This window comes from Rhodococcus sp. C3V (genome assembly GCF_029269915.1).
GTDB lineage: Bacteria > Actinomycetota > Actinomycetes > Mycobacteriales > Mycobacteriaceae > Rhodococcus_F > Rhodococcus_F qingshengii.
Map to the genome: position 1 here is coordinate 564,597 of NZ_JARJBE010000001.1, position 115,343 is coordinate 679,939.

The 115,343-nt window shown below is 62.0% G+C and carries 100 protein-coding genes, 4 tRNA genes, 2 pseudogenes and 2 riboswitches (2 of these 108 cut by a window edge); of the genes and pseudogenes, 56 read left to right on the forward strand and 50 right to left on the reverse strand.

What is annotated here, in order from left to right; translation table 11 throughout:
- Positions 1-558, reverse strand: the 5' portion of a protein-coding gene (locus tag P3G66_RS02855) for an LmeA family phospholipid-binding protein (protein WP_003939847.1). The gene continues 222 nt to the left of window position 1, outside the view; 558 of the gene's 780 nt are visible here — the first part of the coding sequence; its start codon is at positions 556-558; its stop codon lies off the left edge, out of view.
- A gap of 141 nt (positions 559-699) precedes the next feature.
- Here P3G66_RS02855 and P3G66_RS02860 point away from each other — a divergent pair, with 141 nt between their 5' ends.
- From P3G66_RS02860 to P3G66_RS02920, 13 genes are all read left to right on the forward strand, one after another.
- On the forward strand, positions 700-1,452 hold the full coding sequence (locus P3G66_RS02860) for a response regulator transcription factor (protein WP_003939728.1): 753 nt from the start codon (positions 700-702) through the stop codon (positions 1,450-1,452).
- A gap of 1 nt (position 1,453) precedes the next feature.
- The gene (gene mshD / locus P3G66_RS02865) at positions 1,454-2,353 is read left to right on the forward strand and encodes a mycothiol synthase (protein ID WP_007733842.1); all 900 of its coding nucleotides are present in this window, start codon (positions 1,454-1,456) and stop codon (positions 2,351-2,353) included.
- A gap of 193 nt (positions 2,354-2,546) precedes the next feature.
- A complete protein-coding gene (gene pstS, locus P3G66_RS02870; protein WP_003940482.1) occupies positions 2,547-3,665 on the forward strand; it encodes a phosphate ABC transporter substrate-binding protein PstS in 1,119 nt (372 codons plus the stop codon).
- A 62-nt stretch (positions 3,666-3,727) separates the two neighbouring features.
- Positions 3,728-4,819: a phosphate ABC transporter permease subunit PstC gene (gene pstC, locus P3G66_RS02875; protein WP_007733846.1), complete on the forward strand. Its 1,092-nt coding sequence runs from the start codon at positions 3,728-3,730 to the stop codon at positions 4,817-4,819.
- Positions 4,820-4,822: 3 nt separating this feature from the next.
- Entirely contained in the window at positions 4,823-5,731 is a 909-nt protein-coding gene (pstA, locus tag P3G66_RS02880; RefSeq protein WP_003940100.1) for a phosphate ABC transporter permease PstA, read from the forward strand.
- A gap of 58 nt (positions 5,732-5,789) precedes the next feature.
- Positions 5,790-6,566: a phosphate ABC transporter ATP-binding protein PstB gene (gene pstB / locus P3G66_RS02885; protein WP_003939968.1), complete on the forward strand. Its 777-nt coding sequence runs from the start codon at positions 5,790-5,792 to the stop codon at positions 6,564-6,566.
- Positions 6,567-6,846: 280 nt separating this feature from the next.
- Positions 6,847-7,149 carry an urease subunit gamma gene (ureA, locus tag P3G66_RS02890; protein ID WP_003939800.1) on the forward strand — a complete coding sequence of 101 codons (303 nt, stop codon included), beginning with the start codon at positions 6,847-6,849 and terminating at the stop codon, positions 7,147-7,149.
- Positions 7,146-7,616, forward strand: coding sequence for an urease subunit beta (gene ureB / locus P3G66_RS31955; RefSeq protein ID WP_007733849.1), 471 nt, complete (start codon positions 7,146-7,148; stop codon positions 7,614-7,616). Before ureA ends, ureB begins: the two co-directional genes overlap by 4 nt.
- Positions 7,613-9,322 carry an urease subunit alpha gene (locus P3G66_RS02900; protein WP_007733854.1) on the forward strand — a complete coding sequence of 570 codons (1,710 nt, stop codon included), beginning with the start codon at positions 7,613-7,615 and terminating at the stop codon, positions 9,320-9,322. Before ureB ends, P3G66_RS02900 begins: the two co-directional genes overlap by 4 nt.
- A 4-nt stretch (positions 9,323-9,326) precedes the next feature.
- A complete protein-coding gene (locus tag P3G66_RS02905; protein WP_276116151.1) occupies positions 9,327-10,016 on the forward strand; it encodes an urease accessory UreF family protein in 690 nt (229 codons plus the stop codon).
- Positions 10,009-10,752, forward strand: coding sequence for an urease accessory protein UreG (gene ureG / locus P3G66_RS02910; RefSeq protein ID WP_003939705.1), 744 nt, complete (start codon positions 10,009-10,011; stop codon positions 10,750-10,752). The genes P3G66_RS02905 and ureG overlap by 8 nt, the downstream gene beginning before the upstream one ends.
- Positions 10,752-11,489 carry an urease accessory protein UreD gene (locus P3G66_RS02915; RefSeq protein ID WP_047271073.1) on the forward strand — a complete coding sequence of 246 codons (738 nt, stop codon included), beginning with the start codon at positions 10,752-10,754 and terminating at the stop codon, positions 11,487-11,489. The genes ureG and P3G66_RS02915 overlap by 1 nt, the downstream gene beginning before the upstream one ends.
- 90 nt (positions 11,490-11,579) lie before the next feature.
- Entirely contained in the window at positions 11,580-12,326 is a 747-nt protein-coding gene (locus tag P3G66_RS02920; RefSeq protein WP_003940029.1) for an SDR family oxidoreductase, read from the forward strand.
- Positions 12,327-12,384: 58 nt separating this feature from the next.
- On the opposite strand, the gene phoU is transcribed toward P3G66_RS02920, so the two are convergent.
- From phoU to P3G66_RS02945, 5 genes are all read right to left on the reverse strand, one after another.
- Positions 12,385-13,080 carry a phosphate signaling complex protein PhoU gene (phoU, locus tag P3G66_RS02925; RefSeq protein WP_003940130.1) on the reverse strand — a complete coding sequence of 232 codons (696 nt, stop codon included), beginning with the start codon at positions 13,078-13,080 and terminating at the stop codon, positions 12,385-12,387.
- 72 nt (positions 13,081-13,152) lie between these two features.
- Positions 13,153-15,183, reverse strand: a complete 2,031-nt coding sequence (locus tag P3G66_RS02930; RefSeq protein ID WP_276116152.1) for an LCP family protein — start codon at positions 15,181-15,183, stop codon at positions 13,153-13,155.
- A 150-nt stretch (positions 15,184-15,333) separates the two neighbouring features.
- Positions 15,334-16,476: a tRNA dihydrouridine synthase DusB gene (gene dusB, locus P3G66_RS02935; protein ID WP_003939756.1), complete on the reverse strand. Its 1,143-nt coding sequence runs from the start codon at positions 16,474-16,476 to the stop codon at positions 15,334-15,336.
- A gap of 81 nt (positions 16,477-16,557) precedes the next feature.
- On the reverse strand, positions 16,558-17,517 hold the full coding sequence (locus tag P3G66_RS02940) for an acyl-ACP desaturase (RefSeq protein ID WP_003940492.1): 960 nt from the start codon (positions 17,515-17,517) through the stop codon (positions 16,558-16,560).
- Between the two features lie 131 nt (positions 17,518-17,648).
- The gene (locus P3G66_RS02945) at positions 17,649-18,524 is read right to left on the reverse strand and encodes a LysR family transcriptional regulator (RefSeq protein ID WP_080726688.1); all 876 of its coding nucleotides are present in this window, start codon (positions 18,522-18,524) and stop codon (positions 17,649-17,651) included.
- A gap of 147 nt (positions 18,525-18,671) precedes the next feature.
- Here P3G66_RS02945 and P3G66_RS02950 point away from each other — a divergent pair, with 147 nt between their 5' ends.
- The gene (locus tag P3G66_RS02950; RefSeq protein ID WP_167349871.1) at positions 18,672-19,856 is read left to right on the forward strand and encodes an MFS transporter; all 1,185 of its coding nucleotides are present in this window, start codon (positions 18,672-18,674) and stop codon (positions 19,854-19,856) included.
- A 56-nt stretch (positions 19,857-19,912) separates the two neighbouring features.
- Here the strand turns inward: P3G66_RS02950 and P3G66_RS02955 are convergent, their stop codons facing one another.
- Together P3G66_RS02955 and P3G66_RS02960 are read right to left on the reverse strand one after the other, a co-directional pair.
- Entirely contained in the window at positions 19,913-20,503 is a 591-nt protein-coding gene (locus P3G66_RS02955; protein ID WP_003940105.1) for a DUF937 domain-containing protein, read from the reverse strand.
- 99 nt (positions 20,504-20,602) lie between these two features.
- Entirely contained in the window at positions 20,603-21,049 is a 447-nt protein-coding gene (locus P3G66_RS02960; protein ID WP_003939955.1) for a hypothetical protein, read from the reverse strand.
- A gap of 99 nt (positions 21,050-21,148) precedes the next feature.
- Between P3G66_RS02960 and P3G66_RS02965 the strand changes: the two genes are divergently transcribed.
- Positions 21,149-21,526: an MmcQ/YjbR family DNA-binding protein gene (locus P3G66_RS02965; RefSeq protein ID WP_020908916.1), complete on the forward strand. Its 378-nt coding sequence runs from the start codon at positions 21,149-21,151 to the stop codon at positions 21,524-21,526.
- 45 nt (positions 21,527-21,571) lie between these two features.
- On the forward strand, positions 21,572-22,156 hold the full coding sequence (locus tag P3G66_RS02970; RefSeq protein ID WP_003940111.1) for a hypothetical protein: 585 nt from the start codon (positions 21,572-21,574) through the stop codon (positions 22,154-22,156).
- A 1-nt stretch (position 22,157) separates the two neighbouring features.
- Here P3G66_RS02970 and P3G66_RS02975 read toward each other — a convergent pair whose 3' ends face one another.
- The 3 genes from P3G66_RS02975 to P3G66_RS02985 all read right to left on the reverse strand — a co-directional run bounded on the left by P3G66_RS02975 (position 22,158) and on the right by P3G66_RS02985 (position 25,033).
- Entirely contained in the window at positions 22,158-23,357 is a 1,200-nt protein-coding gene (locus tag P3G66_RS02975; RefSeq protein WP_276116153.1) for a low temperature requirement protein A, read from the reverse strand.
- Between the two features lie 84 nt (positions 23,358-23,441).
- Positions 23,442-24,530 carry an NAD(P)-dependent alcohol dehydrogenase gene (locus tag P3G66_RS02980; protein ID WP_276116269.1) on the reverse strand — a complete coding sequence of 363 codons (1,089 nt, stop codon included), beginning with the start codon at positions 24,528-24,530 and terminating at the stop codon, positions 23,442-23,444.
- Positions 24,531-24,559: 29 nt separating this feature from the next.
- The gene (locus tag P3G66_RS02985; protein ID WP_007733878.1) at positions 24,560-25,033 is read right to left on the reverse strand and encodes a DUF4334 domain-containing protein; all 474 of its coding nucleotides are present in this window, start codon (positions 25,031-25,033) and stop codon (positions 24,560-24,562) included.
- Between the two features lie 121 nt (positions 25,034-25,154).
- Between P3G66_RS02985 and P3G66_RS02990 the strand changes: the two genes are divergently transcribed.
- From P3G66_RS02990 to P3G66_RS03000, 3 genes and pseudogenes are all read left to right on the forward strand, one after another.
- The gene (locus P3G66_RS02990) at positions 25,155-25,697 is read left to right on the forward strand and encodes a TetR family transcriptional regulator (RefSeq protein ID WP_030535258.1); all 543 of its coding nucleotides are present in this window, start codon (positions 25,155-25,157) and stop codon (positions 25,695-25,697) included.
- A 219-nt stretch (positions 25,698-25,916) separates the two neighbouring features.
- A complete protein-coding gene (locus P3G66_RS02995) occupies positions 25,917-26,225 on the forward strand; it encodes a hypothetical protein (protein WP_136470805.1) in 309 nt (102 codons plus the stop codon).
- 62 nt (positions 26,226-26,287) lie between these two features.
- A pseudogene (locus P3G66_RS03000) lies at positions 26,288-27,139 on the forward strand (alpha/beta fold hydrolase).
- 88 nt (positions 27,140-27,227) lie between these two features.
- Here P3G66_RS03000 and P3G66_RS03005 read toward each other — a convergent pair.
- The 3 genes from P3G66_RS03005 to P3G66_RS03015 form a co-directional block, all read right to left on the reverse strand.
- Positions 27,228-27,300, reverse strand: a tRNA-Lys gene (locus P3G66_RS03005).
- 12 nt (positions 27,301-27,312) lie between these two features.
- Positions 27,313-28,704: an MFS transporter gene (locus tag P3G66_RS03010; RefSeq protein ID WP_030535260.1), complete on the reverse strand. Its 1,392-nt coding sequence runs from the start codon at positions 28,702-28,704 to the stop codon at positions 27,313-27,315.
- On the reverse strand, positions 28,701-29,192 hold the full coding sequence (locus P3G66_RS03015) for a MarR family transcriptional regulator (RefSeq protein WP_007733882.1): 492 nt from the start codon (positions 29,190-29,192) through the stop codon (positions 28,701-28,703). Before P3G66_RS03015 ends, P3G66_RS03010 begins: the two co-directional genes overlap by 4 nt.
- A gap of 405 nt (positions 29,193-29,597) precedes the next feature.
- On the opposite strand from P3G66_RS03015, the gene P3G66_RS03020 reads away from it, so the two are divergent.
- The 10 genes from P3G66_RS03020 to P3G66_RS03065 all read left to right on the forward strand — a co-directional run bounded on the left by P3G66_RS03020 (position 29,598) and on the right by P3G66_RS03065 (position 39,224).
- Positions 29,598-30,251, forward strand: a complete 654-nt coding sequence (locus tag P3G66_RS03020; RefSeq protein WP_276116154.1) for a TetR family transcriptional regulator — start codon at positions 29,598-29,600, stop codon at positions 30,249-30,251.
- Positions 30,252-30,363: 112 nt separating this feature from the next.
- Positions 30,364-30,436: transfer RNA gene (locus tag P3G66_RS03025), tRNA-Glu, on the forward strand.
- 135 nt (positions 30,437-30,571) lie between these two features.
- Positions 30,572-30,645, forward strand: a tRNA-Asp gene (locus P3G66_RS03030).
- A 70-nt stretch (positions 30,646-30,715) separates the two neighbouring features.
- A tRNA-Phe gene (locus P3G66_RS03035) sits at positions 30,716-30,792 on the forward strand.
- Between the two features lie 241 nt (positions 30,793-31,033).
- The gene (locus P3G66_RS03040) at positions 31,034-32,662 is read left to right on the forward strand and encodes an ABC transporter substrate-binding protein (RefSeq protein WP_276116155.1); all 1,629 of its coding nucleotides are present in this window, start codon (positions 31,034-31,036) and stop codon (positions 32,660-32,662) included.
- 179 nt (positions 32,663-32,841) lie between these two features.
- A riboswitch (SAM riboswitch) is annotated at positions 32,842-32,937 on the forward strand.
- Between the two features lie 4 nt (positions 32,938-32,941).
- On the forward strand, positions 32,942-34,021 hold the full coding sequence (locus P3G66_RS03045) for an LLM class flavin-dependent oxidoreductase (RefSeq protein ID WP_042451366.1): 1,080 nt from the start codon (positions 32,942-32,944) through the stop codon (positions 34,019-34,021).
- 29 nt (positions 34,022-34,050) lie between these two features.
- Complete coding sequence (locus tag P3G66_RS03050; RefSeq protein ID WP_276116156.1) at positions 34,051-35,445, forward strand: NtaA/DmoA family FMN-dependent monooxygenase; 1,395 nt, start codon at positions 34,051-34,053, stop codon at positions 35,443-35,445.
- A gap of 69 nt (positions 35,446-35,514) precedes the next feature.
- A complete protein-coding gene (locus tag P3G66_RS03055) occupies positions 35,515-36,876 on the forward strand; it encodes an MFS transporter (protein WP_192712357.1) in 1,362 nt (453 codons plus the stop codon).
- A gap of 224 nt (positions 36,877-37,100) precedes the next feature.
- On the forward strand, positions 37,101-38,477 hold the full coding sequence (gene ftsW / locus P3G66_RS03060; protein WP_064687643.1) for a putative lipid II flippase FtsW: 1,377 nt from the start codon (positions 37,101-37,103) through the stop codon (positions 38,475-38,477).
- A 114-nt stretch (positions 38,478-38,591) separates the two neighbouring features.
- Positions 38,592-39,224 carry a TetR family transcriptional regulator gene (locus tag P3G66_RS03065; RefSeq protein WP_007733896.1) on the forward strand — a complete coding sequence of 211 codons (633 nt, stop codon included), beginning with the start codon at positions 38,592-38,594 and terminating at the stop codon, positions 39,222-39,224.
- A 3-nt stretch (positions 39,225-39,227) separates the two neighbouring features.
- Here P3G66_RS03065 and P3G66_RS03070 read toward each other — a convergent pair whose 3' ends face one another.
- Entirely contained in the window at positions 39,228-39,986 is a 759-nt protein-coding gene (locus P3G66_RS03070) for an SDR family oxidoreductase (RefSeq protein ID WP_030535265.1), read from the reverse strand.
- A gap of 131 nt (positions 39,987-40,117) precedes the next feature.
- Between P3G66_RS03070 and P3G66_RS03075 the strand changes: the two genes are divergently transcribed.
- Complete coding sequence (locus P3G66_RS03075; RefSeq protein WP_007733901.1) at positions 40,118-40,858, forward strand: VIT family protein; 741 nt, start codon at positions 40,118-40,120, stop codon at positions 40,856-40,858.
- A 53-nt stretch (positions 40,859-40,911) separates the two neighbouring features.
- On the opposite strand, the gene P3G66_RS03080 is transcribed toward P3G66_RS03075, so the two are convergent.
- The 3 genes from P3G66_RS03080 to P3G66_RS03090 form a co-directional block, all read right to left on the reverse strand.
- Positions 40,912-41,802 carry a universal stress protein gene (locus tag P3G66_RS03080; RefSeq protein WP_003939884.1) on the reverse strand — a complete coding sequence of 297 codons (891 nt, stop codon included), beginning with the start codon at positions 41,800-41,802 and terminating at the stop codon, positions 40,912-40,914.
- A 49-nt stretch (positions 41,803-41,851) separates the two neighbouring features.
- Positions 41,852-43,387, reverse strand: coding sequence for a CYTH and CHAD domain-containing protein (locus P3G66_RS03085; protein ID WP_007733905.1), 1,536 nt, complete (start codon positions 43,385-43,387; stop codon positions 41,852-41,854).
- A gap of 75 nt (positions 43,388-43,462) precedes the next feature.
- Positions 43,463-44,386 carry a pseudouridine synthase gene (locus P3G66_RS03090; protein WP_193594984.1) on the reverse strand — a complete coding sequence of 308 codons (924 nt, stop codon included), beginning with the start codon at positions 44,384-44,386 and terminating at the stop codon, positions 43,463-43,465.
- 140 nt (positions 44,387-44,526) lie between these two features.
- On the opposite strand from P3G66_RS03090, the gene P3G66_RS03095 reads away from it, so the two are divergent.
- From P3G66_RS03095 to P3G66_RS03130, 8 genes are all read left to right on the forward strand, one after another.
- Positions 44,527-46,554 carry a CocE/NonD family hydrolase gene (locus tag P3G66_RS03095; protein ID WP_039973373.1) on the forward strand — a complete coding sequence of 676 codons (2,028 nt, stop codon included), beginning with the start codon at positions 44,527-44,529 and terminating at the stop codon, positions 46,552-46,554.
- A gap of 62 nt (positions 46,555-46,616) precedes the next feature.
- On the forward strand, positions 46,617-47,861 hold the full coding sequence (locus P3G66_RS03100; protein ID WP_276116157.1) for an aldolase/citrate lyase family protein: 1,245 nt from the start codon (positions 46,617-46,619) through the stop codon (positions 47,859-47,861).
- A 3-nt stretch (positions 47,862-47,864) separates the two neighbouring features.
- A complete protein-coding gene (alc, locus tag P3G66_RS03105) occupies positions 47,865-48,851 on the forward strand; it encodes an allantoicase (RefSeq protein WP_064443813.1) in 987 nt (328 codons plus the stop codon).
- Between the two features lie 16 nt (positions 48,852-48,867).
- Positions 48,868-49,797: an allantoinase PuuE gene (puuE, locus tag P3G66_RS03110; RefSeq protein WP_116057940.1), complete on the forward strand. Its 930-nt coding sequence runs from the start codon at positions 48,868-48,870 to the stop codon at positions 49,795-49,797.
- A 169-nt stretch (positions 49,798-49,966) separates the two neighbouring features.
- Entirely contained in the window at positions 49,967-50,878 is a 912-nt protein-coding gene (locus P3G66_RS03115) for an SDR family NAD(P)-dependent oxidoreductase (RefSeq protein ID WP_276116159.1), read from the forward strand.
- Between the two features lies 1 nt (position 50,879).
- Positions 50,880-51,800 (forward strand): ferritin-like domain-containing protein, encoded by a 921-nt coding sequence (locus tag P3G66_RS03120; RefSeq protein WP_276116160.1) that lies wholly within the window; start codon positions 50,880-50,882, stop codon positions 51,798-51,800.
- On the forward strand, positions 51,797-53,284 hold the full coding sequence (locus P3G66_RS03125; protein ID WP_276116161.1) for an NAD(P)/FAD-dependent oxidoreductase: 1,488 nt from the start codon (positions 51,797-51,799) through the stop codon (positions 53,282-53,284). The genes P3G66_RS03120 and P3G66_RS03125 overlap by 4 nt, the downstream gene beginning before the upstream one ends.
- A 75-nt stretch (positions 53,285-53,359) precedes the next feature.
- On the forward strand, positions 53,360-54,112 hold the full coding sequence (locus tag P3G66_RS03130) for a MerR family transcriptional regulator (RefSeq protein ID WP_030535276.1): 753 nt from the start codon (positions 53,360-53,362) through the stop codon (positions 54,110-54,112).
- 43 nt (positions 54,113-54,155) lie between these two features.
- Here P3G66_RS03130 and P3G66_RS03135 read toward each other — a convergent pair whose 3' ends face one another.
- Positions 54,156-54,911 carry a class I SAM-dependent methyltransferase gene (locus P3G66_RS03135; RefSeq protein ID WP_276116271.1) on the reverse strand — a complete coding sequence of 252 codons (756 nt, stop codon included), beginning with the start codon at positions 54,909-54,911 and terminating at the stop codon, positions 54,156-54,158.
- An 82-nt stretch (positions 54,912-54,993) separates the two neighbouring features.
- Positions 54,994-56,241 (reverse strand): MlaD family protein, encoded by a 1,248-nt coding sequence (locus tag P3G66_RS03140; protein ID WP_041816170.1) that lies wholly within the window; start codon positions 56,239-56,241, stop codon positions 54,994-54,996.
- A 341-nt stretch (positions 56,242-56,582) separates the two neighbouring features.
- Here P3G66_RS03140 and P3G66_RS03145 point away from each other — a divergent pair, with 341 nt between their 5' ends.
- Together P3G66_RS03145 and P3G66_RS03150 are read left to right on the forward strand one after the other, a co-directional pair.
- Complete coding sequence (locus P3G66_RS03145; protein ID WP_007733929.1) at positions 56,583-56,894, forward strand: metalloregulator ArsR/SmtB family transcription factor; 312 nt, start codon at positions 56,583-56,585, stop codon at positions 56,892-56,894.
- Between the two features lie 98 nt (positions 56,895-56,992).
- Complete coding sequence (locus tag P3G66_RS03150) at positions 56,993-58,168, forward strand: MFS transporter (RefSeq protein WP_003939751.1); 1,176 nt, start codon at positions 56,993-56,995, stop codon at positions 58,166-58,168.
- On the opposite strand, the gene P3G66_RS03155 is transcribed toward P3G66_RS03150, so the two are convergent.
- The 3 genes from P3G66_RS03155 to P3G66_RS03165 all read right to left on the reverse strand — a co-directional run bounded on the left by P3G66_RS03155 (position 58,135) and on the right by P3G66_RS03165 (position 61,277).
- Positions 58,135-58,863: an aspartate/glutamate racemase family protein gene (locus P3G66_RS03155; RefSeq protein WP_003940161.1), complete on the reverse strand. Its 729-nt coding sequence runs from the start codon at positions 58,861-58,863 to the stop codon at positions 58,135-58,137. The two genes, P3G66_RS03150 and P3G66_RS03155, sit on opposite strands and share 34 nt — an antisense overlap.
- Before the next feature lie 5 nt (positions 58,864-58,868).
- The gene (locus P3G66_RS03160) at positions 58,869-60,443 is read right to left on the reverse strand and encodes an NCS1 family nucleobase:cation symporter-1 (protein ID WP_276116162.1); all 1,575 of its coding nucleotides are present in this window, start codon (positions 60,441-60,443) and stop codon (positions 58,869-58,871) included.
- A 108-nt stretch (positions 60,444-60,551) separates the two neighbouring features.
- Entirely contained in the window at positions 60,552-61,277 is a 726-nt protein-coding gene (locus tag P3G66_RS03165) for a GntR family transcriptional regulator (RefSeq protein WP_003940512.1), read from the reverse strand.
- Positions 61,278-61,473: 196 nt separating this feature from the next.
- Here P3G66_RS03165 and P3G66_RS03170 point away from each other — a divergent pair, with 196 nt between their 5' ends.
- Together P3G66_RS03170 and P3G66_RS03175 are read left to right on the forward strand one after the other, a co-directional pair.
- The gene (locus P3G66_RS03170; RefSeq protein ID WP_276116164.1) at positions 61,474-63,807 is read left to right on the forward strand and encodes a LuxR C-terminal-related transcriptional regulator; all 2,334 of its coding nucleotides are present in this window, start codon (positions 61,474-61,476) and stop codon (positions 63,805-63,807) included.
- An 87-nt stretch (positions 63,808-63,894) separates the two neighbouring features.
- Positions 63,895-66,255 carry a LuxR C-terminal-related transcriptional regulator gene (locus P3G66_RS03175; RefSeq protein WP_276116165.1) on the forward strand — a complete coding sequence of 787 codons (2,361 nt, stop codon included), beginning with the start codon at positions 63,895-63,897 and terminating at the stop codon, positions 66,253-66,255.
- On the opposite strand, the gene P3G66_RS03180 is transcribed toward P3G66_RS03175, so the two are convergent.
- Positions 66,230-66,466, reverse strand: a complete 237-nt coding sequence (locus tag P3G66_RS03180; protein WP_054825746.1) for a hypothetical protein — start codon at positions 66,464-66,466, stop codon at positions 66,230-66,232. The genes P3G66_RS03175 and P3G66_RS03180 overlap by 26 nt on opposite strands.
- A gap of 190 nt (positions 66,467-66,656) precedes the next feature.
- Positions 66,657-67,196 (reverse strand): C40 family peptidase, encoded by a 540-nt coding sequence (locus tag P3G66_RS03185; protein ID WP_276116166.1) that lies wholly within the window; start codon positions 67,194-67,196, stop codon positions 66,657-66,659.
- A 919-nt stretch (positions 67,197-68,115) separates the two neighbouring features.
- On the opposite strand from P3G66_RS03185, the gene P3G66_RS03190 reads away from it, so the two are divergent.
- The 3 genes from P3G66_RS03190 (at position 68,116) to P3G66_RS03200 (ending at position 70,413) form a co-directional block, all read left to right on the forward strand.
- Positions 68,116-68,421, forward strand: coding sequence for a DUF6412 domain-containing protein (locus P3G66_RS03190; RefSeq protein WP_029256089.1), 306 nt, complete (start codon positions 68,116-68,118; stop codon positions 68,419-68,421).
- Between the two features lie 112 nt (positions 68,422-68,533).
- Positions 68,534-69,487, forward strand: a complete 954-nt coding sequence (yidC, locus tag P3G66_RS03195) for a membrane protein insertase YidC (protein ID WP_003939695.1) — start codon at positions 68,534-68,536, stop codon at positions 69,485-69,487.
- A gap of 50 nt (positions 69,488-69,537) precedes the next feature.
- On the forward strand, positions 69,538-70,413 hold the full coding sequence (locus P3G66_RS03200) for an oxidoreductase (protein WP_276116167.1): 876 nt from the start codon (positions 69,538-69,540) through the stop codon (positions 70,411-70,413).
- Positions 70,414-70,491: 78 nt separating this feature from the next.
- Here the strand turns inward: P3G66_RS03200 and P3G66_RS03205 are convergent, their stop codons facing one another.
- From P3G66_RS03205 to P3G66_RS03230, 6 genes are all read right to left on the reverse strand, one after another.
- Positions 70,492-71,499, reverse strand: coding sequence for an NADP-dependent oxidoreductase (locus tag P3G66_RS03205; RefSeq protein WP_276116168.1), 1,008 nt, complete (start codon positions 71,497-71,499; stop codon positions 70,492-70,494).
- On the reverse strand, positions 71,496-71,924 hold the full coding sequence (locus P3G66_RS03210) for an organic hydroperoxide resistance protein (protein WP_003939720.1): 429 nt from the start codon (positions 71,922-71,924) through the stop codon (positions 71,496-71,498). The genes P3G66_RS03205 and P3G66_RS03210 overlap by 4 nt, the downstream gene beginning before the upstream one ends.
- Complete coding sequence (locus P3G66_RS03215) at positions 71,921-72,382, reverse strand: MarR family transcriptional regulator (RefSeq protein WP_003940568.1); 462 nt, start codon at positions 72,380-72,382, stop codon at positions 71,921-71,923. The genes P3G66_RS03210 and P3G66_RS03215 overlap by 4 nt, the downstream gene beginning before the upstream one ends.
- A gap of 78 nt (positions 72,383-72,460) precedes the next feature.
- On the reverse strand, positions 72,461-73,843 hold the full coding sequence (locus P3G66_RS03220) for a condensation domain-containing protein (protein ID WP_003940563.1): 1,383 nt from the start codon (positions 73,841-73,843) through the stop codon (positions 72,461-72,463).
- Positions 73,843-75,309, reverse strand: coding sequence for a condensation domain-containing protein (locus P3G66_RS03225; RefSeq protein WP_276116169.1), 1,467 nt, complete (start codon positions 75,307-75,309; stop codon positions 73,843-73,845). The genes P3G66_RS03220 and P3G66_RS03225 overlap by 1 nt, the downstream gene beginning before the upstream one ends.
- Positions 75,242-76,738, reverse strand: a complete 1,497-nt coding sequence (locus tag P3G66_RS03230) for a condensation domain-containing protein (protein WP_276116170.1) — start codon at positions 76,736-76,738, stop codon at positions 75,242-75,244. Before P3G66_RS03230 ends, P3G66_RS03225 begins: the two co-directional genes overlap by 68 nt.
- A 470-nt stretch (positions 76,739-77,208) precedes the next feature.
- Between P3G66_RS03230 and sthA the strand changes: the two genes are divergently transcribed.
- On the forward strand, positions 77,209-78,621 hold the full coding sequence (sthA, locus tag P3G66_RS03235; protein ID WP_276116172.1) for a Si-specific NAD(P)(+) transhydrogenase: 1,413 nt from the start codon (positions 77,209-77,211) through the stop codon (positions 78,619-78,621).
- A gap of 151 nt (positions 78,622-78,772) precedes the next feature.
- Complete coding sequence (locus tag P3G66_RS03240) at positions 78,773-79,675, forward strand: hypothetical protein (protein WP_003940348.1); 903 nt, start codon at positions 78,773-78,775, stop codon at positions 79,673-79,675.
- A gap of 325 nt (positions 79,676-80,000) precedes the next feature.
- On the opposite strand, the gene P3G66_RS03245 is transcribed toward P3G66_RS03240, so the two are convergent.
- Both P3G66_RS03245 and P3G66_RS03250 read right to left on the reverse strand, forming a co-directional pair.
- Entirely contained in the window at positions 80,001-80,258 is a 258-nt protein-coding gene (locus P3G66_RS03245) for a hypothetical protein (RefSeq protein ID WP_276116174.1), read from the reverse strand.
- Between the two features lie 50 nt (positions 80,259-80,308).
- Positions 80,309-81,310, reverse strand: a complete 1,002-nt coding sequence (locus P3G66_RS03250; RefSeq protein WP_202425989.1) for an AraC family transcriptional regulator — start codon at positions 81,308-81,310, stop codon at positions 80,309-80,311.
- Positions 81,311-81,674: 364 nt separating this feature from the next.
- Here P3G66_RS03250 and P3G66_RS03255 point away from each other — a divergent pair, with 364 nt between their 5' ends.
- The gene (locus tag P3G66_RS03255) at positions 81,675-84,194 is read left to right on the forward strand and encodes a LuxR C-terminal-related transcriptional regulator (protein WP_276116175.1); all 2,520 of its coding nucleotides are present in this window, start codon (positions 81,675-81,677) and stop codon (positions 84,192-84,194) included.
- A gap of 6 nt (positions 84,195-84,200) precedes the next feature.
- Here the strand turns inward: P3G66_RS03255 and P3G66_RS03260 are convergent, their stop codons facing one another.
- The gene (locus P3G66_RS03260; RefSeq protein WP_030535291.1) at positions 84,201-84,956 is read right to left on the reverse strand and encodes a MerR family transcriptional regulator; all 756 of its coding nucleotides are present in this window, start codon (positions 84,954-84,956) and stop codon (positions 84,201-84,203) included.
- 321 nt (positions 84,957-85,277) lie between these two features.
- On the opposite strand from P3G66_RS03260, the gene P3G66_RS03265 reads away from it, so the two are divergent.
- Positions 85,278-88,733 (forward strand): indolepyruvate ferredoxin oxidoreductase family protein, encoded by a 3,456-nt coding sequence (locus P3G66_RS03265; RefSeq protein ID WP_042921773.1) that lies wholly within the window; start codon positions 85,278-85,280, stop codon positions 88,731-88,733.
- 94 nt (positions 88,734-88,827) lie between these two features.
- Here the strand turns inward: P3G66_RS03265 and P3G66_RS03270 are convergent, their stop codons facing one another.
- The 3 genes from P3G66_RS03270 to P3G66_RS03280 all read right to left on the reverse strand — a co-directional run bounded on the left by P3G66_RS03270 (position 88,828) and on the right by P3G66_RS03280 (position 92,515).
- Positions 88,828-89,487: an LppP/LprE family lipoprotein gene (locus P3G66_RS03270; protein ID WP_003940243.1), complete on the reverse strand. Its 660-nt coding sequence runs from the start codon at positions 89,485-89,487 to the stop codon at positions 88,828-88,830.
- 93 nt (positions 89,488-89,580) lie between these two features.
- The gene (locus tag P3G66_RS03275) at positions 89,581-91,248 is read right to left on the reverse strand and encodes an amidohydrolase (protein WP_065455272.1); all 1,668 of its coding nucleotides are present in this window, start codon (positions 91,246-91,248) and stop codon (positions 89,581-89,583) included.
- A gap of 16 nt (positions 91,249-91,264) precedes the next feature.
- A complete protein-coding gene (locus P3G66_RS03280) occupies positions 91,265-92,515 on the reverse strand; it encodes an MFS transporter (RefSeq protein ID WP_007733614.1) in 1,251 nt (416 codons plus the stop codon).
- A gap of 216 nt (positions 92,516-92,731) precedes the next feature.
- On the opposite strand from P3G66_RS03280, the gene P3G66_RS03285 reads away from it, so the two are divergent.
- Positions 92,732-93,361: a TMEM175 family protein gene (locus P3G66_RS03285; RefSeq protein ID WP_030535295.1), complete on the forward strand. Its 630-nt coding sequence runs from the start codon at positions 92,732-92,734 to the stop codon at positions 93,359-93,361.
- Here the strand turns inward: P3G66_RS03285 and P3G66_RS03290 are convergent.
- Positions 93,358-93,936, reverse strand: coding sequence for a CGNR zinc finger domain-containing protein (locus P3G66_RS03290; RefSeq protein WP_054827153.1), 579 nt, complete (start codon positions 93,934-93,936; stop codon positions 93,358-93,360). The two genes, P3G66_RS03285 and P3G66_RS03290, sit on opposite strands and share 4 nt — an antisense overlap.
- Before the next feature lie 108 nt (positions 93,937-94,044).
- Between P3G66_RS03290 and P3G66_RS03295 the strand changes: the two genes are divergently transcribed.
- The 4 genes from P3G66_RS03295 (at position 94,045) to P3G66_RS03310 (ending at position 99,209) form a co-directional block, all read left to right on the forward strand.
- A complete protein-coding gene (locus P3G66_RS03295) occupies positions 94,045-94,947 on the forward strand; it encodes an NAD(P)-dependent oxidoreductase (protein WP_003939725.1) in 903 nt (300 codons plus the stop codon).
- The gene (locus P3G66_RS03300) at positions 94,944-96,143 is read left to right on the forward strand and encodes an MFS transporter (protein WP_276116177.1); all 1,200 of its coding nucleotides are present in this window, start codon (positions 94,944-94,946) and stop codon (positions 96,141-96,143) included. Before P3G66_RS03295 ends, P3G66_RS03300 begins: the two co-directional genes overlap by 4 nt.
- A gap of 12 nt (positions 96,144-96,155) precedes the next feature.
- Complete coding sequence (locus P3G66_RS03305; protein ID WP_037128543.1) at positions 96,156-96,671, forward strand: hypothetical protein; 516 nt, start codon at positions 96,156-96,158, stop codon at positions 96,669-96,671.
- 114 nt (positions 96,672-96,785) lie between these two features.
- Complete coding sequence (locus P3G66_RS03310; RefSeq protein ID WP_054831246.1) at positions 96,786-99,209, forward strand: ATP-dependent Clp protease ATP-binding subunit; 2,424 nt, start codon at positions 96,786-96,788, stop codon at positions 99,207-99,209.
- Between the two features lie 52 nt (positions 99,210-99,261).
- Here P3G66_RS03310 and P3G66_RS03315 read toward each other — a convergent pair whose 3' ends face one another.
- The 5 genes from P3G66_RS03315 to P3G66_RS03335 all read right to left on the reverse strand — a co-directional run bounded on the left by P3G66_RS03315 (position 99,262) and on the right by P3G66_RS03335 (position 105,243).
- Complete coding sequence (locus tag P3G66_RS03315) at positions 99,262-101,154, reverse strand: FAD/NAD(P)-binding protein (RefSeq protein WP_276116178.1); 1,893 nt, start codon at positions 101,152-101,154, stop codon at positions 99,262-99,264.
- A 176-nt stretch (positions 101,155-101,330) separates the two neighbouring features.
- Entirely contained in the window at positions 101,331-102,521 is a 1,191-nt protein-coding gene (gene fahA / locus P3G66_RS03320; protein WP_054188907.1) for a fumarylacetoacetase, read from the reverse strand.
- Positions 102,518-103,387: a hypothetical protein gene (locus P3G66_RS03325; protein WP_073512784.1), complete on the reverse strand. Its 870-nt coding sequence runs from the start codon at positions 103,385-103,387 to the stop codon at positions 102,518-102,520. Before P3G66_RS03325 ends, fahA begins: the two co-directional genes overlap by 4 nt.
- Positions 103,384-104,583, reverse strand: coding sequence for a homogentisate 1,2-dioxygenase (locus P3G66_RS03330; RefSeq protein WP_030535304.1), 1,200 nt, complete (start codon positions 104,581-104,583; stop codon positions 103,384-103,386). The genes P3G66_RS03325 and P3G66_RS03330 overlap by 4 nt, the downstream gene beginning before the upstream one ends.
- Before the next feature lie 108 nt (positions 104,584-104,691).
- The gene (locus tag P3G66_RS03335) at positions 104,692-105,243 is read right to left on the reverse strand and encodes a MarR family transcriptional regulator (protein WP_003939926.1); all 552 of its coding nucleotides are present in this window, start codon (positions 105,241-105,243) and stop codon (positions 104,692-104,694) included.
- A 104-nt stretch (positions 105,244-105,347) separates the two neighbouring features.
- Between P3G66_RS03335 and P3G66_RS03340 the strand changes: the two are divergent.
- Together P3G66_RS03340 and P3G66_RS03345 are read left to right on the forward strand one after the other, a co-directional pair.
- Positions 105,348-105,962: pseudogene (locus P3G66_RS03340) on the forward strand (helix-turn-helix domain-containing protein).
- Between the two features lie 174 nt (positions 105,963-106,136).
- Positions 106,137-107,735 carry an ABC transporter substrate-binding protein gene (locus P3G66_RS03345; RefSeq protein WP_063315878.1) on the forward strand — a complete coding sequence of 533 codons (1,599 nt, stop codon included), beginning with the start codon at positions 106,137-106,139 and terminating at the stop codon, positions 107,733-107,735.
- A gap of 58 nt (positions 107,736-107,793) precedes the next feature.
- Here the strand turns inward: P3G66_RS03345 and metE are convergent, their stop codons facing one another.
- From metE to P3G66_RS03380, 7 genes are all read right to left on the reverse strand, one after another.
- Positions 107,794-110,058 (reverse strand): 5-methyltetrahydropteroyltriglutamate--homocysteine S-methyltransferase, encoded by a 2,265-nt coding sequence (gene metE / locus P3G66_RS03350; protein WP_231782475.1) that lies wholly within the window; start codon positions 110,056-110,058, stop codon positions 107,794-107,796.
- A gap of 158 nt (positions 110,059-110,216) precedes the next feature.
- Positions 110,217-110,418: riboswitch (cobalamin riboswitch) on the reverse strand.
- A gap of 105 nt (positions 110,419-110,523) precedes the next feature.
- Complete coding sequence (locus tag P3G66_RS03355) at positions 110,524-110,961, reverse strand: helix-turn-helix transcriptional regulator (protein ID WP_003940179.1); 438 nt, start codon at positions 110,959-110,961, stop codon at positions 110,524-110,526.
- A 219-nt stretch (positions 110,962-111,180) separates the two neighbouring features.
- Positions 111,181-111,810, reverse strand: coding sequence for a response regulator transcription factor (locus P3G66_RS03360; RefSeq protein ID WP_003940330.1), 630 nt, complete (start codon positions 111,808-111,810; stop codon positions 111,181-111,183).
- Positions 111,807-112,931, reverse strand: coding sequence for a histidine kinase (locus tag P3G66_RS03365; RefSeq protein ID WP_075834209.1), 1,125 nt, complete (start codon positions 112,929-112,931; stop codon positions 111,807-111,809). Before P3G66_RS03365 ends, P3G66_RS03360 begins: the two co-directional genes overlap by 4 nt.
- The gene (locus tag P3G66_RS03370; protein ID WP_064073957.1) at positions 112,932-113,726 is read right to left on the reverse strand and encodes an ABC transporter permease; all 795 of its coding nucleotides are present in this window, start codon (positions 113,724-113,726) and stop codon (positions 112,932-112,934) included.
- Positions 113,726-114,682 (reverse strand): ABC transporter ATP-binding protein, encoded by a 957-nt coding sequence (locus P3G66_RS03375; protein WP_042921758.1) that lies wholly within the window; start codon positions 114,680-114,682, stop codon positions 113,726-113,728. Before P3G66_RS03375 ends, P3G66_RS03370 begins: the two co-directional genes overlap by 1 nt.
- 45 nt (positions 114,683-114,727) lie before the next feature.
- Positions 114,728-115,343, reverse strand: the 3' portion of a protein-coding gene (locus tag P3G66_RS03380; protein ID WP_276116179.1) for an EamA family transporter. The gene runs 332 nt beyond the window's last position; the window shows 616 of its 948 coding nt (coding positions 333-948); its start codon lies off the right edge, out of view — the gene reads right to left on this strand; it ends in the stop codon at positions 114,728-114,730.

Below are 115,343 nucleotides of genomic sequence, written 5' to 3' on the forward strand. Positions count from 1 at the left end.
GATCTTGACCTGCCCACCTTCCAGAACCAGGTTGGCCTGCACGCTCACTGCAGTCTCGACCGGGCCGACGGCAACCGTTCCCGTCAGCACGACGGCGCCCGCGGTGCTCGCTCCGGTTCCGCCGCTGCCCCCGGTGCCATCCGACTTGTTGGCAGGCGGCGAAGATACCTGCAGGTCAGGGATATTGAGCAGCTTTCCGAGGTCGGTGGCGTTGATTCCCATCCGGCCGTCGAGTTTGTCGACGGGGAGTTGGGTGACATTGCCGTTCACGATGTCGGAGAAGGGAACGGTGACCCCGCGCAGATCGGCCTCGACGGTCACTTCGCCCACCACGTCGCTCTGGACGCCGGTAGCTCTGACGTAGACGTCCTTGTATTTCCCGCCGAGTGCCTGGGTGAGGAAGGGGAACCCGTTGAAGGTGACCTCCGGATCCGACTCGAGTGATGCGCCGGTTCGGAGCTCGCGGGAAACCCGGTACTCGGCGTACGCGGCCGCGCCGAAATCGGCCACCAGTCCGAGGCCGAGGAGAAAGACGATGCCGATGATCAGTTTGCGCACCGCACCATTGTGACGGACTCCGGTCGGGGTTCGATGCGACGGCCCCGGTACCAGGCACGCTAATGTAGGGACCGACCAAAAGCGTCGAACTACTCGAGCGTTGCCCTCACGGGTTGCGCGGGCTACTAGATAGGAGGCCGTGTGGAACTGCTCCTCCTCACCTCCGACCCCAACCCGGAAGCTGTACTACCGGCGTTGGCGTTGCTGGCGCACTCGGTTCGGCCTGCCCCCACAGAGGTTTCCTCGCTACTCGAGGCAAGTTCCGCGGACGTGGCATTGGTGGATGCGCGCACCGATCTGGCTGCCGCACGCGGGTTGTGTCGATTGCTCGGAAGCACAGGATCCGCAGTACCTGTGGTCGCCGTCCTCACCGAAGGCGGACTCGTTGCCGTCAACGCCGACTGGGGGTTGGACGACATCCTGCTTCCCGGTACCGGTCCGGCTGAGGTGGACGCCCGATTGCGGTTGTTGGTCGCCCGCAGCGGCGGTGTGGCCAGTCCGGAAGCGTCGGGAAAGATCACGCTGGGCGAACTGGTTATCGACGAGGGGACGTACACGGCACGACTGCGTGGACGGCCCCTTGATTTGACTTACAAGGAATTCGAGCTGCTCAAGTACCTCGCGCAGCACGCCGGACGGGTATTCACCCGGGCGCAGCTGCTGCAGGAAGTGTGGGGCTACGACTTCTTCGGCGGCACCAGGACGGTCGACGTCCACGTGCGTCGTCTGCGGGCGAAACTCGGCACCGAATACGAGTCCTTGATCGGTACAGTCCGAAATGTCGGATATAAGGCAGTGCGTCCGACCAGGGCCAAGGGTGGCGCAGCTGCTCCCGTTCAGTTCGAGGACGACGAGGACGTCGACTACGACGCGGCCGACGGATCGGTGGTCTGACGTGGGTTGGACAGATTCACTGCCGGCTGGATTCGCCGAGCAGGTTTCCGCGCTTCTCGATCGCGCAACCGAGTTCGACGGCAAGGCGCCCGTGTCGGAACAGGGGCGCCATGCCGTTGCCGGGCGCGGCGGCGCGCGACACTTCCTCGAACTCGACGGCGATGCAGTCGTCGGTTATGCGCAGCTGCAAGCCGGTTCGGACGAGCATCCCGACATGGCGGAGTTGGTGGTCGACCCGCAGGCGCGGCGCCGCGGCATCGGAACCAGGCTTGCCGCAGCGGTATTCGACGAGGGCCGGCCGGGCACGCGTGTCTGGGCGCACGGAAACGTCGACGCCGCAGTCGAATTCGCCAAGAGCCTCGATCTGGTCAGCGTTCGTGAACTCCTGCAGCTGCGTCGACCACTCGATGCTCCGCAGCTTCCGGAAATCGTTGTGCCCGAAGGTGTGACGATTCGGACGTATGGTGGACCCGAAGACGATTCCGAGATCCTTCGCGTCAACAATGCGGCCTTCTCCTGGCATCCCGAGCAGGGTGGCTGGACCCAGGCGGAGATCGACGAGAGAACGGCCGAAGGTTGGTTCGACCCTGCTGGTCTGTTCATGGCGTTCGCGGACACCGATCCCGATACTCTTCTCGGCTTTCACTGGACCAAGGTGCACGCACCCGAAGGTGACGATCCGGAGCTGGGGGAGGTGTACGTCGTGGGGATCGATCCCGCGGCGCAGGGACGCGGTCTCGGCCGAGTGCTGACTCTCGCGGGCATGCATTACCTGCGTGATCGCGGCCTCGGAACCGTCCTTCTGTACGTCGAAGGCGACAACACGGCCGCCCTCCACACGTACGAACGACTCGGCTTCGATCGCTTCCACGTGGACATGGCTTACGCCCGCGCGCTCTGACGTCACAGTCGGACACGCAGAAATGTCCAGTCTGTTCATTCTCCGTTAACCATGTGTGGTCCAGCCGGACACCGCGCCCGCCTACTTTTCTCTGTGGGCAGCGCCGTGTTGCCTGATGCAGATTTCAATCATTCTGCGTCTCATGTCGCCGCCCGATCGTGGGCGTGGCGGTAGCGATTTCCGGAGGATCTTGGTGAATCTCAAGCGCAGTGGTGCCCTGCTCGGTGTAGTGGCCGTGGGCGCCATGACCTTGGCCGCATGTGGCAGCGACAACAACTCGTCGTCGACGGGTGTGGACGCGTCCGCATCGAACGCAACGTGCGAAGGCAAGAGCAACCTCTCTGCCGCTGGTTCCTCGGCACAGAAGAACGCCATGGACCAGTTCGTCGCCACTTACATCTCCGTGTGCCAGGAAAAGGGCAAGACGGTCAACGTCGCGTACAACCCCAGCGGTTCGGGCGACGGTCGTACACAGTTCATCGCCGGCCAGATCGACTTCGCCGGCTCCGACTCGGCCATCAAGGACGAGCAGGCCGACAAGGCCAAGGAGCGTTGCGTCGGCGGCGAAGCCTGGAACCTTCCCCTCGTCTTCGGCCCGATCGCAGTTGCATACAACCTCGACGGCGTCGACAAGCTCGTTCTCAACGCAGAGGTTCTCGCGAAGATCTTCAACGGCGGCATCACCAAGTGGAACGATCCGGCAATCGCCGCGCTCAACTCCGGTGCATCGCTTCCCGACGAGAAGATCACCACCGTGATCCGCTCCGATTCCTCGGGTACCACCGACAACTTCCAGAAGTACCTCGACGCGGCATCGAACGGTGCTTGGACGTCGGGCGCAGGGTCCGACTTCACCGGTGGCGTCGGTGAGGGCGCCAAGGGTTCGGCGGGCGTTGCACAGGCAGTTGCCACGGCACCGGGTTCGATCACCTACGTCGAGAAGTCGTTCGCCGATCAGAACAAGCTCTCGGTTGCCGAAATCAACACCGGCTCCGAGGCAGTCGCACTGACCAACGACACGGCCGCGAAGTCGATCGCAGGCGCGAAGTTCAAGTCCGACGCAACCGGCGACCTGACGCTCGACCTCGCGTCGATCTTCAAGACCAACGAAGCCGGCGCCTACCCGCTGGTTCTCGCCACGTACTCGATCGTCTGCTCCAAGGGCTACGACGCGGACACCTCCGCAGCAGTGAAGTCGTTCCTGACGAGCGCGGCCAACGAGGGTCAGGCCAACCTGGCCGAGCAGGGTTACGTCCCGCTGCCGTCCAACGTCCAGGATCGCCTCAACGCGTCCATCACGGCAATCAGCTGACCTAGAGACTCGTGCGGACAAGCTCATGGATCTACATTCAGACGTGAAGGAAGTGAGCGCGCATGAGTGACGCGCCCATCACCTCGACATCTCGTTCTCCCGGCCCCGCAACCAGCGGGGCCGGGGTGGGCGGTCCGAACGGCACCACGGAGGACACGATTACTTCCACCAAGGCTCCAGAAACCGAGCATCCTCCGAAGGGTGACGGTCCGGGTAGCGGCAACAGCAAGACGGTGACCCGTCCGGGTGACCGCATCTTCAGCTCGCTCGCCTCCGGTTCGGCAATCTTCATCACGGTTGTCATCGCGGCGATCGGCGCGTTCCTGATCTGGCGTGCTGTTCCTGCTTTGAGCCGGAACCAGGTCAACTTCCTGACCAGCCGTGAATGGGTCACGCAGAACATCAACGCGATGGCGTTCGGTGTCCTCGACCTTTTCCAGGTCACGGTGTTGGTCTCGCTGTTCGCACTGGTGCTCGCGATGCCGATCGCACTGGGCATCGCGATCTTCCTGACTTCGTACTCACCCAAGTGGCTCACGCGGCCACTGTCGTACACGATCGACCTTCTGGCAGCTGTGCCGTCCATCGTCTACGGCCTGTGGGGACTTCTCGTCTTCGCTCCGGCGATCACCCCGGTCGCGGTGTGGCTCAACGACACTCTCGGCTGGTTCCCGCTCTTCGCCGACGGCAGCGGATCGATCACCGGTGGCGGCACCATCTTCACCGCAGGCATCGTCCTCGCCGTGATGATCCTTCCGGTCATCACCGCAGTGACCCGCGAGGTGTTCATCCAGACCCCGCGATCACAGATCGAAGCCGCACTCGCCCTCGGCGCCACGCGCTGGGAAGTTGTGCGCACCACGGTCATCCCGTTCGGTAAGTCCGGCTACATCAGCGGCTCGATGCTCGGTCTCGGACGCGCACTCGGTGAGACGATGGCGCTCTACCTGATCCTGCGCACCACCTCTCAGGCCTTCGGTTGGTCGCTGTTCGACGGCGGCTCGACCATCGCCTCCAAGATCGCCCTCGGCTACGCGGAGTTCAACAACGACATCCAGGCAGGCGCGTACATCGCGGCCGGACTGGTGCTGTTCGTACTGACCTTCGTCGTCAACGCGGCTGCCCGCGCAGTGATCGCCGGAAAGAAGGACTGACCCATGACCTCCACTCTGGACCGGCCGGTCAAGGCCCCCACTTTCCAAGGCGTCGGCGCTCGTCGTCGTGCCAAGGACGTCATCGCGACCATCCTGGTGAGCCTGGCAGTCGTCATCGCGCTCATCCCGTTGGTCTGGGTGCTCTTCACGGTCATCGCCAAGGGCCTACCTGCTCTGACGTCGCCTACCTGGTTCACCAACTCGCTGAGCGGATTGACGGCGTCGGCCGACGGCGGCGGTATCTATCACGCATTGATCGGCACCCTGCTGCAAGGCATCGTGTGCGCGGTCTTCTCCATCCCGCTCGGTATCTTCGTCGCGATCTACCTGGTGGAGTACGCCGACCGGAAGTCGAAGCTGGGCAAGCTGACCACGTTCATGGTCGACATCCTCAGCGGTGTTCCGTCGATCGTGGCTGCGCTGTTCATCTACGCCCTGTGGATCGCGACCTTCGGCTTCCCCAAGTCCGCGTTTGCGGTGTCACTGGCTCTGGTCCTTCTGATGGTCCCGGTCGTCATCCGCTCCACCGAGGAAATGCTGCGCATCGTCCCGATGGATCTGCGAGAGGCGTCGTACGCGCTCGGTGTGCCGAAGTGGAAGACCATCTCGAAAATCGTTCTGCCGACGGCACTTCCCGGCATCATCACCGGCGTCATGCTGGCCCTGGCCCGCGTGCTCGGTGAGACCGCACCGCTGCTGATCCTCGTCGGCTACGCACCGTTCATCAACTTCGACCTGTTCAACGGCGAAATGGGCACACTGCCTTCCGTCATGGTCGCCGAGATGAACAACCCCACCGACGCCGGCACCAACCGCATCTGGGGCGCAGCACTGACCCTGATCCTGCTGATCGCGATCCTCAACATCGTCGCGAAGCTGATCGGTCACTTCTCACAGGTCAGAAGTAAGTGATGCGGCCTCGGAACATGTTCGTACTCAACAGCGTCAACAACTCAGTAGGGAGCCGGTAATGGCCAAGCGTCTGGATCTCAAGGACGTCAACATCTACTACGGCAAGTTCCACGCCGTCGCCGATGTGGGCCTGTCCGTCCCGCCCCGGAGCGTCACCGCCTTCATCGGCCCGTCCGGTTGCGGCAAGTCCACCGTTCTCCGTTCACTCAATCGCATGCACGAAGTGATTCCCGGTGCGCGCGTCGAGGGTTCGGTGCTGCTCGACGGCGAGGACATCTACGGCTCGAACGTCGATCCGGTCGGTGTTCGCAAGACCATCGGCATGGTGTTCCAGCGACCCAACCCCTTCCCGACCATGTCCATCAAGGACAACGTCGTCGCGGGCTTGAAGTTGCAGGGCGAGCGCAGCAAGAAGAAGCTCGACGAGGTGGCCGAGCGTTCGCTGCGCGGTGCCAACCTGTGGAACGAGGTCAAGGATCGCCTCGACAAGCCCGGTGGCGGCCTCTCAGGCGGTCAGCAGCAGCGTCTGTGCATCGCGCGTGCCATCGCGGTCTCGCCCGACGTCCTGCTCATGGACGAGCCGTGCTCCGCGCTCGACCCGATCTCGACTCTCGCGATCGAAGACCTGATCACCGAGCTGAAGAAGGACTTCACGATCGTCATCGTCACGCACAACATGCAGCAGGCTGCGCGTGTGAGTGACCAGACGGCATTCTTCAACCTCGAGGCAACCGGCAAGCCCGGTCAGCTCGTCGAGATCGACGACACCGAGAAGATCTTCTCGAACCCGACGCAGAAGGCCACCGAGGACTACATCTCCGGCCGCTTCGGATAGGTCCCGGGATCAACCCTGCACGATCATGTTTCGCCCCCGTTTCCAACAGGAGACGGGGGTGAAACTTTTTGGTTGTGGTGATAGTTCCCACTCCGGTGCGCAGAGCTGAGCGTCGTTGGGCGCCCGAATAATTCGATGAGCAGCGCAAGTGCGCCGAGTGGGCGCTGAAGTAGCCGACGATGTGAATCTCGTGGATACTGACGACGCTTCGGACAATGCTAATCTCGGCCCGACAGCACGCTGTCGATCGATGTCGTTTCACAACCGGAAGGGCTTGTCAGTGCACCTCACCCCTTCAGATACCGAAAAGCTGCTCCTGAGCGTCGCGGGCATGGTCGCCCGTGACCGCCGCGAGCGCGGGGTACTGCTGAACTACCCCGAAGCGATGGCACTGATCTCGTGCTGGATTCTCGAGCGCGCGCGTGACGGAATGACGGTTGCGGAACTGATGAACGCCGGTCGGCAAGTGCTCACCCGCGACGACGTGATGGAAGGGGTACCCGAGATGATTGCAAACGTCCAGGTGGAGGCCACTTTCCCGGACGGTCGCAAGCTGGTCACCGTGACGGAGCCCATTCGATGATTCCCGGCGAAGTACGTGTGTCCACCGAACCGCTCGAGTTCGGCACGGACGCGGAGAAGATCACGATGGTCGTCGTCAACGACGGCGATCGCCCCATTCAGATCGGTTCACATCTCCACCTTCCCGCGGCCAACCCGGCGTTGACCTTCGATCGCGAAGCGGCAGACGGCTTCCGGCTCGACATCCCCTCGGGAACGTCGGTTCGGTTCGAACCCGGGGTCAGCAGAACGGTGACACTGATCGCGCTCGGCGGACTCAAAAGGGTTCCGGGCCTGCAGATCGTGCCGGACGAAGACCTACCGACACATGCGCGCGAGCCCAAGACCGTCATGCCGTTCGGCACGCCCGGCGTCGAGGTCGAAGAACCTTTGCGAGCGTCCTCGGTGAACGTGCGTGTGAGTGATGTTCCAGTCGAGGCGGATTCACCGGACGACGCCGCGACGACAGTTGAGAGGACAGCCGAATGAGCAGGATCGATCGACGCGGCTACGCCTCCCTGTACGGCCCGACCGCAGGCGACCAGATCCGTTTGGCCGACACAGATCTGTGGATCGAGATCGAGCACGACTACACCGCGACCGGCGACGAGATGGTCTTCGGCGGCGGTAAGAGCATCCGCGAGTCGATGGGCCAGGGCCTGACCACTCGCGACCAGGGCGCTCTCGACGTCGTCATCACCAACACGGTGATTCTCGATCACTGGGGAATCGTCCGGGCAGACGTCGGAATTCGCGACGGACGCATCGTTGCGATCGGCAAGTCCGGTAACCCCGACATCATGGATGGCGTGCACCCCAAGTTGCTCATCGGGCCGAGCACCGACGTGATCGCCGGTGAGGGAAAGATCCTCACCGCGGGTGCGATCGACACTCACGTGCACTTCCTCAGTGAAGTCGAGATGATGGAAGCACTCGCCACTGGTACGACGACCGTGGCGGGCGGCGGAACGGGCCCCACCGAAGGAAGCAAGGCAACCACTGTCACGCCCGGCGCCTGGTCGCTGACGATGATGCACCGCGCCCTCGACCACATCCCGCTCAACGTCCTTCTTCTCGGCAAGGGCAGCACCGTCAGCCATGAGGCCATGCGTCAGGAAGCTCTCGCCGGCGCAGGCGGATTCAAGGTCCACGAGGACTGGGGTTCCACTCCGGCTGCGATCGACGCAGCTCTGCGCGCAGCCGACGAGTTCGGCCTCCAGGTAGCGCTGCACGCCGACAGCCTCAACGAAACCGGTTACGTACAGCACACTTTGGATGCGATCGCCGGACGCGGGATCCACGTGTTCCATGCGGAAGGCGCCGGCGGTGGGCACGCACCGGACATCATCGTGACGGCAGGTGAGCCGAACGTTCTTCCGGCATCGACCAATCCGACGTTGCCGCATACCGTCAACACGGTTGCCGAGCACCTCGACATGCTCATCGTGTGTCATGCGCTCAATCCCCGGGTTCCGGAGGATCTTGCCTTTGCCGAGTCCCGGATCCGGCCGACAACGATTGCAGCAGAAGACTTTCTGCACGACATCGGAGCCATCTCGATCACCTCGTCCGACGCCCAAGCGATGGGCCGTATCGGTGAGGTGACCCTGCGGACATGGCAGGTGGCTCACGTCATGAAGGCCCAGTACGGCAAGCTGGGCACCAGCATGCCGGCCGACAACGAGCGTGCGCGGCGTTACGTCGCCAAGTACACGATCTGCCCCGCGGTGGCGCACGGTATCGATCACGAGATCGGCTCGGTCGAGGCCGGGAAGATGGCGGACCTGGTGCTGTGGGATCCCGCGTTCTTCGGAGTCCGTCCTTCTGCCGTGATCAAGGGCGGGGCGATAGTTGCTGCGCCGCTTGGTGATCCGAATGCTGCTATCCCGACCCCGCAGCCGGTGTTCGTTCGCCCGGCCATCGCGGCGACTCCGGGATCGGCCCCACACCTGTCCACGACGTTCGTCTCTCCGATGGCCATCGAGGACGGTCTGGCCGACCGTCTCGGTCTCACGCGCACCCTTACCGGTGTTCGTCCGACGAGGCACCTCACCAAGGCGGATATGCCGAACAACACGGCGCTGCCGTCCATCGACGTCGATCCGGAGACGTTTGCCATCAAGGTCAACGGCGACCTGATCGCGCCCAACCCCGTTGACGTGGTGCCGATGGCTCAGCGCTACATGCTGTTCTGAAACCATGTCGATCGAGACGGCGTCTGCCGAGATAGCATCGATGCTCTTGGCAGACGGGCGTCTGCCTACCGGCGGTCACGCGCACTCGTCGGGGTTGGAACCGGCACTGGCGGGCGGACTCCTGCAGAGTCAGGTCCCTGACTTCATTCGCGGTCGACTCGAAACAGTCGGACTTGTCGAGGCCGCTTCAACGGTGGTCACGCGCCGCTGGGCCGTAAGTGAGGGTAGTGCAGGCGAACTCGAGGACATCTCGAGGGAACTGCTCGCTCGGACTCCCAGCGCACCGCTGCGTGAGGCGTCGATTCAGCTCGGCCGTGGGCTGGCGAGACTGGCGTCGCGATTGTGGCCGCAGCACCCCGCGGTGCAGATGCTCATGGCGCTGCCTGGGCATCCGATGCGTCCGCTCGCGTTGGGCGTCTTCACGGCGGCCTCGGGGATGGACGACCTACAGGCAGCCAGATCTTGTTTGTACGACGACGCCCAAACGGTGGCGTCGGCGGCATTGAAGCTACTGCCGGTGGATCCGGCAGAACCGGTCGAATGGTTGCTCCGAGCAGCCCCGACCATCGAAACCGTCGCCGCGGCTGCCGTAGCCGTCGAGGGCGTCGCAGATATACCCGCAACAACAGGGCCGTTGGTCGAACAATGGTCACTCGAACACCACGCTCGATCCAGGAGGATTTTCCGTGCTTGACAACCTGAACAACACCACCACTGCTGCAAGAGGTTTGAGGCTCGGCGTTGCCGGCCCCGTCGGCACCGGCAAAAGCACCCTCATCGCCACCATCTGCCGCGAACTCGCGGCGGAGTACGAGATCGCGGTGGTCACCAACGACATCTACACCGACGAGGACGCGCGACTGTTGCGCGCGGCCAACGTACTTCCGATCGAGCGCATCGTCGCAGTCGAGACCGGAGCGTGCCCGCACACGGCCATCCGTGACGACGTGACGCCGAATCTCATTGCGGTCGAAGACCTCGAGCGTCAGTTCCATCCCCTCGACATGGTGATCGTGGAAAGCGGCGGTGACAATCTGACCGCCACGTTCAGCCCGGCACTGGTCGACGCCCAGATCTTCTGCATCGACGTCGCGGGCGGCGGAGACGTCGCACGCAAGGGCGGTCCCGGAATCGAGCGGGCAGATCTGTTGGTGGTCAACAAGATCGACCTGGCCCCGTACGTCGACGTCGACGCGGTCCAGATGGTTGCCGATGCCACGGCCGCGCGTGACGGACTTCCCGTTCTCGCGCTCAGCCAGAAGGATCACTCAACGATCGACCAGCTCAGTGCGTGGCTCCGCCAGGTCATCGCATCTCATCGCGCGGGTAGTCACACCCCGCAGGATCCGGGGCCGATGGCGCCGCACTTCCATGCCGATGAAGAAGACCACGGTCACGGTCACGGGCACAGCCACTCTCACGCTCACTGATGCGCACTGGAGCTACGCGGGTCGTCGTCGAGAGAGTGGGTGACACCGCTGTTGCGCGAGAGCTGATCTCGGGCGACTTCCTGGCCCCGCGGTTCGTCGACGCTCGCGGGCTCACCGTGCGAATTGCCTTGGTAGGCCACAGTGCAACGCTGCTGGCCGGCGACGACCTGCGTATCGAATTCGTAGTTGCTCCGGGTACGTGCCTCGAGGTGATCGAGCCGTCGGGGACCGTCGCGTACAACGCGCGTGGCGGCCGGGCGTCGTGGTCGGCTTCGGCGAGCGTCGGCGCCGGTGCGGCGCTGATCTGGCGCGCGGCACCGTTTGTCGTCGCGGGCGGCGCGGATGTGACCAGGCGCGTGGATATTTCACTGGAATCCGATGCGGTTGCGCTGCTCGACGAGATGATCGTGTTCGGCCGGACCGGCGAAACCGGCGGTGCCCTTCGCTCGGATCAGCGCATTACCGTCGACGGTGACGCGCTGCTCGTGGAAACTCTCGACCTGCGTAGCGTGCCGGGCCGTTCGCTGCCGGGAATTCTCGGTGGCCATCGCGTGCTCGGTACGACCATGCTGTTGGGGATCAAGACTTCCGACGACGTCGAAGGGCACGTGACGCCGCTGGCGGGAGCAGGGATGCTGGCACGGGCCGTGGCCGATCACGCACACGAGGCGAGCGCAGCGTTGGATCCGATCTGGTCGCGGTGGCGTGGGCGGGTTTCGCAGAAGTACAGCGACTGATTCGCCCGACCGTCACACCTCGGGAGGCTGCGTCGTCCAGTATGTGACCAGGCCGAAGAGAGCCGGGCGCACGGGTTTGACGGAGGCATCATGCGAATTGTTGTTCTGGGCGGAACCGGCCAGATGGGAAAGCTGGTCGTCGAGCAGGCGAAAATCGGGGGCCATGACGTCGTCGCCGCCGCTCGATCGACGGGAGTAGACATCTCCACGGGTGCGGGGTTGGACGAAGCATTTGTCGGTGCCGACGTGGTCGTCGACGTGAGTGATCACGTCACCAACAGTGCCAAGAAGGCAATCGAGTTCTTCGAGACGGCAGCGAAGAACATCGCCGCGGCCGAAGCCAGAGCAGGCGTTAAGCATCACGTGCTGCTCTCGATCGTGAACTGCGACGATCCGCGATTGAAGTCCTTCGGTTACTACCAGGGGAAGGCTGCGCAGGAACGCGCGGTGGAAGCGTCGAGTATTCCTTTCACGATCCTGCGATCCACTCAGTGGTTCGAGTTCGGCGAGAAGACGATCGCGCTGTTCGGACTGGGGCCGATCGCGATGGTTCCTCGGATGCGGTCACAACCGGTGGCAGCGAAGACCGTTGCCGAGGCGCTCGTGACCTGCGCTCAGAACGGTCCGACCGGGAGGGCTCCGGACCTGGCCGGGCCCGAGGTCCTCGAGATCCCGGCCATGACGCGCGAGATCTTGAAATACCGTGGCCGACGTAAGTGGCTGATCCCGATCTCGATGCCGGGAGCGGGTAAGGCGATGAAGGGTGGGGCGTTGCTGCCCGCGCCGGGATCCACAACTGCAGGACCCACGTTGGAAACCTGGTTGCACGAGAACTGAATAGGAAAGGCGGCCGCGCAAGTGCGCGGCCGCCTTTTACTCACGTGGACGGTTGGGTTCAGAGATCCGGGTACGAGGTGAGGTTGTCGACCTTCTCGGTGGTTTCGGGCTCTTCGGGCAGCTTGCCGGTCACCAGGAAGATGACACGTCGGCCGACCTCGACGGCGTGGTCGGCGAATCGCTCGTAGAAGCGGCCGAGCAGCGTGACGTCGACTGCGGCGGCAACGCCGTGCTTCCACTCACGGTCCATGAGGACGGTGAAGAGGTGGCGGTGGAGGTCGTCCATCGCTTCGTCTTCTTCGCGCAGACGGGCAGCGCGCTCGGGGTCGCGGGTCTCGAGGACGACCTTGGCGGCCGCACCGATGGAGACAGCGATGCGTCCCATCTCGGCGAAGTAGCCGTTGACCTCTTCAGGAAGCACGTGGTTGGGATGTCGGCGGCGCGCGATCTTGGCGACGTGCAGGGCGAGTGCGCCCATGCGGTCGATGTCGGCGACGATCTGGATTCCGCTGACCACCGAGCGCAGATCTCCGGCAACGGGAGCCTGCAAGGCGAGCAACGCAAACGCGCGCTCCTCGCAGATGGTGCTGAGTTCGGTGATCTTGTCGTGTTCGCCGATTACTTGTTCTGCCAGGGACAGGTCTGCCTGGAGCAGGGACTGGGTGGCGCGCTCCATAGCGGCACCTGCCAGTCCTGCCATCTCGCCGAGCGTGTCTGCAAGCTCGGTCATCTGTTCGTTGTAAGCCACGCGCATGAGGTCAGAGCCTACGTGCCGTGAAAGACCAAGTCACAAGCACCAGGTGAACGCAAGGTGAATGAACGCGTGTCAGTCGCAGGTGGTGTCGCCGGCGTTGACGCTGGCGATGTCGGCGGGCAGAGCCGTCGAGGTGCTGGTGTCGACCGACGTCGGATTTGCCGCCAGGATGGTTCCCGGGTCCGCGGGGGCGACGACGGTGCCGGCGAAATTGCTTCCGACGACGACCTCGATCATGTCTCCCATGCTCGGAGCGAGAACCAGAACCGCGCCGGGAATCGAGGACGCGACGGTCACCGCTTCAGCCTCGTAACCTGCGGCGTAGCGCACGACGGTGGTCGACGCTTGGGCATTCGCCAGGCCGGTGGCTGCGCTGAAGTTACCGACTGTGGAGATCTGGAAACCGTAGGCCGCGAGGCTGTCGGCGATTGTCGCGGCCTGCCCGGCGATTCCCGAGGCGTTGGAGACGTCGACCGCGATGTTGTAGGCGCTCATTGCCTCGACGGAAGTGGCGGCCGGCGGCGTGCTGGACGTAGGAGCGGTTGTCGTGGAACTGGTCGACGACGGTGTGGTGTCCTCGCGCTCTTCACCCGGAAGCGGATCGTCGTCGATGATCGCCTGGAAGAGGGACTTGATCTCGTCCGTGCGAGGAATCTCGTTGCCCCAGTCGTTGGTGCCGTCCGTGGGGACCGTCAAGAACGTGACCGCGCCTGCGTCGACGTTCTGGAGCGAGCGACCGAGGGTGACCAGTGACTTGGTGTCGATGTTTTCGACGAACGTGTCGCTGGTGAAGGCGTTGATGAATCCGTTGAGCTTGCTCGGATTCAGGAGGACCTGGTTGGACAGGGCCGAGCGGAGCAGCGCCGACAGGAACTTCTGCTGACGGGTGATGCGCCCGTAGTCGCCGTTGCCCTCGGCTTCGACGTGGCGAGCACGCACGTAGTTGAGGGCGGTACGGCCGTCGAGCATCTGCGTGCCGCCGGAGGCGAGGACGGTTCCGAGGATGCCGTCTTCGATCGGTCCGGGGGAGCAGACGTTCACACCGCCGACGGTGTCGACCATGCGCTCGAAACCGGCGAAGTCCATTCCGACGAAGTGCCCGATTTTCAGGCCGGACATCTTCTGGATGACCTTGACCAGGCATTTGGGGCCACCGAGTGCGTACGTCGCATTGAGTTTGTCGCCGCTCGCTGCCGGGAAGGTTTCGCTGGTGTACTTGCCGGCGTCGTTGTCCCATCCCTGACAGATCGGACGTTCGACGTCGAGGTCACGCGGGAAGGAGACGGCGACGACGCGGCTTCGGTCGGCGGGAATGTTCACCAGCATGACCGTGTCGGCTCGGGCGCCTTCGGCGTCTTCGACGGTTCCGGCGCCGATCTCACCGCTCGCACCGGCGCGGGTATCGGTGCCGATGATCAGGTACGTCTCGTCGCCGAGTTGACCACCGGCGTCGATGATGTCGTCGGACTCGGTGTCGAGTGCCGCAATCTGATCGAATCCGCCTTCGACCGAGCGCAGATAGCCCCACACGACGCCGGTCAATGCGAGAGACATGACGGCCAGGAACGCTACTGCCGATCGGCCGATCACTTTTGCGCGATGGCGGCGGCGAATCTTGCTTTGCGCCAGACGAGTGGCGCCGGTGTCACCGACTACCCGCGGCACTGCGGAGGTGACGGGATGTTCTTCGGTGATCCAGTCCGCAGCGGCGGGCGGAACGGTCGGACGGGCGGGAATCGGCCGGGCGGGGGGCGGCGACGACGCTGCTGAAGATTGAGTCTTGGGTGGTACGGATTTGTTCGGCGCCGGCTTGGGCGGCGTAGCCGGGGCTGGTGGCGGCTTCTTGTCGCCTACCCGACGGACCAACTCGGCGACCGAAACAGAGTCGTCGGTCGGAGGCGAGTCCCGTCGCCCGGTACGTCCACTGCTGCGACGCTCCGGGGGACTGGGTGGTTGCGGTGTTGGTCGCTGGGGTGTGGCAGGGCGCTGGGGCGTTGCCGGTTGGTCCGGTCGGGCGTTGCGGAAGCGCTTGTCTGCGAGCGGACGTTCCCAGGGGGCGCGGCTCTCGGGCGGAGGTGGGCCCGAATCGTGATCATCACCCACCGATGCAACCTGTCCCGTCGTCGACTGTCAGTAACTCGTCATTCAGATGCCGGCGTCAACCGGTTGTCGACGAAGCTGGAGCCATATTACTGGTGAATCCTGAGTGCTTCACTCAGAAAGTGATGTGAGTAATCCGACGGCGTGTTTTCGCTAGCCACCAGAGTGCATCATGTCAGCTCCCACCGGCACAAGGTCGTCTTCGGGATCGTCGAGCCAACCTTCCGGGAGTGCTACCTGACCGGGTGAGCCTTGGCGTCCGCGCGGGCCTTCGGCGTCCTTGGGGAACGGGACGTCGTGGTCGAGCTGTCCGAGCAGATCGTCCAGTTCGGACAACGTGCTGACCAGAGCCATCGAGACCCGCAGATCCGATCCGACCGGGAACCCACGCATGTACCAGGAGACGTGCTTGCGAAGTTCGCGCAGACCCTTCATTTCACCGTGATGTGCGGCGAGCAGTTGGGCGTGACGGGCGATGATCTTGGTGACTTCGCCGAGCGTCGGCGGCGTGGCGATCTGTTGTCCGTTGAGAGCTGCGCTGAGTTCCGCGAACAGCCATGGCCGTCCGAGGCAGCCGCGTCCGACGACGACGCCGTCGCAGCCGGTCTCGTTCATCATGCGGGCAGCATCCGAGGCGTCGAAGATGTCGCCGTTGCCGAGGATCGGCACGTCGGTGACGTGTTCCTTGAGGCGCGTGATCTCGTTCCAGTCAGCAGTGCCGGAGTAGCGCTGCGACGCGGTACGTGCGTGAAGTGCGACGGCAGCGGCGCCTTCAGCTGCGGCGATCCGGCCTGCGTCGAGGTGCGTGTGATGTTCGGGGTCGATGCCGACGCGCATCTTGACGGTGACCGGAATGTCGGTGCCTTCGGTGGCGCGCACGGCTGCCGCGACGATCTGACCGAACAGTCGACGCTTGTACGGTAGCGCCGATCCGCCGCCCTTGCGGGTCACCTTGGGTACCGGGCAGCCGAAGTTCATGTCGATGTGATCGGCCATGTTCTCGTCGACGATCATCTTGGCCGCGGCGTAAGTCGTATCCGGGTCGACGGTGTACAGCTGCAGCGACCTGGGCGTTTCGGTCGGACCGAACGTGGTCATGTGCATCGTGGCGGGTTGGCGTTCGACGAGCGCGCGGGCGGTGACCATCTCGCAGACGTAGAGCCCGGACGTGCTGCCTGCACGTTCGAGTTCGAGTTCACGGCACAGCGTGCGGAAGGCGACGTTGGTGACGCCCGCCATGGGTGCGAGGACCACGGGGCTGTGCAGCTCGAGTGAACCGATACGAAGGGATGACATGTCTACCTCTGAACAAATACTTGTGACAATTGGAAGTGCCCGGTACCGAATCCGGTACCGGGCACAGAATAGCTGGTGAAACTAAGAAGCCTGCTGTTCGCGCTTGGCGGCTTCGCGTGCGAGCATGCGATCGCGCTGTTCCTCGAACTTCGTCGCGTTGGCGGCGAGTGTCTCGAGGAAGGCCGCCAACTCTTCGCGCGTGTTCTCGCCTTCGGCGCTGAAATCGTTGCGCTCGAAGATGTTCCACTTACGCAGGACAGGCCAGACGACCTCGTCGAGGTGCTGGCGAAGGTCGTAGATGCCGTGCTTGGCCATGAGGGCGCCGTTGCGGCGGAAGTTCGGCATGCCGGCACCGGGCATCTGGAAGTTCTGGACGATGTTCGCCACAGCCTTGAGCGCCTGATCGGGAGCAAGATCGAGCGCGGCGGCGCAGATGTTGCGGTAGAAAATCATGTGCAGGTTCTCGTCGGCGGCGATGCGCTGAAGCATCTTGTCGGCAATCGGCTCGTCGCAGGCCTTGCCGGTGTTGCGGTGGCTGACGCGCGTCGCGAGTTCCTGGAAGGTCACGTAGGCGACCGAGTGCAGCAGGCCGGCGTCGCCCTCGTCGATGGGTGCGCTGTAACCGTTTGTCATGTGTTCCATGCGGAAGCGCTCGAGCTCGACGGGGTCGACTGCGCGCGTGACGACGAGGTAGTCACGCATCACGATGCCGTGGCGGTTCTCCTCGGCGGTCCACCGGCCGACCCACGTTCCCCAGGCACCGTCCTGCGAAAAGTTCTCGGCGATCTCACGGTGGTACGACGGCAGGTTGTCCTCGGTGAGCAGGTTGGTGATCATCGCGGCGCGAGCTACCTCGCCGAGTTGTGACTGTTCGAGACTCCAGTCTTCGCCGCCCATGGCTGCGAAGTTACGGCCCTCGTCCCACGGAACGTAGTCGTGTGGATGCCATTCCTTGGCCATGGAGATGTGGCGGTTGACGTTCTCCTCGGCAACCGGCTGCAGCTCTTGTAGCAGCTCCAGCTGCGTCAGAATCCTCGTCATTTCTTGCCTCCATGTTGAGTGAATGCGCGACTTCGCCCCAGCCTACGGCACCGTAGGTTTGAAAAGAATGGCATGAAAATTGCTCCCCTCGAGGGATGTTACCGATCCGTAGTTATCCGGGGGCACTTTCACTACCAAGTCGTTCTTTCGACGTAGTCGCGGAACGTCCGGGCGGGATCGGACAGCTTGCGACTCTTCGACCAGATCAGCCCTATTTTTCGCTGTGCTCCTTCGATCGGTACATAGACGACTCCTTCGGCCCAGATCGGTGGATCCTGAACCGGCATGACCGAGACACCGAAGGACGCGGAGACCAGTCCGCCGACCGTTGCCAGCTCGCTGCTCTCGAAGACGAAATTCGGAGTGAATCCTGCGGCCGCGCACAGTTCATCGAGAATTCTTCGCATCCCGAAGTTCGGATGCATACCGATGAACGGTTCGTCGGCCGCGTCCGCAAGCTCGACCGAATGCAACTTCGCAAAGCGATGATCAGCCGGAACAGCCAATGCCAGTGACTGCTGGGCGATCTGCATCCACGCCACCTGCGGATCGCGCGGCTGAGGCGAGACGACGGCCAGGTCGGACGTGCCGGCGGCGATTCTGTCGACCAGGAACTGCGCGCTGTCCTGATGCAGTTCGAATCGCACTCCGGGATACTCGACGCGGTATCCGCGCAGCATGTGCGGCACCAACCAGGTGCCGAACGAGTGGAGGAAGTCGAGTCGGACCGTGCCGCTCTCGGGGCTCGCCAGCGACTGGATTTCGGTCTGCGCGGCGTCGAGGGCACGCAGTGCGATGCGAGCATGTCGATAGAGGATCTCGCCGTACCGGTTCAGTTCGAGTCGGCGTCCCTGACGGTCGAAGAGTGTCACGCCGATCTGTCGTTCGAGGCGAGCGAGTTTGCGCGAAAGGGTCGGCTGCGACAGGTGAGTCAGATCCGCGGTAGCGGTCACCTGTTGGGTTTCGGCGAGCACGACAAACCATTCGAGGTCTTCGGTCAGCATCACGAACCCAATCTATATACCCCCAGAGCATATAGAACACCAAGTTTATGCATTTTCTTTTGCCAAGTCGGGGCGGGAGGATTCTTGCCGGAGGTAAGTGATGCCTGGAGGTACGTGGTGACTGTCGAGAATGTGATCGAATCCGAAGTGATGCCGCTTCGCCGCGGAACATCGGGATATCGAACCGTGACCGTTGCGTTGTTCGCGGCCGGGCTGTCGACGTTCATCTCGATGTACGCGGCACAGGCGTTGCTGCCTGCGTTCGCCGAAGACTTCCACGTCTCGCCTGCGGTGTCTGCGCTGTCCGTCTCGGCGACGACGGGCATGTTGGCGTTGGCAATCATTCCGGCCAGTGCGCTCTCCGAGCGCTTCGGTCGCACGCGGGTGATGATCGCGTCGGCGTCGGCGTCCTGTGTGATCGGTTTACTTCTGCCGCTGAGTCCGACGATCGAGGTTCTGCTGGTCGGACGCGCAGCACAAGGATTGGCTCTGGCCGGTGTCCCGGCGGTGGCGATGGCCTATCTGGCCGAGGAGGTCGATCGGAAGGACCTCGGTGCAGCGATGGGAAGGTACGTCGCCGGCACGACGATCGGTGGGCTGATCGGACGGCTCGTGCCGTCGGCCGTCGTCGATTTCAGTACGTGGCGTTGGGCGCTGTTGACTGCGTCCGCGCTGTCGGCATTGTTCGCGCTCAACATGATCCGGCGGCTTCCCGCGTCGAAGTTCTTTCGCCCGCAACCGATATCGGCGCGCACGATCGCGTCGAATCTACGACGCCACCTTGCGAACCCGTCGCTGCGAACACTCTTCGCTTTGGGATTCATCCTGATGGGCGGCTTCGTGTCGATTTACAACTTCCTCGGGTTTCGGCTCACGGCAGCACCTTTCGGCCTTCCTGAAGCGCTTGTGGGCCTGGTGTTCCTTTTCTACCTTGCCGGAACTTTCACCTCGGCGGTAGCCGGCGGGGCCTCTGACCGACTGGGTAGGCGCAGCGTGCTGCTCGGGTCGGTTGTCGTCATCGGTATCGGCCTGGCACTGACCGTTCCGGACAATCTGGCGTTGACGCTCGTGGGGATGCTGCTCTTCACCGGAGGATTCTTCGCCGCGCATTCGGTGGCCAGCGGTTGGGTGGGGCTGATCGCTACCGATCACCGGGCCGAGGCGTCGGCGTTGTATCTGTTTGCCTACTACGCGGGTTCGTCCGTGGCGGGCGCCCTCGCGGGTCTTGCATACGCGGGTGGCGGTTGGGTCGGGGTCAGTACTTTTGTGGGCGCGCTGCTGTTGGTTGCGTTTGCCTTGTCACTGAGGATGTTTCGATCTTCGACGATTGACTGAACAGAGCACTGCGGCGACCCCGAACGGGATCGCCGCAGTGCGTTCTGTCGAGCGTCTTACTTCTTGCCGCCGCCGAGGAGGCCGCCGAGCAGGTCTCCGAGGCCGCCGCCACCGGATCCACCCAGGATGCCGCCGAGTGCGCCGCCGATGCCGCCGCCGGAATTGCCGCCGCCGCCGAGAATTCCGCCGAGGAGATCCCCGAGCCCGCCGCCACCGGAGGCCTGAGTCTGCGCGCCGGCACCGCCACCGGTGAACTGCTTGGCGAGGTAGGCCAGGACGATGGGAGCGAGGATCGGCAGCAACTGCTTCACCAGATCGTTTCCACCGCCGCCACCGACACCGCCCAGTGCGCTGGCGACCTGATCGGTGTTGCCGCCGAAGATGTTCGAGACGATCTTCTGACCGTCAGCGGTGTCGACTTTGCTGATGTCGACGCCGTCGTCGAGAAGGCTGGTGTCGGCGTGAGACTGCAACGCGCTTTCCAGCGAGGCTGCACCGGCGGGATCCTGCGCGTTGGCGCCGAGGCCACCGACGAGGGTCGGAAGTGCAGTCTTGACCGCCGATTCGGCAGTTGCCTGGTCGACGCCGAGTTGCTGCGCGATCTGGTCGATGGGGATCTGGGATAGAAGGTCGTCAAGCGATGCCATTGATGCCCTACCTCTTCTGGGGTACTACTCGTCAGTACCCGGCTGTTGCAGACACTAGTGAATGTCGGCGTCGACGGTAACCCTCCGGTTGCCGAGCGGTCAGGCTCGGGTCTTCTCGCGGGGGACCAGGCACGCTAGGAGAGCGAGAATCAGTCCGCCGGCCGTCAGAATGAATCCTGTCTGATTTGTCAGGATCGTGGAGTAGTTTTCCCTGATGACATTGTCGAACTGATCGTTCACGCGGTAGTAGAACGTGCCAAGAGTCCCCAATCCCACGATAATTCCGATCCATGCTGCGATGCGAGAACCGAACAATGCGGCGATCAGAATCAATACGGCGGCGGCGAGCAGAAGTATCGCCATCGACCGGTAGAAGGTCACGGACTGATCGCCGAGTTGCTCGATTGCCCACCCGGCCGGAAAGCCGTCCCGCAGGTCCTCGAGGCGAACGTTGTCGGGTTTGACCCCGGCCAGTACGTACATGAACGAGCCGACGGCAACGGCGATTCCACAAATGAGCAGAACGAGATGAACTAACGTGCGCATGCCAGTCTCCCTGTGTTCGGAGTTCGGTGACGCGGTCGTCGCCGAGCCTAGCTGTGTCGCGGGTGTCAAGCTCGGTATCGGGCGTGCAGAATCGTCTCCATGCCCGACAACATGCGTCGACTCGAAGAGATCTCGCTGTCGCTGCCGGAAGCGGAGCGCGTCGACATCGAAGCGTGGGACGGCCACCCGACGTTCCGGGTCCGCGGCAAGAACTTCGTGTTCTGCAACCTCGAAGCCACCTCCTTGACCGTCAAGCTGAGCAAGGAGGAAGCCGAAGCGGTGGTGGCCACCGAACCAGGCGCAAGTGCTGCGGGCTACGGACTCGGTCGACACGGGTGGGTTGCACTCGACATCGGCACCGACGTTTCCGAGGAGAAATGGTCGCAACTGGAGGAGTGGATCTACACCTCGTTCACCCTCGTTGCGCCGAAGCGGCTTGCCCGGATCGTTCTCGATGCGGATGAGGAACGCCCGTAACGGATAGATTCGTCAGTACAGACGCCGACTAGACGAGGAATTGTCATGACGACACCGGAAACTTCACCGGCCACCGCAAAACCGGGCATGCCGCCGTGGGCGAAGAAGGCCATCGGGATCGCAGTGATGGCGGTGGTCCTGGTCATCGCTTACTTCATCCTTGCCGCCTTCCTTCCGCGTTGGTGGGCGCAGCGCATTGCGTCGTTGGCGAACGGCAGTTTCAGCGCCGGAATCGCGTGGGGGCTGCTGTTCGGTCTCGTGTGCACCCTGGTCCCGCTCATCTTCTTCCGGGCGGTCTGGCAGGTGCGCAAGCGCAAGCATGCTCGAATCATGCAGATCACGGCTCTCGCGTTGGGTGTGATCTTCGCGCTGCCGAATCTGCTCTCTCTGACAGTTGTTCTCGGCAACAACAACGCTGCGCATGCGGGCGAGCGGATCCTCGACGTCGACGGCCCCGGATTCCGCGGAGCATCCGTTGTCGGTGCCGTCCTGGGCGTTGCGTTGTTCCTTGGACTTGTCGCGCTCGGCTACATGTACAAAAAGCGTGGAAAGGATCTCGACAAGATGCGCGGTGAGCTCAAGCAGCACGAGCCGCAGAGCAAGGGCGAGGCTCCGGCTCCGGAAATCTGAGTCAGCTCTTCGACCGAGTACTCAGGCCGACACCGACTCCGACGGTTCCCGCCGCCACCAGTCCGGCGAGCGGGACCGCCCAGTGTCCGGCAAATGTGCAGGCGAGAACCAGGATTGCGCTCACCGGTAGAACGGCCTGCTCGATCCTGTCGCGCTTGAAGTGGCGTGAATGCATGAGCCACACGAAGATCAGGAACATCGCGGCCGGAATCGTGACCGCGGCAGATGCTGCGAACGTCGAAATGTGCGCTTCGCCAACTGCTTCCTCGACGGCTACTTCGATGCCGGCGCCGATGGCCGCAGCGGATCCGAATACGAAGTAGTGCCCGTATCCCCACAACAGGACGGCGCGATTGCCCTGGTCTGCGAGGTACTCGTGGATCGGGACGGCGAAGTAGATCCACAACGCGGAGAACACGATCAGAACTCCGCCGACGGCAATCGGAATCAGTAGATCGGCGGCGTCGAAATCCCGGATGCCGGATTGGACCGCGATGGTCGCGGCAGCGATGGTTTCGCCGAGCATGATGATGGTGAAGAGGCCGTAGCGTTCGGCGATGTGATGCGGGTGCGACGGCGTCTGGTGGTTGCGTTCGGCGATCGCCGGCACCGCGAGTTCGGCGATCATGAGAACGAAGAAGCCCGGAATCCACGCCGACGCCGACATCAGGAGCAGCACGATCCAGCCGGCCTGGACGATCACGAGCCCGGCGGCATATTGCAGAGCAGTGGTTCGCGCTGCACCGGATTCACCGCTGGCGGCTCGAAGCCATTGGCAGGTGAGCGCAATTCGCATGATGAGGTAGCCGACGATGGCCGTCGTACGGTCGGTTCCGTCGAATGCGTCGGGGATTCCCGCGGCGAAGACGAGCACGCCACAAATCTGTACGAAGGTCGCGACCCGGTAGGGGACGTCGTCCGTGTCGTAGGCAGACGCGAACCAGGTGAAGTTCACCCACGCCCACCACAGCGCGAAGAAGACGAACATATAGCCGGCGATGCCGTCGGCGTAGTGGCCCTCGGCAACAGCATGCACCAGTTGAACTCCGGCCTGTGCGGCTGCAACCACGAAACACAGGTCGAAGAACAGTTCGAGTGGTGTCGATGCGCGATGGTTCTCGTCGCGGCTGCGTGCGCGCATCCGGATGATCGGCATAACGGCCCGGCCGTGGCCCGCGCCCGTACTGGTGTGTTCTGTCATCGTCCCCACCTTGCTCCGACGTCTAGTGCAGGAGCGCAGTCTAGGGCGAATTCCGTCGGGTCGACGAATGAGACATTTCGCCCCTCACCACACGAGAACGGGTTTGATGACGCGCCCCGACGCTTGATCTTCGACGGCTTTGTTGATGTCGGAGAAGGCGTAGCGCGTCACCAAGCGGTCGATCGGAAACCGGCCACCAGTGAAGAGCTCGACGAGTTCGGGGATGAACGTCGAGACTTCCGACTCTCCTTCGATGCATCCTCGAATTGTCTTTCCGCTCAGCATGATGTCGGCCATGTTCATCTCGACCGTGGACGCTCCGAGTCCGACTACCGCCAGTGTTCCCCGTGCTCGAAGTGATGTGACGGCTTGATTGATCACGGAGCCGATTCCGGTGGTGTCGAGGGAATGTGTCGAACCTCCGTCGGTGGCGGCGCGTACTGCTTCGACCGCGTCCTCGGTGGTCGGATCGACAGTGACGGCGCCGAATTCCTCGGCGAGTTCGCGCCGCTGCGCAACGGGGTCCACGGCGACCAGGGTGGAAACGCCGGCAGCCCTCGCCGCCAGCAGCGCTGCGAGTCCGACGCTGCCTGCCCCGAAAACGGCAAACGTCGAGTCGGGCTCGGGGCGAGGTAGATTCAGCACTGCACCCGCGCCGGTTTGAAATCCGTAGCCGAGGGGAGCCGCGACGGTCAGGTCCACCGCAGGATCGACGACGACGGTGTTGTCGGCAGAGGCGATGACGTATTCCGCGAAGCTGGACTGGCCGAAGAAGGCGGACCGTAGCGGGGTTCCGTCTCGCCGGATCGGCGTCGAGCCGTCGGTGCGTGCGCCAGAGCTGTTGAGCGCGTGTGAGCTTTCGCAGTACGCCCGATGACCGCTGAGACATTGCCTGCACGCACCGCAACTGCGATAGCTCAACAACACGTGATCGCCGGGCACGACCTTGTCGATCGCCGAGCCGACGGCCTCGACCACCCCCGCCCCTTCGTGCCCGAACACGCAGGGGCCGAGTCGTTCCGGCAGCACCGACTTCGTGAACAGATCTGTGTGGCACAGGCCGGTCGCGACGATGCGAACCAGGATCTCGTCTGCGCGGGGTTCGTCGATCTCGACGGTGTCGAGTGTGAAGGGGGAGTGCGGGCCGTGTGAGAGCGCCGCTGTCATCTGCATGGCGGACGTCGAATTCTGTTCGGCGCGAATCACGCTCGCTCGAGCAGGAAGTAGTAGTGCTGTCCGCCGTCGAGAACCAACGCCGATTTTCCGTTCATGATGCCCATGAGCGTCGAATCGTCGACTTTCTTGAAATGGTCGAAGATCGGCGCGCCGTCGTAGACCATCGTCGCCGTGACTTCGCCACGAAACTCGATGTTCCACAGACTTGCCTCGCCATTGCCGCTCTTGACGTCGGAGTAGAGGTTGCCGTCTTCGTCTCGGCAGATCAACGGCTTGGCGTCCTCGACCGAGTTGAAGGTCTTGCCGTACCAACGGCTCGCGAACAGCTTTTCGTGAAGACGGTGACCGGTGGCGAAGTCGTCACCCTTCCACTCGCCGAGGATTTCTTCGGCGGCGACGGTTTCCAGCGCGGCCCACACTTCGTCGAGTTCTGCTGGTGATACACCACTTTCCGCAGCACGGAGCCGGGCGAAAGCAGTTCGGGCTTCGTCGAGATTCATGTCTCTCCTCGAGTTGACGGTAAGTGGCACGACTTGTTCGCGAACCAAATTGTTCGTCAACTCTGCACGCTACGCCGAACCGGATGGTTCGGCAACGGTCGATTCGTTCTAGGCTGTGAACATGCGCTCAGCAGGGGAAGCTACGAGGGACCGCATTCTGGCGGCCGCAAAGGACGAATTTGCCACGTACGGGCTGGCCGGCGCGCGGATCAATCGGATCGCCGCGCAAGCGCGTGCCAGCAAAGACCGTCTCTATGCGTACTTCGCAAGCAAGGAAGAGTTGTTCGCTGCCGTGACCGAACAGTGGACGTCCGAAACAACAGCGGAGACAGCACTTCGAGGTGACGACTTGCCGGGCTATGCAGGTCGCCTCTTCGACAACTACGTTGCCCATCCCGAGAACGCCCGATTGCAGCAATGGGCGGATCTCGAAGCGCCGGACGTCATGAGCGAGGACGACATACGAAGCAAGACCTTCCGGCCTAAAGTTGCGGAAATCCGCAAGGGGCAGCTCGAGGGGCACATCGACCCCGCGTGGAATCCCACGGAGTTGATCCTGCTGATCACGGATATCGCCCGGATGCTCGCGCTCAAGTCGTCTCGTTCCATCCCTCGACGTCGGGAGGCGGCAGTCGAGGCGGTTCGGCGTTTGATTGTGGCTTAGCGAGTCCAAACGCGAACGTCCACGCCCGTCGCTGTGTGGTTGCCCGGATTTACGGATTTCTCAGTAACGGTGCGTACGTTGGGCGTCGGCTCGTTGACGCCCTCGGGATGTTGACGTGCCGCCAAAACTTTTGTCGTCGACTGTTCAGATGCTGGTGAGCAAAAGGATCGCGGCCGGCCACCCTGACTGAATATCGTCGACGCCGAGCGTGTTCCTTCGGTGCGCGCACCTGTTCAGCATCTGGAGTGGACCCGTGTCGAAGTGGCCGTGCATATGAAGATCTCGAAGAAGGTAGCGCTGGTCGTTGTGGCTGCTTGCGCCCTGACGTTGGGATCGGCGCAAGTCGGAACCGCCCGCGCGGATGCGCCGGTCAAGGTCAGCGTGGCCGGTCATGTGGTGAGCGCCGGGCACTTCGAGCAGGTGCGGCGCCCCAACCGGTGTGTGAAGGCCGGGACAGGGAAGTCGAAACCGAGCGAGCAGAAGTCCACGAATCGCAGTGGGCGTCGAGGCAGCGGGGGATGCTTCTGACAGTGATTGCGAAGTTCCGCAATCAGCCGTCGCAAATCTGTAACACGTTCTAATCTTGCGGTATGGACGTGACTTACGAAGGGACCAAACGCGAAGTCGCTACTGACAAGGGGACTTTGCGCTATCACGAGGCGGGCGATGGTCCGCCGTTGATCCTGTTGCACGGCTCCGGGATCGGCGTGAGTGGATGGCGGAATTACCGGGGGAACCTCGAGGTGTTCGCAAAGCACTTCCACTGCTACCTCCTGGAGTTCCCGGGGTTCGGCGTGAGCGATGCCGTCGACGGTCATCCAGTTCTCACGGCAACCTCGGCGGTGGTTCGATTCATGGATGCGCTGGGAATCGAATCCGCTGCGATGATCGGCAATTCGATGGGCGGAGTTGTCGGGGTCAACGTCGCGATGAGGTTCCCTGACCGCGTCCGCAGATTGGTCACCATCGGAGGCGTGGGCCCGAACATCTTCAGTCAGAACCCGAGCGAAGGTACGCGTCTCCTCCAGTAGTTCGCCGACGCTCCCAGCCGTGAGAAGTTGGTTCGCTGGCTCGAGTGCATGGTTTACGACAGATCCGTGATCACCGAGGAGCGGATCGAGGAACGATGGCAAACGGCCAACGATCCGGCCTCGCACCAGGCATTGACCGCGATGTACGGATCCAAAGCCTTTGCCGCTCAGCAGCAGATGATGTCCAACTCGGATGTGCCGCCGTACTGGTCGATGATGCACAAGGTGCAATGCCCGACCTTGCTGACATGGGGACTCGATGATCGGCAGTGTCCACCGGACATGCCGATGATTCCGATGCGACTGATTCCGAACGCCGAACTGCATGTATTTCCGAACTGCGGGCACTGGGTGATGATCGAAGCCAAGGAGGCATTCGAGCGCGTGACCCTCGAGTTCCTGCTTCGATGACCTGCTGATGCATTCATGTGGCACGAATCGATGTGGCACGAATGCACAAGACCCGGCGCCTCCGAATGAGGCGCCGGGTCTGCATTTGTGCCCCCAGTAGGACTCGAACCTACGACCTGCGGATTAAAAGTCCGTAGCTCTACCAACTGAGCTATAGGGGCGCGGCGCAGAGTCTAACGGGACCGCAGAGTCCGTGAAAACACCACCCCCACCAGAAGGGCAATTCCGATGACGGCGATGGTCCCGCCAGTGCGATGCAGACCCGCGTCGTCGATGGTTCCGCGCATGGTCAACTCGATGACGACGGCCGCAAGGTTGGCGCCGATGTACTGGATTGTTCGGTACAGACCGATCGCAGTTCCGACGTCGGCGGAGGTGGTCACCGAGTTGATCAGGTTCTGGTTTCCCATGTTGTTGAAGCCGTTGGGAATGCCCAGGATCGCCGCAATCAGCAGGAGTGCCACAAGGGGAGTCGAACTCGATTCGACAAAGGCGATCAGAATCCCGCCGACAGCCAACGCGGCGGTGCCGATCAGGAGGGTGATCCGTGCGCCGAATTTCCCGTACACCCTGGACGCGGACATGGTCGCGAAGATCCCGACCGCAGCGACGGGCAGCATGAAGAGCCCGGCGCTGATCGGTGACATTCCGCGGGCTACCTGTAGCCACTGGGGGAGTCCGAAGAAGATGCAGTAGAACGCTGTGTAAGTCAGCAGGGTCCGGCCGAGAGTCATGCTCAGTGCGCGGTTTCGGACGACGGCGCGGACGTCGATGAACGCCGAGGCCGTTCGACGTTCCCACCAGACGAACAGGAACGCGAAGAGGGCCGTCGACGGGACGAGGTACCACTTCGCGTGCTCGGCGAGAGAGAGGAGAAAGAGCATCGTCGATGTCGTCAGAGCCAGAAACAGGGTGATACCGAGTGGGTCGAGAGACTTGAACAACGCAGCGGCGCCGGCCCGGTCGGGCAGGGCGGAGTCGCTAGGGGCGGCGAAGAAGACCCATACGGCAGTGACGACGACAAGTGGGAGGTTCACCCACATGATCGATTGCCAACCGAGTGTGCCGACCAACAACCCGCCGAGAGTGGGCCCCAGCGCGACGACCGATTGAGCGCAAATGGTGAGTGTTGCTATAGCTGAACGGGTTTGAGTCCGGTGGCGGTCAGCGTATTCGCGGATGACGGTCATTGCGTTCGGATACTGTGTCGCCGTGCCGATTCCGAGCAGGATTCGTGCGGCGATCAGCCAGCCCAGCGACGGGGCGAGCGAGCCGAGGATCGATCCGGCAGCGATCAGGCCCAATCCGGCGAGGTAGACGCGTTTGGCGCCGAGGATCGATCCGAGTCGACCAGCCGCCGGCGCCGTGACCGCAGTCGCGATGTAGAGGGCCGAGATGACCCACGCTGTGCCTGAACTGGAACCGAAGTATGTGGCGATCGGGACGATTGCCACGGCAATCATCGACGAGTTCAGCGCTTGAAGAACGGTTCCGGAGCCGAGAGCAAGACTCAGTTTCAGTGGAACGGGAGTTTGGGGGGTCGGCGTTTCGACGACGGTGGTCACGAGTTCATCAGTGACTCCTCTGATATCGATGTCGATGCTGGGGACTCGCCCTGGCCTAGTCTGCGCAGGATTCGGCCGGCGATCAGAAGCAAGTCACGCTCGGCTTCGGTGCACTCGGCGTCGATGACCTCGGCCAGCCACTCTGTTCGTTTCGTTCGGTCTTCGTGAAGGGTCGATGTGCCGAGTTCGGTCATCGTGACCAAGACCGCGCGGCCGTCCGATGGATCCGCCCTTCGCGTCACCATGCCCTGTTCTTCGAGCGCGGCCACGGTCTTTGCGATTGATTGCGGTGTGACGCGCTCGAATTTTGCCAACTCTTTGGCGGTCGACGGACCTTGTCGGTCGAGGTGGCCGAGGGCCTGGATCTGGCTCGGCGTGAGCTTGTGGTCGTTGCGTTTGGTGCGTAGACGTCGGACGAAGGCACCCAGATCGTCCCAAAGTACGTCGATCTCGTCTCGAGCCTTGCTGCGACCCTCTCCAACGTTCATTTAGACAGTCTAACTGTGTTATTTCGATGCTGCCAGCACGGTTTCGACGGAAAAGGGGGAATAAACAATTGCACTAGTTGTTTAAAACCTTGGGACTGCTGTCCATCGGTCGGCGAAGCAGTTCCGTCTGCGAGGTCGAATTATCAGAATCTCGGGCACGAAAAAGCTCGGATGCGCACCCCCTGCGGCGCACCCGAGCGGCCAAAACCATACCACTTGGTGTCTTTTGGGCATAAAGTCGGTTCTTGTCCCCTGAACAGCCGATTGCGTCTAGTACTTTTGGCGGGTATGGCTCTAGTCCTTACGTAGGGTGTGTTGGAGGGGATATTGTGAAGTTTCGGGGGATGACAGGCGCCGATCACGGCGGCTCTGCGTACCAACTCTGCGAGAGGCACAACACCGTAAATGGCACGTCAACAAGAGCGTGCGCGGCGTACCCGCGCCGCCCTGGTCGAAGCGGCTGCAGTCGAATTCGCCAAGCGCGGCTATGCAGCTGCGTCGGTGAACACGATCCTCGAGGGCTCCCGCGCCACCAAAGGCGCCATGTATTTCCATTTCCAGTCCAAGGAAGAGTTGGCGCGAGCGGTTCTGACCTCGGCTATCGAAACCTTCACTGGAATTACTGATCGTTGGGCCAAGAGAACAGACCTCGATCCATTCGTCGCTTTGCGCGGTCTCGTGCTCGACATTGCCGAGGTCTTCCGTGCCGAGGTGATCGTGCAGGCGGAATTCCGGCTGATCATCGAGCCCGAGTTCTACAAGGATGTGCAGTCCGGTGGTGGGCAGGTCTGGGGAAAGACCGCCTATGAGTTGGCATTGCGTGCCAAGGACGACGGTTTGCTCCGAGAAGACGCCGACCCGGACAAATTCACGCGTGTACTGGCAGCGAGCCTTGCCGGCCAGCGGTACATGGCAGACCTGATTGCCTCCAGTGGAGATCTGGGCGAGTGGTTCGAGGAGTCTCTCGAAGTAGTCCTCGAAGCCATGGCTACGCCGCAGTGGTTGGAGACGTTCCATCGTGACGGGTGGCCCCAAGTCGAGTTCCCTGGCACTGAATAGTGCACTTTTCTGCCCGTGAACAGGCGATTTGTGATTTCCGAATGCCGTGCCATAAGCTATCCAAGCTCCCAACGGAACGCCGTTGGGGTACTAGTTCGGAGAGATCCGGCGGGCCCCCTTCGTCTAGCGGCCTAGGACGCCGCCCTTTCAAGGCGGTAGCGCGGGTTCGAATCCCGTAGGGGGTACGTTTTGCGAAAGCGAAACGATGCAGTATGGTTTGACCCGCACGACACGCTTTGAGATGCACAAATGCCAGGCCAGGACAGTGGTTTGGGAGCGGCTCGAAGATGTAGTACGGTTTCACAGCAAGGAAAAAGCAAGGCCCTGTGGCGCAGTTGGTTAGCGCGCCGCCCTGTCACGGCGGAGGTCGCGGGTTCGAGTCCCGTCAGGGTCGCAAAGCTTTGTTCTCAATCAATCGGTTGAGAACAAAGCAATGCGATAGGCATTCGGTTCGGGTGCCGTCCGGCCAGGTAGCTCAGTTGGTACGAGCGTCCGCCTGAAAAGCGGAAGGTCGCCGGTTCGATCCCGGCCCTGGCCACCATAATTCTTATCGACAAGCTCCAATCTCATGTTCTTCGAACATAAGGTTGGAGCTTTTTCGTATTCGGATGTCAGTCGCCGTCAACCACTCGGCCCGATCATCTCAGTTATGCGCATCCTTTGTCTCCGTGGATGTTTCCGGTCACCGGGAACGTGCTGGGCGTCACTCCACAGAGGACATCACTATTAGCCGATTGCGGCCGATCCGTGGCTGCGTCTACTGAAAGTGAGGTGGAATCTCCGTGTCGCACTCGAGATCTTGGCGCATCGGGAAAGTCAGCCGGGTCGCCGTCGCATTGTTCGGCACCGGGGTTCTGTTGGTGGGCTGCGCGAGCAACGGTGACGACAGCGGGACCGATACGACGACCGCGTCGGCGGACGTCGTGACCGGCATGGTCAACGAGCAGCCTGATCCGGGAACTGCGGTGGCCGGCGGGACCATGACGTACGGCGTACAGGTGCTCGTTCCCTCACTCGACCCGACGAAGACGGCCGCGCGCGGCGGTTCCGGCGGTGAGGCCTTCGCTGCTGTGTACGACGTCCTGATGAGTTACGACACTGCGAGCGGCGAGTTCGAGCCCAAGTTGGCTGAATCGCTCGAGACAGCTGACGACGGAGCCACCTGGACGCTGAAACTTCGCGACGGTGTGAAGTTCAGTGACGGCACCACCCTCGACGCCAACGCCGTGATCGCGAGCATCGATCGGTACAACGCGGGCAAGGGCAATGGCGCCGAACTGTGGCTGGCTTCGGTGGAATCGGCGCAGGCAAGCGGTCCGACGACGGTGGAATTCAAGCTGAAGACGCCGTGGATGCGTTTTCCGTCGATGCTCGCTCTCGGGCACGGGATGATCGTCGCCCCGAGTTCGCAGCAGGGCGACAAGTTCACCGCCATCGGAGCCGGACCCTTCACCGAAGATGTCTTCACACCGAGCGTCGAGCGAATCTTCAAGGCCAACCCGTCCTACTACGGCGGCGCCCCCAAGCTGGACAAGTTGCGGATGGTTGCGCTCAACGGTCCGCAGGCCAATCTCGAATCATTGAACAGCGGTCAGCTCGATGTCGCCTACATTCGCGGCCTCACGTCGGCGATCAATTCCGCCAAGTCCGCTGGCTACCCCGGCTACATCGACGTGCTCAATGCCGGTAGTGCCGAGATTGTCAACAACCGTGAGGGCCGACCGGGCTCGGATGTTCGCGTCCGTCAGGCTATCGGCTACGCGCTCGACACCACGTTGATCGATCAGCGAGTGGAAAACGGTGAGGGACTGCCGGGCTCGGAGTTGTTCGGTCCGACGTCTCAATGGCATGTAGACACACCGGGTATTGCCTACGACCCCGAAAAGTCGAAGGAACTTCTGAATCAGGCGAAGGCAGACGGGTACGACGGCAGCCTCGACTACGTCGTTCTCAGTGAGCCGAAGGACCACGCGATCGGCCTCGCCGTGCAGTCACTGTTGCAGGCCGTCGGGTTCGAGGTGAACTTGATCTTGGCCAACAACGCCGGCGACATCGTGCAGAACGTCTACGTCAAGCACGATTTCGACCTCGCGCACGCGGGCATCGGAATGTACGAGTCGATTCTCGATCTCGGATTGTTCTCCACGACCAACAGCACCTCGATGGCGAATACTGCTGGATATGCGAACCCGGCGATGGATCAGCTGATCGCAGATCTACAACAGGCCAAGGACAATTCGTCGACCCTGGCGATCATCGGCAAAATTCAGACGCTGTGGAACGAGACGGTTCCGTCGGCGCCGATCGGCGGGCTCACGTCGTTCTGGGCTTGGCAGAAGAACGTGCACGGTGTGGTTCCGACTGCAACCGGCATCATGCTGTTCGATCAGGCATGGATGGGCGCGAAGTAGCGTTCCAGCGCACACCGAGAGCTCCGTCCGACGCGAGTCGGGCGGGGCTCTTTCGTGTCTACGTCGGCTAGCGTTGCGCAACCCTTTCGATCAGGATGATTGTATTGAAATATGTTGTAGGTCAATATGATTCGACAAGCGTGATTTGACTTGCCCAGCGTGGCCCGCATAGATTGCATCCACCATCCAGAGTGGCTGAGAGACCTGGCTCGATGATGCCGCAGCAACCCGCTACCTAACCGCAGTGTGGGTGCTACCGCCAGGACCGATGGAGGACACATGACTGTATTTGCCGTGGGTATCGAACTGGACGGCGAGGGCACTCACCCCGCTGCCTGGCGCCGAAGCTCACACCGCCCGGACCAGCTGCTCACGGGCAAAGCCGTGCGCGATCGCGTCGCGGCTGCCGAGAATGCCGGCTTCATGTTCGCGACGTTCGACGATTCCATCCTCCCACCGAGTGGTGACGTCGTCGGCCGCATCGATGCCGTCTCGAGGGCGTCGTACGTGGCGGCGACAACCAGCACGATCGGGCTGGTCCCCGTCGTCGGGACCACGTACGCCGAACCGTTTCATACGTCCTCGCAATTGGCGACGTTGGACTACTCCTCGCGTGGGCGTGGCGGCTGGCTTGCTGTTCCGGTCGAAGACGATGCCGCGGCGAGGGCGTGGGGGAGGGCTCCGGTAACAACGGAGTCGGCGCGTCAGCAAGAGCAGCGGGATTCGGTCACCGTTGTGACCGATCTCTGGGACTCGTGGGAGGACGACGCCGTCGTTCGTGACTATCTCAGTGGGCGTTTCCTCGAACGTGATCGTCTGCATTACGTCAATTTCGAGGGCGACACGTTCTCGGTGAAGGGGCCGGCAATCGTTCCGCGGCCGCCTCAAGGCCAGTTGGTGGTGTTCGGCCGCTACGGCGAAATCGATCCACGCCAGTCGGATGTTGTTCTCGTTTCGGGTGATTCGGTGGAGACCATTGCACAGTCGGCTGCCAAGGCGCGCGATGAGGGCGCGTCATTGGTGGTCGCCGAGGTCGATGTGGCATTCGATACGCCGAATCTGTCTGCGGCGCAGCGGAGGACCGAGCTGAACTCGTACGGGAATGCCGTCGTCACCGGCCGACTGCTCCTGGCTGCAGATCCGGGGGAAGCGGCCGTGGTTCTGAAGGAATTGGCCGGACACCTCGACGGTGTTCATTTCCATGCTCTCGTGATCGACGAGGACCTTCCGGTGCTGGCCAAATTCGTGCTTCCGACGCTGTCCAAGGCCGGGTTGACGCGACGCCCGGTTCCGGGATCGACTCTGAGGGGCAACCTCGGCCTGCAGCGGCCCTCAAATCGATTCGCCCACTCCTCCTGACTTGACTTCGCGCTAAGGATATTTCGGCCATGACTGCATCACGCTCCGCCGTACCTCGACCCGACGCACACGTTCACTTCGGCGTCTTCTTCCAAGGGGTCAACCACACCACCATCTGGTCCGATTCCTCGAGCGGATCCCAGATCGACTTCGAGACGTTTCGGCGGTTGGTACTCACCGCCGAGCGAGGTCTGTTCGACGCCTTCTTCCTCGGTGAGGGCCTTCGTCTTCGCGAGCAGAACGGCAAGATTCTCGATCTGGATATCGCCGGCCGCCCCGACGCCATTGCGCAGTTGGCCGCCCTCGCCGGTATCACCGACAAGATCGGGCTGGTCGCGACACAGAACACCACGTACAACGAACCGGCCGACCTCGCCCGTCGACTCTCCGGCCTCGATCTACTTTCCGACGGACGGGCCGGCTGGAATGCGGTGACCACCGACAACGGGTGGACGGGAGAGAATTTCCGTCGCGGTGGTTTCCTCGACCACGCCCTGCGTTACGAGCGTGCCGGGCAGTTCATCGAAACTGCACGGGCACTGTGGGATTCGTGGGCCGACGACGCGATCTCGGATTCTCGCACGTCCGAGAACTGGTCTACTCCGGGTGCCGTCGGCGACGTGCGCAGGCAGACTTCACAGTTCGACATCTCCGTGACGCCGACGCTTCCCCGAAGCCGCCAGGGGCATCCGGTCATCTTCCAAGCGGGTGATTCCCCGAGTGGACGCGATTTCGCGGCGACCCATGCCGACGTCATCTTCTCGCGACACGGGACTCATTTCGACGGCGCGCTCGACTTCGCCGACGACATTCGGGCTCGGTTGCGTAAAGCCGGGCGACCGGAGGACGACGTCAAGATCTTGCCCAGCACGCAGATCGTGTTGGCGGAGAACGAGTCCGAAGTCGAGGAGAAGGCACGGTGGGTCCTCGAAGGCCAGTTCACCGGTCAGACTGCCCTCTCTCTCGTCGGACTGGTGTGGGGTAAGGACCTTTCCGATCGAGACCCCGACGGTCCACTCCCCGAGGAAGATCCGGTTGCCCGCCCGGTTTCGGAGACGCGCGGTTCCGCGCGGGACGGCAACGACCCCATTGCGATCGCACGTGAATGGCGTGCTCTTGCCGAGGCAAAGAATCTGTCCCTACGTCAGGTCGCTATCGAGACCTCGCAGCGTTCGGGTTTTGCGGGCACTCCGGGGCAGGTCGCAGATCAGTTGGTCCATTGGGTGCGCAACGGAGCTTCGGACGGCTTCAACATCTCGCCGTACCTGGTGCCGACCGGGCTCGACGAGATCGTCGACTGGTTGATCCCGGAACTGCAGGAGCGTGGGGCGTACCGCACCGAGTACTCCACGTCGACGCTGCGAGAGCACTTGGGGTTGCGACCGCCGCTCACGCGTCGGGCCGCGTCTGAAGCTGCGGGGTAACGGGTCCTGTCCCACACGGTCACAGCGGCGGCCGAATCCACCAAGCTCGATTCGGCCGTCCGCTGGGAGATCATCGTCTGCGTAGCCGCGGGCTTCACCACTCTTCTCGATTCGGCGGTGCTCGGAATCGGGGTTCCGTCGATCCGGGCGTCGCTGGGCGCGTCGACCTCCGAGGTGCAGTGGATCCTTGCGAGCTATTCGCTGACTTTCGGCTTGGCCCTTGTGCCGGCGGGCCGACTCGGTGACGTCGTCGGGCGTCGACGCTTGTTCTTGGCGGGGCTGAGCATTTTCGCTGTGATGGGAATCCTCGGGGCATGTGCGTCGGATCCGTCGATGATCGTGTTGGCTCGTCTTGGGCAAGGGATCGGCGCAGGCACCATCAGTTCGCAGGTGCTCGGCATCATCACCGACCGGGTGTCCGGAAAGGCTCGGGCGAAGGCGTTAGGCGCGTACAGCACCGCGGGTGGTCTGGCCGGCGTTTCCGGACCGATCCTCGGTGGCGTTCTGCTGAAGTATTCCGACGCCGACTTCGGATGGCGGTTGCTTCTCGTTCTCAACGTGCCGTTTGCTCTGATCACACTGATTCTGGCGTTTCGCTTTCTGCGCCGTGATCGAACTACCCGATCGGGCGCATCGATCGATCCGGTTGGGCTGTGTCTGCTGGCGACTACGACCGGGCTCCTGTTGTGGCCCATCGTGACCCGAACCAGTGTCACTGTGGCTGCGGCTTTCCTGATCGGTGCGTTCGGCGCTGCCGTTGCCTTCTGGTTCTGGGAACGTCGGTACGCCGAGCGCGGCGGGACGCCGGTACTGCTTCCGTCGTTGATCGCCTCGAGGGGCTTCCGGTTGGGTACGACGGTTGCACTCTTCTGGTTCGGATCCATCCTCGCCGTCAACGCGGTGCTCAGCCTCTATCTGATCGAGGGTTTGGGCTTCGCCCCGCTGAGTGCGGCGTTGATCATGACCGGTAGCTCACTCGCGATGGCATTGACGTCGGCTTTCGGATGGCGGCTGGTTGCCAGGTTCGGCCGAAGTGCGGTGGTTTTTGCCATCGTCGGCGAGATCCTTGTCATCCTCGGCTACATCGCAGCGGTCAATCTGATTCCTCGGGAACATCTGATCCCGGTGCTGGTGGTCCTGGCGGTGTTGTCGGGAGTTGCCAGCGGTTTGGTCGACGCGCCCAATCGGGTGCTGACTCTCGAATATGCACCGCCGGGCGCGAACGGTGTTGCGGCGGGTTTCCTTCAACTGTCTCAGCGCCTGTCAGCGACCATCTCGCTGGCCGCGGTATCGGGGTTGTATCTCGGTGTACTCGGATGCTCGCCCGACGGATATGGACGTGCGTTCGGGATCGCGCTTGCCGTCTGCGTGGTCATGTTGACGCTCTCGTTGGCGGGGGCGGTGGCAGACCGACGCCGGCGAAGGACGTGACCTGGTATTTCGTGGGTCTACATGGACCTCGGGAGGCCGAGCCCGTGTGACTCATGGGACTTGTGTTACCCATGGGTTAGGAGTCGTGGGACGATACTTGTGTGGTGACCGGTCGCAGTGAAGACAAGCCCAACGGTCGCGGGAGTGGAGAGCCAGTTAACTCACCCCGTGGATCGTCGGACAAACGTGACCGCACATCGACACCCTTCCGCGCTCGAACGGCGATGTGGACCAATCGGCCTCTGTTCGATTTCCATATGATCGTCGGTCTGGTCGTGCTGATCGTCGCGTTCGGACTGCTGATGGTGCTGTCGTCTTCGGGCGTCGAATCCTATGTGTTGTCCGGGACGTCCTATGCCAGATTCTGGCCCCAGTGCATGTTCGCGGCGATCGGCTTGGTGATGTTCGTGGCAGTCGTGCGGTTGCCGACCGAAACGATGCGTAGAGCGTCCCCGTGGCTGCTGATCCTGTGTCTTGTTCTGCTTGTCCTGGTGCTGATTCCAGGTATCGGCTCGGAACAAATGGGTGCTCGCAGCTGGTTTGTGATCGCGGGCATTTCCTTCCAGCCGTCGGAGCTGGCCAAACTTGCTCTGGCGATCTGGTCCGCAGCGACGGTTGCGTCGTTCATGAAGGCGCGGATGGACGTCAACCGCGCGCTGCCGGTGATCGGCGGTACGACGTTGCTGGTTCTGGTTCTGGTGGTGTTGGAGAAGGACCTCGGAACCACCATCACCATCGGCATCATCTTCATGTCGGTGCTGTGGTTCGGGCTGTTCCGGATGAAGACATTCATCAGCCTCACACTCGGTTCCGCAGTCGCATTTCTCGTGCTCGGGCTTACGGCTGGTTACCGCTCGGATCGCATCAAGGCTTTCCTCAATCCTGATCTCGACCCGCAGGGTTTGAACTTCCAGAGCACTCAGGCCAAGTACGCACTGGCGAACGGAGGCATCTTCGGTCGCGGTCTAGGACAGTCCGACGCCAAATGGAGCTATCTCCCGCAGGCGCACAACGACTTCATTTTTGCCGTGATCGGTGAAGAGTTGGGTCTGGTCGGCGCGCTGATCGTCGTCGCTCTCTTTGCCGCGGTTCTGATCGTCGGGCTGCGGATCGCGAAACGGTCCACTGATCCGTTCCTCAAAGTCATGACAGCGACGGCAACGACGTTGATCGTCGTGCAGGCGTTCATCAACATCGCCTACGTCGTCGGCCTGATTCCGGTGACCGGTCTGCAACTACCGCTCATCTCGGCGGGCGGAACGTCGATGATCACCACCCTGCTGATGTTCGGGCTCATCGCGCACGCAGCCTTCCGTGAGCCCGAGGCTGTCGCCTCGGCCGAGAGCAGCGGTCGCGGCTGGATACCGCTGGTCTTCGGCAAGCCTCGGTTCGGCATTGCCAAGAAGCCACAGACCGATCGACGGAGGCCGCCAGCTCGCCGCGCCCAGCCTGCTCCAACTGGGCAACGCCGACCGGAACGACGGGCACCACAACCCGACAGACGCCGGACTCCAGCTCCGGGCCGACGCGCACCCTCTCGCGACTGGTCGGAAGATCCACGTAGACGCGGCCGATCCGATCGGCCGCGGCGCGCTTCCTGATCTGGGCCAGTTCCACTGGCGGGCAGTTCGGAAGCGGGCAGTCATGCACCCGACAATTGCGTTGGGCGGCTACATTGGGAGTCGGCAAAACGACGTCTAAAAAGGGTTGTGGACATGGCAGGTGGCGACAAGGCAGACCAGTCGGTGGTCGAACGTAGCTCGGTGACCGGACGTCGTACGACGCCGTCGCAGCGAGCGCGTTTTCGCCGGATTGTCGACGCCGCAATGGAATCCGCCTCCGAAGGCGGCTACGACGCGGTGCAGATGCGATCGGTCGCCGATCGCGCCGGCGTCGCGATCGGCACTGTTTACCGGTATTTCCCGTCCAAGAACCACATGCTCGTCGTCGCATTGTTGTGGATGTTCGAGGGTTTGCGTGACAGATTCCAGGACTTTGTAATCCCGGGCGAGACTCCGTCGGACCGGATTCTGTTTGTGCTGCGCAAGAATACGGAAGTCCTCGAGACCGATCACCTCCGTTACGAAGCGTTGGTTCGGGCGTACATGTTCGCGGACGCGTCGGCGACTCCGGAACTCAACGCGCTCGGTGGGGTCGTGACCGAGATGTTCGCGAAGGCGATCGGTGTCGAGGAGGTCTCGCAGCAGCAGTTGGACGCGGTGAAGGTGATCGACGACGTCTGGATGTCGAGTCTCGTCTCGTGGGTTGCGGGCCGGATGACGACGGACGAGGTGATGGCGCACCTGGAACTTGCCGTGCGACTGGTCTTTCGCAAGTTGGGCGGATAGCGCTCAGACGGTGTAGCCACCGTCGACGTTGAGCTTCTGGCCGCTGATGAATCCGGCCGCGTCGCTTGCGAGGAAACATACTGCTTCGGCGATGTCGGCAGCTGATCCGAAGCGCTTCAACGGGATTCGGCTCATTGTCACGTCGAGCGCGCCCTGGTCGAGTTCGGCGGAGCTGATCAGGCGCTCCGCCATTCCGTCCGTCAACATGCCTGGTCCGACAGCGTTGAACCGGACGCCGTAGCGTCCTTCCTCTGCGGCGAATCCGCGAACAAGTTGTTCGACAGCCCCTTTGGTGCCTGCGGAGAGTCCGTCGCGCACGGGAAAGCGATCCGTTGCCGCGGTTGTCACCGCCACCACCGAACCCGAGGATGCACGCAGCGCAGGCAGGGCGGTGTGGACGAGGGTGAAGAACGCCGCGGCCTCCTGGTTGAGTTGTTCGGTGAAGAACGCCGGCGTCACACGTGAGAGGTGCGTCATCGGGACGTGCGGTCCCGCAGCGTGGACCAGCGTCGTCAATGTGCCCAGATCATCGACCGCATCGTTGACGGCGGCGCTGATCGACAACTCGTCGGTCAAGTCGAGAGCGTACGAGTGGGCGCGCACGCCATGCGCTCGAATCTGCTCGCTCAGTTGCTCGGCAGCGCCCTTGTTGTTTCGGTAGGTGAAGGCGACGTCGTGTCCGCGTTCGGCAAGGGTCAGGGCGATCGCCGACCCGATTCCACCGGTTCCGCCGCTGACAAAAGCGGTGCGTACTGCGCTCACAATGCCTCCAGATGTCTGCCGATTTCAAAACTAACAAATGCTTGGTTGGGGTGCCAATCGGAATATATCAGTGCGCGAAGGACAGGCTCAGATTGCTATCGCAACCGGACTGATCGTCCTAATCTGTTGCCATGTCCGGAGACAGTGTGCAGTTGACCGACGGGGCGCCCGGTGGGGAATCGGAACCTCACGCACCGAGTTTGAACAATCGCCTGAACTGGCTGCGTGCAGGTGTTCTGGGTGCAAACGACGGAATCGTCTCGACCGCAGGCCTCGTGGTCGGTGTTGCGGCAGCCACAACCGAGCGCTCAGCAATCTTCACAGCCGGTTTTGCTGGTCTGGTTGCCGGCGCTGTGTCCATGGCGCTGGGTGAGTACGTCTCGGTCAGCGCTCAGCGAGACACCGAACGCGCACTCCTGCAGAAGGAGAAGAAGGAACTCCTCGAGACCCCGGAGGCTGAACTTCAGGAACTGACCGAGATCTACGAGAACAAGGGATTGAGTCCGGAGACGGCCCGCCGCGTCGCCGAAGAATTAACCGAGCACGACGCTTTCGCGGCGCACGTAGAAGTCGAATTGGGTATCGATCCAGACGATCTCACCAATCCGTGGCATGCAGCGATTTCGTCGGCAATCTCGTTCACGATCGGCGCGGCGATTCCGTTGGTCGCAATTCTGGTGCCGCCGACAGGAATCCGCGTCCCTATCGCATTTTTCGCGGTGCTGATCGCACTTGCGCTGACCGGGACGATCAGCGCGACGCTCGGCGGAGCTCGCAAGACCAGAGCGGTGCTACGCGTGGTGATCGGCGGCGCGCTGGCGATGGCCGTGACGTACGGAGTAGGTCAGTTGGTGGGCACGGGTCTCGCCTGACCCCTGCTGTGCGCCTTTATTAACCGCGGGGGTTAATAAAGGCGCACAGCAATTCAGGCGCGACAGATCATGACCGGCCCTGGCGCATGGTGCAGCAGATTCTGGCTGGTGGAGCCCATCACGGCGCCCGCCATCGCACTGCGGCCGTGACTTCCGACAACTATCAACTGTGCGTCGTCGGCGTATTTGAGCATGACGGGAGCAGCGGCACCGGGTTCACTGATGCGGGTGACCGGCACGTCCGGGTACTGGTCGGCCATACCGGCTAGATTTTCCGCCAGTAGCGCCGATTCCTCCTGCTCGACAGCCTCCCAGTCGATCAGGATTCCCGCTCCGCCTTCGCGGAAGGTGGACGAGCCCTGCCAGGTGTGGACCGCGATGAGCGGCGCGTCGAACTGATCGGCATAACGAAACGCGTACTCGACGGCCTTCTTGCTCAACGCGCTTCCGTCGACTCCGACGATGACGGGACGCTGATCCGGACCGGGGTTCTCCGCCGAACCACGCCACACGGTGACCGGACAGGTTGCATGATTGGCCACCTTCAGTGCGGTCGATCCGAGCAGCCGTGAGCGCAGTGCACCCGATCCGGTCGACCCCATCACGATCAGGCGTGCGGTACCCGAGGATTCGAGGATATGCGTCGACGCCGGCCCTGGCGCGATCTCGGATTCGATGTTCAGCTCCGGGAATTCGGCCGAAATCACCGCGGCGGCGGCATCGACGATCGCTTCGCCGTCTTCGCGGATCTGGCTGAGGAACTGTGACTGCAACATCACTGCAGCGGGACTGTAGATCGGGCCCTCTTGCGGCAGGGCGTGCGCCAGAATCAGTCGTGAGTTCACCGCGTTCGCGACGGAGGCCGCCCACCGGGCGGCCGCCGTCGAGGCCTCGGATCCGTCGATACCGGCGACGACATCCTGGTGTCCTGCAAGTGTGTTCATGTCTACTCCCTCTGAAATGTTCGAGATCGGTCGACTGGTTACAGCGACGTCACCAGAGTGACGATGCTGATTTCACGGCTTCCTTCCACGTCTTGCGTAGCAGGGTCGATTGCCCGTCGGCTATTTCCAGTTCTCGTCGGTAGGCCATGCCCAATCCGAAACTGGTGAGCGAGGTATGCTCCTGCTCGGCTGCCATTGCAAGTAGATGATGTTGGGCGACAACGGAATCCTGGTGCTCGCCGAGAACATCCTGGAAGTGGCTGAAATGCTTCAGTGCACGCTTCGCTCGGCTCTTCGACACGGGTTCCATGACCTCGATCGCGTACTTCATCCGCTTGGCTCCCTTGCGGGCGCGGTGCATTCGCTCGTCACGCTCGGTGCGGCTATCGGCATCGAAGACGTGATCGACCCGCTTACCGACCTTGTGTGCCAGGTGCCGCAGGGTATGGGCCAACTCTCGTGCCGATGCCTTCTTTCCGACGCGGTGGGTGGCGGTGTCGAATTCGAGGTCGCCGACGTACTCGTCGAGGCGATCGAGCAGCGTGGTGTATCGCTCGGAATCGAGCGCCTCGAGGGCTGTTTCCTGGGCGGTTTCACCACGTGCAGAGAAGAACTCGTCGATTCGAGCTCGCACAGCTTCTCGCTCGGGCATCTCGTCGATTTCGCCGAGGCGTTCCACAAGACGCTCCCACTGGACCTCGACGTCGCGGGCGTCACCGAACTTTCCACCGATCCACCGCAGATCCGTGATGAGATCGTCGGTCTTGGGGGAGTGGCCGGCGTACGACTGCAGAGCGCTGCGGATGCGACGTGCCGCAACCCGGAAGTCGTGAACGGCTTCGTCGTCGGCCCGACGCGTGCCGAGATCCGCGGCGACCAGTGCGCGCAATTGTTCGATGAGGTAATTACGCAACAGAATCCGCGGATTCGACGCCTTGCCCGAGGTGACCTCGTGACCGGCGTACGGTGTGACCGACGTGCCCAGTGCTCGTTTGAGTTTGGACGGACTCGCAGAGCGCTCCAGCCCGGCGTCCAGTAGAACCGACTCGATTGCATCGGCCAGCTCTTGCCCGCCTGCGCCTTGTTCGACCTCGACTTCCTGCCACGTGGACTCTCCGGAACCGTCTGCCTTGCAGGCGATGACGGTGTCGGAGACCACTTCGGCAAGCAGCACACCGTTTTCGCCGTTGAGCCTGGTGCGCTCCCGATCGGTGATGATCAGGGCGACCGGCACCAGATCGTGACCGCGAATGATCGCCCGGATCAGACTCGACAGCGGCGAGGGCACATCGGTGCTCTCGTCCGGGGGAAGTTGGATTTCGGTTCGAGTGTCCTGGCCTGCGGGAAGTTTCATGTGCCACCCCGCGTCGTCGCCACCCTCACGCTTGCGCAGCGTGATCTTCTCGGCCAGCAACCGGTAGTCCGCGGTGTCGAAGTAGGTGGCAGAGAGCTGTATCGAGTCGTGGACCGGTTCGCCGACAACACCGGGAAGTCCGCCCAAGGCGGGAACTTCCTGCTCGGCCGGCGCCTCGTACTTGCGCTCGATCTCCCGTACGGCTTCGGGTACGACGGCGGTCTTGCTCATCTGGTCTCCTCTTGCGGTGCGGTCTGCGCTTCCATCCTCCCGGTATCGGAGGCGCAGTGGAAGGGTCCGGGGTCCCTACGGCGAGTCGCCACGGCCTGATTCGTCCGGCCAGGACAGGGTCCGCCGACTTTCGAACCGTTGCAGCCGGCCGGTCTTCGGATCCTCGAACTCGAGAACCTTCGACAGCAGGCGCAGCGGGTTCGAATAATCTTCTGCGGCAACGTCGTAGAAGTCGGGATAGAAGTTGTCGCCGTGGATCGGGAGCCCGAGCGAGGTCATGTGCAGCCGAAGTTGATGGGTCTTGCCGGTATGGGGAGTCAACCGGTACCGCGCGAAGCCGTCTCGCGTTTCGATCAGTTCGATCCGCGACTCGCTGTTGGGTTCGCCCTCGATCTCCGCGGCCTTGAGCACGCCGCGTTCTTTCACGATGCGACTACGCACGACCACGGGGGTGCTCACCTGAGCGTCGTGACGCGCGATGGCCTCGTACTCCTTGGCGACGCGGCGCTCGGCGAACATGGTCTGGTAGTCGCGCCGGGCCGCCTGATGCACGGTGAACAGCAGCAGTCCCGCCGTGACGCGGTCGAGGCGATGAGCTGGACTCAGCTCCGGTAGTTCGAGGTCCCGACGCAATCGGACCAGTGCCGACTCGGCGATGTATCGCCCGCGGGGGGTGCTCGCGAGGAAGTGCGGTTTGTCCACGACCAAGATGTTTTCGTCCCGATAAAGGACGTCGATCTCGAACGGCACCCGCGTTTCGACGGGAGGGTCGCGGTACAGGTAGACGAACCGCCGGGGAGCAAAAGCGCTCGTCTCGGTGATTCCGACACCCTTCTCGTCGACGACCTCCCCGGCTGCGACCTTCTCCCGCAATCGGACGGCGTCCTGGGGGAACCGTTCGAGCAGGTAGTCGAGCGTCGTCGTCCACATGCCGTCGTCGGGCTGACGGATGCGACTGGGGTTCAGGCCGTCGCGGACGGGAAGCGGTGATCGTGACACATCTTCAAAGCTAGCCGTCCGGTCGGCATTCAGACCTATTGACGACATATGGGACGGAAGTTACTATCCGGTAAGTTCGTGACACCGGTCACTGTCGTGGGGGCAGGGCTGGGTCATCACAACAGAAAATTGGGGTTTTCGTGAGGACACGACTTCTACGTCGAAGGTCGACAACGATTGCGGTGGGGCTGTGCGTCGTGGGATTGACGGTGCCGAGCGCCGTCGCTTCTGCGGATCCGACGGGAGGGTCGGACGGGCAGGCCTGGCTCGCGGCAACGGAGGCGACGCCGCAGTATCCGGGGGTCTCCATCGAGTGGGACGTGCCCATCACGATGAGTGACGGCACAGTTCTGCAAGCGAATGTGTACCGACCGGCGGATGCATCCGGGCGGGCCGTGGAATCGAAGACGCCTTCGGTCCTCAACATCACGCCGTACACGAAACTGCTGGACACACTGGTGGATTCAGCTCTGTCGATCCCGCAGGTCGGTGAGACGCTGATGGACGTTGCGAACTCGCTCGACCTCGCGGCGCCGTTCGACGGCGTGTCGGAGTTGACGGGCGTCATCGCCGGCGGAGGCGCCAGGGTTCTCGGCGTCAACCGTGATCTGGTCCAGAACGGATACACGCAGGTAGTGGTCGATGCACGTGGAACCGGCTTCTCCCAAGGTAATTGGGACGTGCTCGGTAAGCGCGAGCAACAGGATTCGGTCGAGGTCATCGACTGGATGAGCAAGCAAGGATGGTCCGACGGGAAAGTAGGGATGGCGGGCATCTCGTACTCCGCGATCAACTCGGTGCAGGCGGCGAGCAACAATCCACCTGCACTGAAGGCGATCTTCCCGGTCGAACCTGGCAACGATCTGCTGCGCGACATCGTCGGAACCGGTGGCGGCCTCGGAGTCGGGTTCATGCCGTTGTGGTTGACCGCGGTCAACGGGCTCAAACTCATCCCGAACGTTCAGGACATCCTGCAAGGAAACTTCGATCCCCTGTGGTTGGCGAGCCGCCTCGAGGATCCGGGAACGCTGATTCCTGAACTGGTGCAAGCGATGACGGCTCAGAGAATCGAGGACGTGTCGCCGTCGACTCTGCAAGTCGCGCAAGACGGGCAGTTCTATCAGGACCGAGCCGCTGACGTCGGCAACATCGCCGTTCCGACGATGGTCTACGGCGGTTGGCACGACATCTTCGCCAACAGTGAGCCGCGGATCTACAACGGAATCGATCTGCCGCCCGGGCAGAAGCAGTTGATCATGGGGAACGGCTATCACGTCACTCCCGGTGGAGGATTCGGCAAGGACGGTGCGCCGCCGCGCCTCGACGTACTCGAACGTGCGTGGTTCGACAAGTGGCTCAAGGGCATCGACAACGGAATCGATCGTTACGGTCCGGTGACGATGTTCCAGCAAGGCGGCGGATGGATCACGGACGATCAGTTCCCGCGAGCCGGTGCGAGCTACGAACGTATGTATCTGAACTCTGCGCCCAGCGGTACTGCCGCCCACGCAGCGTACGACGGTTCGCTGACGAATGACCCGCCCAGTGCCGCAGCGCGATTGACAGTCGCACCAGGACTGCGAGGCTTCTGCTCCGGTGACGGAACTCAGGGAACTGCCGGGATCTCCGTGGTGCTCGGTGCGACGTGTTCCAAGGATTCCCGATTCCAGGAAGCGGAGGGCCTGACGTTCACCGGTGAGGCAGTGACGGAGCCGACCTCACTCTCGGGCCCGATCAACGTCCACCTCGAGACCGTCCTGGACGCGACGGACGGATTCTGGGCAGCGACGGTCAACGACGTAGCACCGGACGGAACATCGACACCGATCACGAACGGCGCTCTGACTGCGTCGCTGCGGGCAGTCGACGATTCGAAGAGCACTCGCTCGGCCAACGGTGACTACAGTGAACCGCACCACTATCTGACGATCGACACGCGTCAGCCGGTGGTTCCCGGTGAGGTCACCACCGTCGACATCAACATGCTCCCGACGGACGCAGTGCTGCAACCGGGGCACCGGCTCCGCGTCGACGTCTACGCTGCCAGCGTGCCGCGATACCTGGCGCTCGGCCCGATGCTCGCCGACAGCCAACTCAAACCGCAGCACATCGAGTTGGCTGCAGACCGGCCGAGCTTCGTCAACGTTCCGTTCGTCGGGGGCCGCTGACTCGGATTGGATCGGCGGCGTGAGAACCTGCGGGCTCGCGGACGTTCTGAGAAGATCGTCCGATGACAGAATCCCGACTCTCCGCCGCCGTCCACGATCGTCTGGACGGACTTCTGGATCCGGTGGACGAGCGGCTCGCGGTGCAGTACCCGGGAAACCGTGACGAGATCCAACCCGTGCACACGATTTACGTCAGTGCCGCGGATGCAACCGTCGACACGCCTCGACTCTGGGGTGAGCAGGCGATCGCGCTTCTCGATTCCCATGCTCATGTGTTCGCCGATCTCGACACGGAGAATGCGCTCGCTGATGTGCGAGTTCAACTCGGCCGCAAGCCGGTCCAAGACTTTCGGATCGATTTCGAGGACGGGTACGGACGCCGCAGCGACGAAGAAGAAGACGCTGCAGCGACGTCGGCCGGACAGACGCTTGCCGCGCTCAGCGCTGATCCTGCCGGGCCGAACTGGAGTGGCATCAGGTTCAAGGGGTTGCCGGCCGGTGAGCGTCGGCGCTCGATCAGGACGCTGGAGCTTGTGCTCGACGCGGCCGGCGGAGTGCCGGACGGATTTGTCTTCACTGTTCCCAAACTGCGCGCGGTGGAGCAGGTCACGGCGACGGTGTTGCTCTGCGAAGAGCTGGAGAAGGCGCACGGACTCGAGCTCGGTTCGCTTCGGTTCGAGTTGCAGATCGAGAGCCCGCAGGCGGTCATCGCGGCCGACGGAACGGTGGCAGTTGCTCAGGCCATCCATCGCGGTGCCGGTCGTCTGACCGGTTTGCATTACGGCACTTACGATTACAGTGCAGCTTGCGGAATTGCATCGCGTCATCAGTCGCTCGAACATCCGGTGGCAGACCACGCAAAGGCTGTCATGTTGGCTGCTGCCGCGCAGACCGGCGTCTGGGTGTGCGACGGGTCGACTCAGGTCGCGCCCGTCGGGAGCGCCACGGCGATCCGCGACGCGATCACTCGGCACCATCGCCTCGTCACGCGGTCCCTGGAACGCGGTTACTACCAGGGGTGGGACATGCACCCCGGGCATCTGGTCACCCGCTGGCTCGCCACGTTCGGCTTCTATCGCAACGCGCTCGGCGCCGCTGCCCCGCGCATCCAGTCGTACTTGGGGCGCCAAGGTGGCGACGTGATGGACGAACCTGCAACCGCCCAGGCGCTCGCAGCGGTGGTACTGCGCGGGCTCGACGCGGGGGCTTATCCGGAATCCGAAGTTCTCCGGCTCGCCCCGAGCGCCGACACCAACGCACTCCGTCACCTCGTAGGACGCACCACACCGATCACAGGAGAACACTGACCGATGAGCACCACCGAATTCACCTTGCTGCCCGATCTGGCACTGCGCACCCTCGGCGGAGCCGTCATCTGGGCGAACGACGAGGCGTTTGCCGAGCGTGAGGCCCTGATCCGCCCAGGCAAGGCCGGGTACCAGCCGGCGACGTTCGGTCACAAGGGGCAGGTGTACGACGGTTGGGAGACGCGTCGCCGCCGGGTGGCAGGCCATGACGAGGCGATCGTCCGACTCGGTGTTCCCGGAGTGGTGCGAGGCGTCGTGGTCGACACCGCGTGGTTCAAGGGCAATTACCCGCCCGAGATCTCGGTGGAAGCAATCTCGGTCGACGGGTATCCGGATCCCGCCGACCTGGCCGGATCCGGCGAGTGGACAACCATCGTCGAGCGCTCGACCGTGCGCGGTGACTCGGAGAATCCGTTCTCGGTGGCGTCGGAGCAGCGGTGGACGCACGTCAAGCTGACCATTTACCCGGACGGCGGCGTGGCAAGATTCCGTGTTCACGGCGAAGCGCGGCCGGACCCGCGTTTCCTCGATGCCGGGCCGTTGGACCTCGCAGCACTCGAAAACGGTGGCCGCGTGACCGATTGCTCCAACATGTTCTACAGCTCACCGCAGAACATCCTGTTTCCCGGACGCGCTGCTTCGATGGGTGACGGGTGGGAGACCGCCAGGCGCCGCGACAACGGAAACGACTGGGTGCAAGTACAACTCGCAGGTGAAGGCGTGCTGAGTTTCGTCGAGATCGACACCTCGTACTTCCTCGGAAACAGTCCAGGTGAGGGTGCTCTGACCGGGCGGACGTCGGAGGGGGAGTGGATCGAACTGTTGCCGCGCACGACGCTGCGTCCGGATACGCGCCATCGCTTTCCGATCGATTCCGAAGTCCAGGTCACCGATGTTCGTCTGGACATCTTCCCGGACGGTGGCCTGGCGCGGCTGAGAGTCTTCGGCGTACTCACCGACGCTGCTCGCGCTGTGATCTCCGGGCGCTGACGGTAAAGTTGTTGGCATGAACGACTATCCGCGCGACGACTATCCCCGGGACATGGTGGGGTACGGCCCTCATCCGCCGCATCCGCACTGGCCCGGCGACGCGCGGATAGCGGTTCAGTTCGTGCTCAACTACGAAGAGGGAGCCGAGAACAACGTCCTGGACGGGGACGCGGCTTCGGAAACATTTCTGTCGGAAATGACTCCGGCAGAGGCATTTCCGAATCGACACATGAGCATGGAATCGCTGTACGAGTACGGCTCACGGGCCGGGTTGTGGCGTGTACTGCGAACCTTCGAGCGGCGAAACCTGCCTCTCACGGTCTTTGCGGTGGCGCGGGCGATGCAGCGGAACCCCGAAGCAGTCAGTGCTTTTCAGGAGTTGGGCCACGAGATCGCGTGCCACGGATTACGTTGGAAGTCTTACCAATCCGTGGACATCGAGCGCGAACGCGCAGACATGGCCGAGGCAGTGCAGATTCTGCGAGATCTGACGGGTTCGGCGCCCCTCGGTTGGTACACCGGGCGCGATTCACCGAACACCCGCGAATTGGTGGTCGAGCACGGCGGCTTCGTCTACGACTCCGATTCATACGCCGACGATCTGCCGTACTGGGTCGACGTTCCGCGTGGCGCAGAATCGGTGAAGCACCTGGTCGTTCCGTACACCCTTGACACCAACGACATGCGTTTCGCCTCTCCCGCAGGATTTCCCAGCGGTGATCAGTTCTTTGCGCACCTACGCGATGCCTTCGACGTGCTGTATGCGGAGGGGACGGCCGGATCGCCCAAGATGCTCTCGATCGGGTTGCACTGCCGCATAGTCGGCCGCCCTGCCCGTGCGGCCGCTCTCGAGCGATTTCTGGACCACGTGCAGTCACACGAGAAGGTCTGGATCGCGCGGCGCATCGACATCGCCGAGCATTGGAAGACCGCGCACCCCGTTTAGGTCACGGTCGGTCGACAAAAGACTTCATTCGAGCAGTCCGGGTACTGGTTCGACTGCCGCGTATTCCGCCATCGAATTCTAGGCCATTGACAACTGGCACGGTTGTGGATGACTCTTTGGAGATGGAGAAACACACAGCAGTCGAAGCGTCTTCAAGGTGAGCCGACTGGTGCCGACCAAGAAACCGACCAAGAACCGCGGATCGAAGTCGTCCCACAATGCCCGCGCAGTGGTGACCGGCGCCGGCAGCGGAATCGGCCGTGCCTTTTCGTTGGAGTTGGCGCGCAGAGGTGGTGAGGTGATCTGCGCGGATATCTCGCTGGAACGGGCCAAGGAAACAGTGGCACTCATCGATGAGATCGGTGGTACCGCGCACGCCGTCAAATGCGATGTGTCAATTCGTGAGCAGGTTCAGGACCTGGCGTTGTTCGCGGAACTCGAACTTGCGGGTCCGCTTTCGTTGGTGATCAACAATGCCGGGGTGGGTATCGGTGGAAAACCGGTGGGCCAGATCGGTTTCGACGATTGGGAGTGGGCACTCGGGATCAATCTGTGGGGTGTCGTGCACGGCTGTGAGATATTCGCTCCACAACTGCGTGCGAGCGGCGCCGGGGGATTCATCAACGTGGCCTCGGCTGCTGGGTTTGCGGCTGCGCCGCTGATGGCGCCCTACAACGTCGGTAAAGCCGCCGTGATGTCGCTCTCGGAGACCTTGTCCGCTGAACTTGCCGGTACGGGAGTGCGGGTGACGGTGCTGTGTCCGACCTTCGTCAAGACAAATGTTGCTCTCGACGGCCGAATCACCGCGGAAGCAACACAATTGGCGCAAGCGTTGATGCGGCGAACCGGCTTTTCGCCGGAGCGCATCGCCGTCACCACTCTCGACGCCTACGACAAGGGTCGACTCTACGTGGTGCCGCAGTTCGATGCGAAGGTGATCTGGCGACTCAAACGGTATCTACCCGTTGCATACACCTGGGGCTGTGGAGTTCTCAATCGCTTTGCACCGAAACAGAAGTCGGGATCATCTGGAAGTTCGGCGGCGCCGGAGACGAACTCGCCGAGCACGAAAGGAGCGTGACATGTCCTTCGATTTCGACGGCATGCTGCACAAGATCAAGGACCGCCAATGGGCTCTGGTGGACATCGACTGGGATGCTCCGGGCGCCGAGACGATCAGTCCAGAGCTTCATGCGAAGCTGAAACCATTCATGTCGGACCTGATGTGGATCGAGAACGTCGGTGCCCGTGGCTTCGCTGCGATGGCTCTCAAGGCGCCGACTGAAACTCTCCGAGACATCTATCGGCATTTCCACGCCGAGGAACAGAAGCACGCCAACGCCGAACTCGCGCTGATGCGTCGTTGGGGAATGCTGGACGGCGACGAGATGCCCGAGCCCAACATCAACGTCAAGCTCGTCATCGACTGGCTGGACAAGCATTCCGACGGTTTGTCGCTCTCGATTCTCGGGACCGTCATACCGATGCTCGAGGTGGCGCTCGACGGAGCCCTGGTCAAGTTCATCATGGACGAGATCGAGGATCCGGTCTGTCAGGCTGTGTTCAAGAAGATCAATGCAGACGAGTCCAGGCATCTGGCGGTCGATTTTGCGGTAATCGAGATGCTCGGGCACTCGACGACGCGCAAGCTAGTTGTCGAAACCGTCGGCGCCTGGATGAATCCGGCGTTGATCATCGGGACACTTCGCTACATCCCGCTGCTGAACAAGATGCGCGACAACATCGTCGACATGGGAGTGAACGAGGAACGGCTCTACACCGCGATGAAGCGATTCAGGAACGTAGGCGAAAGGAGTCCGGCCGCGCTCCGGGTCCCGATGTATCGGGTGGTGAAGTGGCACGGCAACATGGTCATCAATCGCAAGCATCCCTACCATCTGCTTGCCGATCGGATGGTCAAGGTCACTGGCCGACTTTCCGGCAGCAGGCTCAATTCCGAGCCGACCTGGGCCAAAGAACTTACGTACGAGCCACTCGCATGAGTACTGCGGAGCCACTGTCAGTGGCGATCATCGGTGGAGGTTTCGCAGGAATCGGAGCGGCGATTCGGTTGAAGCAGAACGGTATCGAGGACTTCGTCATTCTCGAACGCGGCACGGAGGTCGGCGGGACGTGGCGCGACAACACGTATCCGGGAGCTGCGTGCGACATTCCGTCCCGTCTGTACTCGTACAGTTTCGCCCCGAACCCGGACTGGTCGCACACCTACTCGGCCAGCGCGGAGATCCTCGGCTACATCCGAACGATGGTGAAAGAGTTCGGCCTCGAGCCGAAGATTCGGTTTCGGTGCAACGTCACGGGCGTCGAGTGGGACGAGCAGACAGGTGTCTGGGCGATCGCGCTCGAGGGCCGTGAAGCGGTCATTGCCCGGACCGTCGTCATGGCGTCCGGTCCGCTGGCGAACGTCAGCTTTCCTGCTGTTCCGGGTTTGGAGAGCTACGAAGGACACAAGATTCACAGTGCTCGCTGGGACCATGACTACGACTTCACCGACAAGCGGGTCGCAGTGATCGGAACCGGGGCCAGTGGCGTCCAGATCGTCCCTGAACTCGTGAAAACTGCACGATCAGTGAAGGTTTTCCAACGAACACCGGGATGGGCATTGCCGCGAGCAAACCTACGCACCCGATCTCGCACGAAGGATCTGTACCGTCGTCATCCGGTCGTCCAGAGGCTGGCGCGTCGGGCTTGGTACTGGGGACACGAATCGGTAGCTCTCGGGGTGGTGTGGGAATCCCCGTTGACGAGGGTGGTGGAAACAGTCGGGCGTCTTCATCTGCGCATGCAGGTGAAGGACCCGTGGTTGCGGCGACAACTCACTCCCGACTTTCGCGCAGGGTGCAAGCGGTTGCTGATGACCAGCGAGTATTACCCGGCTCTCCAGCAAGACAATTGCACACTCGTGACCTGGCCGATCGCGAGATTGGCGCCACATGGCATTCGCACGGTCGAAGGGATCGAGCATCAATTCGACTGCATCGTCTTCGCCACCGGCTTCGACGTTTGCAAGACCGGAACACCGGTCCCGATCATCGGCCGGGACGGACGTGTGCTCGCCCAGGAGTGGAAATCCGGGGCGCGTGCGTACAAGAGCATTGCGGTATCCGGTTATCCCAACCTGTATTTCACCTTCGGACCCAACTCGGGTCCGGGGCACAGTTCCGCCCTTGTGTACATGGAAGCGCAACTCGACTATCTCGCCCAAGCGATCAAGATCGTTCTCGAGCGCGACCTCAAGGCACTCGATGTTCGTCAAGATGTCGAAGATGCGTACAACGTCGAGTTGCAGCGTCGGCTGTCGAAGACCACGTGGAACTCGGGATGTTCGAGTTGGTATCTCACCGACGAAGGATTCAATGCCACTATGTTTCCCGGTTTCGCGACCCAGTACGTGAACCAATTGAAATCGGTGGATCTTCGGGACTACACGAGCACGGTGCGCGAGAAAGACACCGCGCAGACCTGATCCCGGGTTCTGATCGGCCTGGTGTTGCCACTAAGTTGGAATCGTGACGACCGACGCGGCAGAGGAGACGAGGCGGTGACCGAGTACCGCATCGACGATCTAGCGCGCGCTGCGGGCACCACCTCGCGGAATGTACGGGCATATCAGGAACGTGGATTGCTTCCTCCGCCGGAGAAGCGTGGGCGGGTAGGCATCTACGGCGACGCGCACCTCGAACGCCTCAAGCTGATCGACACGCTTCTTCAACGAGGTTTCACCACTGCGCATATCGACGACTTCATCACCGGGTGGGAAAGCGGGAAAGACCTGACAGAGGTGCTGGGTCTGCAGCACGCGGTCACCGAACCATGGTCCCGCAGCGACACCGTGAGTATCGAGATGGCCGTCGTACGCGAGTTTCTCGGGGGAGATGCAGATGGTCAACTGGATCGTCTCGTAGATCTCGGACTGGTACAGATCGAAGGAGAGAACTGCGTTTTCACCGATCCTGCTTTGCTCAGCGGATTTTCGAGTCTCCTCGACTACGGTTTCACTCTCGATCAACTGGTCGATGTGCACGAAAAGCTTCACAACGCTGTGGACGGGATCGCCAAAGACCTGATTCAGGCGGCGAAGGATCGCATCGTCGATCAGCACGGGGTCGGTTGGCTCCCGGAGGGCGACGAGGTTGCCGGAACAGCCGAGATGCTCCAGACGATGCGTGAACTCGGTGTGGCGTCGGTACATTCGGCACTGGCCCGGGCACTCGACGCGAACCTTCAGCGTGAACTCGGCGACTACCTTGCCGCTGCGATCGGCTCGCGGAGCGACGCCGACGAGTCCGACTAGCAGCATCGATCACGTTCGGGATGTGCGGCCCGTCGCGGTGCGCTCAGCTCTTGCGTGCCTCGATCAGGAATCGACTCGAGTGGGCGACAAAAGATCCGTCGCGACGGATCTGCTGATCGAGTTCGCGGAGCCGGTCCCGATACTGCGCGACGGTGAATCCCGGAACCATCCAGATCACCTTGCGTAAGAAGTAGACAACGGCGCCGATGTCGAAGAATTTCATGCGCAGACGCTCGAAACGAAGGTCGACGACGGTGAGCCCGGCCGCAATCGCGTCGGCAGTTTCGTCCTCGTGGTGCCGTCCGCGACGAGCCTGCGGCTGAGGACCGAGAAAGTACTCGACCAGTTCGAACACGCTGGCGTGACCCACATGTTGAGCGAAGTACGTTCCTCCCGGTTCGAGTACCCGCGCGATTTCGGTCCACCACACCGTCGCTGGGTGTCGGCTGGTCACCAGGTCGAAAGCCGAATCGGCGAACGGTAGCGGCGGCTCGTCCGGATCCGCGACCACCACCACACCTCGGGGACGCAGAAGGGCGGTGGCCTTGGCGATGTTCGGTGGCCAGGATTCGGTTGCTGCCATCACCGGCGGGAGTGACGGTGCAGCGGCGAGGACTTCGCCGCCGCCGGTCTGGATGTCCAATGCGGCGCCGGCGCGGCCGAGACGTTCACCCATCAGCCTCTGGTACCCCCACGACGGACGCTGCTCCGTGGCGCGTCCGTCGAGCCACGAGAAATCCCACCCGTCGACGGAGGCGGATTCCGCTTCGGCGACAAGTTCGTCGAAACCTCGTGACATGCTCTGTGACTCGCCTTCAGGCGTTCCTTCCGACATCACATCATCATCGTCGCGGAGGGTCGATGGTGCCAGTTGTTTACGGCTACTTCGGGGTGGCGCCGAGCATCGGTGCGAGTTGAGTGGCAATCGGGTTCAGGTTGAGCTTGTCCGGGTCCACCTTGGGCTTGCTGTCCCACGGTTGCGAGGTGTTCGGGTCGGCGAACGCGATGCGGTTGGCGCTACGAACTCCCGTTTCGCTGCCCTGAGGTGCCTGGCAGTTGGCGGCAGTGTTCAACGGGAAGTTCTGCGTCGTGTCGTCGAAGTTCGGGTCCTTGCGCTTCATCTCGTCGAGGATCGCCATGGTCCCTTCGTAACCGACGGTGCACGAGAGCGGGTTGTTGGTCTCGAGTACCAAGCCCAGATGTACTGTGCCGTCTCCCGGTGCAACGGTGGGCGCCGCCCCGGCGAGCGCAGGCAGGAAGAGCAGGAAGGGCTGCAGCGAGGGCAGTGTCGGTGCGGCTGCCGCTGCAACGGCGGAGAGGTTGGAGAGGTTGGTCGTGAGCGCGGGGCCGGCTTCGGTGACGAGAGAGCCGACTTGTTCGCTGGCCGGTATGCCGTTGTCGATCACGCGTCGGATGTCGGGGTCGCTGGTGCGCAATTGCGCCGTCAGTGCGTCGAGGTCGGTGCTGAACTGCTTGATCGCCGACGATTGATCGGACTGGGTCGTGAGCACCGTCTGGCTGTCGCGGATCAGTCCGAGGGTCTGGGGAAGGGTGTCGAGGCCCGACTGGGAGATCCCCGACAGCGAGTCGGCAAGTACCTGCAGATCTTCGCCCTTGCCGTTGAATGCCGCGCCGAGTTCTTTCGCGACGGTGTGGAGTGCGTCGACCGGAACGGAGTGCACCAGACCGTTGGCGCTGGTCAAGACATTCTCGATCGGGATCGGCGTGGTGGTGTCGCCCACGGCGATCACCGAGCCGTCTTCGAGGAACGGGCCCTGGTCGGTATCGGGCTGTAGGTCGACGTACTGCTCGCCGATGGCTGAGCGATTGGCCACCACGGCCCGCGCGGATGCGGGAATCTGCGGAGCACTGCTGTCGATCAACAGGTCGACTTCGATTCCGTCGGACGTGAGCGACATGTCACCGACGCGTCCGACGGGTACACCGCGATAGGTCACTTCGGCGTTGGTGAAGATGCCACCGGACGTCGCCAGTTCGGTTTTGACCGTGTATTGGCCGAATCCCAGAAGGTTGTCCAGCCGTACGTATTTCGCTCCGACATAGATCAAACCCAGGAGTGCAACCACGACGAGGGCGACCAGCTGCCATTTGGCGAGCTTCGACATCACCATGAGGTGACGACCCTGAACTGATGCGGTGTGTTCATGGTTCGACTCCCGAATGACAAGCCGGGTACGGCTGGTGTTGAGCGAATTGTGTTCACCCACGGACGTTCTGAGGTGAACCGGAAACTTCCGGCAATTCGTTGTTGGCGATAACTATAAACAAGTCGTCACAGATAGAAAGTCGGCGCTGAGATTTCCGCAGGTCGTCGAAACGTAAGTGTCACAGCTCACTTCGAATGCGTCGATGTGACGCAGACGGCTTTCGGTCTGGATCGGACTTGACTTCGCCAAACATATCCACAAAAGTAGATGCGTTCCGGTTGTCGTGCAGAGGGGTGTGGTCCATGGATGCTTTGGCGATCTTCAAGGCGCTGTCCAACCCGACTCGCCTGCAGATCATGGAGTGGCTCGCGCACCCGGCGAAGTATTTCGACGAGGACTCGTATACGCAGCAGGATCTCGGGTTTCACATCGGAGTCTGTGTCGGTGACATCCAGGGGCGATCGGGACTTGCCCAGTCGGTGATCTCGGGGTACCTGCAGGGCATGAAAGATGTGGGTCTGCTCGAGTCCGAGCGCATCGGGAAGTGGACGTATTACCGACGAAACGAATCCGTGATCGGCGAGTTCAGGGAATTCGTTCGCGAAAAGCTGTAGCGGCCGAATTGCCCTCGTCGGCCGGTTTGTTCAACCAAATATATCTACATATCTAGATATGTAACTGTCTTGTGTGACGTAGTAGTGAGGAGTGTGTCGTGAAGTCGAAATTGTTGATACCGGTTCTGGCGTTGGGTGTATTCGGAATCATCACTACGGAGATGGGCATTATCGGGGTTCTGCCTCAGATCAGCGAAAAGTTCGGTATCACCGCGTCGACTGCCGGATGGTTGGTCGGTGTGTTTGCACTCGTCGTGGCGGTGACCGGTCCGTTCACAACGCTGATCACCTCGGGAATCAACAGGAGAACCGTTCTGTTGGTAGCGATTGCAGTCTTTGCGGTCTCCAATGTGGTGTATGCGACCACATCGAGTTTCGAGGTGATGTTTGCATTTCGGATCATCCCCGCCGTGGTTCATCCGGTCTTCTTCGCTGTCGCGCTTGCAAGTGCGGTTCGTCTGGTATCGCCGGAACAGGCGACCGCCGCGGTGACCAAGGTATTTGCAGGCGTCACAGTCGGATTCGCGTTCGGCGTGCCCTTGACGTCCTATTTGGCCGAGAACTTTTCGGTGTCGACAGCATTCGTGTTCGGCGCCGTGGTCAACGTTCTCGCGTTTCTCGGGATTGTCGTACTTCTGCCCTCGGCTCCTGTGACACAACGCCTGTCGTACGGTGCACAGGTCGGGATACTTCGCCGGCCGCGCGTGTGGTTGACCATTCTTTCCGTCACCTTCGTCTTCGCAGCCATGTTCTCGGTGTACGGATACTTTGCCGAATATCTCGGCGAAGTGACCGGCATGAGCGGATCGTGGATCAGCGCGATGCTCTTGGCTTTCGGTGTCGTGATGATCTTCGGCAACTTCGTCTTCGGGGCTCTGCTCGCCAAGGGGGTGGTGCGCACGGTTGTGGCTTTTCCCTTGCTGTACATCGTCGTCTACGTGATGCTCTATCTGGCGGGCCCGTACTTCGGCGCGATGGTTGTAGCCGTGTTGGTTTGGGGTGTAGTGCATTCCGGTGGACTGGTGGTTTCGCAGAGCTGGATGGGGCGAGACGCAGTCGACGCGCCTGAATTCGGCAACAGCCTTTTCATCTCGTTCTCCAACCTGGGGATCACGCTCGGCACTGCGGTCGGTGGCCTGTTTCTCGCGCATTTCGAAACCCGCCAATTAGTCTGGGCTGGAGTATTGTTCGCGATCCTGGCGCTGCTGGTGACAGGTGTTCGACTCTCGCTCAGGCACGCTCACAGCGAGAACGGTGTCAGTGTACCGGTGTAGTTCTTGGGAAGTGGCCGTGCGAACTCGCCGCGCGAACTGGTCGACAGTCCGAGGGTGACCAACGACTGAACCATCGTGACCCCAGCGGCAACGCCGTCGACTACCGGGACACCCAGTTCGTCGGACAAGTCCTGGCACAGGTCCGCCATGCCGGCGCAACCCAGCACGAGGACGTCCGAGTCGTCTTGCTCCAATGCGTCGAAACAGGCTTCCAAGATCACCTTTCGCGCGTCGGGATCACGATCGAGTTCCAGAACCGGAATCTCGCAGGAGTGGATACCCCGGCACCGAGCCTGCATGCCGTACCGGTCCACCAGATCGGCTGCGCGGCCGCGGGTTCGACCGAGAGTGGTCACGATGCTGAATCCGCGACCCAGGAAACTTGCGTAGTTCATTGCCGCTTCGGCAACAGCTACGACGGGGCCCTTGGCCAACTCTCGGGCTGCATCAAGACCTGGGTCACCGAAGCAAGCGATGACGTAGCCGTCGACTTCGTTCTTTTCTCCGGCGGCGATCTCGGTCAGGATTCCGGGGACGCTGAGAACTTCGTCGTAGTGGCTTTCGATCGACGCGGGACCCATGGCAGGGCTGACGGCCTCGACGAATGTGCCCGAGCCTGCGACGGTCCGGGCACATTCCTCGATCTTGGCGGTCATCGCCCACGTGGTGTTGGGGTTGATCACCTTGATTCTCATGACGATCAGTCGACCGTCACAGTGTCGGGAGAGGAAACATTCCGGACAGCTGAGGAAGAGCGCGCGGCGAGTAGGTAATAGACGGTGAATCCGAGCCCACAACCGATGAACCAGCTGTACTGCGCTGCGGTGTACATCCCGGTGAGGTCCTTGCCCAGGACCGGGACCATCGCGACGACGGCTCCCACCACGGTGGCGATCACTGCAGCAGGGTTGTATCCCTTGCTGTACCAGTAGGTTCCGGTCGGCGACATGCTGAACAGTTCGTCGACGATCACCTTCTGCTTGCGCACGAGGTAGTAGTCGGCAATCAGAATTCCGAACAGCGGACCGATGAAGGCTCCGAGGGTTTCGAGTGTGTAGTGAATGACGTCCGGATTGTTGTACAAGTTCCACGGCGTGATGAGGATCGAGCCGATCGCTGCGATCATTCCGCCGGCGCGCCAGCTGATCTTCTGCGGACTCACGTTGGAGAAGTCGAAGGCCGGGGAAATGAAGTTGGCCACGATGTTGATGCCGATCGTGGCGATGGTGAAGGTGAGCGCGCCGAGAACGATGGCGAAGGTGCTGTCGATTCGTGCAACGGTCGCAACGGGATCGGTGATCAGTTCGCCGTACACCGGCAGCGTCAACGATGCAGTGACGACGACCAACACCGAGAATACGAGGAAGTTCAACGGCAAACCGAGGAAGTTGCCCTTCTTGACGGCAGCGAACGACTTTCCGTAGCGGGAGAAGTCGCCGAAGTTGAGCATCGGTCCGGAGAAGTACGAGACAACCAGAGCGATCGCACCGAGCATGACCGGCACGGCGTCGAAACCCGAGTACTTGACGTCGCCGAGCGTGAGATCGATGGCGCTCCAGCCTGCCTTGTAGATCAGGTAGCCGCACAGCATGAACATCACGACATACACAGCCGGCCCGCAGAAGTCGATGAAGCGGCGGATCGATTCCATGCCTCGCCAGAAGACACAGGCCTGAAGTACCCACAGGAGCATGAAACTTCCCCAGCCCAGTGCGGAGAGTCCGGCGAATCCGTAGTCTTCGACGACGGCATAGGGCGCGAGTGACGGAAAGAGTTTGATCAGTACGACATCGAGGGCTGCTGAAGCGAGGAAGGTTTGAATTCCATACCAAGCCACGGCAATCAGGCCACGAATGATTGCCGGGATGTTCGCGCCGAGGACGCCGAACACGCTGCGGCAGATCACCGGATACGGCACGCCGGTAACTTGGCTGGGCTTGGCGACGAGATTGCAGAAGAAGTAGACGACAGTGATACCGACCAGCAGGGCGACGAGTACTTGCCAGCTGGCCAATCCCAGTGCGAAAAGACTACCGGCAGTGACATATCCGCCGACGCTGTGTACGTCGGACATCCAGAAGGCGAAGATGTTGTACGACGACCAGGTCTGCTTGCGAAGCGGCGCCAAGTCCTCGTTGGTCAAACGAGGGTCGTAGCCCGGCTTGATAAGGCCGCTTCCGACAGGGTGACCCGCGGCTTCGACAAGGTCACCCGATCCGCTTTCCTTTGGGGGAGTGGGGGTAGTGGTCGTTCGGGACGGAAGAATGTCGGTCATGACAGCTCCTGTGCATCAGTGCAGGAAATCAGCGGACGGTGCCACGAGCTCTCAGCGTCAGTGATGAAAACTGTGTTGAGAGAAAGGTATCGATGCTGTGTTGCACGACTATTGCGCGATCGGTATATCTTTTTCGGCCAATAGACCGGTGTCTGTCGGTAGAGTCGCGATCACGGTATTGAGTCGGCGATGATGGATTTCGGAAGCGCTCAGAAGTGCGGATGCGTCCCGACGCAGGAATGCGTCCAGCATCGCGGTGTGATCCGAGTGCAGAACCCGGCGATCGACGCCGGCAACATGGACCATCGGCTGTACTGGTTCGGTGATGTTCCAGGCAGCTTCGAACATGTGCAGAAGTCGAAGCATCTGAGACGGTCGGGTCAGTGCGAGATGAAAGTTTCGGCTCTCGCAGTGATAGGACTGAGAGTCGTCGTAGCGCAATGCGATCTCCAAACGGGAGTTCACCTCGACGGCGTGTTCGTGATCCTCTTCGGTTGCCTGCTCGACGGCGACGGCCAATGCAGCTGATTCGAGAGTTTCGCGGACGATGTACATCTCTCGCAGTTCTGCCGGCGTCAGCTGAGCAACGGTGTAGCCGAATTGATGTCGATGGTCGACCAAGGACTCTCCGACCAGTGTTTTCAGTGATTCCCGCACAGGTATTCGACTGACACCGAACACATCAGCCACGTCGCCGAGAGGAATCGGGGTACCCGGAGGCGCCGAACCCGACAGAATCACTCGCCGCAGTTCGTCGAGGATCGTTTGTTGTGGACTTCCGGGAGCATCGATTACCAGTTGCGTCAGCAGTACCGATCTACGGCGCGGCGGCATGTCGCTCTCCCTTCGTCTGTCTGCCAGAGTAGGAATACGTTGTTTCGTCTGCGTGACACCGGTGTGGCCGTCGTGCATCTCGCACTCGGGGGAGAACAAGTGGGCTCCGATCACATGCTCGCGTGAGTGCTGCTCGGGAGGCCGATCGTGGGGGTAGCGTTGTTGTGTAGTGGTATGGCAGAAAGCGAGTCGGTCGATGGCATCCGCTGTGCGCTCAGAAGCCGACCAGCGAGTTGTCGGCAACCTGCCCTTGGAGCTGACGAGTTTCGTCGGTCGTCGGCGTGAGTTGGCCGACGCCAGAAGATTGTTCGAGACGTCCCGTTTGTTGACACTCACCGGGATCGGTGGCGTGGGCAAGACACGGCTCGCGATCCGACTTGCGGGCGCGTTGCAACGGGTGTTTCGAGATGGTGCCTGGTTGGTGGAACTGGGGGAGCAGACAGATTCGGATCTCCTCGAAGATCATGTCGCCGTGACCCTTGGTGTCCGGTCGGTCTCGTCGGCGGACCCGCTGCAGGCATTGATCGACTACTGCGCCGATCGGAGTCTGCTGTTGGTGCTCGACAACTGTGAACATCTGGTCGATGCCGTCGCTGTGTTCGTAGGCGCGATCCTACGGCGATGTGCCGGCGTCAAGATCCTGGCGACGAGCCGCGAATCGCTGGGCCTGGGCGGTGAGGTGACGATGCGCGTTCCCTCACTCACCACACCGCAGCAACAGCCGCCCGAATTCGAGGGAATTGCCCAGTACGAATCGGTGTCGTTGTTCACCGAGCGTGCGGCTTCCGTCGTACCTGGTTTCACCCTCACCGAGGAGAACAAGCGCGCCGTTGCGCATATCTGTCATGACTTGGATGGACTCCCACTTCCGATCGAGCTGGCGGCAGCTCGCCTGCGTGGTATGTCTGCTGAGCAGATCATGAACAGGCTCTCGGATCGATACCGACTTCTTACAACGGGTGGACGCGACGTTCCGAGTCGTCAACAGACGCTGCGATTGTCGATCGATTGGAGTTACGACCTCTGCTCGCCAACCGAACAGCAGTTGTGGGGGAGGTTGTCGGTGTTCTCGGGTGGGTTCGATCTCGACGCCGCTGAGGGCGTGTGTGGGCAGGACATGAATTCGACCGAAGTGCTCGATCTCGTCACCGCGTTGGTCGAGAAGTCCATCCTGATTCGTGAGGAAACCGACGGGGATGTTCGGTACCACCTCCTCGACCTACTCCGGGAGTACGGACATGAAAAGTTGGAGTCCGCCGGTGAGTATTCCGCTCTGCGTCGAAGCCATCGTGATTGGTTCGAGGCACTGGTCGTTCATGCGGAAGCCGAGTGGATCAGTGGCCGGCAAGCTGCCTGGATCGCAAGGCTCGGTCGTGAACAGCGCAACGTCAACGATGCGTTGGAGTACTCGATTTCCACTGCCGGAGAGGCGCGATCTGCAACGCGAATGGTCGGTGCGTTGTACAGATTCTGGCTTGCAGGTGGATTACTTGTGCAGGCGCGTTATTGGACGGATCGAGCCTTGAATGCAGAGGATCGAGAGCTGGATCCGTTCCGAGTGGATGTCTTGGCCATCGACGCCGTGAATCACGCGATGCAGGGGGAACTCGAACGGGCAGAAGAGTTGGTCGACGAGAGTTGGCGCCTGGCAAACGACTTGGCGGATGTGCGCTCGCGCGGCTTGGCGGCGTGGGGAGACGGATACGTCGATACCTTCAGAGGTAACTTCGATACCGCTACAGCCAAGCTGGAATCCGCGTTGACGCTGTTTCGACTCGACAAGAATCTGCTGCATGTGGTGATCGGCCTGGACACCTTGGGAGTCGCGTACTTCCTGTCCGGAGCCCTTGATCGCTCGGTGGAGTGCAACGAAGAGACTCTCGCGATCACCGTGCCCGCCGACGAGATGATGTTCCATGCATTTGCGCTGGGAACCCTCGGGCTCGTGAGCTGGCTTCGAGGTGAATTGGATGGCGCAAGTGATTATTTGACTCGAAGTCTGAGAATTCTCGATGCCCCGATGAACTCGGCGTGGTGTATCGAACCGTTGGCTTGGATTGCTGCAGCGCAACGTGATTGGAAGCATGCAGCGGTTCTGCTCGGTGCGGCAGCCATGTATTGGCAGAAGGTCGGGGGACGGCTGGCGGGCCTGCCGGGTTTGTCAGCTCATCACGAGGCTGCTGCAGAGACTGCTCGCAAAGCCATGGGTGACGATGCTTTCGACAAGTCGTTTCGCAGCGGATTTGCGATGTCCGAGGGTGAAGCTGTCGCATATGCGCTCGACAAGCGCTCCAGTGTCACGACTGCGTCGTCGGCTGAAGGGCCTCACCTCACTCCTCGTGAGCAGCAAGTTGCGGAACTGGTTGCCCAGGGACTGACAAATCGCGCTATCGCAAACCATCTCGTCATCTCGCTTCGCACGGCTCAGGGGCATGTGGAGCACGTGCTGACCAAATTGGGTTTCACCTCCAGAGCACAGATCGCGGCGTGGTTCGTGTCGACCGAGCAGGAGACGGACTCCCGAGGCTGATACCGCGGCAGTGGTGAGCGCTTCTCCGGGTGCAGTGCGCGGGGGTAACGTTGATTTGTAGTGGAATCGCAGAAAGCGAGTCGGTCGATGGCATCCGCTGTGCGCGCAGAAGCCGATAATCGGATTGTCGGCAACCTGCCGCTGGAGCTGACGAGTTTCGTCGGCCGGCGGCGTGAGTTGGCCGATGCCAGAAGATTGTTCGAGTCGTCCCGTTTGTTGACGCTGACCGGCGTCGGGGGCGTGGGCAAGACGCGGCTCGCGATCCGGCTTGCGGGTGCGCTGCAGCGGGTGTTCAGCAACGGTACCTGGTTGGTGGAGTTGGGGGAGCTGTCGGATCCGGATCTGCTCGAAGAGCATGTCGCCGTTACGCTGGGGGTGCGGCCGGTTTCGTCGTCCGATCCGCTGCTGGCACTGATCGACTATTGCATCGATCGGAGTCTGCTGTTGGTGTTCGATAACTGTGAACACCTGGTCGATGCCGTCGCCAGGCTTGCCGGGGCGATCTTGCGTCGATGTGCCGGCGTGAAGATTCTGGCGACGTCGCGGGAGTCTCTCGGTGTGGGCGGCGAGGTGACGATGCGGGTTCCTTCTCTCACAACGCCGGAACTGCGGGGGCCGCGCGCTTACGACGGGCTGGCTCGGTACGAGTCTGTTTTGTTGTTCGCAGAACGAGCTGCGACTGTGGTGCCGGGTTTCGTGCTGACCGAGGACAACAGGAGTGCCGTCGCCCGTATCTGCCACGATCTGGACGGATTGCCGCTGCCGATCGAGTTGGCGGCTGCTCGCCTACGGGGTATGTCCGTGGAGCAGATCATGGATCGGCTCTCGGATCGATACCGCCTTTTGACGTCTGGTGGACGCGACGTACCCAGTCGGCAGCAGACTCTCCGATTGTCGATCGATTGGAGCTACGACTTGTGTTCACCTCCGGAGCAGCAGCTGTGGGGTCGGTTGACCGTATTCTCCGGTGGGTTCGAGCTTGACGCGGCAGAAGGAGTGTGCGGGCAGGATTCGAGTTCGACGGAAGTGCTCGATCTCGTCACTGCGTTGGTCGAGAAGTCCATCCTGATTCGGGAGGAGATCGACGGCACTGTTCGCTATCACCTGCTCGACCTTCTGCGGGAGTACGGACGAGAGAAGGCCGAGTTCTCGAACGACTACGTGGAACTTCGACGGCGCCACCGTGATTGGTTCGAGTCGCTGGTCGTTCGTGCGGAAGTCGAGTGGATCAGCGACCGGCAAGCGGTGTGGATTGCACGGCTGGGTCGTGAACAGCACAACGTCTACGACGCGCTGGAGTTTTCGATCTCGACGCCGGGCCAGACCCGATCAGCGACACGAATGGTAGCGGCGCTGTACCGATTCTGGGTTCTCGGCGGTCGAATCGGTTCGGCGCGACATTGGGCGGATCGAACCCTGAGAGCTTCCGATGGGGAGCCGGACACGTATCGCGTGGAAATTTTGTGTATCGACGCCGTAGCGCATGGGATGCAAGGTGATCTCGCCCAAGCGCGCGGACAGGTCGAGGAGAGTTGGCGCCTTGCCGAAATCATCGGAGACGTACGTTCTCGAGGCTTGGCTGGATGGGCGGACGGATATGTCGACACGTTCAACGGCGAATTCGACAGTGCTGCAGGAAAGTTGGAGTCTGCCGTTACGCTGTTCCAGACCGCTGAGAATCTGGAGCACAAAGTAGCCGGTTTGGTCACCCTCGGGCTCGCTTGCATCTTTACCGGCGCCCTGGAGCGGTCGGTGGAGTGTTTCGACGAGTCTCTTGCAATCACCGGTGCGTTGCACGAAACGATGTATCAGGCGTCGGCGTTGAGCAACCTAGGGCTTGTGTATTGGTATCGCGGTGATCTCGAGCGCGCGCGTGACCATTTGGCGAGAAGTTTGCGGACCACGGATGCTTCAATGAACTCGGCGTGGTCTATCGAACAGTTGGCGTGGATTGCTGCAGCGCAACGTGATTGGAAGAATTCTGCGGTTCTGCTCGGCGCTGCAGCCATGTACTGGAAGCAAGTCGGGAGTCGGCTCGCGGGGCTTCCGATCTTGTCACCCCACCATGACAAGGCTGCAAACGATGCTCAAAAGGCATTGGGTAAGAGTGCTTTCGACAAGGAATTTCACCGGGGACTTGTGATGACCGAGGGTGAAGCTGTCGCGTACGCGCTCGACGAGCATTGCGGAGTCCCGAACACATCGTCGACCGAGGCGATTCGACTTACTCGGCGTGAGCAGCAAGTTGCGGAACTGGTTGCTCAGGGACTGACCAACCGCGCAATCGCAGAAAACCTTGTCATCTCGGTACGCACGGCCCAGGGGCATGTGGAGCATGTACTCACCAAAATGGGTTTCACCTCGCGCGCGCAGATCGCGGCGTGGGTGGTATCGACTGCGCAGGAGCGTGACTCGCGCGAGGTCAATAGTTCAGCAGACCGGAACTGATGTCTGATTGCAGTGCTCCGCCGACGTCGCCGCATAGGCAGAACACCGGGTAGCGCTTGCCGTGTTCTCGCCGTTGAAACGACACTCGCAGCGGTCCAGCCGCATCCACGCGCGGGGATTCCGTGAGCAAGGTGTACAGCCACGGCCCTTCGTCCAATTCGACGATGGCGAGAACGGTAGTAGGGTCGCCGTGAACCGTTCGCCAGGACACGACAGTGCCGTCTCCGCAACACCGCGTTACGTCCAACCGTGCCCCACGACACCTGGTGCAGACCGCGCTCGCTGGGGAGAGGATTGCATCACAGTCCGGGCAATGGGGGAGTGTCAAGCATTCGGATCGTGATGAGTGGCCCGAATGTCGTTGCAATACAAGACGTTTTGTCAAGCTGACGCGATACATGTCAGTAGCGCCGGGCGAGATAGTATGGCATCGAGTCCACGGGTGCGCGTTTGACCGACTCCCCGGACGTCGGGGCGTGAACGACCTCACCGCCTCCGGCATAGATCCCCACATGTTCCCCGCCGTAGTACAGGACCACGTCACCCGGCTGGAGGTCGTCCCGGGAAACCGGAGCTCCGCCGACAGCCTGGTCGTAGGTAGTTCGCGGAATCGAAACGCCCGCTTGTGCATAGGCCCATCGAACGAGGCCGGAGCAGTCGAACGAGTCCGGTCCGGTCGCGCCCCAGACGTACGGGGCGCCGATCTTGGACTCCGCGGCTGCCAATGCGCGGCCTCCATCCGAGGAAGCGAAAGCTGACACTTTCGCCGGATTCGTCACGACGGAAACTCCGGCGGTGTTCCAGTCCGGATGCAAGGGGGCCTGAGCGTTCGCGGTGTCGGTACTGACGGCAAGGGTTGTCAGTGAAAGAGCGCCGATGACAAGCGCCCTTCCGAGTGCATTTTTCGTCGTGCGGGGGTTGGTAAATCGGTGGTGCGACATTTCTCGTGTTGCCTTCGCGTCGGTGCGTCCCGAAGTAGGTATCCGGCTGGGCGTGATCGGGCTTCGGCTTGTGACACACAGCCTGGTTTCGCCTCGACGTGTTCGCGCCGGTCAGTTGGACGGGATGCATACCTGTTTTCGAGTGGCATGTCGGCAATCGTGACGTCTCGCGAAGTGGCAGAAGAAAGAAGTAGGTAACGATGCAGGTACTACGGTCGTCGCCGCACCTGCGGTGGACGGCAAGATCGAGTGCACCAGTGATCGTGTCATCCCGCGCGCAAGGTCTGATGTTGTCTGCGCTGCTTTGGGTGACCCCGAGGTCCGTGACGTTCGCGGCAATCACAATTGTGGCTGATCGACGTCGCGGAGCTGTTGGCCAGGTTCGGACGGAATCACTTGCCGGACGAGCTGGCGGTCAGTGCGGCACCTGTTCTGTTTTGAACTGTGTCTACTGCAAGAATTATGGATCTCAATATCTCGAGAGTGTTCGACACATTGATGGCGCAGGGCAGCGTCACCGGCGCGGCCGAGCGATCGAACTTGTCGATACCGGCTACCGGTAGGGCATTGCGCGTCTCCGGCGTGCGATGGGTGACCCGATCTTTGTTCGTGCCGGCGTGGGTTGGTGCCGACATCCTTTGCTGTGCGCGCAGCGCCTCAGGTTCGATCGCTCCGGGAAGGGTCGCAAGGCCTGTTGATCGATCGCGAGAACTTCGACGGACTTTCGTGATCCGAATCAAGGAGGGCACGGCGGCCGGCCTCACCCCGGCTCCGGTCAGGCGATTCGCAGCGGGAGCGCCGAACGCTCAACAGTGGCACGGTCGGATGGACCACGATCCTGCGCACAAATGGCTGCGCGAACAAGTACGTGAGGCAAGCGTCTGGCTGGATTCGGCAGACGTTCTGTACTCTCGCAGTCATGCAACAGCGGAGCACAGGAACGGTGACACGGTCACTGTTGCTGCTTCTGCTGCCGTTCATCGCTCTTCTCGCAGTGCCTCCGCTTGGTTCCTCGGGTAGCGCCGCGGTGCTGGGAACTGCGATTGCCGTCTTCGTGGTCGCTGCGCTCGCAACTTCCTCGAAGTACGAACTTCTGCAACTGTGCGCGGTTTCGGCCACTGGCCCGTCTGATGACGAACGCTGCCTGCGTGGTGCTTTCCGCAGGCAGAGCAGCCCGGACGCGCCCGGTCGTCCGCAACCTCGAGCTCCGGGAATCGGTCTGTAGATCGGCAGTCGGCGGGTGTGAACTCGTCGTAGGTCGGTCAGACGTCTTGCGTCCACGACCATTCCCGCGCTCTCATCTCTCTGAGCGTGCCTTTCGGTGAGGTTCATTCGTCATGCTCGATTTTGTCTACTACCCCGTGTCCGGAATCCTCTGGTTCTGGCACAAGGTCTTCTCACTGGTCTCCGGATCACCCGACAACGGCGTCGTGTGGGCGTTGTCGGTCGTATTTCTCGTCTTCACGCTCAAAGCCCTGCTGTTCAAACCCTTCGTCAAGCAGGTCCGCACTCAACTGGTGATGCAGAAGCTGCAACCTCAGATCAAGGCGTTGCAGAAGAAGTATTCGGGTGACCGGCAGAAACTCACTGTAGAGATGGCCAAGCTGCAGAAAGAACATAATTACAGTCCGTTGCTCGGCTGTCTGCCGATGCTGGTTCAGGCACCGGTGTTCATTGGTCTTTATCACGTCCTGCGATCGTTCAATCGGACCGGAGCGGCATCGCACGTCCCGTTTCTGAGCCCGACCGAACCGATGTCGGTGGCGGACAACGCGAACACGGCCAACTACTTCTTCAGTGCCTCGGACGTGCAGTCTTTTCTCGACGCCAAACTGTTCGGCGCACCGTTGTCCGCCATGATTTCGAGCCCGGCAGCACAACTGGAAGCATTCGGCGACGTCAGCCGTATCTCCATCATTCTGGTAGCGGTACCGCTGATGATATTTGCCGCCGTCGCTACACATTTCACATCGCGGGCATCCATCGCGCGCCAAGTGGACACCGGAACCGTCAACCCTCAAACAGCGATCATGAACAAGCTCGCATTGTGGGTGTTTCCGGTGGGGGTGATCGCTTTCGGTGCGTTTGCGCCCGTGGCGATCCTGCTGTATTTCGTGAGTAACAACTGCTGGACGCTGGGACAACAGCATTTTGTGTACGGACGCATCGCTGCGGAGCAGAAGGAAGCCGAATCGTCGCCGACTCCCGGAATGACCGCGCCCCCGTCGCCCAGAGTGGCTGCACCGCCGCTGCCGGGCGCCAAGCCCATCCGCGCCAAGCGCAGGCGATGACGGAAAGCGACCCCTCCCTACCGGCGAGTAAGGCACGTACGCTGGAAAGCATGACCAAATGGACCGCAGAAGACGTAGTCGATCAGACCGGCCGCACATTTGTCGTCACGGGGGCGAACAGCGGACTGGGTGAGGTAGTCGCACGAGCGCTGGGCAAAGCCGGGGCCGACGTCGTCCTCGCCTGTCGTGACACCACGAAGGCCGACGCCGTAGCCGCCGAGATCGGGCCCAACGCGGTTGTCCGCAAATTGGACCTCTCGGATCTGTCGTCGGTACGAGCCTTTGCCGACGCAACGGATAAGGTCGACGTCCTGGTGAACAACGCCGGCGTGATGGCGGTTCCGTTCCGCCGGACGGTCGACGGATTCGAAATGCAGATCGGCACAAACCATCTCGGACACTTCGCATTGACCGGATTGCTGAAGGACAAGCTCACCGATCGTGTCGTGACGATGTCCAGTGCCCTGCATCAGCTCGGAACTGTCGATCTGGACGATCTCAATTTCGAGCGTCGGAAGTACAACCGATGGTTGGCCTACGGGCAGTCCAAGCTTGCCAATCTGTTGTTCACGTACGAACTTCAACGCAGGCTCGCGGCGTCGGGATCTTCGCTCAAAGCGCTCGCTTCGCATCCGGGATACGCGTCGACGAACCTGCAGGGGCACACTGAGTCGATCCAGGACAAGCTGATGGGAATCGGCAATTCGATCTTCGCGCAGTCCGCGGAGATGGGCGCCCTTCCCGAACTGTGGGCGGCAACCGCGCCGGATGCCTTCGGCGGCAGTTATATCGGACCGGACGGTCCGTTCGAGCAGCGAGGGTATCCGAAGGTCGTGGGGTCGAACAAGAAGTCACACGATACGAAGACAGCCTCGGGTTTGTGGACACTGTCGGAGAAGTTGACCGGAGTCTCGTTCGGGATTTGATTCAGATATGAAGGTGGCCGCGAACTTCGAGAAGTTCGCGGCCACCTTCATATCCGTTCGAGCTAGATGTTGTTCGGGTTACAGCGTGACAACCATCTTGCCGGTGTTCGCGCCGCGCATCAGGTCGATGAACGCTTGCGGTGCATTCTCCAGACCTTCGACGATGGTCTCGTCCCACTGAATCTTGTTGTCGGCGAGCCACCCTGCCATGTGGGTGCGGAATTCGCCACCGAGGTGACGGTAGCCGCCCACGAGGAATCCGCGCAGTGTGAGCTGCTTGCCGATCACCAGTGCCAGGTTGTGGGGAGCGGTGGGCTTCTCGGTGGTGTTGTACTGAGCGATGGCTCCGCACAGGGCAATCCGGCCACCCTGGTTCATGGCATCGATTGCGGCTTCGAGATGCTCGCCACCGACGTTGTCGAAGTACACGTCGATGCCGTCAGGGGCGGCAGCGGCGAGTAGTTCGGTGATCGGGCCGTCGTGATAGTCGAATGCCGCATCGAATCCGAGTTCGAGAAGTCGGGCAACCTTCGCCGGTGAACCGGCGCTACCGATTACTCGCTTCGCTCCGAGCAACTTGGCGATCTGACCGACGAGCGATCCGACGGCACCTGCTGCGCCGGAGACGAATACGGTATCGCCTTCCTTGAACTCCGCAACCGCGGTGAGGCCGGCATACGCGGTGAGGCCAGTCATGCCGAGGGCACCCAGGTAGGCCGTCGCCGGCGCGATGGACGTGTCGGCCGGAGTCACTGCGGATCCGTCGAGGATGGCGTATTCACGCCATCCGAGGCCGTGGACGACGACGTCGCCCACGGCGCGATCAGTCGACTTGGATTCGACGACCTCGCCGACAGCACCACCGTCGAGCGGCGCACCGACCTGGAACGGCGGAAGGTAGGACTTCACGTCGTTCATTCGGCCGCGCATGTACGGGTCGACGGAGACGGCGATGTTGCGGACCAGGATCTGGCCGTCTTCGAGTTCGGGGAGTTCTACTTCGGCGGTGGCGAAGTTCTCCGACGTGGGCCAACCGTTCGGGCGTGAAGCGAGACGGATTTCCCGGCTGACAGTGGTAGTGCTCATTCGTCGTCCTTACTTACTTCGAGGGTGACCTCGATGTTGCCGCGAGTTGCATTGGAGTACGGGCACACCTGGTGTGCCTTCTCCGTCAGCTCGACGGCCTGATCATGGGGTAGATGGGGGAGTGAAACCTCCAGCGTCACAGCGAGTCCGAAGCCTCCTGCACCGTTGGGGCCGATGCCGACCCGCGCGCCGACTGCGGAATCAGCCACGTTGGCCTTCTCGGCGCGGGCGACCATCTGCAGAGCGGAGTGGAAGCATGCTGCGTATCCGGCGGCAAAGAGTTGCTCGGGGTTGGTGCCTTCGCCGCTGCCACCCATTTCCTTGGGAATGGCGAGGCCGAGATCGAGGCGTCCGTCCGAGGTGCGAGCGTGACCGTTGCGGCCTTCGCCGGTGGCAAGTGCTTCTGCGGTGTAGACGATGTTCATGACTTCTTCTTTCCGTCGGAGTGGGCGTTGGATGCTTGAAGTGACTCACCGAGACGAGTGAGAACGTCTCGGAGTTCGGTGAGTTCGTCGTTACTCAGACCAGTGGCGCCTGCGAGCTTGGCCGGGATGTCCTCGGCCTTGCTACGCAAGGTGGAACCCGCCTCGGTCAGGTGAATCTCGACGCGACGCTCGTCCGTGGTGAGGCGTCGGCGCTCGATGAATCCCAGACCCTCCAGCCTCTTGAGCAGCGGCGACAGAGTTCCGGTATCGAGATCGAGTGCCTCACAGATCTCACGCACGCCCCGGCCGTCTCGTTCCCAGAGCGTCAACAAGACGAGGTACTGGGGATACGTGATTCCCAGGTCGTCGAGCATTGCCCGGTACGCGGCCGTAGTGGCCCGCGACGCCGAATAGAGGGCGAAGCAGACCTGGCGTTCGAGAGCGAGTGGGTTGGTCACGAGAACAACTGTAGCGCACAGTTAAGTTGTGCACAACAAAGAAGTGTCAAATAGATCTACGGATAGGCGGCCGTTCGTCTACGGCGTCGACAGGATCTCGGAGACATGCGAGAGGAAGGTGTGCACTGTCCGGGCAGCGGGCGCAGGAAACCTGGTCCGCACTGCCAATCCGTCGTGAGTTCGTGAGAACCAGAACTGAACGTCGTCGGCGTTCGAGACGCGACTGAGTTGCTGCGGATTGATCGGCGCAGGCTGTGATTCGCTGGACTTCGATTTACGGGGGCGAGATCCACCGGGCATGGTTCGGTAGTCGGCGTAGGACACCGAGAAGATGTCTCTGCGAGTGGGCGAAACCTCGGGCCCCAAGCTCCGCAACACCTGCCTCGACGACACGGACGACAGTGAAAGTGACTCGTGGAAAGCGAGATTGACTGCCCGGGCAGTGCTGTGAAGATTGTCCATGCTCGTCACGGTGATGGGCGCATTGGCTACCAGCCATCCGAAGGTGTGGTTGTGTCGCGGTTCCCGACGCGTGTGAACAGGGAACAGTAGGTGCGTGTCCCTCTTGCCGGTCAATTGTGTTGTGGCCAAACCGATCGACGCAAGAATTGCACCGAACGACGAGTGCCGATGATCGGCGCAGTTCTGGTCGAACAGCTCTGCTTCGTCGGCGTCGAGGAGCATTCGGGTGTCTGTGCCCTGGGGCGACATCGCCCCGGCGGGCAGTCCCAGATCTACGGGAAAATGGGGAGTGTCACCCCCGCATGCTCGGAGGAAGGACCGCCAACCCGCAATCCGGTGGTCGCCGGGCTCTGGATCCGCGGTTGCCGATTCCCGGAAGCAGTAGTTGAGGAAACTCCCGGGCTCCGGAAGGAGATCAGACGCGATCGGATCACGGTCCGCCCGCGTGTATTCGCGATACAGAGTGCTGATCTCGGTAATTGCGATGCTCATGGACCAGCCGTCGCAGATGGCATGGTCGAACCCGCAGACCACTGTCGACTGGTCCTCGCGGGTGATGGCACCGAGAAAGTACGCGGGAAACGCGAAAGGATTGCACCATCGATCCAAGCGCTCGCCCAAGAGTTCTCGCACCTGCTCCGGTGTTCGCGCGTCAGCCACTGTTTCCTCACGCAGGCGCAGATCGCCGACGTCGGCGACGTCGACGAACAGTGCCGAGGATTCGCCCGATTCTTCGGCCTGGGAGAACGAGCACGACAGGGCGTCGTGACGGGACGTCCATTCCTCGAAGCTGGCCTTGAGTGCGTCCGTGTCGATGGGGCCGGGAACGTCGAAAGTAGCAGCGAGCCAAGTCGTATCGCCGCGGCTGCCGGCAAGATGCAGCTGCTGATTGGAGGTCGGGGGAACCGGATACGTCGTTCCGGTGGAGATTTCGCTCGGCGTCCACTGCAGAATGCGGCCCGGCCGTGCCTCGAACCTGTCGAGAAACGTGATGTGCATCAGGCGGTCTCCACTTCCTGACGTGCATCCGCCTGACACACGACACGGTAGTCGCCGGTATCAGCGACCGTTCTCAGGACGTTGCGAAGGTGTCGTAGGTACCGATTCACCGATGTGTGCGCCTGCTCGGTGTCCGGAAAACTGACCATCACGTACGTACGGTCTTCCTTCCGGTTGATCCACATCGACAGATCACCCGTCGTTCCTGGCCCACCCAGTGCCCGCGCTTCGAGTTCGTCATGGTGCTCGGCACCTGGAATCAGGCGCATGTCGATGTACGACACCATCGGCGGGACCGAGGTTCCACCGATGTCGGATCCGGTCAACTTCGACACCTGGGCGATCACCGAGTGAATGGACACGTCCGCGAGTCCCTTCACCGCAGCGCGAGCAGCGTGGGCAAGGGGGAGTGCATCGGTAAAGTTCGTGACACCGCTCAGCGTGAACGAGACCGGGACGAGATTGATGAACCAGCCTTGGGAATAGAGGTATCTCGGATCGGAGCGAGTGCCGACTGCGTTGAGCGCGAAGTAGTTCGCTCGATCCGCAATTTCGATCTCGGTGAGGGCGAGGGCTGCGAAGATCCCCGTGGAGAAGCCGACGCCATTGGACTTGCACAGCGCTGCGAACGCGGCTGACTCGTCGCTGTCGAGAACGTCGATGTGTGTGCGGGTCGACCGGGTCTGTTCGCCGCTCGCGACACCGAGGTCGAGGGGGAACGTCGGGAGTTGGCCGGCGTTGGCGGCGAGAATCGAAATCCACTGCTGCACAGGCGCTGTGGTCAGGTCGAGGTTGCCCGCAGATGTCCGTTCCTCGCCGCTGTACTCCACGTAGCTGCCGGGAGAGGGAAGTTGAGCGTCGATGCCGGCGCTTTCGGCGATGTACAGCGCACGAAGTTCTTCGACGCCCAGCATCAACGACAGGCCGTCGGTGTGCGAGTGATCGACGCCGTAGTAGACGGTGAAGCCGGCGCCGTGCTCGACGACGCCACTGATGAACGAGGGCCATTGCAATGGGCTGGTATCGCCGGCGAAACTTCGGCTCACATGCTCGCGAACCGCATCTGTCGTGTTCAGAGAACCGACGCTGTGCGGCGTGAGTTCGATCGTCGACGCATCCACCACGTGACGGTCGATGACCCCGCTACCGTCGGGATCTTCGGATGACCTCACCTCGAACCAACTGTGCAGTGTGTTGTGCCGCAGGACAAACGCCTGGACCGCCCGACGCAGTGCCTCCCGATCGAGATCACCGGGCAGAGTGAACGTGAATCCGATCCACGGTGACCAGTCGACGCCTTGTGCGCGCTTGTGATCGGCGGTACGAATGTGTCCTTCCTGTAGGAACGAGAGCGGTTGGTCGCTCCGCGGAGCCCCGGATGCCGCCGCCAGGGATTGTTCAGTAGGCCTGAACTCGGTGAGCGTCCCGGCTTTCGGTGCCCAGAGATCGATGGGTGTCATTTCCATGAGAGTTCTCCTCGATCGGTACAGCGGTGTTGGTCGGAGGTGCGAAAGTGTCGGTCGAGAAGGCAAAGTCCTCCATTTCGCGGCGTAGGAGTCCCGCGAACTGATGGATGTGGCGGCTCGTGCGCGCGTTGCCCGGGTGGCGTATGGCCAGATTGAGCCCTTCGGGAGTCCGCGTGAGCCAGATGTAGACGTCGGTTCCCGAATGATCTCGACTACGAAGGCCCCTGGTCTGCCAGTTCGTCCATTGCTCGGCACCAGGAACGTGACGAACGTCCATGTACGAGAGCACGAACGGCAGGTGCTGCGGGGAGTCGATCAGCTCGCACACTTTCGAATACGGCAGTGCCGCGGCGGGGCGGACGCGTCGTATCTCCGTGCCGGCAACCTTGGCCAGATCGCTCAGGGTTGCGGCGGGGGCAATCGGAATCCTCACCGGCACAACACCGATGAACCATCCCAGCGACGCGGCCCATCGAAGCTCCGAACGGGTGTGTTGCGGCACGACGACGCGGAATTCGTCTGCACCGGTGAGATCGCCGGTCACCTTGGCCGCGCACGCGAGTATCGCGGCCAGGAATCCTTGGTTGCTGCGCTTGCTCGCTTCTGCCAGGCGTTCGGCTCCCCGGGCGCTCAGAAGCCAGGCAGACAGGCTCTGCTGAGGGACTCGGCGTCCGGTGACCGGTTCGGGTAGCGCTGGAAAGTACGGAGCCTCGCCCTGCGCGTAGAACTCGCGCCACGTCTGCACTGCCGGGTGAGAGCGGTCCGCGTGTCCCACGAGATCTCGTTCCCTGGTGCCGAAGTCGATGTAGCTTCCGGTCTCGGGCGGCGAGGGAGGGCTTCCCTCGCTCAACGATCGGTAGATCGTCTGCAGTTCGTGCGCGGTCAACGCCACCGAATATCCGTCCAGCAGAGCATGATCAGCGGCAAAAACCACGGTGAAGTGGTTGGGGCCTTCGATCGTCGCGAACTGATACGCAGGCCAGACAAGTGGATCGGTCGATCGGTCGAGCAGTTGCTGCAGATGCGTGAAGACAGACATCGAGGACGCAAGGTGTCCGACCTCGGTGCCCAGAATCCGGACGTCTCCAGACGCCGCGGTGCGTCGGACTATCGTTTCGCCCTCCACGGCGACGTGTGTTCGGAGCACTTCGTGGCGATCGATCCAGTGATCGAGAGCGGCCGCCCAGATCCTTCGGTCGAGTCGGTCGTGGATGCGAAACGAGGTACCCAGCCACGACGGAGTGCACACGTCGGTCTGATGGTGCACCTGCCGTTTCGTCTGCTCGGCATGTTTCAAGTGTGCCTCGTGTATGTAGCTGGCGGGACGCTGGTCGACAGGCCACAGCTCGGGCGGATTCACCGCGGCGGGAGTCCACTCGGTGACGGTCCCTGGAGGTAGGGGATAGTCGGCAAGTTCCGTGAATTCCATTGGGAAACCTGATCTCTCGAGATGGCGAAAGGTGGGGATCGTGAACGGGGCGGATGTTTGTAACTGAGAGTGACAGATGATTAGTCAAGGCAAGTAGAACGCGGCCCGAGGCTCCGCGCAACTGCTTCGGTGCGGGATGTGACGAGGAACATTCCGCTCGTTATTTCGGACAATTCGAATACTGGACATCCGGTTTACGGCCCTGGTCACCTGTCAGTTGATCGATCAATCACTCTGTGGTGAAACAAATTTCAACAGACCGTTGTGAATTCCGTCGGCGACGAAGCATGTGCGCATGCGAACGTCGGAATATGTTTATGTGTAGCAAGTTTCGTATGTATTCGGCTGTATCTCTTTTAATTGCAACAGGGTTCGTGTACGGCCGTCGTGTCGTTTCGGCGCGCGGATTGTTCACCGAGTATTGACATGCTCGGCATCTGCCGGTCGTATGCAGACGGTATTTGTAAGCGATGACTGATCCGATGGAATACGACCTGGTTGTGATCGGCTCCGGCCCGGGTGGGCAGAAGGCTGCCATCGCGGCGGCCAAGCTGGGTAAACGGGTAGCGATGGTCGAGAAGGGCAACATGCTCGGGGGAGTGTGCGTCAACACCGGCACCATTCCGTCGAAGACGTTGCGTGAGGCGGTTCTCTACCTCACCGGGATGAACCAACGCGAACTGTACGGCGCGAGTTACCGCGTCAAGGAGAACATCACTCCGGCCGACCTGCTGGCGCGAACCCAGCATGTCATCACCAAAGAAATCGAAGTCGTTCGATCTCAGCTCCTGCGCAACCGCGTCGAATTGTTGGTAGGGGTCGGCTCGTTCGTCGACGAGCGCACCATCCTCGTCGAGGACGCCTCGCGCGGAGACAAGATGACGATCACGGCGAGGTTCGTCGTGATCGCGACCGGAACGTTGCCTGCTCGCCCGGCGGGGGTGTCCTTCGACAGTCACCGGGTGCTCGACTCCGACGGAATCCTCGATCTGACCTCCATCCCGACCACCATGGTCGTCGTGGGCGCGGGAGTGATCGGTATCGAGTACGCATCGATGTTCGCGGCACTCGGCACCAAGGTCACCGTCGTCGAGAAGAGGACGTCGATGCTGGACTTCTGCGACCCCGAGGTCATCGAATCGCTTCGATTCCATCTACGCGATCTGGCGGTCACTTTCCGATTCGGTGAAGAAGTGACGGCCGTCGACGTCGGAGCGAACGGAACGCTTACGACGCTGCGCAGCGGCAAGCAGATTCCCGCCGAGACCGTGATGTACTCGGCTGGACGGCAAGGCCTCACGGCGCCACTCGCGCTGGAGAACGCCGGGCTCGAAGCCGACGAACGTGGCCGTATCTACGTCGACGACAATTTCCGCACCAAGGTCGAACACATCTACGCCGTCGGTGACGTCATCGGATTCCCGGCGTTGGCGGCGACGTCGATGGATCAAGGTCGACTCGCGGCCTATCATGCCTTCGACGAACCAGGCGCGAAGCTGATGGATCTGCAGCCGATCGGCATCTACTCGATTCCCGAGGTGTCGTACGTGGGCGCCACCGAGGTCGATTTGACCAAGGAATCGGTGCCGTACGAGGTCGGGGTTTCCCGGTACCGCGAACTCGCGCGCGGGCAGATCGCAGGCGACACCTACGGGATGCTCAAGATCCTGGTGTCGACGGATGACCTGAAACTGCTCGGTGTTCATATCTTCGGCTCGGGTGCAACGGATCTCGTGCATATCGGCCAAGCGGTGATGGGGTGCGGCGGGACCGTCGAATACCTTGTCGACGCCGTCTTCAACTATCCGACACTGTCCGAGGCGTACAAGGTGGCGGCGCTCGACGTCATGAACAAGATCAGGGCTCTCAAGCAATTCCACTAGGGGTCGGGGTGTCCCCAGGTACCGGTCAGGGTCGGTCGGTGTACTTCTCGGGTAGCACTTGTTCGAATACCTGAGGGTGATGTCAGGCCTGGGGAAATAGGGCAGGGTCTATCTCCATGACCATTGCCCAGGAACTTCGTGTGGAATTTCGATGCTGATCGGACTGATTGCCGCGATCGTGGCATGCGTCGGGTACGGCGTTGCATCCGTGCTGCAAGCCTACGGCGCGCGCAAGTCGGCAGCTGCCGCCGAGCAGCGTGGCGAGGCCGGACACGTGACGGCGTCGGGTGGCCCGACCTTGCGTTCGACGTTCGCGGCCGCGCTGACGGCGTCGTTCATCCTGGGCACCGTGCTCGATGCGGTCGGATTCGCCGGTAGTGCCATCTCCGCGCGGCTCATTCCACTGTTCTTGTCGCAGACAGTGGTCAGTGCCAATCTCGTCATCACGGCAGTACTGGGGACCGTGGTCCTCGGCATCCAGTTGCATCGTCGCGACTGGTTCGCGATCGCCGCTGTGATCGGATCGCTCCTGCTGCTCGGATTGTCGTCAGGTCACGCGGGCGGTGGGAGTTCCAACGACGTCGTCCACTGGGGTGTCCTCGTGGGCTCGGCGTTGATCTTGCTGATCGGCATCGGTTTGATCCGATGGTTGGGCTCACGCGCAGCAGTAGTCGCCGGGTTGATCTCGGGTGTGTTGTTCGGCTGTCTGGCCATTGCCGTACGCGTGGTCTACGGAATCGATCCGTTCGAAATCGGCACGATGCTCCGCGATCCGGCCGGCTGGGCGATCCTCGTCTCGGGCCTGGGCGGTTTCTATCTGCACACGGTGGCGCTGCAACTGGGATCCGTCAACGGAGCGACAGCGGCTCTGGTTGTCGGCGAGACGGTGGTTCCGGGAATCGTCGGCGTCGTGGTGCTCGGCGACGCGTCGAGACCTGGCCTGGAATGGCTTGCCGTCGTCGGCTTCGTCGGGGCAATCGCGGGCGCCGTCGCCGTGGCCGTCTTCGGCGCGGCGAGCCACGAGGAGAAACCGGTCGAAGAAGTGACCGTCTGATGCGGTAGCGAGAAGCTGTGCTGTTCGATCGGTCAAGCGGTAACGGAAACTGCGTTCTCGCAGATAGTTCCAGTGCGCCCCAACGTCCCGCATACGCTGTGCGGTCACGGGCAGCGGGACGAAGAACGGAGGAAAGTGATGAGCAGCTTGGATATTCAACGCTGGTCGAACGACTTCACCGCGCTGACCAAGGTCATATCGGAAGGCATCGAGCAGTTTGTTCTCCGGTTCATTTCCAGCTGAAGTGATCTGAGCTCGTTGCCCGTCGTGGAATTATTGATCTCCACCGCGATTCGGAGGACGAATCGTGATGGAGCAGAGGTTCTTACGAGGTCTGGGAGGCCTGGGCGGGGGCGAGCAGGTAGGAGAACACGTACGTAACTGCGGCGATGACCGCCAGTACGATCAAGGACATCGGGAACCCTGCGGCATCTCGCACCGGGTCACCGGTAGCGACGACAGCCGCCATGAACAGTCCTACCCAGGACCAGGCTCCATCGCCGACTATCGGGATCATCACGGCGACACCTGTGACCGCACCTGTGAGCGCAGCCAGACTCAGTTCCTTGTCGACCCAGCTCATGGATCAACTAGAACACAGGCACGCTCCCGAGGCTGTGGAGTATCTCGGATTCAGGGGCTGAAGAACTCGAGTCGGCGGTGCAGGCGTGCGATCGACGGGTCCCCGATCGTGCGTCTGCCGTCGGTTCGGGCTTGGCTCGGGGTCATCCCGTAGAAGTCCTTGAACGCTCGCGCCAACTGGGATTTCGAGGTGAAGCCGCATCGCAGGGCCAACGCTTCGATCGTTTCGTTCGGCATCTCGGTTCTGGTCAATTCGCGGTAGACGAGTTCGAGACGCTTCCGCCGAATGACAAGAGCTATTCCGCCGTCGGATGCGAATGCGCGATAGAGCTGTGCCCGGGAGACGGACAATGCTGCGCACATGCTCGTCGGGCCGAGCCAGGTCTCCGAGAGATGCTCGGCGATGTAGGCGTACGCACGATCGCGGAGAGAGTGATCGGGCCGCGGCGACAGATCAGGTTCGGCGATACCCAAACTGACACGAAGGAGGGAAGCGACGACGTCCTCGTAGCCGGCCGCAGCATCGGGGTCGAGATGCGGTAGCGCGAGTACGACCGATTGCATGCACTGAGCGAGCACGACGGCAGGAACTCCGCGCAGTACCGTCCCGTGTAGAGAACGACCCTTCGACTCGGCCTCGACGAGGGAACGCGGTGCGAGGAGTGTGATGGTGCGCCCTGTCGATTCTGCCTCCGCGTCGGCGGTCCAGGTACGCCCGAGGTCGAAGAATGTGACATCGCCTTGACGTGCGACGAAATCGACTCCGTCGGCGTTGCCGCTCAACTGCCCGTCGAGGACGACCTGGACCATGTATTCATCGTCGAGTCCGCTCTCGGCGATCAGCCGATTGTTTCGGGTGTACTTCTGTGCGTTGAAGGTAGTTTGACCGATCAACGAGGTTCCGATGGAAAGCGCTGTGATCGAGCCTTCGAGAGATGTGTCAGGGTCAATTCGGTCGGTGACGAAGAACGGACGTGTGGCACTGCGCCAGAAGTCGTCGGCGTCCGCAGGATCGACCGATCGGGTCGACACGCGGATGCGGGCGGAATTCATCGACACGCGGGCATGATATGTCAGATCCCGCAGGTCGCAGTCACTCTCCCGCAAATAGACGCCAATAGTGACCGAGCCCACATAATGAGACAAATCGGGCGTATTTGTGAGACGGCCAGTGCTCGCGTGTCGCGGCGAAGCTGTCTATGTTGTTCGTTATGGGTGGACAGGTTGGGAGTTCGATGCTCGAACAAAATCTCGAGTTCGGCGGGGATCGACTGCTCGTTTGTCGGCCATCGTGACGTCCACTTCGAATCGATCGCAGCTATCTCGAGCAAAGCGAAATCCTCGAGGAAGGGGCACGCTGCAAAGGCGGCTTGCCGGGCGTGGAGCCACGGCGATTCGTCCCCGCCTCCTCGGATTGATGGAACGCTCGGCGGGATTGACTGTCATCGATTCGCCGCTTGGGTTCGGCAAGACGGAACTCGCCGCGTTGTGGCTCACGACTCTCGGGCAGGTGCCGAGCAGACCGGTTGTCTGGGTGCCGGCGCCATCGCATCGGATGACCCCCCTCGAGTACTGGAACACCGCGCTCGCAGTAATTCAGGATTCGCTGGAATCACTCGAGGCCCCGCCACGAATGCGCGAGGATCCAGTGGGCGCGATCGAATCACTCCTCGACTCGTCGCCCGCACCATTCGTGTTGGTGTTCAACCGCATCGACCTGGTTGAGGGTGACGAGGTGGGACGCCGAATCGTGGATCTGATCGTGCGGCTTCCCGGATTGAAAGTAATCGTCACGCTGCAGGATCGGTCTGCGACGGACTTGCTCGAAGACGTCCGCGTGGACGAGTACCTGTGCGCGAACGACCTCAGATACACACTCGACGAGTCCACCGTTCTGTTCGCGGAGGCAGGGATCCACCTTCCCTCGGGCATCGTCCATTCGATCTGTGAACGCGTTGCCGGCGTTCCCGTGCTGATGAAGGTTGCTCTGAGTGCGGTTGCGGGGCTGAGTGAACCGAGCCGTGGACGCGAACGCGTTCAGCAGCGAGTGGACCAGGCGATCCACGCGTACGTCAGTCGGACCGCTCCTCGGTCGGGCAAGTCGCTCGAGTTGTTCGACTTCGCGACTACGATCGCCGCTGCCCGCACGGTGACACCAGAGATCGCTCGTGTCTTGTCCGACGATCTTGACGTGGAGGGCAAACTGGACTTGCTCGAGTCTTTCGGTCTGATCTTCCGGAATGGTTTCGAGGGAGAACCGTCCTGGTACTTCGCGCCGTCAGTTCGACTGGCATTCATACAGATACGGGCCGAACAAGGGGATGGATTCGAAGATCCTTTCCAGGTTCTCGTCGATCACGCTCTCGGGACTTCGGATATAGCCGGTGCCGTTCACTACGCCTTGGACGGACGCAAGTGGACCAGGGTGCTCGACATACTCGAGCGCCACTGGGCTGATCTTCTGGTCGATCACACCGGATTGGTCCGGACTGCGTTGCAATCCATACCCGGTGACGTACTCAGTTCGAACCCTTCGATTCTGGTGGGTCGTGACCTGCTCGAATCACGTCTGCGGCCCCAGTTGATCAACGGCGATTCATTACCGACGGAACCGGCGGAATTGCGTGCGATAGGTGGTAGTCCGCATGCGCACAGCTTGTTGAACGTCGGAACTGTCCAATCGGTGGTGCTGAGAACATCCGGTAAGTACGAACGCTCTACCGAGATCACGCGCAAATTGGCGCACGTCGTGTACGGACTCGGCGACGAGTCGTTGGGCGCGTTGGGGTCTCAACTGCCCGCCCTGCGGCTGATCTGGGGGGTCTCGCATCAATTGACCGGTGACCTCGGTGATGCCGCGGTGGAATTGCGACTCGCCTATCAAGGTGCGGTGCAACATGGTCCGGAGTTCGTCCTGCGTCACGCCGCAGGCAATGCCGCGCTCAACTCCGCGCTGATCGGGGACGTCGCGCACGCGACAGACTGGCTGCACCTGGAAAGCACACACCCGGACGTTTCGGGATGGTTGGGACCGCCCTCGCACATGGGGGGAGCGATCGCGCGGGCACTGGTGGCGTGCGACAGCGTGGACCTGCACGCCGGAGCTGCCGCGATGGACGCACTCGCCGAGGTCACACCGCCGGGCGACCTGTGGGCGTTCGCGGCCTACACTTACACCAGATTTGCACTGCTGCAATCGGACCCGTTCTCGGGGCTGATTTCCCTCCAGCGCGCAGTGGCAACGCACGGGCACGTGAATCCGTGTGAACGATCGCTCGGTGACGCGCTTCTCACCGCGGCACGTATCGATCTTCTGTTGGCGTCCGGGGAGGGTACCAAGGCGCTGGAAGAATCAGTCGCTGCGCCACATACGTTTGCAGTTGTCACGGTCTCCGTGGCGCGGACGCATCTCCTGACCGGGTCGCCGTCCCAGGCATTGGAATTGTGCCGCGAAATCGATTGGAGCGGGCAGTATCTCACGAGGTTTCGGCTCGAATCCCTGCTGATCGAATGCGCTGCTCTGTGTGAACTGGGCAGGATCCCCGCTGCCGCGAGTACATGGGAGGAAGCTCGCGGACTGCTCGAAACCTCCGGTGTCCTGTCGGCCCTGGCGACGATACCGCGTGATCTGATCAGGCAACTCGAGGATGGGGCCGAGGGCTCGAGCAGTGCCGTCGCGACCTTTCTCGAATCCGAAGCGGCGCAGATATATCCGGCGGCCATCGTTCGGGTCCAATTGACGAAACGGGAGATGGACGTTCTCGTGGAACTGGGTCTCGGCATTCCGATCGGTGAGATCGCGCGGCGGTTGTTCGTATCCAACAACACGCTGAAGAGTCACCTCCGAGCCTTGTATCGCAAACTCGGTGCGCATTCCCGGGAAGAGGCTGTCGCGGCAGCGCACCGACACAACCTCCTCGGCAGTGGGCAGGACTGATCGGCGTCAGTGCAGATTGCGCTCGGCGTAGACCTTCATCGCGTCACGGACCAGCGAAGCGGTGCCTTCTCCGTACTTGTCGTAGTTTGCAGTGAAGCGGGGATCGTCGACGTACATCTGGCCGAGTCCGGTGAAGGCGTCGGCGCTGGGAGTCCTTCCCTGCCAACCGATCTTTATCCACTCGAACTGTCTTCGGGTAATCGTCTGGACGTCGTCGCTTTCCGCGGACAGCCCCGCTGTCAGTGCTTTTCCGAATGCCGCTGCGATGTCGGCTTGGGCTTGCAGATGAGCTTTACGGTCCTGCTCCGACATCGACCGCCACCAGTTGTCGCCGCTGGTGTAGGCGTCCTTGCCCCAGCGCTCGATGACCTCGTCCTTGTATCGGGTGTGGTCGAACCCGTCGAAAACATCTTCCGGCATGAGTGATTCACCATTCTTCGTCTTGTTCAAGGTCCTGTTGACCGATTCGATCTGTCTCGAGATCCGCGTGCGCTCTTGCTCGAGGAGTTCGAGGTGCGTACGCAGTGCGGCAGCCGTATCGCGTTCGCCGGTGAGGACTTCGGCGATGGCCGGCAATCCGAGTCCGAGTTCCCGAAGTAGAAGGATGCGTTGCAGTCGCACCAGGGCGTCTTCGTCGTAGAAGCGGTAGCCGTTGGCGCCGATGCGACTCGGTTCCAGGAGTCCCAAATCGCCGTAGTGACGCAGCGTTCTGCTGGTGGTACCTGCGGATTTGGCGAGTTCTTGGATGGACCATTCGCTCACGTGGAGTTCCTACTCTCGGATCGGTTGTGCTCATTCAGCATGCAAGTTGACGTTGCGTCAATGTCAAGAAAGTTCTCGGTGTGCATTGTCGGGAACGTTTTATGTCCGTTTCGCCGTATCGCCACGAACGGGTCTCCAACTGATTGATTCGATGACCTAGGTCACGTGATTTGGCTCACAAATTGTCAATTTGAATAGTTGAACAAGCCTCTGTTGACGCTTTCACATACCTCGACCACGATCATCTGAACAGATCGAGTTACGCGGTTGTTGAAAATGCACGGTAGTTGAAATGCACTGCAGACGGAACGGTGGTCCACGATGACTGAACTGGTGTCGGGCGTAGCCCAGGCCAAGCCCTATGACCTCGATGATCGGTACCGGTCGGGATCGGGACCGGTGTTGCTGACCGGTGTTCAGGCAATTGCACGCGGCTTCGTCGAGCAGCACGTTCGCGACATTCGGGCAGGTAAGCGTATTGCCACCTTCGTCTCCGGTTACCAGGGCAGCCCCCTCGGCGGCGTCGACAAGATGCTTCACGGCATGCCCAAGGTTCTCGCCGAGCACGACATCACCTTCATCCCTGGCTTCAACGAGGAGCTCGCCGCCACCGCGGTATGGGGAAGCCAGACGGATCTCCCCGCCGGAACCGCGACCCACGACGGCGTGACCGGCGTCTGGTACGGCAAGGGCCCCGGCGTCGACCGCGCTACCGACACCATTCGCCACGCCAACATGTACGGCGTGAACCCCAAGGGCGGCGTCGTCCTCCTGGTGGGCGACGACCCCGCGTCGAAGTCCTCCACGGTTCCGGCCGTCAGCGAGCGCTCGCTTGCCGCGATGGGCGTGCCGGTTCTCTTCCCACGCAATGCCGAAGAGATCATCACGATGGGTATGCACGCCGTTGCACTCTCGCGTGTATCCGGTTGCGTCGTAGCGCTGAAGATCGTCGCCGACGTCGCAGACGGTGCCTGGACGATCGACGGCAGCATCGCGGACTTCGACATCGTGGTTCCGGAAGTGCAGTTCGAGGGCAAGCCCTTCGTCTACAAGCAGCGTCAGATGGCCGCGCCGCCGGACAGTGTCATCGCCGAGGCCGATCTGTACGGCCCGCGATGGGATCTTGTGCACGCGTACGGAACTGCCAACAACCTCGATGTGATCGAGGTCAACCCCTCCGGTGCGAAGATCGGTATAGCCGCCACCGGTACAACTTTCGACTCCGTCCGACAAGCTCTGGCAGACCTCGGCGTCGATGATGCCGCGCTGCACCGCGCCGGGATCCGTCTCCTTCGCATCGGAATGTGCTACCCCGTCGTGGGCGAGAAGATCAAGGAGTTCGCCGAAGGTCTCGAGCAGATCGTCGTGGTCGAGGACAAGACCGCGTTCATCGAAGCTCAGATCCGGGAAGTCCTGTACGGCACCGACGATGCCCCTCGCATCATCGGCAAGCGTGACGGCCAGGGCCGTCTGCTCATGCCTGCCAGTGGTGAACTGACCGCAGGCCGGCTGCTCGCCCCGTTGCGCCGCGTACTGAAGCCGCACGTCGAGCTCAAGCGCACCCTCCCGGCCCCGCTGTCGCTCAACGTGCTCTCCGCCAAGCGAACCGCGTACTTCTGCAGCGGGTGCCCCCACAACCGTTCCACCGCTATTCCCGAGGGTTCCATCGGCGGCGGCGGAATCGGTTGCCACACACTCGTCACCATGTCCGGCCGTGAGGACAGCGCTGTCACCGGCCTGACGCAAATGGGCGGCGAGGGCAGCCAGTGGATCGGGCAGGCACCGTTCACCGACGTGCCTCACCTGTTCCAGAACATCGGCGACGGCACCTTCTTCCACTCCGGTCAGTTGGCTGTCCAGGCATGCATCGCCGCAGGCGTGAACATCACCTACAAGTTGCTCTACAACGAAGTAGTAGCGATGACCGGTGCACAGGACGCGGAAGGTGCCCTCTCCGTTGCTCAGCTCAGCCACAAGCTGACCACCGAGGGCGTCAAGCAGATCATCATCTGCGCCGACGAGCCTTCGCGTCACAACAAGCGCGCTCTGGCCAAGGGCACCAAGCTCTGGCACCGCGATCGCCTCGACGAGGCCCAGAAGGAGCTTCGCGAGATCAAGGGCGTCACAGTGTTGATCTACGACCAGCACTGTGCGGCCGACGCTCGTCGCCAGCGCAAGCGTGGCACGCTGCCCACTCGCAACACTCGCGTCGTCATCAACGAGGCAGTGTGCGAAGGCTGCGGTGACTGCGGTGTGAAGTCGAACTGCCTCTCGGTCCAGCCCGTGGACACCGAGTACGGCCGCAAGACGAAGATCGACCAGACGTCCTGCAACACCGATTACACCTGCATGGACGGCGATTGCCCGTCGTTCGTGACCGTCGAATTGGTACCGGGCAAGAAGGCTCCCAAGGCCGCACGTCCCGTCCCGCCCGTCGTCGCAGACCCCGATTTCGGACCGCTCACCAGCACGCAGAACGTTTTCCTCGCGGGCATCGGCGGCACCGGCATCGTGACCGTCAACCAGGTGCTCGCAACGGCTGCACTGCGCGCCGGCCTCGAGGTGGAGAGCCTTGACCAGATCGGACTGAGCCAGAAGGCCGGACCGGTTGTCTCGCACCTGCGTTTCAGCTCCAGCGCGCTCGAGCCGTCCAACCGCCTCACTCCGGGCAGCGCGGATTGCATCGTCGCCTTCGACCTGCTGACCGCGACGGACAACAAGAACCTCGACTACGGCAACGCCGAGAAGACGGTCTCCATCGCCTCGACGTCGCAGACGCCGACCGGAGACATGGTCTACGACAAGGCTGTTCGCTACCCCGAGGAGACGTCACTCCTCGCCCGTCTCGACAAGGTGTCGCGCACCCTGCGTTCGTTCGACGCACTCGCCGCGGCACAGGAGTTGTTCGGTAACACCGCAGCAGCCAACTTCCTGCTGATCGGTGCTGCCTACCAGAGCGGCGGACTTCGTCTGCCGGCCGAGGCCATCGAAGAAGCGATCGGCATCAACGGCGTTGCCGTGGACGCGAACATCGCGGCATTCCGTTGGGGTCGTGCAGCAATTGCCGACACCGCAGCGTTCTCGGCCGTCACCACGCCGGCCAAGTCCGTCCGCGAACCCGTTGTCGCACCGGCTCACATGTTCGCCGGAACCACCTTCACCGGTGAAACCCTGCGACTGGTGGAACTGCGTGCAGCGCAGCTCATCGAGTTCCAGTCCGTCAAGATCGCCCAGCGCTACATCGATCAGGTTCAGGCAGTCTGGACCGCCGAACGTGCCGCAACCGAGCGGACCGATTTCAGCGAGGCTGTTGCCCGCGGCCTCTTCAAGTTCACCGCGTACAAGGACGAGTACGAAGTTGCTCGTATGCTGGTCGACCCCGCATTCATCGAGGACGTCAAGTCTCAGGTGCCGGCCGGGGAGAACCTGACCTACAAGCTCCACCCGCCGATCCTTCGAGTGATGGGCCGCAAGAAGAAGATCGGTCTCGGACCCAAGTCGCATGTTGCACTGAAGGTTCTGGCCAAGGGTAAGAAGCTTCGCGGTACCAAGCTCGACCCCTTCGGCTACATGCACGTCCGCAAGGTCGAGCGTGAACTGCTCGCCGAGTACGAGGCCATGATCGCTGACCTCTCTCGTACGCTCGCAACCGACGGATACGATCGCGCCGTCGAGATCGCGGCACTGCCGGACGTGGTTCGCGGTTACGAAGACATCAAGCTCGGCAACATCGAGCTGTACAAGACTCGCCTGCGCGAACTCGGTGTCGGTGAGTAGGAGCGCTGGCGAGTAGATCGAACAAGACTGTGCCCCAGTGACCGTCGTCGCTGGGGCACAGTTGCATTCAGGGCCTTCTCGGACCCAGGCAGGTTCAGGAGGGCGGGAACTGGCCGTCGGCAACCACGGCGCTGCCGTTCCACGTGAAGTTCACTATGTTCGGTCCGCCTTGGGGACAGCAGAATGCATCGTCGTCCAGCAGCCAACGGTATTGGACGGATACCGAATCCTTGTTGCTGTCGATGACGTGTGTGTACGAGTACGGCTCACTGGTAGCCGTGCCCAGGTATGTTCCGTCGTGGAAGAACAGGACGTGTGACTGGTAAGTCGCATCGCCGACGCCGTCGCCGTCCACCGAAACCCAGAGCAGGTCAGGACAATTCCCGATCTGTTCTTCGCTCGCGGATCTCGGTATCCAATTGCCCCCGTTGATGTCGGTGCCCAGCGTGCCGATGGCGTCGGTGACGAGCGAGGAGCCGACGTCGAGACAGGGACCCGAAGCGGGGATTGCTGTCGTAGTCGCCGTCGTGGATGCATTTGTGCGGGTGTTCGATTGTGGCGGGGGAGAGCTCGCTACCGTCGTCTCGGTTTCGTTTGCCGTCGATGTCGCCGACGCCGTTGAACTGGCTGCCGTGGAACTCGCCGCCGCTTCAGGTGTTCCTTCGGTCGACCCACAACCGGCGACCGTCAGGGCAGTGGCCGTCACCAGTGCAGCGGCTGCGACGGCGGCCGAAATCGGAGCTTTCCTGCGCATGCGTCCTCCAGAGTGTATGGGTTCACGTGTTCAAGTCCCTCCTTCGTTCTGTCGCCGGGCCGCATGCGTGCGTTATCGAACAACCGGTAACGATCAGCTATCGGACTCGGTGTTCCGTGCTTCGGTGCTCTTGGCCCCGGCCGCGTCGTATCGCACGGATCCAGCAACGACGGTCATCGCAATCTCTGTGGTCAGGAGAGAATCGACCCCTTCGGTGAACGGATCTTGTTTCAGTACGACAAAATCGGCTGCTTTACCCCGAACCAGCTGGCCGGTCACATCTTCCCACCGGCACGAGTAGGCAGCGTCGCGAGTTGCGTGAGCCAGCGCGTCCGCGAGGGCGAGTGCGTACTTCGGCAGGTTGGGTGCCAGTGACGGATCGATTGCGGATCGACGGGTGGTGGCGATGAACATGTTCGGCAGCGGCGGGTGGGGAGCGGTCGGAGCGTCCGAACCCAACGCCAGAACCGCTCCGGCCTCGGTGAATTCGGGCCAGGGGTACGCGCGATTGACCCGGTAGTCGCCGAGCATCGCCTGCCAGTTCTCCTGGATTGCAGGGTCAGCGTGAACCGGTTGCATCGAGGCGATGATTCCCAGGCGGGCAAGCCTTTCGACGTTGTCCCTGGTGATGGACTCCAAGTGTTCCATTCGGTGCCTGCGGGGAATGTCTCCGTTGGCGGCGATCGCGTACTCGAGTGCCGTCAATCCGATCTCCGACGCCTCGTCGCCGATCGCGTGCATCGCGATCTGCAGGCCTGCGGCGTCAGCGGCTGTCACGACGGGGATCAAGGACTCGAGATCCCAGATGGGCTCGGCGTTGGTGCCGTCCGAGTACGGCTCTTTCATTGCGGCAGTGCAGCTGTCGATCACACCGTCGATGATGATCTTGATTCCGGCGATACGGAGCCACGGACCTTGGACGCGCTCGTGGAGTTCGATCACGTCGTGAACTTGTCCGACGTTGTCGGCCTCGTTGTCCTCGCGGGTCATCAGCCAGTGAGCCGCGACACGCAGCGGCAGTGTTCCGTCTCCTGCGTCCAATGCTCTTTCCAGCGAGGCTAATTCGTCCGCGCCGAGTGCCATGTCGACCGCACCGGTCACGCCGTCCTCGAGATAGTGGCGGAAGGCGAGAGCGAGGGCGGCGTCCCGGTCTTCGTCGGATGCGAGCTCCGCCAGTTTCGGCCAGACGTAGAGCATCATGGCGGTCTCGTACAGCATTCCGGTGGCTTCTCCGGTGTCCGGATCCCGGCCGATACGACCGCCGATCGGATCGGGAGTGTCCGCGTCGATGCCGAGTTCTCGCAGTGCTGCAGTGTTCACCCAGACCGAATGTACGTCGTTGGCGTCGAGGTACACCGGGCGATCGGGTACGACGGCGTCGATCATCTCTCGCGTCGGGTGCCCTCCATCCAGCGCGGAGAACAACCAACTGCGACCCAGCAGTCGTGGTGCGTCCGGGTTCGATTCCGCGAATTGCTTGATGCTGGACTGAATGTCGGCGAGATCGGCGGCATCACGCAGATCCAACTTCTGCAGCGCGAATCCCATCATCACCAAATGCGTATGGGCGTCGACGAAACCGGGTAGCACGACGGCACCTTCGAGATCGATCACCTCGGCGTCTGGAGCCAGGATATCGGCATAGACGGTTTCGCCCACGAATCTGAGCTTGTGGTCCTCGACGACTATCGACTCGGCCCATCCGTCGTCGGCAGCCGTGAAGATCTTTCCGTTGCGGTAGTGAGTGATGCTGTCATTCATGACTTCTACGTGATCCTTACGCGATGACGGTAGTAGTGATGGCGGCGCTGTGGTGACGATACGCACCTTCGGTACGTGCGGAGAGTCGGGAAACCAAGGCGAACGGGACCAGTAAAACGAAGCTGATCCCCGAGATGATGACTCCGAAGGTCGGATACCCGAGGCCGGCCGTCACCGAAGTTCCGAACAGCGGCGCGAACGCGGAGCCGATGAGGTAGGTGCCCAGTAGTGGCGCCGACCATCGGCCGGCCGCGTCGAGCGCGGCCGAGATGGCAACCAGGACGATGAACGTGGCCGCGTAGATCGTGTTCCAAGCGATGACCACTACCAGGTAGATCGTGGGATCGGTGGTGAGGCCGGCAGACAGCTTCAGAATTGCCCCGAGTATCAGTAGCACGGAGATCGATACTGTCCGACTGACCCGAGAACCCAACGCGGTCAAGGTAACAGCCGCGAGCACACCACCCGCCGTTGATGCGCTCAGTGCGAGACTCATTTGTTGATCCGAGAGCCCGGCGTGCTCGGAACCCATGATGCCGAGTACTGCCCACAACGAGTCCTCGCTGATCGCCCAGACTGCAAGCATCGCGAGAAATGCGGTTCCGGCAAAAGTGAGTCGTTTCGCGCTGACCCCGGCGGGGAGAGCTGTGGTCGTATTGGCGGACTTCGCCGTCTCCGGCGACTCTTTCACCGGGGACGACGGCAACCAGGTGACCGTTGCTGCGGTAGCCAGTGCCAGGACTGCGACGATGCCGAATGCGTTGGTCATGTGTGTGCCGAGGATGGGTATGAGAGCGAGGACGGCTGTGACGACGACACGGTTCACGAGGCCGCTGATGCTTGACGCCCGGTCCGGGTTCGTGAGCGCGGCCAGTGCCGCTCCGCCTACGGATGCGGATCCACCAGCGCCGATACCGCCGACGATGATCGCGGCGCATGCGATCGTCGTGGACGGTGCGATGGCCGCAACGCCGAATGCGGCTGCCATCGCGATCAGGCTGACGCGGCCGAGGAGATGGCGATGCCGGCCCGAGGCGATTCGGGTGGTGGCGAGGCAGGTGACGGCGCAGACCAGCAGCGATGCGGTCAGAACGGCACCGGCAGCGGATTCGGTGACACCGAGGTCCTCGACCATTGCCACGATCATCAGGGGGATGAGGTTCGCGGTGATGAACCCCATGACGCCGATACTGAAGACGGCAATACCGCGGTTGGCGGTGAGTGGAACCCGGTCGGACTGCGTATTCGTCGAAGCGTTGATCGGCACTAGGGCAACCCCATGTCCTGAAGGGGGTGGCTGAACCGACCCCTGGTGGCGTGATGCGAGTCACTTAATGAATGTGATTCGTTAAGTATGGGGATGGGCTCCGCCACGGTCAAGAGATCTAACGAATTTGATTCGTTAATTGTATGTTTCCGGATACGTGCTTCCGTAAAGTGGCGTCGCCGGTCTGTTTCCTGTTGTGAGGCTTATGCTTCCGCAATGGCTGAGATTGCGGAACGCACCCGCTACTTCGAGCGCTACGTCACTTTCATCGACGCGATTGTCGCCATTGCGATCACGCTGCTCGTACTGCCGCTGGTCGAACTCACCAGTGACCACCACGGCACCACGTCGGAACTGCTGCGCGATCACGCTGCGCAGTTCTACTCGTTCGCCCTGAGCTTTCTGGTGATCTTCCGGCTCTGGTGGTCGCAGCATCGGCTGCTTCGTTTTGTGGTCGACGCGGACAAGGTGGTCGTTCGCGGACTGGGGTTGTGGGTGATGACCATCGTGTTCCTGCCCTTCCCGACAGCGCTCGTTGCAGCGCCGTCGCAGGATCTCGGGACCAGGGCTCTCTACATCGGGACAATGGCAGCCAGTGCTGCGTGCCTGGCGGTGGTCGCGTGGGGTCTGGTCCGCAACCCGTCGTTGAGCGAAGAGAATGCGAAGCCGCATTTCACCGCTGAAATCGTCACTTTCCTGATCATGGTGGTGGCGCTGCTCGTCAGTGTGCTCGTTCCGGTGACGTCGTACTTCCCGCTGTTTCTTCTCCTGCTGTCGACGCCGATCGAGAAGCTGTGGAACCGAGTGGCGGCGAAATGGAGTCGCGGTGAAGGTGAGATGAGCTAGTCGGCGCGAGCGGTCATCGCAGATTTCTTGGCTTTGTTTCCGCAGATGTTCATCGAGCACCAGCGTCGGTTGTTGCCGCGACTGGTGTCGACGTAGAGGCCGGTGCACCCGTCGCCCTGGCAGGCTTTGACGCGGTCCCGGTCGGCTCCACCGAGCACCGCGATCGCGTCGGCAGCCACTATCGACAAAGCGTCACGGATCGGATTGTCTCCGGCTGATTTCCAGAGGGCCCGGCCACTCTCGAGGACGAGGTGGGCATCACCGAGCTCGGATGCGGTGTTGACGATCCCGACATCGGTGCGTGAGGCACGGCGGTTCTCGCATACGGCGGTTCCGATGCGATGAATGGCCTCACGTAAATCCTGCGCGCCGCGGAGGTCGTCTTCTGTCGCGGTTGCGGGGGCGCCCATCAGATCGTTGGCGCGTAACCATAATTCGAGTCGCTGCGGGCTCGTGAGTCGTTCGAACCTCGAGCCGTTCCGATTGGTGAGGGTGGCGGTGAAGCGGAAGGCGAGCGTGTCGTTGTCGAGTCGAAACACGTCCCGAGCGGATTGATCAGCTCCTGCTTCGTTCACTTTCGTCCTCCTTCGTGGCGAACCATCTCAACCGGTTCGACAGCAACTGTACCCGTGTGAGAGTCTTGAACCGTCTTAGATGGTTCAGCACTTTCGAGAGGGAAATCCATGACTTCTGTTTCCGTGGTCGGCTTGGGCGCGATGGGCCGTCCCATCGCTCGAAATCTACTGGGCGCAGGCTTCGACGTGACGGTGTGGAATCGCAGCCCTGAAGCGGTAGCCGAACTGGTCGAGGAAGGGGCGATCGGCGCGAAAACCGTTGCCGAGGCATTCCAGTCCGGTGTTGTGCTGTCGATGTTGGCAGATGATTCGGCCGTGTCTTCGGCCATTCTGGATCCCGCCGTCCTCGCATCCGTTCCGAGTGGAACCGTGCACGTCAACATGGCCACCGTCAGCGTCGACCTTGCCAAGCGCGCCGCCGCACTGCACGCCGAGTACGGTATCGGGTACATCGCGGCGCCGGTGTTCGGACGCGTTTCTGTTGCTCAGGCTGGTCAGTTGAACATCATCGCCGCCGGCGACAGTTCCCTCCTCGAGCGAGTGCAGCCCTTTCTCGACGTCATCGGTGCTCGCACGTGGCCACAAGGTGAGCGTCCGGAGCAGGCCAACATCGTCAAGATCATCGGCAATTACCTCATCCTCGCCGCGATTCAATCCTTGGGCGAGGCAATCACATTGGGGGAGAGGTCCGGTGTGGACGGAAGCCAACTCGTAGAACTGCTGACCTCGACGATCTTCCCGGGGCCGGTCTACTCCAGCTACGGAAACCTCGTCGCGACGCGTCAGTACGAGCCTGCAGGATTCACCACAGCTCTGGGCCTCAAGGATTTGAGGCTTGCGCTCGACGCCGCCGACAGCGTCGATCTGGATTTGCCGTTCGGTGGCGTACTTCGAGGCGTGCTCGCTCAGGCTCTGGCGAACGGTCAGGGCGAGATGGACTGGGCGTCTATTGCAGAACTGGTCCGTTCCGGCCAGTCGGGTGAAGGCAGTCCCGAAACACCGACAAGGTGAGCGCGAACTCGGACGGGACGGCGACTTCGGCACTGGCGGAGACCGATTCCGTCCGGACACTACCGCTGGCCGGGTTGTCGGCACTCGCAATGGCAGGCTTCATAGCGATCACAACCGAAACCATGCCGGCCGGACTACTGGTGCAGATCGGGTCAGGGTTGTCCGTATCAGTCTCCGGCGCAGGGCAATTGGTCACCGCATACGCATTGGGTTCCGTCGTCGGGGCGGTACCACTGATCGCATTGACTCGAGGATTGCGACGGCGTGCTGTCCTGGTGTCGGCGATTCTGGGGTTTGGTGTCTTCAATCTGGTGACAGCGCTTTCGTCGAATCTTGTTCTCACCTTGGGTGTTCGGTTTCTGGCCGGTATGGCGGCAGGTGTGGTGTGGGGGTTGCTTGCCGGGTACGCACGCAGGATGTCGCCCCCTCACCTGCAGGGGCGGGCCGTTGCGGTTGCCTCCGTCGGACAGCCGATCGCGTTGGCAATCGGCGTTCCGATGGGGGCGTGGCTCGGGACCCTGGCCGATTGGCGCGTCGTCTTCGCCGTGATGTCGGTTGCTGCGCTACTTCTGGTCGCGTGGATACTCACGGTGATGCCGGACTTTCCCGGGCAACAAGCGGATCGGCAGCTGCCGGTGCGGAAAGTCTTGGTCCTGCCTGGCGTACGACCGATTCTGTTTGTCGCGTTCTTGTGGATCCTCGCGCACAACACCGTGTACACGTATCTGGCGGCGTTTCTGGATCGCATCGGTTTCGGCGATCGGTTGGGAATCGTCTTGTTCGTGTTCGGACTTTTCGCCTTCGTGGGCATCGGTGTGGTCGGGGTGTTTGTCGACCGGGCCCTTCGAAGTCTCACCGTGCTGAGCTTGGTGGTCTTTGCCGCAGCTTTGACGGCGTTGGGCGTCGGCGGTGACAGCTTCGCAGTGATCGCACTCAGCGTTGCGGTATGGGGCGTGGCATTTGGAGGCGCTCCCACTCTCCTTCAGACTGCGCTCGCGGATACGACGGGCGACGCTGTGGACACGGCGCAATCGGTTTTCGTGACGATCTTCAATGCGGCGATCGCAGCGGGCGGCGTCGTGGGCGGGCTGATCTTGGCGGACAGGGGTGCGGGAGCGTTGCCGTTGGTTTCGCTGGTGCTGATCGTCGTCGGTGTTCTTGTGGCCAGTATCCGACAATTCGGACATAGCTTGTGATTCACTTCACGCATGCGGAAGTCATTGTTGGTGGTTGCTCTCGTTGCTACGTGGTTTGTCGCCGGAGCGATGCCCGCGGGGGCTGCGGATGCGAATTGGTCCGGTGATTACTCGCTCAAGCGTTTCGCCGCGACCAAGACGGGCACAAGTCTGGCCGCCAGCCAGTGGGAGCCGGATTTCTCCGATACATACACGTTCGAGACGGATTGCTCGAGCGGAGTCTGTATCGCCACAGTGGTCGGCGGTCCGGCTCCCGCCAATCCGACGTTGCCGCAGCCTGCTCGATACACCTGGGACGGAACCAGTTGGGTGCACCCCTATGACTGGGAGTGGGATTGCTACCAGGGGGAGGGCGTGCCCAAGGTGTGGGCACCGGCGCACTCCGAGGCGTATTACACACCTCAGCCCGATGGCAGTCTGAAAGGTTCGTGGCGTACCGACATCAAGAGTGGTCCCTGCGCGGGATCGGTGATCATGCGCGTCGAGGCGTACCCGGTCGGTCGGTCTACCGGATCTTTCGGTAGTTGAGAACGATCGGCGACTGGATGGTGTTGAAACAAATCTGAGGCCGCGGGAATTGATCGAGCCCCATGCACGTTAATTGAGTCAGTAACGCTCAACTTTCTGCAAGGAGGCTTCGGAATGCCAGCATTCTTCGGGCCCGAGGGTCCCGGTCGCATCGATATTTCCCGGCTCATGAGCAGGGCCACCCAGCAACTCATGGCTGACGCTGCACGTGTAGCGGCTGCTCGCGGTGATTCGGATCTCGATGCACTGCACGTTCTCCGCGTCATGGCGGAGCAGGATCCGGTCCGCACGCTCATGCAGCGCGCCGGAGCCGACCCGAAATCCGTGGTCGACGCCGTCGACCTGCGGCTGCCACAAGGCCGTGAGCAGGGGGCCTACTCTGCTCCTGCGCTCAGCAGCGCCGTCAAAACTGCACTACTCGAGGCTCATCAACTGGCCCGAGCCCTGGGATCGACGTACATCGATCCCGAACATCTCTTCATCGCACTGGCCGGTGACCCCGATCATGTCCCGGGTCGTCTGCTCGCTTCGGCCGGCATCACGCCGGAGAAGCTGCAGGCAGCGGTTCAGAATCCCGCAGCCGGTCCAGTCGAAGACGAGTCCACCACACCGACGCTCGACAAGTACGGCGTCGATCTCACAGATCGCGCCCGCAACGGCGGCGTCGATCCGGTGATCGGCCGCGCCGACGAGATCGAACAGACCATCGAGATCCTCTCCCGCCGCACCAAGAACAACCCGGTCCTGGTGGGTGAGGCCGGCGTCGGCAAGACTGCCATCGTCGAAGGTCTCGCCCAACGCATCGTCGACGGGGATGTCCCGGAATCGTTGGTGGGCAAGAAGATCGTCCAGCTCGAACTCTCGAGCATGGTCTCGGGTACCCGTTACCGCGGAGACTTCGAGGAACGGCTGACCAAGGTGATCGACGAGATCACCGCACACAAGGACGAGCTGATCGTCTTCATCGACGAGATGCACACCATCGCCGGTGCCGGAGGCGGCGCCGACGGTGCGATGGATGCCGGAAACATCCTCAAGCCCAAGCTCGCTCGCGGTGAACTGCACATCGTCGGCGCCACCACGCTCGACGAATACCGCAAGAACATCGAGAAGGATCCCGCGCTCGAGCGGCGCTTCCAGCCCGTACAGGTCGGAGAGCCGTCGATCGAGGACGCAATCGCGATCTTGAGCGGACTGCGCAGTCGGTACGAGGATCACCACAAGGTGCACTACACCGACGAGGCGATCACCGCTGCGGTGGAGCTGTCGGCACGTTACATCGGCGACAGGTTCTTGCCGGACAAGGCAATCGACCTGATCGACCAGGCCGGCGCCAGGCTTCGCTTGAAGACGGCCACGGTAGACACCGCTGCGCTGCAGCAACGTCTCGAGCAGCTCGAGAGCGACAAGGAAAAAGCCGTCGCCGACGAGTTGTACGAGAAGGCGTCGACCCTGCGTGACGAGATCAACGGCGTCGCAAAGCGTCTCGAGAAGGCAGGATCTTCGGTTCCTTCCGAGGAAACGCCGGACGTGACCGCTGAACAAATCGCCGAAGTTGTCGCTCGCGCAACGGGTATTCCGGCAAGCCAGATGACTCAAGCAGAGAAAGATCGCCTGCGCCGTCTGGAAGAGGAACTGCACGGTCGTGTCATCGGGCAAGATGACGCCGTTCGCGCAATCGCGCGTGCCGTGCGTCGTAGCCGGACCGGTATGAGCGATCCGGATCGTCCCGTCGGTAGCTTCCTGTTCCTCGGACCCACTGGCGTCGGCAAGACGGAGCTCGCAAAAGCTCTGGCTGCCACACTCTTCGGAGACGAGAACAAGATGCTGCGCTTCGACATGAGTGAGTTTGGTGAGAGGCACACGGTCAGCCGATTGGTCGGTGCTCCTCCCGGATACGTCGGCTACGGCGAGGCCGGACAGCTCACGGAACAGGTGCGTCGTAACCCGTACTCGGTGATCCTGCTCGACGAGATCGAGAAGGCACACCCGGACGTGTTCAACACCTTGCTCCAGGTGCTCGACGACGGGCGTCTGACCGACGGTCAGGGTCGGACGGTGGACTTCAAGAACACCGTCGTGATCATGACCAGCAACCTCGGCTCGGACATCATCTCGAGCAAGTCCGGTGGACTCGGCTTCACCACAGGCGATGCAGAGTCGGCGGAGAAGCCACTGCGCGACCGCGTGATGGCCAGGTTGCGCGAATCGATGCGGCCGGAGTTCCTCAACCGTATCGACGAGATCGTGATCTTCCGCAAGCTCGACACCGAGCAACTGCACCGGATTACTGATCTGCTGCTCGACGACAGCCGGAAGCGGCTGCAGTCCAAGGGCATCGAGATCGAGTTCACTGCCGACGCAGTGGACTGGATTGCCGAGCACGGGCATCAACCCGAGTTCGGGGCTCGCCCGTTGCGTCGTTCGATTCAGCGTGTGGTCGACGACAAGATCGCCGACATGCTGCTCGACGATCTCCTCGAAGAGGGCGGCAGTATCACCGTCGCGGTTGACGAGGGTGAGTTGGTGTTCAGCTAGGAGGGGCACAGCCCCCGTGAGCGGTTAGGGAGTCTCTGGACTCCCTAATCGCTCACAGGCGCGCAGCGCCCAAAATCTCCGCCGCCAGGGCGTCGTTGTGCCGGAAAAACCCCGCATTGGTACGGGGACGAGGGAAAGCCGCCGACCAGTTGTGGCCTGCAACCCACGGCCCGGCCGCGAAGCGGCGAGGATGAGCTGTGTTGTTCCGGTCGAGAATTCGTGAAGTACCGTCGACGGCGAGCTTCGCCGAACTGTCCACGGTCGCACGAAGTTCGACTGCCTCGCCCCGACCGTGAAGCGTCCGCAGGAGCAAGTCACCGCTCGCGCTGATGGAAGCAACCGGCAAGCGTGCTTCGACGAGGGTGTTCGCGGCCACGATGTCGGTGTGCGACGCACTGCGCGCGACAAAGATCCCAGCCCCCGTTGCCGGGTCGATCTCGGTGGAGAACACCGAATCCGGCCCGAGGAACTGGACGATGCCCGCCTCGTTGAGGGCGATCAGCTGTTCCAGTCGCTCGGGTGGCGGACCACTGGCGATGAAGCTGAAGAACGAATGAAGCCAACCCTCGACGTCCTTGGCGACGGATTCGGCCGGGATTCTGCCGCGCCGCAACAATTCTCCGACGGTCATGTACGTCGACAGCAGCGCTGAGAAGACAGCCGCGTCGGCGCTGAAATACGGGTCCGACCTCCGCGCGACATCTGCCGAGATGTATTCGGTGATCCGGGACTGGACCTCGGCAAGCCCGTCGTAGCGCTCACCGCCGAGTGGGCGGTTCAGCCGCTCGAGATCGATACGGTCTTCCGGCTTCGGGACTGCGTTCTCGACCAGTTCCTGCAATCGAGGCGATCCCCAAGCCAGCGAGGCGAATTCGGCGTCGAACTCCTCCCAGGTGCCCACTGTCCGATCCGGATGAGATGCGAACAGCTCGTAATAGTGGGCGCCTGCCAGTTCTTTCGACGCCAAGGGCCAGATGTCGTTTCGGAAATCCAACGGTCCGTCGCCGGGAACGAGATCAGCGGTGAAGAACCGCGGTAGCGGTGGCCGCGCGTCAGCGATCGAGTAAGAAATCTTGGAATGATACGGCACTCCGCGACGAGATCCGGCATACAACAGGGGTTCCCGACCCGAGGGAGCGTAAGTGAGGACGCCGTCTTCACCGCGTTCGAAGATGCCGCCACGGCTCTCGGCGAGGAGAACCATCCAGTCGATGAAAGCCAGCCCGAGTCCGGCGATCAGAACCGGTTCGCCTTCGGGAATGACATCGGCGTCGAGATCGGCAGTGTAGCCCGGACCCACATACGTCAACCCGTGATCGGACGCGAAGCTGGTCAGCGCGGTTTCGCGTGGGGCAGGCAACGCATCGGGGTGCCCCTGTGCGAGAAGGACGGTCGTCGCGTCGATGACAGCTCCGTCGTCCAGATGAACTGTCTGTGTCTCGCCGACGTTCACGATGTCGACCACGGATCGTCGATGAACTCGAACGTCGACGTGCGCTGGCGCGGAGTCGACTGCAGTCTCGAACACCCAGTTCAGGTATCGGCTCTGCAGTGACCTCGATGCAAACGACGACGGGGTGAGCGTCGGAACTTCTGCTGCGATTTCTGGGAATTCGGCAAGCTCAGCCGAGCGCTCGGCGACCCATTCCGCGAGGGTCGGACCCGGCAGCACCGGGCCGATCACGGCGGTGGTCTCGTCAGTGAACATCGTGACGTCCGCGGTTGTCGAATTCATCCACAGAAGCGGCGCCTGGCTGCCTCGCCAAATACGGCCGGCGCCTGCCGGATACGGGTCGACAACGTGAATGTCGATCGGTGTGGGATCGGCGTTCACCGATTCGTGAGCGAGGATCCGCTCGAGTACGCCGGTCCCGCGGGGTCCACCACCCACGATCACGATGACAGCTGCTGTCCCCACTGAGGTACGGGGTCGATCGCCTGGCACGAGTCCTCCATCGGACCTGGCAGAAAGCACCCGCACCTCAGCAGAGGGGGTTGCTGCGACGTCACGGAGCCAGGACTCTCGATCGCTCTGGATGGTTAGTCCAGCTTATCTTCGGAGAATCGTGAGGCAAGGAATTCCGGACATCAGATCAGCGTGAATCAAACAGTTGTCAATCACTATCTTTCGGTTTGCGTTGCAGGCAGGATCCGAGCGTGAACATCCCCGAAGCCGATTCGTGATCCGCCGACGCCGGGAGCGGTGGCTGAGATGGCGATGGTGTCGCCGTCTTCGAGAAAGGTACGGGTCTCGGAGCCCACAGCTACGGGTTCCTTGCCGCCCCACGTCAACTCGATGAAGGCGCCGCGCTGATCTTTGTCCGGTCCGGAAATGGTTCCGGACGCGAAGAGATCGCCGGTGCTCGCTGCTGCACCGTTGATGGTGGTGTGCGCGAGCATCTGCGCAGGCGACCAGTACATCTGGGCGTAGGGCGGCCGGGAGACGACGTGACCGTTCCATTCGACGGCCAGGTCGATGTCCAGCCCCCACTTCTCTTCACCACGCAGATAGGAAAGCGGTTCGGGATCCTGCACCGGAGTGTCGATTCGGGCTGCTTCGAGAGCGAGCAAGGGTACGACCCACGGTGAGATGGAGGTCGCGAAACTCTTCCCCAGGTTCGGACCGAGGGGCACGTACTCCCACGCCTGGATGTCTCGGGCAGACCAGTCGTTCACGACGACGGCGCCGAAGACGTGCTCGGCAAATTCGTCCGGGGTGATGGAATCGCCCATCTTCGAGGGAGTTCCGACGATGAATCCCATCTCGGCTTCGATGTCGAGGCGCCGGGACGGTCCGAAGTCCGGGCTTTCCTGATCGGGTGCCTTCCGCTGTCCGCAGGGACGAACGATGTCGGTGCCGGAGACGACGACGGTGCTCGAGCGCCCGTGGTATCCGACGGGAAGATGCTTCCAGTTCGGCATCAAGGGGGCTGCGTCCGGGCGGAACAACCGCCCGAGGTTGGTTGCGTGATTCTCCGAGGCGTAGAAGTCGACGTAATCGGCCACTGCGATCGGCAAATGCATTGTCACCGAATCAACGGAAAACACTGCATTCGAGTCTATTTCGCTAGTCACGAGCTCCGTGATCCGGTTTCGCACCGATACCCACTGATCTCGTCCCTGAGCCATGAACGCGTTCAAAGTCGGTTCGGAGAAGACGGAATCACCCAGTGTCGCTGCGAGATCGACCACCGATTCGGCGACGCGCACACCGACACGCGGTAACCCTCCCGCGGGGGAGAAGACCCCGTACGGCAGATTGTCGAGACCGAACAGTGAGTCGGCGGGAATGTCGATGGTCGTGACAGTCATACGAGAGTTCCTTCGGTTTTGTCGGAGCGGACGATCAACCCGAGGCCTTCCAGCTCGGTCAGAGGGTCCGAGATGCTGCAGGTACCGAACGAGAGGAATCGGCGACGCACCTCGCCGGCCTCGTCCTCGGTGAGGTCGGCCAGGGCTTGCGCGATCGATTTTCCATCGCGCTGAGACAGTGCAGCAACAATTTCCGAACGATCGGCGCCCCGCCTCGCCGCGTCGACGGCCACCATGATGTTGAGGAAGCCGTGTTGCTCGAAGCCTGTTTCCGGATCGGTGTTGCGCACGCCGTGGTGCAGTCCCGCAGTCGCCTTGAACGGGATATTGGCTCGGACAACGGATATCACCGCATCGGCGAGCTCTTCCTCGTTCGGGTACGCCTCGGCGACAATCCCGCCGGTGCGAAACTTTGCGGAATGCCCGGCAGTTTCGAGAGCTGCCAGATAGCCCGCGCGCCGATCACCTCGAGGCACCTCGACAAAAATGTCGACGTCGGGATGAGCGGCATGGACACGAGCGATTTCCTCGAAGGCCGCATCGGCGTCCAACCCGTCTGGAATTCCCACCTCGACGGCGGCGACGTGAACACCAGGGATGGCTCGCGCGTTCGAGAGTGCGGCCGCCGTATCGGATGGGCCGGCCGGCACGGTCAGACTCAGCGTCACCGGGCTGTCCGCTGAAACGTACGCAGCCAGTTCGCTCAGTCGAGGCGCGGGAAAAACGAAAGGCCCGACCAGTGCGTCGTAGTCCGCCTGCAGGTAGGCGGCGTGGGCCGGAATTGCTTCGGCGAGAGAAGCATTGCCGGGTGGGAAAAGTGCTGCGTCGTCGCACAGGCCGAGCAGGAGTGGGGAGATGATCGTCATTGCCTAGGCCCCCGCCCTGCCCAACTCCAGGCGTACGCTTCGTCCTCGCAGGCAAGGGCTCCCTCACCCAATTCGAGGGGCCGGAACGTATCGACCATGACGGCCAGCTCGTCGAAGAACTCGGCGCCGATGCTCCGCTCGTAGGCGCCGGGTTGTGGGCCGTGGGCGTGGCCGCCGGGATGAATCGATATCGAACCCTGTCCGATGCCGGAACCCTTGCGTGCCTCGTAGTCACCGCCGCAGTAGAACATGATCTCGTCCGAGTCGACGTTCGAGTGGTAGTACGGCACCGGGATCGACAGGGGGTGGTAGTCGACCTTGCGCGGAACGAAGTTGCAGATCACGAAGTTGTTCCCCTCGAACGCCTGGTGCGCCGGCGGCGGTTGGTGAACACGGCCCGTGATCGGCTCGTAGTCGGAGATGTTGAAGGTGTACGGGTACAGGCAGCCGTCCCAGCCGACGACATCGAAAGGGTGCGTGGGATAAACCATTCGGGTGCCGACGATGCCCGCCGACGTTCGGTGCTTGACCAGTACCTCGACGTCGGTTCCTTCGGCGATCATGGGCGCGATCGGTCCGTGCAGGTCTCGTTCACAGAACGGTGCGTTCTCGAGCAGCTGGCCGAAGCGGGAAAGATAGCGCTTGGGCGGGACGATGTGACTGTTCGCCTCGATGGCGTAGGCACGAAGTGGCTTGTCACCCTTGGGGATCCATCGATGCGTTGTGGACATCGGGATCAGTACGTAGTCACCTTCACTGGCCTCGAGTGCACCGAAGACGGTCTCGACGGTCGCCTCGCCAGATTCGATGTAGACCATCTCGTCGCCGATTGCGTTGCGATACAGGGGAGATGGCGCTGCCGCAACGACGTAGGACAATCGCACGTCGGCATTTCCGAGGATGAGACGACGGCCGGTTACCACGTCGGTCTCGTTCCAGGTGCTTTCGGGAAACAGCGTGTGGAGTTTCAGATGGCGCGGTTTGAGGGGATGGTTGGGGGTTGTGCTCTGATCGCGCAGTTCCCAGACCGTTGCGTCGACGATGGCCGACGGGATCTCGCGGTGGTACAGCAACGAAGAATCCGAGGAGAAACCTTCCTCTCCCATCAGCTCTTCGTAGTAGAGGTTGCCGGACTCGTCACGGTGTTGGGTGTGACGCTTCGGTGGGATGTTGCCGAGTTGTCGATAGAACGCCATGACGGGGCTCCTTCTGTGCTGTTCTGCCTGGCTCACCTCCACCAGATAGTAAACACATTAACTAAAATGATGTGATGAGCGCAACCCTCCAAGGGGTTCGGGTCTATGTCAGTTACGTCCGCGTACGTCGAACTGGCTGCGGTTGGTGATCAGTTTGTCCAGGAGCATGACAAGAATTCGCTGTTCGGCCTCGCTCAGGACGCTTACCCAGGCGTGTTCGCGTTCGTTCTGCTCGCGAAAGGCTTCGACCATGGCTTCTCGGCCCTTGTCGGTCAGGTACAGCTGGACGGAACGGCCGTCGTTCTCGGTGGGCCGACGATCGATCAATCCGTCTGCCAGCAGCGACTTGGACAGATTGGAGACCGCTGCCCTACTCATGCCGGTGAGCTCGGCGGCAGCCTTCGGCTCGATCGGACCGGCCAGCCAGGTGACGAACAACAGCCTGAAGGAGGACCATGACCAGCCGCGAGGGCGGTGGATCGACGACTCGAGATCGTAGGTGACCACGTTGGAAGCCCGATTGAGTGTCAGTAGTACCTCGGTGGCCAGCTGGTCGCGAAAGCCGTGTTCGGTGGCCAGTCGCTTGTTGGCCAGTTCGATGAACGACCAGAAGTTCAGCACGCCGACGGTTGGCTGGTCATCGGTTGTCCGGTCAGTCATGGACTAACCCTAGCGCGATCTGCAGTTGATTAATCCGTGTATTAGATATCGGGGTTACGATGAAACTTCGCAACCCGGCACTGCGGTCAGGATTCTGAACTATCGTGACGCGCGTGACTGCGCGCAGCGACGAGTTTCCCTTGGACGTCGACCTCATGTCGGTGGGGCAACTCGAGCGGAGAGGACGACTGACCGCGGCGGTGGTCGAGATGCTGGCCGAGATGCCGTCGGATCGAATCCAGATGAAAGACGTCTCGGAGCGTTCAGGCGTCGCACTCGGAACGCTGTATCGCTACTTTCCGACCAAATAGCAACTTCTGGCTGCGGCGATGACGGCGTGGAGCGGTCTCGAATCGGTCCGTCGTCCTGAGAAGTTGCGGGCAGACGGTGGCGAGAACAACGCGTACGAGCGGGTTCTGGCACTTCATCGCCGCGAGATGAAGGCATTCGAGCGTAGGCCCTACTTCGCTCGGTTGGAGATCGAACTCCATTCGTCCTCGGATCAGTTCGTGATCGAGTCGTTGGATCTGCGCGCAGCGGCACATCGGAGAATGCTGTTCGAGTTGATGGACGGCGTCCCGGCCGAGACGGCGAGGGTTGCGGCCGTGGCAATAGGCGGGACGATGTTGACGGCCCTTGCGCTGTGGACCAGTGGCCGGATCGGATTCGCAGAGGCCCAGCGGAACGTCGAAGACGTCATCGGACTGGTAATTCGCTGAACGGTTGCAACCTAGAATTCAGTTCTTGTTTCTGCTGTCATGAACGCGAATTATCGCTTCGGCTTTGTGAAAACGAAGACGCAGGACGAGTCCTTACCTAGAATTCACTTACAAATATGTCGGGGTGTCCGATCCAGGGATCGACGTATCCGTGAACTGTGAAAGTGAGTCGCAATGAAGCGCTCGTACCGAGTCCGCGCTCGAATCTGGATGGTTGTCCTGGCGTCGGCGACGCTGGTGGTGACGGGGTGCGCCGGTAGCAGCCAAGGTACGACCACGGATGCATCGGACGTGACGGTCGGAGTTGTCGGTGACCAGAACAACGGGGGAGAGCCGCGATCGGGTGGCACCGTGTCGTTTGCCACCTACAACGGGATCAGCAGTCTCGATCCGGCTGACCGTCAGGACGGCGGCGCTACCGGTGGTAGCGAAATGGCAGCCATCTACGACCTTCTCATGCGCTTCGATACGTCGGCGGGCGAGTATGTTCCCCACTTGGCTCAGTCGTTGTCGGCCAACGGCGACAACACGGTGTGGACACTGAAATTGCGCGACGGCGTCACCTTCAGCGACGGCACTCCGATGGACAGTGCGGCAGTCCTGTGGAGCATCGATCACTATCTGCAGAAGAAGGGAACTCACGCGCTGGTGTGGAAGACCGCTGTGCGCGAGACGAATTCACCGGATCCGAGTACGGTCGTCTTTACATTGGCGCAGCCGTGGGACGAGTTCCCGATCATGTTCACCACCGGTCCCGGCATGATCGTCGCGCCCTCGTCGATGGCTACCGGCACGTTCACCCCGATCGGGGCAGGCCCGTTCACCGTCGAGAAGTTCGCCTCCCAGGACGAATTGGTGCTCGCTGCCCGTCCGACGTACTGGGACGGGGCGCCGTACCTCGAGAAGTTGCGCTTTCCGGCAATCGTCAACGAGAAGAGCAAACTGGAAGGATTGCACACCGACGGAATCCAGGTTGCCTATCTGAAGTCTCCCGACTTCATTCACGAGGCTTTCGAAGCCGGTGATCCCGGATTTGTGTACTCGGCCAGCATGGCCGGAGTTCTGGCAATCAATCAGCGCGACGATCGGGCAGCGAAGGACGAGCGCGTGCGTAAGGCGATTGTCGCTGCGGTGGACCCGAATACGTTCAACGAGCGAGTTCAGGGCGGCTTCGGCGAACCCGGCACCGACATGTTCGCGTCGTGGTCGCAGTGGCACGGATCGGTGGCCGGGAACGGCTTCGACCCCGAGGCGGCCAAGAAGTATCTCGCCGAGGCGAAGGCGGACGGTTACGACGGAAAACTGACGTACGTCGGGATGAACGATCCGGCGACGCAGCGCAGCGCACTGACGTTTCAGTCGCTCTTGCAGGCAGTGGGTTTCACGGTCGACATCACCTACGCAACCAGCATCAACGATCTGATTTCCATGCTGTACGCAAAGCATGACTACGACGTGTCCTACTTCGCGTTCAACGTGCTGGAAGAGTCACCGTTCGTGCGTATGTACGGCAACCTGTTCAGCGAATCGCCGTCGAACATCCTCGGTTACAAGAACGCTCGGATGGACGAGTTGCTCGGCAAGCTGCAAACAGCGTCGGGCGAGGATGAGCGGCGAGCCGTCATCGACGATATTCAGACCGTGGTCAACGAGACGGCGCCGATGGCCGTGGTCAACTCCGGCAAGGTCTTCATCCCGTGGCGCGAGAACGTCCACGGAGTGACCCCGAGTGCGGACGGGATTCTGCTCTTCGGCAACACGTGGTTGAGCTGACCCCCGTGCGCCTTTTTGGTAGTGCCCACTACCAAAAAGGCGCACAGGGGCTTTGCCCCTATAGCTCCGCTCGTACCAACTTCGCGGCTTCGACGAGGTTACGCAGTGACGCCTCGACCTCGACGGAACCGCGGGTCTTCAAACCGCAGTCCGGGTTGACCCACAACCGCTCGACAGGAACAGCTTTGAGTGCCTCACGCAGGGATTCGGCAATCTCGTCGACGCTCGGCACCCGCGGCGAGTGGATGTCGTAGACACCCGGGCCGACGCCGAGGTCGAACCCGACCGAACTGAGATCGTCGAGGACCTCCATGTGTGAGCGCGCCGCCTCGATGGACGTGACGTCCGCGTCGAGGCCGGCGATGGCGCCGATCACCGCTCCGAACTCGGAGTAGCACAGGTGCGTGTGGATCGCGGTGGAATCCGCGACGCCCGAGGTAGCCAACCGGAAGGCGCCGACCGACCAGTCCAGGTAGGCGCGCTGATCCTCGGCACGCAGTGGGAGTAGTTCTCGTAGAGCCGGTTCGTCAACCTGGATGATTCCGATTCCGGCGGCCTGCAGGTCGACGGTCTCGTCTCGAATGGCCAGTGCGACTTGATTTGCCGAGTCGGCGAGGGGTTGGTCGTCGCGGACGAACGACCAGGCCAGAATGGTGACGGGTCCGGTGAGCATGCCCTTGACCGGCTTGTCGGTCAGGGACTGCGCGTACGTGATCCAGTCGACGGTCATCTGTTTCGGGCGGGAGACGTCGCCGTACAGAATCGGCGGACGCACGCAGCGGGTGCCGTACGACTGGACCCAACCGTTGGCGGTGGCGAAGAATCCGTCCAACTGCTCCGCGAAGTACTGGACCATGTCGTTGCGTTCCGGCTCACCGTGAACAAGAACGTCCAGGTCCAGCTTTTCCTGGAGCGCAACAACTTCGGCAACTTCGGCGCGCATACGGTTGACGTACTCGGCTTCGTCGATCTCGCCCTTGCGCAGTGCTGCGCGAGCGATGCGGATCTTCGAGGTTTGCGGGTACGAACCGATAGTCGTCGTGGGCAGCGGCGGCAGAGAAAGCAGTTCGTCCTGGGCAGCGCGACGTTCGGCGGCGGGCGCGCGACCGGTCGCCGAGTTCAGCACGGCGGCCAGGCGTCCCCGAACACTCGCATCATTGAGTCTGCGATCGTCCTTGCGGGTCGACGCGGCCGCTCGTGCCAGAGCGAACTCGTCCTCCACCGACTCTCGGCCCTGTGTGAGAGCGGTTGCGAGAGTTACTACTTCCTTGACCTTCTCGGTGCCGAACGCGAGCCACGAGCGCAGGGCCTTGTCGACATCGGCCTCTGCGTCGAGAGTGTACGGAACATGCAGCAGGGAGCACGATGTGGAGACGGCAAGAGTATCCACGCTGCCCAACAGAGCACCCAACGTGCTCAGTGCCGAATCCAGATCCGACCGCCAGATGTTTCGTCCGTCGACCACGCCGGCGACGACCAGTTTGCGGGCGAGTTCGGGGACGGAGCCGATCGAATCCTGACCGGCCACCAGGTCGACGGCAAATCCTTCGACGCCGGTGGACGCAAGCGCGGGCAGCGCCTCACGCAGCGAACCGAAGTACGACGCCAACAGGATCGACGGCCGCTCGGACAGCGCTGAAAGCTGTTCGTACGCAGCGCGTGCCGCTTCGATTTCCTCGTCGGTGCGATCGCCCACGAGGGCCGGTTCGTCGAGCTGAACCCAGCTCGCACCGGCCTTCGCGAGCTGACCGAGTAGATCCGCGTAGAGGGGGAGTAGTTCTTCGAGTCGCGAGAGCAGCGGCTCGTCGGTGCCGACAGCCTTCGAGAGCAGCAGGAAGGTGACCGGTCCGATGACGACCGGGCGGGCTGCAATGCCGTCGGAAAGTGCTTCTGCCAGTTCGGACAAGACCTTGGACGGGTCGAGTGCGAACGTGGTGGACGGCGAGATCTCCGGCACCAGGTAGTGGTAGTTGGTGTCGAACCACTTCGTCATTTCGAGCGGCGCGATGGTGTCCGTCCCACGGGCAGCGGCAAAGTAGCGGTCCAACGGATCGGCGACCGACGCGACGCGGTCGGGCAGCGCGCCGAGAAGAACTGCGGTGTCGAGCATCTGGTCGTAGAAGGAGAAGGTATTGACCGGGACGGAGTCGAGGCCCAGGTCACGGAGGTCGGCCAAGCCCTGCCGACGGAGGTCACGGGCGACAGCCTGCAGGGCGTCGGCGTCGATGCGCCCTGCCCAGTAGCTTTCGGTTGCCCGCTTGAGTTCTCGATGAGGACCGATGCGCGGTGAGCCCAGCACGGTCGAAGTGAATGTTGTTGTCACGGAGTTTCTCCAGATTGCCAATGCATTGATGGCCACTGCCGGCAGACGGGTATACCTCACGAGACCCCGAGTTTCAGCGGGCAGCACTGCCCGCACCGCACACGAGGTCCGATGGAGATCTACACGCCCATTCCACGAGGCGGTGGACCGTCGGGCACGGCGTGCCCGACACAGTCGGCAGGTCTTCGGACTCGCGGGCACTCGATCGAGTTGGATCGAACCTACTGGCCGTCGCTTCCCAGGCGGATGCCCAGTGCACATGAACGGCGGTCGTTCCTGCTTACCGCTGCGGGACAGTCCCGGATTTTCACCGGGTTCCCTCTCACCCCGACAGCTTGCGCTGACGGAGCTTCGACGCCGGGACCGGTCTTCGGGGCTCCTCATGACCGTGCCGGGCGAACCAGCTGCATCGACCAGCATAAGGCCAACCCTCCCTGAGCAGTCAAGGAGAGTCGGCGAAGGGCGCTATGCGCGTGACATGTAGGAATTCGAGTCCGGTGGTACGCGCGGAAGATTTTCGGAGGAACGTAGATTCTCCGCCATTTCGACAAGCAGATCCTGTGAAGACGGTGAGAGGTCGACGACACGGGAGGTGAGGTTCCGCAGGCGCACGTTGTGCAGCTGTTCGAGGAGGGAGAGGTCTGCCTCGCCACCTGAGATCGCGGGCGGAGTGTGATCGGACGGGGCGTAGAAGTAGTCCGGATGGACCTTGAAGAAGTGGGCGAGGGCGGCAACCACTTCGGGTGACGGATTGGTTCGGACGCCGGTGCGCAGTTGCGACAGGTACGGCGTCGAGATACGGCAGCCGAACTCGGTCATGCCGCGAACGACCATCGCGTTGGTGACGTGAAAGTCGGCAGTCTCGAACAGCGAGTTCAAGCGATCGTTGAACTGGTTCGACATGAGACGTCCCTTCCCCCGCTACGCACAGGCTCCGTCGGTTCAATTAACTGCATCATAGCCAGGTATCGAACGATTAGCTGTTTCAGATTCTCGCGAAGCGGCCGTTTGCAGGGAAAATCCCTAGGGTAGAAGGTCCCTACTTTGAGTGATCTGGACAAATCGCCATCACGAATCGAACGGCGAACTATTTGCCGGGGAAGGCTATTCCAGACGCGCGGATCAGAGCCAGCCGTTCGACTCGGCGATTCTGACGGCTTCCGCGCGCGTCGACGCACCCGTCTTACCCATCGCGGATGACAGATGATTTCGAACTGTCCCGGCAGACAGGAAGAGCGCCCCTGCGATGGCTGCCACGGGTGCGCCGTCGTGAGCGGCGCGCAGTACTTGGGTCTCACGCTCCGTCAGGGGCGACTCGCCGCTGACGAGGCTGTCGGCCGCAAGGGTGGGATCGACGACGCGCAGTCCGGCGTGGACACGCCTGACCGCGTCGGCAAGCTGCCTGGCGGGGGTGTCCTTGACGACGAACCCGCCGGCCCCGGCGTGCAGGGCTTTACGAAGAAATCCGGGACGGCCGAACGTGGTGACGATCAGAACCCGGGTGTCGGGTGCTGCCTCGCGAAGGGCCGCCGTCGCGGCGATTCCGTCCATGCCGGGCATCTCGACGTCCAGAAGCGCGACGTCCGGGCGGTGTTCGAGAACGGCGGACACCACCTCGTCGCCGCGACCGACCTCGGCTACCACGGACAGGTCGGATTCCAGATCGAGCAGCGCGGCCAAAGCTCCTCGCACGAGCGCCTGATCGTCCGCCAAGAGCAGCCGTATGGTTGCTCGATCGCCCTGGCTGTTCACTCTGTCTCCTGTTCGACTACCTGAAGTGCAAACCCCTGCGGCAGGGGATGAGTGATGATCACTCGTGCGCCCGACGCTCCGGCGCGCTCGCGCAATCCGATCAGACCGTTTCCGGAAGACGTCGACTCGGCCCCTCGTCCGTCGTCGACGACCGACGCACTATTTTCGTCGACCGTGATCCGGCAGTGGGTCGCACCGCTGTGTCGAACGACGTTGGTGACGCCCTCACGGATCGTCCATGCAAAGAGTTCCCGAAGACGCGTGGGAACCATGTCGGTACTGCTCGGCACCTCGTCTTCGATACCAGCCGCACGCAATGCCTCTCGCGCTCGGGCTATCTCGACGGGAAGAGAAATCCCACGAAATCCTTCGACGGCCGAGCGCACGTCCGCCAGCGCGTCTCGAGAGAGCCTTTCGAGGTCGTCGAGTTCGCTGCGTGCACGTTCGATATCGACATCGAGTAGGCGATTGGCCAGTTCGGCTTTGATCGTGATGACGGTCAGCGAGTGCCCGAGGATGTCGTGCAGATCCCGCGCCATCCTCGTTCGCTCCTCCATGATTGCCCGCTGCTCCTGCTCTTCGCGTTCGTGGAGTATGGCGAAGTTGCGGCTGATCAGGGACATGATTCCCCAGGTCGCGAACGCGGCCGCGCAGACTCCGAGTGAGAGTCCGGAGTAGTTCCCCCATCCGGACGAGAGGCTGACTATCTCCACGGAGGCCGCGAACACCAAGGCGAGAATGCCGCCGGCGACGGTCGGCAACAGCGTCACCGCTGTCACCGCGAGGTACGGTGCTGCTGCCAAACCTGTCGGCCCGACGCTCACGATCATCACAGCGGCCAACGCGGTCAAGGCGGACAGAGCCAGTGCAGCTTCGCGAATCGTCGGCCGAGTCATCGTCATTCGACGTCGCTGCTGCGTTGTGGCGAAGGTGTAGAGGTAGAGGGCACTGAAGGCGATCGTCGCGAGAATCCCTGTCCAGCCGCGCAGTTCGTCGCGTAGATTCCATCCCTCGATCAGCGGCCCGCCGAGAAATACCATCCAGACCGCCGCGAAGAGAACGCCGAAACGATTCCGCCGCGGGAGCGCGACGGAATCTTCTCGGTCAGTCGTTTGCGACAACTACACACGCTCCGTATCTCGTTGGAACCGCCAGATCGCTCCGCCGGCGAAGATGGCGAACCACACCAGGATATTGACGATCCAGGTCCAGTGAATGCTATTGCCCGTCAACGGTGCGTGGGCGAGGGCGTTGATGCCGAACATCGGGGTGAACTGTGCGATGGTCGCCCATACGGAACCGTCGGTGAGTGGTACGAAGAGTCCGCCGCCGAATGCGAGCAGAGCCAGTCCCGGTCCGAGCAACTGCATGACGTTCTCACTGGGGAGTAGGTACCCCATGAACAGGCCGAAGGCCGCGAAGATCGACGATCCCAGCCAGGCGATCAATGCCGTTGTGAACCAGAGTGATCCGTCCATCTGCGCCGAGGTGAACGCGCCGACGACGTAGACCACGAGAATCGAGACGAGACCGAGCAGCATCGCCATGATCAGTTTGACGGCGATGTAGGCGACCGGGGTCAGGGGAGTCAGCCGAAGTTGTCGGCTCCACCCGGACGCTCGTTCGATCGAGACCATCGCGCCGCCGCTGGTGGTGGCCAGCATCGCGCCGTACAGGGCCATGCTGATCATGATGTACGCGGCGACATTGCCGTGCCCGATCCCGTGGTCGTCGTCGCCTTGACCGAGACCGAAGACGAGGAAGAAGACAACCGGCATGACGAGCGTGAAGATCATCGTGCGCCGGTTGCGAGTCAGGCGACGAAATTCCAGTCGCAGTAGCGTCGTGTTGAATCCGCCGAGAGGTACGACGGTTCGCTCGGCTCCGTAGGTACTCGCTTCGGTTGCAGTGGTCATCACTTCTGTCCTTCGGAGTTGTTCGACGTGAGTGCGATGAATGCGTCTTCGAGGCCACGCGAGACGATTTCGAGATCGCGAGCCTGCGTATTGGTCAACAGGAATCGTGCAACGGCATCGGTGTCGCCCGAGTGCACGAGCAGCGACTCACCGCGCACCTCGACGGCGTCGGAGTTCGGTATGGCTCGCAGGAGTTCGTCGGTGATGCCTGGAACAGTCGCGCGCAGGGTGCGCCCGGACGCCATCGCCTTGACCTCGGCGGTGGTCCCGTCTGCGACCACGGTGCCTTGCCTGACCAGGATGATGCGGTCGGCGTAGACATCGGCCTCTTCGAGGTAGTGCGTCGCAAAAAGCACAGTGCGACCGTGATCTGCGTCGGCGCGGATGGCGGACCAAAAGTCCCGACGCCCTTCGACGTCCATGCCGGTGGTGGGCTCGTCGAGAATGAGCAATTGCGGGTTCGACAGCAACGCCATCGCAAATCGCAACCGCTGTTGTTGTCCGCCTGAGCATTTGCTGACCAGGCGATCGGAGATGTCGAGGATTCCGGCTCTCCCCAGCACTTCGTCGACCGGACGGGATTGGGAGTACAGGCTGGCGGTCAGCTGCACAGTCTCGGCAACCGTCAGCTCTTTCAGTAGTCCGCCGGTCTGCATGACTGCCGAGACGAGTCCGCGGGCAATCGCCGATCGAGGTGACATTCCGAAGACGCTCACCTCGCCTGACGTCGGCCGGGACAGGCCGAGGATCATGTCGATGGTTGTCGTCTTGCCTGCGCCGTTCGGGCCGAGGAACGCGACGATCTCGCCGGGGCGGATGCTCAGGTCGATACCTTTGACGGCGTCGACGGTTCCGAAACTCTTGCGAAGTCCGGTCAACCGGACGGCGTCGTGTGCCGATCCTTCAGTGCGTGTATGCAGTGCCTGTGGTGAATGCCGTGCCTGTGTTGAGGTCATACATAGAATCTGCTCGCTTCGAGGTCGTGATCCCTCGTCCGTCCGTCATTTTTCTGCCATGACATTTGTCATCGGGTCGGCCGGTATCTGTTTCGGTGCAACCTGGCCGAGGCGCGCGAGGACCAACCCCGCGATGATTGCTGCGCCACCTACAGCTTGGAGTGCGGTGACGGATTCCCCGACCAGGATCCACGCGGCGACGACCGCGCACAGCACTTCGGTCAGAGCTACCAGAGACCCGATTGTCGGCCCCAGCAGCGTGATCGCGGCGATGCCGGTGAGATAGGCAATGACAGTGCTGACCAGGACCAGGACCACCACCGGCAGCCACACGTTCACCGACTGGTCTGCCACGACGGCGTTCGAGGCCGAGAACTGGAGGGGGAGGACGCCTACGAGTCCGAGCGCGCCGATGACCACTGCACTGACCGTGAGCCCCGATGCCGCGAGCACAACTGGATGGAGATCACCGTCCGCACGTTCGGAAATGACGAAATAGACTGCAAGGCATGCCGCGGCGGCCAGTCCCCAGGCGACTCCGACGGCACTGATCTCCGCCGATCCGAAGACGTCGATCACCACGGCGGCGCCGATCAAGGCCACCGCCGCACCGAGAAGCGTCTGCACGCTCGGACGCGCGCCCTTGGTTATCCACACCCAC

Coding starts and splice junctions, on each gene's coding strand:
- sthA (WP_276116172.1), top strand. CDS start 77,209: ATGACTGATCCGATGGAATACGACCTGGTTGTGATCGGCTCCGGCCCG.
- P3G66_RS03370 (WP_064073957.1), bottom strand. CDS start 113,726: ATGACCACTGCAACCGAAGCGAGTACCTACGGAGCCGAGCGAACCGTC.
- P3G66_RS03120 (WP_276116160.1), top strand. CDS start 50,880: ATGTCCTTCGATTTCGACGGCATGCTGCACAAGATCAAGGACCGCCAA.
- P3G66_RS03375 (WP_042921758.1), bottom strand. CDS start 114,682: ATGACCTCAACACAGGCACGGCATTCACCACAGGCACTGCATACACGC.
- P3G66_RS02920 (WP_003940029.1), top strand. CDS start 11,580: ATGCGAATTGTTGTTCTGGGCGGAACCGGCCAGATGGGAAAGCTGGTC.
- P3G66_RS02940 (WP_003940492.1), bottom strand. CDS start 17,517: ATGACGAGGATTCTGACGCAGCTGGAGCTGCTACAAGAGCTGCAGCCG.
- P3G66_RS02965 (WP_020908916.1), top strand. CDS start 21,149: ATGCCCGACAACATGCGTCGACTCGAAGAGATCTCGCTGTCGCTGCCG.
- P3G66_RS03160 (WP_276116162.1), bottom strand. CDS start 60,443: ATGACCGACATTCTTCCGTCCCGAACGACCACTACCCCCACTCCCCCA.
- P3G66_RS02900 (WP_007733854.1), top strand. CDS start 7,613: ATGAGCAGGATCGATCGACGCGGCTACGCCTCCCTGTACGGCCCGACC.
- P3G66_RS02990 (WP_030535258.1), top strand. CDS start 25,155: ATGCGCTCAGCAGGGGAAGCTACGAGGGACCGCATTCTGGCGGCCGCA.
- P3G66_RS03295 (WP_003939725.1), top strand. CDS start 94,045: ATGACTTCTGTTTCCGTGGTCGGCTTGGGCGCGATGGGCCGTCCCATC.
- P3G66_RS03085 (WP_007733905.1), bottom strand. CDS start 43,387: ATGAGCAAGACCGCCGTCGTACCCGAAGCCGTACGGGAGATCGAGCGC.
- P3G66_RS03345 (WP_063315878.1), top strand. CDS start 106,137: ATGAAGCGCTCGTACCGAGTCCGCGCTCGAATCTGGATGGTTGTCCTG.
- P3G66_RS03155 (WP_003940161.1), bottom strand. CDS start 58,863: ATGAGAATCAAGGTGATCAACCCCAACACCACGTGGGCGATGACCGCC.
- P3G66_RS03075 (WP_007733901.1), top strand. CDS start 40,118: ATGTCCGGAGACAGTGTGCAGTTGACCGACGGGGCGCCCGGTGGGGAA.
- P3G66_RS03065 (WP_007733896.1), top strand. CDS start 38,592: ATGGCAGGTGGCGACAAGGCAGACCAGTCGGTGGTCGAACGTAGCTCG.
- P3G66_RS03175 (WP_276116165.1), top strand. CDS start 63,895: ATGGCATCCGCTGTGCGCGCAGAAGCCGATAATCGGATTGTCGGCAAC.
- P3G66_RS03190 (WP_029256089.1), top strand. CDS start 68,116: ATGCAACAGCGGAGCACAGGAACGGTGACACGGTCACTGTTGCTGCTT.
- P3G66_RS03275 (WP_065455272.1), bottom strand. CDS start 91,248: ATGAATGACAGCATCACTCACTACCGCAACGGAAAGATCTTCACGGCT.
- P3G66_RS03310 (WP_054831246.1), top strand. CDS start 96,786: ATGCCAGCATTCTTCGGGCCCGAGGGTCCCGGTCGCATCGATATTTCC.
- P3G66_RS02955 (WP_003940105.1), bottom strand. CDS start 20,503: ATGGCATCGCTTGACGACCTTCTATCCCAGATCCCCATCGACCAGATC.
- P3G66_RS03125 (WP_276116161.1), top strand. CDS start 51,797: ATGAGTACTGCGGAGCCACTGTCAGTGGCGATCATCGGTGGAGGTTTC.
- P3G66_RS02980 (WP_276116269.1), bottom strand. CDS start 24,530: ATGCAGATGACAGCGGCGCTCTCACACGGCCCGCACTCCCCCTTCACA.
- dusB (WP_003939756.1), bottom strand. CDS start 16,476: ATGTCATCCCTTCGTATCGGTTCACTCGAGCTGCACAGCCCCGTGGTC.
- ftsW (WP_064687643.1), top strand. CDS start 37,101: ATGTGGACCAATCGGCCTCTGTTCGATTTCCATATGATCGTCGGTCTG.
- P3G66_RS03245 (WP_276116174.1), bottom strand. CDS start 80,258: ATGAGCTGGGTCGACAAGGAACTGAGTCTGGCTGCGCTCACAGGTGCG.
- P3G66_RS03270 (WP_003940243.1), bottom strand. CDS start 89,487: ATGCGCAGGAAAGCTCCGATTTCGGCCGCCGTCGCAGCCGCTGCACTG.
- P3G66_RS03355 (WP_003940179.1), bottom strand. CDS start 110,961: ATGTCGAACCAGTTCAACGATCGCTTGAACTCGCTGTTCGAGACTGCC.
- P3G66_RS02950 (WP_167349871.1), top strand. CDS start 18,672: ATGCCGCTTCGCCGCGGAACATCGGGATATCGAACCGTGACCGTTGCG.
- P3G66_RS03240 (WP_003940348.1), top strand. CDS start 78,773: ATGCTGATCGGACTGATTGCCGCGATCGTGGCATGCGTCGGGTACGGC.
- P3G66_RS03170 (WP_276116164.1), top strand. CDS start 61,474: ATGGCATCCGCTGTGCGCTCAGAAGCCGACCAGCGAGTTGTCGGCAAC.
- P3G66_RS02985 (WP_007733878.1), bottom strand. CDS start 25,033: ATGAATCTCGACGAAGCCCGAACTGCTTTCGCCCGGCTCCGTGCTGCG.
- P3G66_RS03135 (WP_276116271.1), bottom strand. CDS start 54,911: ATGTCACGAGGTTTCGACGAACTTGTCGCCGAAGCGGAATCCGCCTCC.
- P3G66_RS02905 (WP_276116151.1), top strand. CDS start 9,327: ATGTCGATCGAGACGGCGTCTGCCGAGATAGCATCGATGCTCTTGGCA.
- yidC (WP_003939695.1), top strand. CDS start 68,534: ATGCTCGATTTTGTCTACTACCCCGTGTCCGGAATCCTCTGGTTCTGG.
- P3G66_RS03045 (WP_042451366.1), top strand. CDS start 32,942: ATGACTGTATTTGCCGTGGGTATCGAACTGGACGGCGAGGGCACTCAC.
- P3G66_RS03185 (WP_276116166.1), bottom strand. CDS start 67,196: ATGTCGCACCACCGATTTACCAACCCCCGCACGACGAAAAATGCACTC.
- P3G66_RS03050 (WP_276116156.1), top strand. CDS start 34,051: ATGACTGCATCACGCTCCGCCGTACCTCGACCCGACGCACACGTTCAC.
- P3G66_RS03165 (WP_003940512.1), bottom strand. CDS start 61,277: ATGCCGCCGCGCCGTAGATCGGTACTGCTGACGCAACTGGTAATCGAT.
- P3G66_RS02970 (WP_003940111.1), top strand. CDS start 21,572: ATGACGACACCGGAAACTTCACCGGCCACCGCAAAACCGGGCATGCCG.
- P3G66_RS03145 (WP_007733929.1), top strand. CDS start 56,583: ATGGATGCTTTGGCGATCTTCAAGGCGCTGTCCAACCCGACTCGCCTG.
- P3G66_RS03285 (WP_030535295.1), top strand. CDS start 92,732: ATGGCTGAGATTGCGGAACGCACCCGCTACTTCGAGCGCTACGTCACT.
- puuE (WP_116057940.1), top strand. CDS start 48,868: ATGAACGACTATCCGCGCGACGACTATCCCCGGGACATGGTGGGGTAC.
- P3G66_RS03020 (WP_276116154.1), top strand. CDS start 29,598: ATGGCACGTCAACAAGAGCGTGCGCGGCGTACCCGCGCCGCCCTGGTC.
- P3G66_RS03080 (WP_003939884.1), bottom strand. CDS start 41,802: ATGAACACACTTGCAGGACACCAGGATGTCGTCGCCGGTATCGACGGA.
- pstC (WP_007733846.1), top strand. CDS start 3,728: ATGAGTGACGCGCCCATCACCTCGACATCTCGTTCTCCCGGCCCCGCA.
- P3G66_RS03100 (WP_276116157.1), top strand. CDS start 46,617: ATGACAGAATCCCGACTCTCCGCCGCCGTCCACGATCGTCTGGACGGA.
- P3G66_RS03230 (WP_276116170.1), bottom strand. CDS start 76,738: ATGGAATTCACGGAACTTGCCGACTATCCCCTACCTCCAGGGACCGTC.
- P3G66_RS02960 (WP_003939955.1), bottom strand. CDS start 21,049: ATGCGCACGTTAGTTCATCTCGTTCTGCTCATTTGTGGAATCGCCGTT.
- phoU (WP_003940130.1), bottom strand. CDS start 13,080: ATGCGCGTGGCTTACAACGAACAGATGACCGAGCTTGCAGACACGCTC.
- P3G66_RS03225 (WP_276116169.1), bottom strand. CDS start 75,309: ATGGAAATGACACCCATCGATCTCTGGGCACCGAAAGCCGGGACGCTC.
- alc (WP_064443813.1), top strand. CDS start 47,865: ATGAGCACCACCGAATTCACCTTGCTGCCCGATCTGGCACTGCGCACC.
- P3G66_RS03250 (WP_202425989.1), bottom strand. CDS start 81,310: ATGAATTCCGCCCGCATCCGCGTGTCGACCCGATCGGTCGATCCTGCG.
- P3G66_RS03325 (WP_073512784.1), bottom strand. CDS start 103,387: ATGACGATCATCTCCCCACTCCTGCTCGGCCTGTGCGACGACGCAGCA.
- fahA (WP_054188907.1), bottom strand. CDS start 102,521: ATGACTGTCACGACCATCGACATTCCCGCCGACTCACTGTTCGGTCTC.
- P3G66_RS03255 (WP_276116175.1), top strand. CDS start 81,675: ATGGAACGCTCGGCGGGATTGACTGTCATCGATTCGCCGCTTGGGTTC.
- pstA (WP_003940100.1), top strand. CDS start 4,823: ATGACCTCCACTCTGGACCGGCCGGTCAAGGCCCCCACTTTCCAAGGC.
- P3G66_RS03265 (WP_042921773.1), top strand. CDS start 85,278: ATGACTGAACTGGTGTCGGGCGTAGCCCAGGCCAAGCCCTATGACCTC.
- P3G66_RS02915 (WP_047271073.1), top strand. CDS start 10,752: ATGCGCACTGGAGCTACGCGGGTCGTCGTCGAGAGAGTGGGTGACACC.
- P3G66_RS03205 (WP_276116168.1), bottom strand. CDS start 71,499: ATGAGCACTACCACTGTCAGCCGGGAAATCCGTCTCGCTTCACGCCCG.
- pstB (WP_003939968.1), top strand. CDS start 5,790: ATGGCCAAGCGTCTGGATCTCAAGGACGTCAACATCTACTACGGCAAG.
- P3G66_RS03330 (WP_030535304.1), bottom strand. CDS start 104,583: ATGGCGTTCTATCGACAACTCGGCAACATCCCACCGAAGCGTCACACC.
- ureB (WP_007733849.1), top strand. CDS start 7,146: ATGATTCCCGGCGAAGTACGTGTGTCCACCGAACCGCTCGAGTTCGGC.
- P3G66_RS03305 (WP_037128543.1), top strand. CDS start 96,156: ATGCGGAAGTCATTGTTGGTGGTTGCTCTCGTTGCTACGTGGTTTGTC.
- P3G66_RS03200 (WP_276116167.1), top strand. CDS start 69,538: ATGACCAAATGGACCGCAGAAGACGTAGTCGATCAGACCGGCCGCACA.
- P3G66_RS03015 (WP_007733882.1), bottom strand. CDS start 29,192: ATGAACGTTGGAGAGGGTCGCAGCAAGGCTCGAGACGAGATCGACGTA.
- P3G66_RS03220 (WP_003940563.1), bottom strand. CDS start 73,843: ATGCACATCACGTTTCTCGACAGGTTCGAGGCACGGCCGGGCCGCATT.
- P3G66_RS03210 (WP_003939720.1), bottom strand. CDS start 71,924: ATGAACATCGTCTACACCGCAGAAGCACTTGCCACCGGCGAAGGCCGC.
- P3G66_RS02975 (WP_276116153.1), bottom strand. CDS start 23,357: ATGACAGAACACACCAGTACGGGCGCGGGCCACGGCCGGGCCGTTATG.
- P3G66_RS03335 (WP_003939926.1), bottom strand. CDS start 105,243: ATGACTGACCGGACAACCGATGACCAGCCAACCGTCGGCGTGCTGAAC.